Source organism: Hallella mizrahii (genome assembly GCF_009695775.1).
Lineage (GTDB): Bacteria > Bacteroidota > Bacteroidia > Bacteroidales > Bacteroidaceae > Prevotella > Prevotella mizrahii.
Genome location: NZ_VUNG01000004.1, coordinates 1 through 115,343 on the forward strand (window position 1 = coordinate 1; position 115,343 = coordinate 115,343).

The following is a 115,343-nucleotide window of genomic DNA, read 5'->3' on the forward strand; positions in this document are numbered from 1 at the left end:
CAGCAAACAAAAGGAATTATACGACATTGTGTTGCAAAATGACGCTAAAAAATAACGCGTCTTGAGAGAACTGTATCTAACTGACCATAAAATCGGTCTTGGGTGGCGCAAAATAGGAAAACAGGAAAGCCCCTGTTAAGCCAAAAGCGGCAAAACAAGGGCCAAGTTGTATAGTGTCTCAAATGGAGACTTCTTTAATAAATATATGATAAAGAAATCTTTATAACTCTCTTTCCTACGACACCTTTTCAAACGACAGCTCGTTTTTCTCTTCTTTCTTATCGATGTTGATGGTGTCACCTTTCTTAACATCTCCAGAGAGAATCAACTCGCACAAGCCATCTTCAACGTATGTCTGAATGGCCCGTTTCAAGGGGCGTGCGCCGAACTGGATATCATAGCCTTTAGAAGCTACGAATTCCTTTGCGGCATTTGTAAGCTGAATCATCAAGCCCTTCTCTTCAATGCGCTTATAAAGCCCAGTGAGCTCAATGTCGATGATTTTCTTGATGGAATCCAAATCGAGTTGGTCAAAGGTGATAATATCATCAAGACGATTGAGAAACTCCGGTGAGAATTGCTTGCTCAGACTCTTTTGGATTACAGAGCGGGCATATTCCTTATCTTTGTCGCTCAGATTGCCCATATTGGAGATTCCACCGGCATTGAAACCCACACCATGACTAAACTCTTTCAACTGACGTGTACCAGCATTAGAAGTCATGATGATCACCGTATTGCGGAAGTCTACCGTCCGCCCGTTGCCATCTGTGAGCCTTCCTTCGTCGAGCACTTGCAGCATCAGATTGAAGACATTGCCATGAGCTTTCTCTATCTCGTCAAGCAAAACGATGGAGTAGGGATGACGACGCACTTGCTCCGTCAGCTGTCCACCTTCCTCATAGCCTACATATCCTGGAGGCGCACCGATGAGTCGGGATACATTAAAGCTCTCGGTGTATTCGCTCATATCTATACGAATGATCGAATCCTTTGACCCGAACATGTTTTCAGCCAAGCACTTTGCCAAATAGGTTTTACCGACTCCCGTTGGACCCAAGAACATAAAGGCTCCAATAGGGTGGTTGGGATCTTTGAGTCCTACTCTGTTGCGCTGGATGGCCTTCACGAGCTTCTCTATTGCTCCGTCCTGTCCAATCACACGTTTTTTCAGCTCCTGACCCATATCTCTGAGTCTTACGGACTCGCCTTTCTCCATGCACTGCACAGGCACACCACTCATTCTTGACACCACGCCGGCTACATCTTTGTCCGTTACAATCTGACGAGACTCGGCATCACCATTTTGCCAAGACTGCTGCAACTCATGAAGTTCTTGTTCAAGATGGGTCTGACGATCGCGGTAGACAGTAGCCAACTCGTAATTCTGACTTTTGACAGCCTGCTCCTTCTTGTCTTTGACCTCGCTGATTTCTTTCTCCTTCTCTGTGATCTCAGGTGGAACTTGAGCATGCAGCAAACGTATGTGAGCACCTACTTCATCAAGTGCGTCGATCGCCTTATCTGGGAATTCACGGTCTGTAATATAGCGCCCGGTCAGACTCACACATGATTGCAGAGCCTCATCGGTGTAGGTTACATGATGATGCTCCTCATATCGGTCTTTGATGTTATGGAGTATCTGTAGCGTCTGGTCGGCAGTAGTTGGTTCTACCAGTACCTTTTGGAATCTCCGCTCCAAGGCGCCATCCTTTTCGATTGTCTTACGGAATTCGTCAAGCGTAGTAGCACCTATACACTGGATCGTGCCACGAGCCAAGGCTGGCTTCATGATATTGGCAGCATCCATAGTACCAGGAGAAGATCCAGCTCCGATAATCGTATGAATCTCGTCAATAAACACAATGATATTGGGATTCTGCTCCAACTCTTTGATCAGCGCGCGAATACGCTCTTCAAATTGTCCACGATATTTGGTTCCGGCAACGATTCCAGTCATGTCCAGACTAACCAACCGCCGGTTGAAAAGCACAGGTGATGTATGGTGCATCACGATTTGCTGTGCCAATCCCTCAACAATGGCACTTTTGCCCACTCCCGGCTCACCAATGAGTATAGGATTGTTTTTCTTGCGACGACATAGAATTTCTGTGACACGCTGTATTTCCTTCTCTCTGCCTACGACGGGATCAAGCTTACCTTCGGCGGCAGCACGAGTGAGATCTGTAGAGAAGTTGTCCAATACAGGAGTCTTGCCATTACCATGCTGTGCAACATCGGTTTGCGTTGACTTCATGTGACTACCTTTTATATTGTCACCCTCTTCAAAATCTTCCTCATCTTCATCAGGAAGTCCTATTCCATCGGTTGAAGGCTTTTTCTGTAGTAATTTGGCAACTTGGTCATAGTCTACGTGATGAGCTTCGAGAACTATCTTTGCCCCATTGTCGATTTGGTCATGAAGAATGGCCAAAAGCACATGTTGGGTATCCACGATGGACGTGTGCTGAATACGAGCCTCCAAAACTGCCAGCCGTAAAATATTGCTGGCCTGTTCGTTGAGTACTATATCATTGACAACATTAGGGTTGGTAGCGCTTGATACCGCATTTGTTCTTACTCTTTGCTCCAATTCCTCTTTGACTCTGGATATGTCAACATTCAATCTGTTAAGCAAATCGATGACGATATCTTCTTTCTCCCGGAGAATTCCCAAGAGAATGTGTTCCGGACCCACCGAAGTGCTGGCCAGGCGCGTCGCCTCTTCCTGGCTAAAAGCCAGAACCTGTGAAACTTTGGGTGAAAACTGACTGGTCATATTTCCTTTTTACCTTTCTTTTTCTGTTAGATACGATGCAAATATACTTCTTTTTGCTCTAAACTGCAAGGACTATGCCAAAAAAAAACTTATTCATGGCAAATCAGACTATAAGGGCAATTATCGCATCGCTTTGTGTGGCTGGTTGGCGTGAAATCAATCAGCGGATTAAAGATCTCCGCCAGCAGTTGCTTCACAAGGTCAGAGAACTCTGGCCACATCACGCTAATGTCGTCAATGATCTCGCGCTGTCCACGTCCAATGGAAAACGTCAATATAGGATTGTAGTTTTCTGCTGATGCCTGACGGATGAAGAGTAACGCTGGAGCAACGGCTTGCTGTGTCATTTTCCCAACCTTTTTATAAGAGTTGACACCATATTTTACAACGCCTGCATATAGCATTGATTGCAAATAATAAGTGGAGTGTTTATTCTCTATATTGTCTGTATTGAAGATATCCTTGACACAGGCGGGCAGCGAGGTTAAAGGTTTACCAGTCTTGTAGTCCACAATTCTGACGACCCACTTTCCTCCCTGATTGATTCTGTCGATGCGATCTACCTTTCCCCCGATATGTAAGCTATATTGCTGCCCGTTGACATCAAAGGACACTTTGTCATAAAAGTTTTCTTCCAATGCCAAAATGTCAAACGGAGCACAAGCGGCATCCAAACGCAAAAGCCGTTGCAGATAAAGCTTAATCACATTTTTATTGAGCATCTGCAATCCATTGTATTGAGGAATGAACTGATTCTCTTTGGCGTGAAAGAGTATATCACGGAAGGCCTGGTCTATGATATGGTCTAAAAAGCCCGCATCCTTAAGTGCCGCTTGAATCTTCTCCTTAGTAATAGTGGGCTGTTGCTCACTGAACTGACGGTAGATCAGCTCCGCACTGTGATGAAACAAGTCGCCAAACATCGTATTGTCAATCTCGTCAATATTATCTTCTTCCTGTTCTTGCAGTTGGCAGATGACATGATAGTAAAACTTCAATGGGCATCTCATATATTTGTCTAAGGCGGATGGAGAAATGCTCTTCATGGCATGAAGTACGTTCATCACCTCCGGTGTCTTATGCTTTGCCATGCACTGTCGGGGACTCTGATTTTGTCCTGCGGTCAAAGTGTAGCGTCCAATATGCTGAGAACCATAACTGTCGACCATGAGTTTCAACATAAACCGGCTCATTTCTCCTTTCTGCCCGTCATCTGTTGCATTATTATATAACAAGGTGACATCCTGCGCTCTTTGTATCAGAGACTGGAAATAATAAGCAAAGATAGCCACTTTGTTTTCAACCGTGGTCAAGCCATAGCCAACACGGATGGAATGAGGAATGAAGGAAGCATCATTGATATTCTTTGGCAGTTTACCCTCATTACATGACAGCAAAATCACGTGGTCAAAGTCAAGGTTTCTCGTTTCCAGAACACCCATGACCTGAATGCCAATAGCAGGTTCTCCATGAAAAGGAATGGCTGTCGATTGGATCAGTTGCGACATCAGCCGCTGAAGAACGTAAACGCTTACCAGCTGCTTTCCATTTTTTTCATCAACATGTCTATGAGTCTGACTGTCAGACTTATGAATATAGACTGACATGATTTCATCTAGCCGGTTCAACAATGTATACATTGAAAATATGGACTGATGGAGTAGGGGATCATTAATACTGCGTGTGTTCTGTCCTATGATTTTAAGCAAGTCAGTCATCCAGGACATCAGGGGCAGTATTCCGTTTCTTTCCTCTAAGGGCTGAAAAAGCAAAGACAAATTTTCGTCATATCCATCTGTCAGTTCCTTTATAGTTGGATAATATCGGTGATTGCCATTCAACTGCGATGCTAAAGTTTTGCAGTCATCAGAAAGATATTGAGCATAAGGATGCAGCAACACCCTATTGATGTATTGCAGCTGGAAGTGTTTGCGATCGCTGGTCAATCCTTTCAGTTGTAAAGCTATAAGTGCATCGACCCAAACGCTGACCTCTGAGGCATTCAGTGGAAAGCCTGTTGTGACATTTACATTTTTAATATTGCAGGGCAAACTATGAATCACTGATGGCAAAAGATTCTCATCTGCCATGACGACAGCCGTGCGGTTGCCATCATCAATACGGCCGTTATTAGCAAGCCATTGGCCAACATATCGAGCTTGTATTTCTTCTGTTGGTGCAGATATCAGACTGACAACCTTGTGCGTTTTCATATTGTCGAAGACTTCAGTAGAATTGATACCGATGCTGGCTAAACTCTTATTGAGTTGATTGGGAAACATATCAAGATACTGTTTGATATACTTTCCAGCATCCTCGTTGATGTAATTGACATCGTAGTCCCAGTAGAATTCTGCCTTACCTTCCATTTTCAGTCTTCTGAAAAGGTCTTGCTCTACCTTTTGCAAGAGGTTGAAGCCCACAAAGATATAAGTCTCATATTGAAAATCTATGTATTTCTGTTCGATCACTTCCCGATAGAGCATACCCTCATAAGCCAGTCCCTGCTTCTTCAGCCTCTGATGAAGCTCGTGATAGATACTGCCGAGATGTTCCCAAATGTTTTTGAAGCGACGCTGCAAAAGAGAATCTTGCATCATCGTGTGAAAGAACACTTCCAAGCTCTGTCTTTGGGTCTCTGTCAGGAAACTGAAATCATTCATCTCTTCCCAAGCTTGCAAGTCAATGAAGAGTTTGTCGGGATCTACTTCGTTTTTGTCGATATCATCAAAATCTGATAACATCAGCTGCCCCCAAGAATAAAAATGGTCGAGTGTTTCGTCAGAACCTGTAATATCGCAGAAAACGTTGTAAACCTGGAAAACGAGCGTAATGGGGTCTGGAACCAACAACTCACTATGTTCGCGAAATAATTCGCTGATTGTAATATATTTAGGACTCCACAATGCATGACCAACTTCTTGAAATAATTCTCGATTGAAAAAAATCGAGGCGCGCTTATTTGGAAAGACGATGGCTACCTTGTCAAGGCTTTGTCCATGTTTTGCCAAGACGTCTTTTGCTACAAAATGCAAAAAGGAAGTGTCAGATTTATGGATATCGCTCAGATGAGACATAATTGCTAAAGAATGTTTGGTGGCGAGTAAAAAAATATAAGGTAGCCTTCGGTGAAAGACTACCTTATGCAAATACTAATTATTTTTAGTGTAGAGGAAACGTTTTATTGAACGCTTTGGTGTCTTCTCAAACTCGCTGTCGTGGAGTCTGATCTCAGACAGATGACAGTAAGCGGGCAGCTCTGCATTGAGTTGCTTTCGATTTTGCTCCATGATCGTGTTGAGATCTGAATTGCTGAACCCTATCTGCTTTGCAGCATCCAAGTCAGGGTAGACCAGTCCCACGAGTTGGTTGCCCTCCTGGATGACTACGCTCTCCAATACCATGGACATCGAGTTGAGCTTATCTTCAATCTCCTCAGGGTAGATGTTTTGACCGTTGGATCCCAACAACATGTTTTTTGAACGTCCTTTAATAAAGACATTTCCATCTGCATCCATCAAACCTAAATCACCGGTATGGAACCATCCGTCTGTATCGATGCTGGCTTTTGTAGCCTCTTCATTTTTATAATAGCCCAACATCACATTTGGTCCTTTTGCCAAAATCTCGCCTGGGATATTGGCCGGATCCTTACTCACTACTTTCACTTGCATGTTCTTGGCCGCACGTCCGCAAGAGCCTGGGACGTAAGTCTTGTAGTCAGCATAGCAAATGATGGGGGCACATTCTGTAGCACCATAGCCCACAGTATAATGGAATCCTATGCGATGCAGAAACTTCTCCACTTCTTGGCTAAAAGCGGCTCCACCAATAATCACTTCATAAAACTCTCCGCCAAAAGCTTTTGTCACCTGGTCACAGATCTTTTCATAGACACGTTTGTTAATACCCGGCATTTTCATCAACAGACGGAGCTTAGGATCCTGAATCTTTGGGAACACTTTCTTCTTGATAATTTTCTCTATGATCAGTGGCACAGAGATGATTATCTTAGGCTTAATCTCAGAAAAAGCTTGTGCGATAATTGCAGGAGAAGGAATACGGGTCAGATAGAAAACATGACAGCCCGCAATGAATTCGAAAAGAAATTCAAAGGACATCCCATACATGTGAGCCATCGGCAGAATGCTAATCACGCTATTGCCTTTCTTTACAATATCTCCTAACACGGAATAGGCAAAGTCGATATTGCTCCACAGAGCCCGATAGGGAATCATGACACCTTTTGAGAACCCGGTAGTACCACTTGTGTAGTTGATTACGGCCAATTCATCGGGAGACTGTTCCATATAATAGTGGACATGCTCCTTGCGGAAATACTTAGGATATTTCTGTCCGAAGATCTCGTTGAGATGCTCACGTGCATAAGTCAGTTTGTCTGTACGTGAGAGTACAAGCGAATAGTCTGGGATGTAGATGATTCCTTCCAGTGAAGGCATCTTCGTAGCATCGATCTGGGTAGCTACCACATCTCCCACAAATAAAATTTTTGCATCGGAGTGGTTGACGATGTTATGGATCTGTTCTGCTGTAAACTCATGCAAAATGGGGACAGCAATAGCACCATAGGTAAGCACGGCAAGAAAAGCTGCTGCCCAAGCAGCACTGTTTCGGCCGCAAAGTGCAATCTTGTCACCCTGCTTGACACCGGAACTTTCAAACATGATATGAAGCTTTTCTATCTTGCGGGCAACATCGTGATACTGCAATGTTGCGCCTTTAAAGTCAGTCAGCGAGTCGAGATCCCAATGGTCTACGATGCTTTTCTGAATCATCTGATTGAAGCTGGGAATAGAGCCTGTCATATCTTTAGATAAATAATGTATTCTTTAATTTTTTTGTATGTTAATGATCAATAAACGTCTTTATAGAGATAACGCTTGATGGATTTCTTGGGAGTCTTCTCAAATTCATCGGGATACAGTTTGATCTTGCTGATCTTGCAGAAAGAAGGCAACTGTGCGTTGAGTTCCTTGCGGTTTTGCTCCATGATGTTGTTTAAGTCCGATTCTGAAAATCCCATAGATTGTACTTCGTCCATATCGGGATGCACCAGTCCCACGAGTTCTTCCCCGTGCTGAATGATCAGACTTTCATTGACCATGGCCATAGCATTCAGCTTATCTTCAATCTCTTCAGGATAGACGTTCTGTCCGTTTGATCCAAGAAGCATGTTTTTGATGCGCCCTTTGATAAATAAATGTCCATCTTCTGACATCGTGCCCAAATCGCCAGTATGAAACCAGCCTTCATCATCAATAACTGCCTTCGTGGCTTTTGGATTCTTATAATATCCGGTCATCACGTTCATGCCCCGGGTAAGAATTTCGCCTGGCACGTTCAGAGGATCTTCACTGAGTATCTTGATTTCCATATGATCAACACAAGTGCCGCAAGATCCCGGTGTAAAGTCATGCCAATCTGAGTAAGTGATCATGGGACCGGTCTCTGTGGTGCCATAACCGAGCGTAATAGGGAAATGAATTGAAGTAAGGAAGTTTTCCACTTCCTTGCTCAAACTGGCACCACCGATAATAATCTCGTAGGTCTTTCCGCCCATGATGTTCATCACCATTTGTTCTACACGCTCCTTGACCAATTTGTTTACGCCTGGAAGCTTCATCAATATGGCAACCCGAGTACTGTCAAGTGCAGGCATCACTTTCTTGCGAATGATCTTTTCCAAGATCAACGGCACTGAAACGATCAAGTCGGGATGAATATCCATGAATGCCTGCTGAATGACAGTGGGGCTGGGTAATCGAGTCAAGAAATAGAGATGATTGCCTAGACAGAACTGCAAAAGGAATTCGCACGACAGCCCATACATGTGCGCCATCGGCAAAATAGACAACACTTCGCTGTCTGGCTTCATTTTGCTGCCAATAGCCCGTGTCAGGAAATTGAGATTACTCCATAGCGAACGATATGGTAACATCACTCCTTTAGAGAAGCCCGTTGTGCCGCTGGTGTAATTGATCATAGCGGTTTCTTCGGGCATATCGTCATGATAATGAACATGTTCCTTACGGAAAAATTTAGGATATTTGCGACCATACAACTCATTGAGATGCTCCATGGCATGGCTCAAATGCTCAGAACGGCATGTCAGCAAGGAGTTGTCGGGCATATACACAACACCTTCAAGATTAGGCATCATTGAATAATCCAACTCTGTCGCCACTACATCGCCTACAAAGAGCAGACGCGAATCAGAATGATTGACAATGTTATAGACTTGTTCAGACTTGAACTCATGCTGTATAGGAACAGCTATCACACCATAGGTCAATGCTGCGAGGAATACGCAAGCCCACGCCGAACTGTTTCTGCCACAAAGCGCGATCTTGTCACCAGCTTTGATGCCACATTCGTCAAATACAATGTGCAGCTTCTCAATTTTGCGGGCTACATCATGGTATTGGAGTGTGGCTCCTTTATAATCGGTGAGCGCATCTTTATCCCAATTGCTTTTGATAGTCTGCTCTATCAGAGAGTTGAAACTATATTTATTTTCCATTGCACAATCTTCAAAATTTTGTGCAAAGGTACAACCTATAATGCACAATTCCAAAAAATATGTGCATTAATTTCTCCTAATCTATCATTTTTCTAAACTTTACTCATATTTCATAGTCTTTGCAGGGTGTATATGCGAAACTAAATAACTTGGAGCTATCAGCACGAATACACTGATGAAGAGCGTAGCGATGTTTAGCAAGACGATCAGAGGCACATTCAACTCTATTGGTACCGTATTAACATAATAAGTTGCCGGATCCAACCTGACTATACCAAAGTATTTTTGAATCAGGCAAAGTCCTATACCCACCAAGTTGCCAATGAGCAAGCCCTTACCAATGATAAACACGGCAAACCATAGGAAGATATGGCGTATCGTCTTGTTCCGCGCACCCAAACTCTTGAGTGTACCGATCATCGTAGTACGCTCCAATATGATAATGAGCAGACCGGAAATCATCGTCACAGTAGCCACGGCCATCATCAGCAGCAGAATGATATAGACGTTTACATCCAAAAGATCCAACCAAGAGAATATTTGAGGGTTAAGCTCTCTGATGGTTTGAGCAACATAAGTCTGCCCGTAGTGATCAGTATGCTTATTGATCTTGCTGACAAAGTACTGATCCACTTGATCTACCTTGTTGAAATCATTCACTGTTACGGCAATTCCTGTCGCTTGATCTTCTTTCCAACCATTAAGCTTTATGGTTGTGTATAGATCTGTTAAGCACATCAGATTGTCGTACTGACTCAAATTGGTCTGATAGATGCCGGTGATTTTGAATCTTCGCATTCTAACTCCATTGTTATCAATGAAGTAAGCAAATACCCGGTCACCAGTTCTCAATCTGAGCTTGTCAGCCATGGCCTGCGAAATGGCCAATTCATTCGATGCCTGACTATCAGAGAAGTGGGGCAGGGAACCGGCTACTAAATGCTGATGAAAGAACGTTGAGTCAAACTCTTGTCCTAATCCTTCAAACATGACGCCAAGGAAATCGTTGTCCGTTTTCAGCACACCTTGTTTATATGCGAATCGCTCTGCATGTTTAACACCAGAAATATGCTTTATGACATTCATCATGGAGTCGCCCACAGCAACAGGACTCTGATCACCATCCATCTGATTCATGAAATTGGTAACTTGGATATGTGAGCCAAAACCAATCACTTTATCTCGGATAGAATGCTTGAAGCCGATGACAATGCACACCGATGCTATCATCACTGCCAAACCGATAGCGATGCCGGCTGTGGCTATCGTTATTGCTGGTCGTGACACTCTTTTCTTATCTCTCGGTGTACGATAGATACGCCGGGCTATGAACAAAGGAAAACTCATCGCAGTTCGGTTCTTCCAGGGTATGCTTCCAATGCCTTGCTTAGAACAACAAGAGCACGTTCCAAATCTTCTTTTTTCAGCACATAGGCAATGCGCACCTGATTGATGCCCGCGCCAGGAGTCGTATAGAATCCGGCAGCAGGTGCCAGCATCACAGTTTCACCTTCGTAATTGAAGGTCTCCAGACACCAGCGACAGAATTTTTCTGAGTCATCAACTGGCAGTTGAGCTACAGTATAGAAAGCACCCATAGGAATAGGGGAGTATACACCCGGAATGCGGTTAAGACCATCTATCAGGCATTTACGTCGCTCTACATATTCGTCGTAAACATCACGATAATATGATTCTGGCGCATCAAGCGAAGCTTCTGCCACAATCTGACCAATCAAAGGAGGAGACAAACGTGCCTGACAAAACTTCATAACAGCCTTCCTAACTTCCGCATTTTTGGTAATGAGTGCTCCGATACGAATACCGCATTCGCTGTAACGCTTTGATACAGAATCTATTAATATAACGTTCTGTTCGATACCTTTCAGATGCATGGCACTGATATACGGACTCCCCGTGTAGATATATTCCCGATATACCTCGTCAGAGAAGAGATAAAGATCGTATTTCTTCACCAAATCACGTATCTGATTCATCTCACGCCGTGTATAAAGATAACCGGTAGGATTGTTGGGGTTGCAGATCATGATGGCGCGTGTCCGGTCATTGATCAATTCTTCAAATTTTTCAACCTTAGGGAGAGAGAATCCTTCCTCGATAGTCGTTGCGATCGTGCGAATCTTGGCTCCTGCAGAGATAGCAAAAGCCATATAGTTTGCGTAAGCTGGCTCAGGTACAATGATCTCGTCGCCAGGATTCAAACAACTCATAAAAGCGAAAAGCACAGCTTCTGATCCGCCAGAAGTGATGATAATATCGTCGGGCGTAACCTGAATATTATATTTCGCGTAGTAATCTACCAATTTAGTCCGATACGACAAATACCCTTGCGAAGGTGAATACTCCAAGATTTTGCGATCGATATGTTTTAAAGCATCCAGTCCAACTTGTGGCGTTGGCAAGTCAGGCTGTCCGATATTTAAATGGTAAACCTTGATACCTCTTTGTTTGGCTGCAGCTGCCAATGGTGCCAATTTCCTAATTGGAGACTCTGGCATCTCAAGTCCACGGACTGATATTTCAGGCATTTCTCTAAAACTTTATATTGCGTGAATAAATATTGCTTACTAATAATTTAAATCAGTGCTTCTCAAAAAATTATAGCCTTTATTGATCAGCAAATGCAAAGTTAATGATTTTTCTTGATAGAGCCAACTTTGAGTGTTATTTTTTAAATCTCAATCTGCTTTTATAGATATTTTTTCGTCTATTTATCATAATGACCATTATATAAAAACTAGTTTCTAAGCTTCAAAAAGAAAATTCATCAATCTTTCAATGACATGTAATAGTAACTATTCAGCTGCCATATCGCCCTTTAGCGATAACAAGTTGTTGATATAACAGGGTTAGTTATATAGAAGCGATAGATACAACCGTGCTATCCGTAGTCCAAACCTGCATAATTCATACCGTCTTAAGACAGAACCTCGTTTCTATAAAAACGAAGCTGTTGGATAAGAATCTGTAGTTTTGTCGAACCTATGCCGTCATTTTGATGTCCCAAGCATTGGCTCATGGGTGTTTTCTGTTTCTAAATTACACCCGACTCACACCAAGCTTTATGGCCTCAAAGTTACGAAGATATGTGTAGACACGATTTGTCGGATGAACCTTTTTCTTTTCCTCCCCTACACCGGCTACATCGCTACACCGCTACACCGCTACATTTATAGCTATCGCATGTCGGGAAAATCAATATTATAAAATAAAAAGAAAGATCATACAAACAATATAAAATATTAATTATTAATATATTAATTAATATTATAATATATAATAATATAATATATTTTCATTCTATAGTCTCATTTTCGGCGTTTTGACGACCGAATATCAGAATGCACCTTATGTAGCGGTGTAGCGGTGTAGCAGTGTAGCGCAAACTTCATCCGTACCAACATTCAAATTCAAACCACCATTATAAGGCTCTCAGAATAGCTGTCCGAACTATGCAGAGCATAAAGACGGATCTGCCAAGCCACAAAAAGGAAATCGAATGTTACCGACGTTAAAATATCATAAATACAGCATAACCCACTGACCCGGTGAATGATATATGGGAAAAAAGCAGTATCTTTGCAGCCGATTTGAATGGGTGTGGGTATACTGCGCCCTATAGATTCACATAAAGTCTAACTTTATTAATTCATTAACAACAAAATTTTTTATGTCAGATTTTAACAACGTCAAGAACGTGCAGCCATTGGCCGACTTCAACTGGGACGAGTTTGAGAACGGCAGCAGCTCCAACGTGAGCAAGCAAGATCTTGAGAAGGCCTACGATGAGACCCTCAACAAGATTCAGGAGCACGAGGTAGTAGAAGGTACCGTCATCTCCATCGACAAGAAGGAAGTAGTCGTCAACATCGGCTACAAGAGCGATGGTATCATCCCCGCTTCCGAGTTCCGTTACAACCCCGACCTGAAGGTTGGCGACAAGGTGGAAGTCTATGTGGAAGACCAGGAGGATAAGAAAGGTCAGCTGGTACTTTCTCACAAGAAGGCTCGCCTGAGCAAGAGCTGGGAGCTCATCAACAAGGCTATGGACAACAACGAGGTCATCCAGGGCTATATCAAGTGCCGTACTAAGGGCGGTATGATCGTTGATGTCTTCGGTATCGAGGCCTTCCTCCCCGGCAGCCAGATTGACGTTCATCCTATACGCGACTACGACATGTTCGTGGGCAAGACCATGGAGTTCAAGGTGGTGAAGATCAACCAGGAGTTCCGCAACGTTGTCGTTTCGCACAAAGCACTCATCGAGGCCGAGCTCGAGGCTCAGAAGAAAGAGATCATCTCTCACTTGGAGAAGGGTCAGGTGCTCGAGGGTACTGTCAAAAACATCACCTCTTACGGTGTATTCGTCGACCTCGGCGGTGTGGACGGACTGGTGCATATCACTGACCTCTCTTGGGGCCGCGTCAGCGATCCGCATGAGGTTGTACAGCTTGACCAGAAGATCAATGTCGTTATCCTCGACTTCGATGAGGAGAAGAAGCGCATTGCTCTCGGCCTGAAGCAGCTTACTCCGCATCCTTGGGATTCTCTCGATCCTAACCTCAAGGTGGGTGACCATGTCAAGGGTAAGGTTGTCGTCATCGCCGACTACGGTGCATTCGTTGAGATCCAGCCCGGTGTTGAGGGCCTGATCCACGTCAGCGAGATGTCTTGGAGCCAGCACCTCCGCTCTGCTCAGGAGTTCCTGCACGTAGGTGACGAGGTAGAGGCCGTGATCCTCTCTCTCGACCGCCAGGAGCGCAAGATGAGCCTGGGTATCAAGCAGCTCAAGGAGGATCCTTGGGAGACCATCGAGCAGAAGTATCCTGTTGGCAGCCGCCACACAGCAAAGGTTCGCAACTTCACTAACTTCGGTATCTTCGTAGAGCTCGAGGAAGGTGTTGACGGTCTGATCCACATCTCTGACCTGAGCTGGACCAAGAAGGTGAAGCATCCTTCTGAGTTCACTTCTGTTGGTGCAGACATCGACGTTGTCGTTCTCGACATTGACAAGGAGAACCGTCGTCTGAGCCTCGGTCACAAGCAGCTCGAGGAGAATCCTTGGGACAAGTATGAGGAGATCTACACTCCGGGTTCTGTCCACGAGGGCAAGATCACCGAGATGATGGATAAGGGCGCTGTCATCACCCTGACAGAGGGTGGCGAAGGCTTTGCTACTCCTAAGCACCTGACCAAGGAAGACGGCTCTCAGGCTAAGCTCGGTGAGGTTCTTCCGTTCAAGGTGATCGAGTTCAACAAGGATTCTCGCCGCATCATCCTCTCCCACTCTCGTACATTCGAGGAGGGCAAGGACGAGCCTAAGGCAACTCGCCGCCACAACTCCGGTGCTGCTCGCAAGTCTCAGGATACTCCGGTGATCAACAATGTTGCTGCCGGTACCAGTCTGGGTGACCTTGACGTGCTGGCTAAGCTGAAGGCTGATCTCGAGAACGGCAAGTAATCAATAGATTGCAAAATTACAGCTCTCTCTAATCAACTTAGTATTGAGAGGGTTTCTACTCATAAAGACTGCAAGACTTCGGTTTTGCAGTCTTTTTTATACTCTTTCATGCTCAATCAATAAAGCATAAGTGCCATGGTAAATGGCTATCCACTGTGTATTAATTAATAAGTGTTAATATACGGATATTTCATTTCTGTTTATTCTAATAATTGTCGATTTTTCATTACCTTTGCAATGATTTAAAACACACCGACGTTGCTATTCTTGCAACATCTTGTAAAAATCAACAAGCATATTTTTTATATTCTATGTATAGCAAAGAAGAATTATTAGCTAAGAATGCTTCTGAACTGGAAGATATTGCTCGGCAATTGGGTATGGAGCCGGATCAAAACGCCTCTAAGGAGGATGTCGTCTATACCATTCTTGACAAGCAGGCTGACGAAAGCAGCCATTCAACAGTTGCAGGAAAGAGAAAACGCATAAGGATAACAGCTCCTGAAACAGATTACGTGTATTCTGTAAATGGGAAAAATGGAGAAAACCTCGATACAAAGAGAAATAAGAAAGTAGTCGAGAACAACTTGTTTTCCGACAATGTCAATACGCTGTCTTCGGATAAATCAGAGAAAGAAGATAAGCCCAATAACCAACAAACACAGAATGACAACCAAGGTTCTCTATTCCAGCAAGTAGAAAACCTCAAGCAAGAGCTCAACGCCCTGCCAAAGCACCGTGGACCCAAGACCAAGCAAGAAAAGGAGATTATTGAAAAAATCAACCAACTGCAAAAGCAGATAGATATTGCTGCCCAAAATATGACAGAAGGCACTGATGAGGCAAAGATTGATGTCAACGCCTCTGAAATTCCACAGACCGACAACACGGCAATGGTGCCAGAGGAGGCATTTGCCACAGGCAACAATCTATCAGAAAACGATGGCCAAGACCACAATATCCTCACAAAACTACAGGAAAAAGTCAACGAGCACAACAAACAGCAGGAGGCTTCAGAAGGAGACGAAGATGGCGTTTGGGAAGGTGATCCCGGCGACGGCACCGATTTCATACCTGTCGTAGATCTTCCGATAGAAGACCAAGGGATAACACCCAATTATGACATGTTTGACAATCCCACGACTACTCCTTATAATAATGAGTATCCTGCTTCTGACTATCAAGAAGAACAACAGGAACCGGGCGGAAATTACGACTTTGACGACATCATCTCAGCCAACGGCGTCTTGGAAATTATGCCCGACGGTTATGGATTCTTGCGGTCAAGCGACTATAATTACCTCTCTTCTCCCGATGACATCTACGTTGCCGTCAATCAAGTCAAGCACTACGGACTCAAGACTGGCGACGTCGTCCAGTGTCACGTGAGACCGCCCAAAGAGGGAGAGAAATACTTCCCTCTGACTTCCATTGACTCTATCAACGGACGTAATCCTTTAGAAGTAAGAGACCGAATCCCATTTGAACATCTTACCCCTCTCTTCCCCGATGAGAAGTTCACGCTTTGCGGTGATCCTAAGACCACCAATCTCTCTACCCGTATTGTCGATCTCTTCTCCCCCATCGGTAAAGGACAGCGTGCGCTAATTGTTGCCCAGCCCAAGACTGGTAAGACAATTCTGATGAAGAATATCGCCAACGCCATCGCAGCTAATCACCCCGAAGCATATCTGATGATGCTGCTCATCGACGAGCGCCCTGAGGAGGTCACCGATATGGCCCGCACTGTCAACGCAGAGGTTATCGCATCTACGTTCGATGAGCCTGCAGAGCGCCACGTCAAAATTGCCGGTATCGTGCTCGAAAAAGCCAAGCGCATGGTAGAGTGCGGTCATGATGTAGTCATCTTCCTCGACTCCATCACCCGACTGGCCCGTGCCTACAACACAGTATCTCCTGCCAGCGGCAAGGTGCTCACCGGTGGCGTCGATGCTAATGCACTGCAAAAACCAAAGCGCTTCTTTGGTGCTGCTCGTAATATCGAAGGCGGTGGCTCGCTGACCATCATCGCCACTGCACTTATCGATACTGGCAGCAAAATGGATGAGGTGATCTTTGAGGAGTTCAAGGGCACTGGAAACATGGAGCTGCAACTCGACCGCTCACTGTCCAACAAGCGTATCTTCCCAGCTGTCAATCTCGTAGCGTCCAGCACCCGTCGCGATGATCTGCTGCAAGACAAGACTACGCTGCAGCGTATGTGGATCTTGCGCAAGTTCATCTCCGACATGAATCCGATGGAAGCCATGAACACAATTCATGACAAAATGGAGCGCACAAAAGACAACGCCGAGTTTCTTGCATCCATGAACGATTGAAGAAATTTAGAAAAAAAATAACGAAAAGTTTGGTGGGTACCTAAAAAAAGTGTACCTTTGCACTCGCAATTCCAAAACAGACGGTTGAGGATTGCAATACACTTAAAGAATGCGCCCTTAGCTCAGCTGGTAGAGCAACTGACTCTTAATCAGTGGGTCTAGGGTTCGAGTCCCTAAGGGCGCACTTCTTTTACTTGAGAATGCGCCCTTAGCTCAGCTGGTAGAGCAACTGACTCTTAATCAGTGGGTCTAGGGTTCGAGTCCCTAAGGGCGCACTTCTTTTATTTTCAGAGCGCCCTTAGCTCAGCTGGTAGAGCAACTGACTCTTAATCAGTGGGTCTAGGGTTCGAGTCCCTAAGGGCGCACAAAAGAGCCAAATCTTACGAGATTTGGCTCTTTTTGTTTATGCTGTTTCTTTCCTCCCCTATTTTGAATGTGCCATATTTTGTAGTTTGCAAATAAAACACTATCTTTGCAATAGAAATAAGCAATAGAAACGATGGGAATATTCGGACTTTTTAATAAAAAGAAAAAAGAGACGCTTGATGCCGGACTGGAAAAGACCAAGCAGAGTGTCTTTAGTAAGATCACGCGTGCCATCGCGGGTAAGTCCAAGGTTGACGACGATGTGCTCGACAATCTTGAGGAGGCTTTGATCACCTCGGATGTGGGCGTAGATACCACACTGAAGATCATCCACCGCATTGAGGAAAGAGTAGCAAGAGACAAATATGTGTCCACTTCAGAGCTCAACACCATCCTGAAAGAAGAAATAGCCTCACTGCTCACCGAAAACAACACGAAAGACAGCAGTAACTGGGACCTGCCCAGCGATCACAAACCCTACGTGATACTGGTGGTCGGTGTCAACGGTGTCGGCAAGACCACGACCATAGGTAAACTGGCTTATCAGTTCAAGCAAGCAGGGAAAAAAGTATATCTTGGTGCCGCAGACACCTTCCGCGCTGCAGCCGTAGAGCAGATACAGATCTGGGGCGACCGCGTGGGGGTGCCCGTCATCAAGCAGCAGATGGGAGCAGATCCCGCCAGCGTTGCTTTCGATACGCTGCAAAGCGCAAAAGCCAACGGCGCCGATGTCGTACTCATTGATACTGCCGGTCGCCTGCACAACAAGGTTGGACTGATGAACGAGTTGAAGAAGATCAAGGATGTCATGAAGAAAGTGGTACCCTCTGCGCCCGACGAGGTGCTGTTGGTGCTTGACGGCAGTACCGGACAGAATGCTTTTGAGCAAGCAAAGCAGTTCTCAGCGGTTACTTCTATCACTTCTTTGGCCATCACCAAACTTGATGGTACCGCCAAGGGTGGCGTGGTCATCGGCATCTCTGACCAGTTGAAAGTACCCGTAAAATACATCGGCCTCGGAGAGAAGATGGAAGACCTCCAACTCTTCAACAAAAAGGAATTTGTAGACTCCCTCTTTTAAATCGATCAATCAGCTGTGACCACTCACAAAATGGCAACAGCACATATAAAATGAAAAATAGAATAGACTTTATAACTATGGGGTGCTCAAAAAACCTCGTAGACTCTGAACAACTTATGCGACGTTTCGAACAGGAGGGCTATCATTGTGTGCACGACCCCAAGCGCCCTACCGGAGACATCGCTGTCATCAATACGTGCGGATTTATAGAAGCAGCCAAAGAGGAAAGCATCAACACGATCTTGGAGTTTGTAGATGCCAAGCAGCATGGCAAGCTCAAGAAACTCTTTGTCATGGGTTGTCTCTCACAGCGTTATCGCAAAGAGTTGGAGGAATCGATTCCAGAAGTCGATAAATTCTATGGTAAGTTTGATTACCGTCAACTGTTGCAGGATCTCGGGCCCGCAGAAAAAGAAGAAATCGCACAGACCGACCAGCAGCAACCAGCACAATCCAATAAGACATTCAACCAATCGCGTGTCAACGCCAACAGCCGCCGTAAATTGACGACGCCTCATCACTATGCTTATATCAAGATTGCAGAAGGATGCGACCGCCACTGTGCTTACTGTGCTATACCGCTGATCACCGGCAAGCATGTTTCCCGACCGATAGACGACATCCTCAACGAAGTGCAGGAACTGGTCAAAGAAGGCGTAAAAGAGTTCCAAATTATTGAGCAAGAACTGACCTATTATGGCATCGATCTCTACCACAAGCCGATGATTGCGGAACTTATCAGCCGTATGGCAGACATCCCCGGTGTGAAATGGATAAGGCTACATTATGCCTACCCCAACCAATTTCCCTTGGAGCTGCTGGATGTGATGCGGGAGAAGCCAAACGTCTGCCGCTACCTCGACATTGCCCTTCAGCATATTTCTGATCATATGCTCGAAAGAATGCACCGACACGTAACCAAAGAAGACACCATCAGTCTCCTACGTACAATCCGCGAGCGGGTTCCCGGAATTCATATCAGAACCACGCTGATGGTGGGATTCCCCGGTGAAACAGAAGAAGACTTTGATGAGCTGCTCGATTTCGTGCGTGAGCAGCGATTTGAGCGTATGGGAGCCTTTGCTTACTCTGAAGAAGAGGGCACTTATTCCGCACTCCACTATGACGATGACGTGCCGGAAGAAGTGAAGCAACAGCGTCTCGACAAGCTCATGGCCCTGCAACAGCAGATCAGCGAAGAGATAGAAGCTGAGAAAGTGGGTAAGACTTTCCCCGTGATCATAGATCGGAAAGAGGGTGACTATTACATCGGACGCACCGAATTCTGTTCTCCGGAAGTAGATCCAGAGGTACTCATCCCCGTAAAAGACAAGCACTTGCGTGTCGGCAACTTCTATCAAGTGAAAATGACAGGCAGCGACGAGTTTGATTTATATGGACAAGTATGAACAACAAAGAATTCATCAGCACCTTAGCTGCTGACACCGGCTACACACAGTCCGACACACAGAAAATGGTCAACAATGTCATCGAGGCAATGAAAAAAGCCTTCGGAGACGGCGACAGTGTGCAGATCACTAATTTCGGTTCTTTTGAAGTGAAGAAAAGGCTCGAACGCATTGTCGTCAATCCAGGTAATGGACAGCGAATGTTAGTTCCGCCAAAATTGGTGCTCAGCTTTAAGCCTACCTCCGCAATCAAAGAAACGTTGAAAGGAAAATCATGAACAAACAGCTCATCAAAGACTTATCACAAGACCTCGTAGATAAATTTGAACTTGACAAGAAACAGGCCAACAACTTTGTCGAGAAAATGTTCAGTATACTGCAGACGGGACTGCAAAACGAGAAAATCGTGAAAATTAAAGGACTTGGCACCTTTAAGGTCATCAGCGTGCAGTCAAGAAAGAGCATCGATGTCAACACGGGTGAACCGATTCTTATCGATGGCAGAGATAAGATCAGCTTCACACCAGACAGCGATATGCGTGATTATGTCAACCGACCTTTCGCTCAATTCGAGACGGTAGCCGTCAACGATGGCACAGACTTTAGCCTCATCGACAAGAAATTTGAGGAAGAGGAACAAGAGGAAACACAGGAAAAAAAGGAAAAACAAGAAGAGAAAGAAGAAAAGGAGGAAGTGCAAAAAGAAGAAGCACAGGAAGATTACCCTGAAGAAAAACAAGATAATGAACAAGAAGTCGTCGTCCAGGGGATCGATAAAAAGGAACCACAAGAAATATCTGAAGTTTCTTTCCAGGATGATCATCTCACAGAAGTAACATCAGTAGAAGAGAATACTCCTGCCCACAAGACTCCTTCAGAAGTTGACAATGCCTATGGACAAGAAGAAGCTCTCAAAGAAGAGGAAACTAAGACGGAATCTCTGACGCAGGAATCCAAAGAAATCAATCAGAAAACAAAAGAAATAGATCAGGAACAAAAGGAAATAGAACCGAAGAGCAAAGGGGCTGAACAAGAACCTAAAGATATCGAACAGGAAGCACAAGCTAATGATTGTGAGCAAGAAACGCATACGGCTGAGACAGAGCAAGAAGCGCATACAACGGAGATAGAACAAGAAGTGCATACGGCAACTGTCAATATCAGGCAGCAATTCGAGGATGAGAATCATCAATTGCAGGCGGCGAATGAAGAGTTGCGAAATAATTTCCGTCATCAATATCGTCTGATGAAAGGGGTGATTTCCTTTTTTGTCATTGTCGTATTGCTATGTTTTGGCGGAGGCTATTTTCTACTCAATCAGTTGAAGAAGCGCGATCATCGCATTGAAATGCTGGAAATATTAGCCTATCGCAATAATAATGGTCTAAGAAGCTCGGCTGGTAACAACTCTTCTCTCAATGCTGCACCATCAACTGTCAGTCAACAAAGTAAAGGCAAGCAGACTACAGGCGAAGCCAAGGCTATGGACTATGTTCAGAAAGAAACTAAGACGGAGACCAAGTGTGCAAACAACAATAGTGTTTCACAGCCCTCAGACTCTAAGGCTTCCGGCAACACCCAGTCAGCTAATGGCAGACGCAATGCTTTGACATCTACGTCAAATGCAAATAATTTGAAGCAAAAATCATCAGAATCTGCTTCTTCAAAAACTGTGTCAGACAAAGAGCAGACATCCTATAGCAAAGATGTAAGAATCCGAACTGGTGCCTATCGCATCGTAGGTATCAGCCATACGGTGAAAGTGCGGAGCGGACAGACTCTCTATTCTATCAGCCGTGCCAATCTTGGACCGGGGATGGAGTGCTATATAGAGGCTGTCAACAACGGTAAGACGGAATTTAAAGTTGGAGAAACCGTCAACATCCCTAAACTACAAATCAAAAAGAGAAAATAATTGGAAAAAGAAGTAAGAATAAGTGAGAATAATCTTACTTCACAGAAGACAGAGCCACGAGAAAAGCAAAAACAATGTTGCAGGGTACCTCTCGATAGTTAAAGAAGAATTCCTTCATCGAGGTACCCTGCAAAAGTATTATTTAGAAGGGAAGATCATCAGCGGCATCGCCATTGTCTTGCGCTGGTGCTGCTGGAGCTGCAGTACTTGTCGCCCCCGCTGTTGGAGCAACAGAAGCCTGGCCACCCAACTGACTCATTGGAGCAGCCATGGAAGCACCGCCGACAGCGTTAGGATCTACATGGTCAACACGGAAAGCATTGATATCGTTGAAATAGCGGTCCTGCCATGGACGGGCATTGATATCTAGCCACACGTGCACAGTATCACCCTGATGAATATTGAATTGCTCGAGCTTGTCAGCGCCGAAGACGCGGAACAAGCAAGCGCGAGGATATTGGTCTTTCGTCTGAATCACAAATTCCTGGGATTTCCAAGCGTTACCAGTGCGTTGGGATACGCCCTCTTTAGCAGGGTACTCTTTGATGATCACCCCTTCTACTTCTATTCCTTGTAATGCCATTTATGAGAGTTTTTTAGTTGAACTTTCAGAGTTATAGTGCAAAGATAGTGATAAAGACGGAAATATCAAGCAATTCAATCGAAAAAAAACAAAAAATAAAAAATAATACGCCATAGCTTTCTCGTTCTGTTATTTTCTTATTATCTTTGTATAAACGAAAACAAATAAAACCATTATTATATGAGATTTAGTCTTTCAAGCTCCGCATTGAGCACTCGACTGCAAACATTGGCCAAGGTCATCAATACCAAAAATTCCATGCCCATCTTGGAATGCTTTGTATTTGATGTCAGCCAAGGACAACTTCGTATTACAGCCAGCGATGGCGAGAACCGTATGACATCATTGGTCAGCCTGAGCGAATGCGACAGCGAAGGCTCCTTTGCCATTTCCAGCCATTTGATTCTCGATGCTGTAAAACTGCTTCCCGAGCAGCCACTCGCCTTCGATGTCAATTTGGACTCCTATCAGGTGACCGTCGAATATCAAAACGGTCAGTATCAGCTCGTGGCACAAAATGCTGAGGAATATCCACAAGTGCAGCCCATTGAGGGTGACATCCATACCCTGACCATTGATGCCAGCGTTTTGGTAAGCAATCTCTCGCGCACACTCTTCGCTACAGACAACAACGAGATCCGTCCCGTGATGAACGGCGTATACTTCGACTTGACTCCTGAGCATTTGGCTATCGTTGCCAGTGACGGCCATAAGCTTGTGCGCTGCCGCAACTACGACATCAAATCTGAGGTACCCGCCTCTTTCATCCTTCCTAAGAAGCCGGCCAACCTTCTGAAAAACGGACTCGATCCAAACAGCGGCGACGTGGTCATCAAGTTCAACAGCAATGCAGCAGAGCTGACATTTGCAGACGGCACACTGCGTTGCCAGCTGATAGAGGGCACTTTCCCCAACTACAATGCTGCTATTCCTTCCGACAATCCCAATGAACTCCTCATCGACCGCAAGGCTCTGATGGACAGTATTCGCCGTGTGTTGCCCTTTGCCAGCATCAGCAGCCAACTCATCCGTTTCAAACTGTCGATGGGTTCCCTGCAGCTCTCTGCCGAAGACATCGACTTCGCGACAAGTGCCAAAGAGACCTTAGTCTGTGAATACAATGGCCAACCCCTGCAAATCGGCTTCCGAGGTGACTATTTCTGCGAAGTTCTTTCTTCGCTTGACAGCGATGACGTGAAGGTGATGCTGGGAGATCCAAGTCGGCCGGGCATTGTCCTGCCCAGTGTTCAGGATGAGCATGAGGATGTACTGATGCTGATTATGCCGTTAATTCTGAATGAATAATCGTTAACTGATCAATTAGATGATATTTTGCTGCTACGAGTCTTGAAAACCGAATCGTTCATCCTTCTTTCAAGACTCGTAGTAGTATATTTGGTGGTATATATTTTCATGAAACTGAATCTTAAAAAACCTTTGGTCATCTTTGACTTGGAAGCTACAGGCTTAGACCTCGTCAATGACCGAATTATACAAATCTCTTACGTAAAAGTCTCACCAAACGGTGAAGAGGAGCGTAAAAACATTTTTGTCAACCCCGGCAAGCCCATTCCTCACGACGTGCAAGAACTCACCGGTATCACCGATGAGGATGTCAAGGATGCTCCAACCTTTAAGCAACTGGCCAAACAACTGGCCGAGAGCTTCTCCGGTTGTGACTTTGCCGGCTACAACTCCAATCGCTTCGACATTCCCCTGTTGGCAGAAGAGTTCCTTCGCGCCGGCATAGACTTTGACTTTTCGCGTTGCCATCTCATCGATGTGCAAAACATATTTTTCAAGATGGAGCCCCGCAACCTTGCCGCTGCCTATAAATTCTATACGGGCCACAGCATGGAAGAGGACTTGAAAGCTCACCGTGCCGACCAAGACGCAGAAGCCACCTATAGAGTGCTTCAAGGTGAGTTGGATATGTATGCACCCGAAAAAGCAGAAGATCCGAAGCGTACACTGCCAAATGACATGAGCGCATTGGCCGAGTTCTCTGCCATGAACGACAATGTCGACTTTGCAGGGCGCATTGTGTGGAAAGAAATGAAAGACGCTCAAGGCAATCTTCTCCTTGACAAAGACGGTAAGCCACGACGACAAGAAGTCTTCAACTTTGGTAAATACCGTGGATGGGCAGTCACAGATGTGCTCCACCGCGACCCCGGCTTCTTCAACTGGATGCTCGGAGCTGACTTCACGCTCAACACCAAGCAAGTACTCACACGCATACGCTTACGCGAGGCCAAACTCAACATGCAGTCCGCTGCCCATACCAAATGATCATAATGAAACGCGCACTTATCCTTTGTCTCGTACTGCTTACGATGCTGCTTCTCCCCCCTACAAAAGGAGCAGCGCAGGAGTTGAACATGAAAGTGACGGTCAACCACAATCAGATTCAGGGCACAGATGCCTCTGTCTTCGACAATCTGCAACAGGCCATCACCACTTTCGTCAACGACCGGCAATGGACTAACATGCAGTTTCGCAAAAATGAGAAAATCAGCTGTAGTCTGGCCATCACCGTGAGCAAATATGACCCTACTACCAACATGTTTACCTGCAAAGCGCTGATTCAAGCCAACCGACCAGTATTCAACGCTTCTTATACCACAACGCTCTACAATAACACTGACAAGGACTTTAACTTCAAATACGCTCAATTCGACCAATTGGAGTTTAAAGACGAAATGGTAGACAACGCGCTTACGGCGGTATTGGCTTACTACGCTTATCTCATCATTGGCCTCAATTTGGACAGCTTTTCCCCTATGGGCGGCGAAGATGTACTGCAGCTTTGCATGAACCTCGCCAACAATGCCCAAAATCTGGACGTGACGGGGTGGAAAGCTTTTGACAATGACCGGAATCGCTTCGCTATCATCAACGACTACCTCGATGGCAGTATGAAACCTTTCCGCCAACTGCAATACGACTATTACCGTCTCGGACTCGACCAGATGGCAGAAAACAGTGAGCGAGGTAGAGCCCAGATCACTAACGCTTTAGAAAACGATCTGAAAACTGCTCACGAGAACAGACCCACGAGTATGCTCCCGCAGATTTGGACAGACTACAAACGTGACGAACTGGCAAATATCTATCAGGGCAAAGGCACTCCGAAAGAGAAAGAAGCCATTTACGACATACTCTTCTCTATCAATGCTTCGCAAAACAACGCTTGGGATAAAATAAAACAATGACATTATGCTCAAACAGTTATACATTAAGAACTTCACGCTCATCGATGAACTCAACATTGATTTTCATCCAGGATTCTCTGTCATAACCGGTGAGACGGGAGCTGGTAAAAGCATCATCCTTGGAGCCATTCACCTGCTCTTGGGGCAGCGTGCTGACACCCGACAAATCAAAGAAGGAAGAAGCAAATGTATTGTTGAGGCGCATTTTGATTTGAGCACTTGCCACCTCGAAGATTTCTTTCAAAACAGCAACATCGACTACGATGCCTCTGACTGTATCCTTCGACGAGAGGTGAGCAGCAATGGCAAGAGCCGAGCGTTTATCAACGACACACCTGTGTCCTTGACTCTGATGCGTGAGTGCGGTGAGCTGTTGGTGGACATTCACAGCCAGCATCAAAACCTGCTCTTGCAGAAAGAAGACTTCCAAATGAATGTCGTGGATATCATCGCTGACGACAAACCTCTCCTTGATGATTACAAACACCACTACGCCGACTATCTCCAAGCTGTGCACAAATACGAGGAGCAGAAAAAAATCATCGCACAAAACCGCGATCAAGAAGAGTTTCTCCGCTTTCAATACAATGAACTCGACAAAGCCAATCTACAAGCTGACGAACAAGAGAGTCTGGAGAGCCAGGTGCAGACGCTGAGCCATATCGAGGACATCAAGAGTGCCTTGTTTCAGACGACGTCCCTGCTCAACAACGATGACAATGGTGCCGTCAACCTCGTAAAGAATGCGGCTGATTCGTTGCAAAACCTTGTCGATGTCTATCCTGAAATTCAGGATGCTGCGCAGCGACTTGAATCCGCCGGCATCGAGTTGAAGGACATCGCTGACGAAGTTGACCACAAATTGGAAAACATAGATTTCGATCCTCAACAGCTCCAACAGATGAACGACCGGCTGGACGAACTCTACTCATTGGAGAAAAAATTCCATGCCAGTGGAGTCAACGAGCTCATCGACCAGCGCGACCAACTCAAGCAGGAAATCGCCAACATCGATTGCAGTGACGACTTCTTGGCCGACTTAGAGGAAGCGATGAGCGTCGCCCACGACAATTGCGCCAAAATTGGCCAGCGGCTGAGTGAAGCCCGTCTGCATGCTGCCAAGAAAATCGAAGCAGAGATGCATCAACGGCTGGTGCCATTAGGCATCCCTAAAGTCCGATTCTCTATCGATATTCAGCACACCGATTGCCAGCCGATGGGGCTCGATAAGATCTCTTTCCTCTTCAGTGCCAACAGCAGCACACCACTCCAGCCCGTGGCTCAGGTGGCTTCCGGTGGAGAGATTGCCCGTGTGATGCTCTCTTTGAAAGCCATGATCAGTGGTGCCGTGAAGCTCCCCACCATCATCTTCGACGAGATTGATACGGGGGTCAGCGGACGCGTGGCAGAGAAAATGGCTGAGACAATGCGTGAGATGGCACAGCAGCACCGCCAAGTCATCGCCATCACCCACCTCCCACAGATTGCGGCCGGAGGCACATCGCACTACAAAGTGAGCAAAGAAGAGACTTCAGAAGGCACCGTCAGTACCATGCGTGAACTCTCCGAGAAGGAGCGAGTACGCGAAATCGCCCAAATGCTCAGCGGAAGCGACATATCGCAGGCTGCCATCGACAACGCTCAGGCTCTGTTGGATGCCCAGAAATAGTTCTGTCCAAAAAGAAATGACTTTAATTTCAAAGAAATCATCTAAATATCTGAAACTATAAAATATGATGAGAAAAACAATATCAAGCATACTCCTCGTCTTTATCCTGTTGCTGCCTCTTAAGACTTTGGCTCAGGGAGCCAACATGTCAAAGGTGGCTGCAAATATCTTCACGTTGACAACTTTCAACTCCGACGGCTCCATCCACGGATCTACTCATGGAGTCTTTGCAGGTACGCAAGGCGAAGCCATAGCACCCTGGCATGTCTTTGTAGGAGCTGCCCGTGCAACTGTCATTGACAGCAAAGGCCAGCAAAACGATGTCGATGCAATTGTCGGTGCATCAGAAATGTATGATCTTTGCCGCTTTCGGGTGAAAGGCAACCGCTTGCCGGCAGGCTTGAGCATCAACACGCTGGATGCTCCAGTCTCTCCTGTCACCCTTGTGAGCTTTTCTACCAAGAAAGTAGACAGCCACAAAGTAAAACCGCTTCGCATCGAGAAATTTATGAGCACCTATAACTATTATGTGTTCAATGATGTCGACGTTTCCTCTACAGATCTAGGCTGCCCCATTGTCAACGCTACCGGTCAACTGCTTGGACTCATGCAGCGTCCACAGGATGGTGGCCAGGCTTTCTCCGCTGATGCCCGACTGACCACAACCTTCACGACCAACGGTCTTTCACTCTCTGACCCTACGCTCAAGGCTACCGCCATCCGTCCGGCTCTCCCGACCGAGGAGCAGCAGGCTACACTGATGCTGGTTCTTGCCGCTGAGCAAACCGACAGCACCAACTACGAGACCTATATCCACGAATATATCTCTCGTTTTCCCACGGCAACTACCGGTTATCTGACACTGGCTAACTGGTATGAGCGCTACAACAAATTCGGCCTTGCCGATGCCACATTGAAGACTGAGACTCAGAAGGCCGCTAAGAAGGATGAGGCTTACTACGATTATGCCAAAACTGTATATCAAGCTGCCGTAGCCCGTGTCGATACCCTCTACCCCACTTGGACTTTTCAGCGCGCTACGGAACTGGCTCAGCAAGCCGAAAAGATCAATCCTCTGCCGATCTATAAGCATTTGCAAGCACAAATCCTCTACGCTACAGGCCATTACGACAAAGCTTTTGAGACCTTCACTGCATTGCAAAGCACTGACTTAGGCAAGAACGGAGAGGTATTCTTCGAGGCTGCACAATGCAAGACACAGCTCAAGGCACCTACATCCGAGGTACTTGCATTGCTCGACAAAGCCGTCAGCGTACAGTCCGGCACGCCCTCTGCTCCCTATGTCCTGGCCCGTGCAAGAGTCTACGATGTCACTGGCGACTATCGCAAAGCCTTCAACGACTATCTTACTTATGACTCACTCGTCAACTATCAGGGCTCCGACGACTTCTACTATGCCAAATTCAAATGTGAGATGAAGCTCCGCCAATATCAGTTGGCTCTCAACGATATAGCCCACGCCATTGTTTTGAACCGCACGGCTCCCACCTATTATGCCGAGATGGCCAGTCTACAGCTGAAAGTCGGAAAATACGATGATGCCGTAAAGACCTGTAACTTGGCTCTGCAATTGACACAGCAGTATAGCGACATTTATATCATTAAGGGCATCGCTCTTTGTGAGTTGAAAAAGAAAGAAGAAGGTATTGCGGCTTTACAGAGTGCACAGCAACTGGGCGACAGCAGAGCTGAAGGCCTCATCAAGAAATATCAGAAATAATCATCTGACGAAAGAAAACGCCAACGGCGGCTTCCAAGAAAATGCTTGGAAGCCGCCGTTTTTGTTTGTTATCAGCAGGTTGATGCAGGCTAAATAAACATTAAATGAACATTAATAATCTATCAGAAGAATAGATATAAGCTAATTTGATGTCGCAATATTCGTCAGAGCATCATGAGATACCTGTATTCAACGAGATCACTTTATTTCTCTTCTTCCTGACTGCTGTTTTCAGCATGCTTAGCGTTGACATACTCCAAGAAGAGGCGTAGTACCTTATTGGTTGCAATCTCCAAGTTGATGTCACGTCCAAAATCTTCAGTGAGCTTAAATGTCCGCACATCATCCTTAGCACCATAGCCGAGCCAAATCGTACCCACAGGGATCTCGGCCGTACCACCACCGGGACCGGCAACTCCCGTAGCCGATATGGCATAGTCACAGTTCAGCGCATCGCAGGCACCGATGACCATCTCACGGGCCACCTCCTCACAGACTGCAGTCTGCTCAGCTAGTACCTGTGCAGAGACATGGAGCAGATTCTCTTTTACCTCATTGGTGTAGGACACTACCCCACCCTTGAAATACTGCGAAGCGCCAGGTACCGAGATAATCGCCTCGGCAATGCGTCCGCCTGTACAGCTCTCTGCTGTTCCCAAGGTCTCATTATGATTGTAGAGAGCCTCCTGTATCTGACGGCTCAACACTTTGGTTTCAAATTCCATAATTGTCGTTCAATTATTTGATATCTATTGGGTTATACAACTATTACTACATGCTTACTTGAATGTGACCTTTGAGAAGGCGGGGGCATCGATAGAGCAGAAATCCTTGTCGAGATACTTGTAATATCCCACGATACCGATCATCGCCGCATTATCTGTGGTGTAGCTGAACTTAGGAATGTAGATGGTCCAGCCAAAGCGTTGAGCGTGGTCGCGGAAGGCTGCTCTCAATCCGTTGTTGGCCGAGACGCCGCCGGCAACAGCCACATGCTTAATCCCCGTCGACTTCACAGCCATTCTCAGTTTCTTCATCAGTATGTCCACGATGGTATGCTCGAGACTTGCTGCCAAATCCTGCTTATGATGCTCCACGAAGTCTGGGTCTTCTTCCACCCATTTTCTCAGATTATAGAGGAAGGAAGTTTTCAGGCCCGAGAAGGAGTAGTCCATCCCAGGGATGTGAGGCTCAGCAAATTTGTAAGCAAGCGGGTTGCCCTGACGTGCCAGCCGGTCGATGATCGGACCACCGGGATAGCCGAGCCCCATCACTTTCGAGCATTTGTCGATAGCTTCTCCGGCTGCATCGTCGATGGTTTGGCCCAACACCTCCATGTCGTTGTAGGCGTTGACCTTCACGATCTGAGAGTTACCACCCGATACCAACAGACAGATAAAAGGATAAGGAGGCATATGATTGTCGTCGTCGCTCTCCTTGATAAAGTGAGCCATGACATGCCCCTGCAGATGGTTGACATCGATGAGAGGAATCTCGAGGCTGCGTGCCAGTCCTTTTGCAAAGCTCACGCCCACGAGCAGCGAGCCCATGAGTCCCGGGCCACGCGTGAAGGCGATGGCCGACAACTGTTCTTTGGTGATGCCTGCACGCTTGATGGCCTGATCCACCACAGGTACCACATTTTGTTGATGTGCGCGGCTTGCCAACTCTGGGACCACACCTCCATAGGCGCGGTGAACCTCCTGCGAAGCCGTCACATTGCTCAGCAGCACGCCATTGCGAAGCACTGCTGCCGAGGTGTCGTCACACGATGATTCTATGCCTAAGATATAGACATCTTTATTTGCTGTTTCCATATTATTCATTTTTTCTCGTAAAAGCAGAATACCACTTTGTGTGGGGCTCTGCTACTCGGAAAGTACCTCCACTCCGTGCTCAGTCATGAGGAAAGTATGCTCCCATTGCGCCGAAGGCAGTTCGTCGCCAGAGATCACCTCCCATCCATAGGGGTCGTCCTCGTCGATAAACACTTTCCATGTGCCCATATTGATCATCGGCTCGATAGTAAACGTCATGCCGGGCACAAGCAGCATACCGGTGCCTCTGTGACCGTAATGCAGAATATCGGGCTCCTCATGCATCTGAAGCCCTACTCCATGACCACAGAGATCGCGTACCACACCATAGTGATATTTTTCAGCATGTTTTTGTATGGCGTGTCCGATGTCACCCACGAAGCAATAAGGCTTGGCAGCCTCTGCACCGATTTCAAGACATTCTTTGGTCACTCTGACAAGCTGTTCCTTCTCAGGCGTGGTCTTTCCACCGATGATAAACATGCGTGAGGCGTCGCCGTAGTAGCCGTTGTAGTCGAGCGTCATGTCAACATTCACGATATCGCCCTCCTGCAGCACATCTTCCTCCTTGGGGATGCCGTGGCAGACTACCTCATTGATGCTCGTACACACACTCTTGGGATAGCCTTCATAGTTGAGGCAGGAGGGATGACAGCCATGATCCTCGCAGAATTTCATGCAGATGTCGTCGATTTCCTGCGTATTCATCCCCGGATGGATAGCCTCAGCCACAGCGTCAAGGCACTGTGAGTTGAGTTTGCCAGCGATGCGTATGCCCTCAATCTGCTCGGGGGTGCGCACCATATCACGTGTAGGCACTTCCTTACCCTTGTTTTCCCAGTACATTACCTTCTTGTCCAACTCTGTGGGCTCTTGACCGGGAAGGCAATGCCAACGTCTTTTCTTTTTAAACATATCTTTATATTATAATTTTATAAGATTCTAATACTCTATTCCTTAGTCATCAAACAAGTTGAGCTTATTGCCGCGTGCCTGATCTAGCGACATGAGCTTAGCCTGCTTCTCCTGATATTGCTGTCGGAGCTGCTCATAGCGTGAGGCAAGCATTTCTTCGTAGTCTTTTCTCTGTTTGGCATCCATGAGGCGGGCGGCGATGATCGGTGGCTGACTGGCATCTTTGGTCCATATCACTGGAGCGTCATAGACTGGCGCAATCTTCAGGGCAACATGCAGTTCGCTCGTCGTGGCACCGCCAATGAGCAACGGGATATGCAGCCCCGCCTTTTGCAGTTCTTCAGCCACATTGACCATCTCTCCAAGCGAGGGAGTGATGAGGCCGCTCAACCCTATTAAGTCGACATGGAGCTGACGGGCTTTTGCCACAATCTGCTCGGCGGGCACCATCACTCCGAGATCGATGACCTCATAGTTGTTGCAGGAGAAGACCACGCCGACGATATTCTTGCCGATATCGTGGACATCGCCCTTGACAGTTGCCAACAGCACGCGGCCGGCAGTAGCCGCACCCTCTTTCTTTTCCGCTTCGATATAAGGCTGTAGGATAGCCACGGCTTGCTTCATCGTACGCGCGGTCTTCACCACTTGTGGGAGAAACATCTTACCGGCTCCGAACAGCGTTCCCACCTCGTTCATGCCGTCCATCAGCGGTCCCTCGATGATGTCCACAGCATGGGGATATGTCTCAAGAGCCTCGTGCAGATCGGCATCCAAATATTTGCCTATGCCTTTCCTCAAGGCATAGCCCAGCCGGCTTTCCACACTTTCCTTGCGCCATGCTTCGTCAGAGACAGCCACCGTCTTTCCTCCTTGTGATGCGGCCAGCTTGGCAGCCTCCTGCTCTGCGCGCTTCTTCTCTGCCAGCTCCACCAAGTCCTCCGAGGCACCCTGACGACGATTGAGGATAACATCCTCGATGACCGACAGCTCATCGGCGGGAATATCGGCGTAGGTCACCTTGGTAGCCGGATTGACGATACCGAAGTCCATGCCCTGCTCGATAGCGTGATAGAGAAACACAGCGTGCATCGCTTCGCGGATGTAGTTGATACCGCGGAAGGAGAAACTGAGGTTGCTTACGCCACCGCTGACGTGCACACCTTTAAGATTCTTGCGGATCCATCCCGTAGCCCGTATGAAGTCCAGAGCATAGCTGTCGTGTTCGGCAATACCCGTGGCCACAGAAAGAATGTTAGGGTCGAAGATAATGTCCAAAGGATCCATCCCCACCTTCTCCACCAAAATACGGTAAGCACGCGCGGCAATCTCTATCTTCCGCTCGTAGGAGGTGGCCTGTCCCTGCTCATCAAAGCACATCACCACCACGGCGGCACCGAAACGCTTCACATCCTTTGCATGGCTGATGAAGGTGCTTTCACCCTCCTTCAGCGAGATGGAGTTGACGATGCATTTGCCCTGCATACACTTCAGTCCAGCCATGATCACCTCCCAATCAGAGGAGTCGATCATCACGGGCACACGGGCAATGTCGGGGTCGCTGGCGATAAGATTGAGAAATTTCACCATCTCGGCCTTGGCGTCGAGCAGACCGTCGTCCATATTGATGTCGATCACCAGAGCACCGTCTTCAACCTGCTTGCGGGCGATTTCCAATGCCTCGGTATATTGTTTTTGCTCGATAAGCCTCAAAAATTTGCGGCTGCCGGCAACGTTGCACCGTTCACCTACATTTACAAAGCGCACCTCAGGAGTGACGTTGAGCAGTTCCAGTCCCGACAGCCAAAGAGTCTCGGAGCGTGGCACGACACGATGGGGCTGATAGTTTTTCGCTTTCTCGGCAAAGGCATGAATAAACTCCGGAGTAGTTCCGCAACACCCGCCAACAATATTGACAAGTCCTTCTTTCATAAAGATCTCCATCTCACCGGCCATCTGCTCTGCCGTCTCGTCGTATTGTCCCATGGCGTTGGGCAAGCCGGCGTTGGGATAGACGCTGATATAGAAAGGAGCACGCGCGGCCAGTGTCCTGAGATAGGGCAGCATCTGTGGTGCGCCAAACGAGCAGTTGAGTCCCACAGAGAAGATAGGGTAATCGGCTATGCTGGCCAAGAAAGCCTCAAGCGTCTGTCCACTCAGCGTGCGTCCGGCAAGATCACTGATGGTCACACTGACCATGATGGGAAGTTTACGCCCGACTTTCTCCATAATCTGCACCGAAGCGTCGATAGCCGCCTTGCAGTTGAGCGTGTCAAAGACTGTCTCGATGATGATGGCATCGACACCTCCACGAATCAGTGCATCCACCTCTTCACAATAGGCCTCGAAGAGCCCGTCATAACTTAGGTCACGCGCCGAAGGATCGCTGACATCCGGACTCATTGAGCAAGTTTTGTTGGTCGGTCCCACAGAGCCACATACATAGCGGGGATGACTGGGCGTAGAATATTCCTCAGCACTCTGCTTGGCGATGCGCGCGCCCTCATAGGCCATCTCGGCGCTGTCGGCCTCAAGATGATAGTCGGCTTGGGAAATACGCTGCGAAGAGAAAGTGTTGGTGGTAATAATGTCGGCACCCGCTGCCAAATATTGTCGGTGGATATCCATGATCACCTCAGGTTTGGTGATGTTCAGCATATCGTTGTTGCCTTTCATCTGCACGTTGCTGCCGGCATAGCGGCTGCCGCGGAAATCACTTTCGCTGAGTCCATACCTCTGAATCATGGTTCCCATGGCACCGTCCAGCACCACAAGCCTCTCTTTTACGATCTCTTCTAACATATAAGTATATTTCGGTTGTCTGTTGTGCTCCATCCTGTCATCATTATCTTCTCCATAGTCTGTGTCATGGTTGTCGACTAGTCCAGCATGCTGTCGTGTATCAGAAATGCTTGATAGCCCGATCCATCTCCCGACGGTCTTCCTTCTCCTTGAGCGTTTGTCGCTTGTCAAACTCTTTCTTACCTCTTGCCAGTGCAATATCGACCTTAGCCCTTCCGTGACCGTCTATGAACATCAGCGTGGGCACGATGGTATATCCCGGTGTCTTGCTGTCCTCTGCCAGTCGGCGTATCTCGCGCTTGGTGAGCAGCAGTTTACGGTCGCGCTTGGCATCATGGTTGGAATAAGATCCATAGAAATAGGGAGATATGTTCATTCCCTTAACCCATACTTCACCATTGTTGATGTAGCAGAAGGCATCCACCAACGAGGCTTTGCCCAATCTGACGGACTTGATCTCCGTACCGGTAAGCACAATACCTGCGGTATAGGTGTCTATGAAAATGTATTCAAACGACGCCTTCTTGTTCTTTATTTGTACAGGACTTTTCTTGCGAAGTTCTTGTTGTTCCTTGTTCATTTTTCCTTTTCCTTTTCCTTCCGCTACTCGTCGATGATCGCAAAATCGCTGATATGGTCGTCGACATACTGCGCCACGGCTTCAGTGAACTCCTCTTCATGCTCTACGAAATAGTCATCGAAATCGTCAAACTCAGGATAACGCTCATAGAGGGCATCGAACTCCTCCTGGGTGCAGTCGCGCTCTATCTCGAGACGGTATTTTTTGAAATAGCGGCTACATTTATCCAATAACTTATACAAGTCGCGCAGTCCCCACTCTCTGACCGCCTTGCCAAAGGGATTAAAAAAAATAAACTCTCCCAATCCGTTGTGAATCAGCTCGACGAAGCCACCGTCCATCACGCTGTCGCGAAGCATCAGATAGCCCAATAGGGTGATTTGATCGGAATTGAGTTCGCCCATGTTGTCGGCATTCAGCTCTCCACCGATTGTCTTACGGATTGCTCCGGCAAAGGCCTCAAGGAAGTTGTCCATGCCCGCTGTTGCAGCTTGGCGCAACGCGGCATCGTCTATGTGCACCTGTACCATTGTTTTAAATCTTGCTTTGAGATGCAAAGATACGAAAAAATAAGTGGAGTAAGAGAGAAATCACTAAAAAAATACACATCTATAATAAAAATATCGGTTTATCTGAAATAAAACCACTATCTTTGCATGAAATAAGGTTTTGTCAAGGCTCCTAGTTTTATATGAAGATGATTTGTAAACAACTGTTTTACCCTCTCCTCGGCTGTTGTGCTGCGCTGGTGATATTGTTGGGCAATTCTGCCTGCAACGTCGATAACAAGGATCAACAGGAGAGCGACGTAGATTCTTTCTCTATGGCTTATTTTAATTGGCGCTTTCCTAAGGCTCTGAACTATTGTACGCCACAGTCGCGGCAATGGTTAGTTTTTGCGGCAAGTCAGGTCAATGAAAATGATGTCGAAGTGTTACGCAATAAGCAAGAAGGTGCTAGTTGTAAGATCGAAGATATCAACTTCACCGATGACTCCACGGCTACGGTCAAGGTGATGGTGCGCAATTTCCTCGTCCTGGACACTATTGGAGGCGTTCCCCAGACAATCGCAGAGAAGGTTTTTTGTCTTCATGTCATTGAGCGACAGGGTGTTTGGAAAATTCACCTCAATGGACTTCCTGACTGACGATGACGGTATGTCTGTCATGCGTTTCTTGATTGTCGGCGGAAGAGTTACTTAATTTTTTTTTATTCAAGAAAACAATAAAGTTCAATTTTATTTGGTGGTTCAAGAAAAAAGCTATATCTTTGCACCCGCAAATTAAGCAATGGAAACACTTCCTGCTGCTTTTTGCCGATATGGCTCAGTTGGTAGAGCAACGCATTCGTAATGCGTGGGTCGGGGGTTCGAGTCCCCCTATCGGCTCTTTAATCATGTTTTTTTGTGGCGGAATTAGCATATCGGTAGTGCGCGGGCTTCCCAAGCCTGAAAGGCGGGTTCGATTCCCGTATTCCGCTCAGACTATGAGACATGTTAATCCTGGAGTTTTACGGTACACTTGATTTTTCCCTGGCTAACGTATAGTTCTTGCCCGAGTAGGTGAACACACGGAACATGAAGGAAGCAATCTTTATTCCATTCTCTTACTATAGGATATTATGGGTGATGAGTAAAACCCGAAAAAATATTAATAAAACGATTACTGAAAATGGCACGACAGAAAACAGACCCGTTGCATGTAGTTGTTTACCCATCCAACTTCAATGGTGATAATGGGCAGAAGATGCTCTATGTGTCCTCTAAAGCCCGCGAGGAAATAGAACTCGACAAGCTTGATGCCTACTGTCATGAGTATGAGCACCTGCCCAAAGGCTACGTTACACGATGCTTCGTCGCACTGATGTATGCCATACCTTATCTCATCGGAGAGCACAAGCGGGTAAAAACTCCGATAGGCAGCTTCTATATCAAACCGCAATTCTTGCGGACAATGACAGAAGATGATATCGTAACGGCTAGCGACATTTGGCTTGGCGGTATAGATTTTCGGCCTACTAAGGAGTTTCGTGAGGCAGTGCAGAGACAGTTTAAAAGCATCCAGATAGACCGTCGCAACCATCCGATAGACACCAATTATTACAGCCAACGCAATCCCGAACTGGAGAGCTGTCTGTCGTCGGACACCAACGGCAACCGTTATGTAACGGTGGAAGAATATCGCTGTGCTACAGGCCTAAGTGCACACTCGGCAAGAAAATGCCTTGATAACATGACAAAGGGCGACAATCCTATTCTGCTAAAGACGAAGATAGGTACAACCAACGTCTATACTGAGATATAGCATGAATTTCAGCAACAGATTTTGCTGCTTGGCAAATGACCGTTTGCTACGTAGAAAAATATAGTTTCCTACGTAGCAAACGGTCTTTTTCTATAGCATTACAACATAGGAAACATAGCTTCGGCTCTATAAGAACATAGCTTCGACCCCGTGAGAATACTGCTTCGAGCCCATGACAACATTGATTCTTATAGCAACAAAGGTATCAGCGCTAAAAGCAGTTGTAGTGGGAAGCGGATCATTAATCACTCAAGTTTCGGAAGTATAAAAATTGCATATTATACTGCATGTACCAATAGCTTTAAGATTGCAAACTTTCTGTTGTTTGTAATGGACCATGTTTGGCAGAACTTCCTCATTAGACGCTGTTGTCTCAGCGACAATGTAGATCACCTCGATGGATAGCTTGACAAATTTTGCGTATGGCTTTGAATGAATGATTTTTTGTTTTTGCCATCATAAAGGTATTCGTCTCCTGTAAGATACGGAAATATTCAAAGTCTTTCTACGTCTTATTTTGTCTTTATTCTTTACTTCCGAAACTTGAGGCATTGATATTAAAAGTCTACCACCGTAATTCCTGCCCCGCCAAATTGCACATTCTCATCTGCAAAATGGCTGACATTGGGTTCTGCACTCAGATATTGACGGATCAGCTGGCGTAAGATACCGTTTCCCTTGCCATGGAGAATGCGCACACGAGGCATCCCCATGAGAATAGCATCATCTATGAAATAGCGGACCGCTTGCAATGCTTCATCTCCTCTCATGCCTCGGACGTCAAGATCTTGGTGGAAATTCTTTCTGTGGTCGTCGATGGTCTCTTGGGTCATGCGAGAAATACCATATTGCTTCAGTCCCTCTTTCAACTCATCCATCTTTGTCTTTGGACGATCACTGTTTTCGGTTGAGGCTGAGTTATCGGTTAATATCAGCCGGTTTAGAGGCACCTTGGTACGCATGTCACCGAAGATCACGGTGGCAGTATTACCGTCGAGTGCCTCTACCCTACCCTGTGACTGAATACCACGCATCCTTACGGCGTCTCCAACCACAATCTCGCGCTTGGCGTCTTGATGTCTTTTGCCCAAAGTATCTCTCAAGACCTTGGCGGCCTGCTGCTCCTCCGCCTGCTTGTCTTTCTTGCGCTGTTCGTGACGTTGCTTGCGGGCTTGTATCTGTGCCACCTTCTTCTGAAAGTCCTCATCTGAGAGTATCCCAGAAGAACGCTTGCCCGGCTTCTTCCACGTGCCTTCATCGACATCCTGCTTGAACTGCTCGAGTTCCGCCCGGATCTTTTTCGTGGCTTCCTTCTCAGCCTGTTCTTCCCGGATCTCCCTGATAGCATTTTCTATCTGCTTGTTGCTCTGTGCGAGCAATTCTTTGGCTTCTAGACGCGCATTGGCAAGAATCTCCTTGCGTTGCTTCTCGACTTCTGTGACTCCCTTCTCGTATTCGTCAATTTGGCGTTGCAAACGCTTTTCTTGCTCATGTACGGCTTGTCGTTTCTGTTCCCAGTAGCGCTTGTCGCGTACGATATCTTGAAGATATTTGTCACTTTGAATATAGTCGGAGCCAACGATGTCTGATGCCTCACGAATCACCTCCTCCGGTAATCCTATTTTACGAGCTATCTCAATGGCAAAAGAGCTTCCAGGACGGCCAATCGACAACTGAAACAGTGGACGCATCTCGTGGCGGTCGTAGAGCATAGCACCATTCACCACACCCTCATGGCTGTCGGCAAAATGCTTCAGATTCTGATAGTGGGTCGTGATCACTGCCCATGTACCCTTTTTGCAGAACTGGTCTAACACGCTCTCGGCAATCGCGCCTCCAATTTGTGGCTCTGTGCCCGTTCCAAATTCATCGATCAAAATTAAAGTCTGAGCACTGGCTTGACGCATCATCACCTTCATGTTTAAAAGATGCGACGAATAGGTGCTCAAGTCATTCTCAAGGCTCTGCTCGTCACCTATGTCAATCATAACATCTTTAAACACACCACATTTGCTTCGCTCACTTACAGGGATGCTTAACCCGGTTTGAAGCATATATTGCAATAGCCCCGTCGTCTTTAAACACACCGATTTACCTCCGGCGTTGGGACCTGAGATGATAAGGATATGCTTTTCGGGCGTAAGTTGTATGTCCAGGGGTACTACTGCGGTTGGCTTCTGGCTCTCCACAACTTCACTATCTTCTTTTGCTTGCTTAGCATGGATTAGATGGCGCTCCAACAGTGGATGACGGGCTGCTATGAAGTCAAGGTAGGGATAAGCCTTCAGCTCTGGCTCTACGGCACGCATCGTCTTCGCAAGTTGGCATTTCGCCTGTATCAAGTCGATTTCGGCAAGGAAATGATAAGAGTCGAGCATCTCGCGGACATGCGGGCGGATGCGAGACGACATCTTCGTCAGTATACGGATGATTTCCTGGCGCTCTTCTGCCTCTAACTCCCTGATTTTATTGTTGGCCTCTACCACTTCGGTCGGTTCTACGAATACAGTACGTCCCGTAGCACTCTCGTCATGTACAATACCCGGAATACGACGTTTGAGCGAAGGAACTATAGGTATCACCAATCGACCATCACGCAATGTTGGAGTCACGTCTTTTTCCACCAAGCCCTCACTCTGAGCAGAGTGAAGAATGCCGTTAAGAATCTTTGAGATAGAACCTTCTGTCCTGGCCAATTCCTGACGGATGCCATGCAACTCAGGTGATGCACTATCGCGCATATGACCGTATTTGTCTATGATTTGATTGATCTGTTGGATGATAACCGGAAACGTGGCAATGCCGTCCGCAAGATCGTGAAGTGCCGGGTAACTCCATTTCTTTAATTCAAAGTCATCCTCTGTATCTGTCTTCCCTTCAATAGGCTCGCCTCGATAGAGAAACCGAACTAAGGAATCAATAGTGGACAAAGAGCGTCTGAGGTCAAACAACTCGTTCTCCTCCATCCATGTACCTTCAAGTCGTACTCGCTTCAGACTATCACGCACATCGTAGAACCCAGACAATTCAAAGTCGTCGTCCTCCTCCATGATTCGTCGCATCTCACGGTTTTCTTCCATCCAAGTCGCTATCTGCTTAGAGTCGGCCGAGAAACTCATCTCTTCCACCAAACTCTTTCCAAGCGTACTCAGACAGTAGCCTTTTAGCCATGTCCGCACCTCGTCGTATCCTATCTTCTTTTCGAAGTTTTTTGGGTATATCATTTCTATCTTTTACTCTAAAGGGTCATCAATCAAATTGCTCTATATCTGTTAGATCTTTTATCATTGTAGCATCGTATGCATGTGTTCTTTTATACAGCAATGCCATAATGAAGAATCGCAGTGCCGTTTCACATTTACTGCAAAAGTACCTCTTTTCATTCAGCTATTGCTTTTCTTAGTGTTAATAATGATTAATTACATGTGATTTTTCTCCATAATCTGTCATTATTTCAAATGAATTCTGTACCTTTGCACTCGCTTTCGAAAAGGAAGTTGGTACACACAACCATTGGAGAGATGGTAGAGTGGTCGATTACAACGGTCTTGAAAACCGTCGTACCGAGAGGTACCGGGGGTTCGAATCCCTCTCTCTCCGCTGAAAAGACTTTACAAAATAAGTAAGTCAACTCACAAAATTAGCTAAGTGCCGTAAAATCAACGATTTGCGGCACTTTTTTCGTGTCTTGCTTTTCGTAGTGACCACTTAAAAAACCTCTGAATGGTCTCGAAATGGTCATATTTCGGCTACACATACGGTACACGAAAACGCAAAAATCAAAAAGTGTAGCCAAAGACCCGATACAGACCCTCTACAGACCCGACACAGACCCCATAGAAACCATTGTCTATCAGTCGATTATGTTTAACTTTGCAGCCGATGAATTTCTCGGTGAGCGAAATTATAACTTCGGTTTTGTGTAGCCAGACGGCTTCAAACCGGGTTGTATTCGACCGGGAGCATTGTTGCACTAAATTTATGTAAAGCGTATGAGACGTATCTTTAAGGTTAGTTTCTACATTCGTGGAAATCATGTGAACAAGGATGGCACATGTGCCGTCATGATCCGGCTCTCTCTGGACGGTGAGCGCATCTCAGCAGGAACGACAGGGATCAGTATCAAACCAGAGCTGTGGGATGGTCAGCGTCAACAACTCAAAGGTCGTAACACAGAGGTGGTACAGACCAATAAGAAGCTTGGCGGAATCCGTGATGAGCTTTTGGCTATCGCCGAGAAACTGGAATTCGAGGGAACACTTGCACTTGACCGTGTAAAGGCAGTCTTCCTGGGAGTGGACGAAGAGTACGACACCATCGGAAAGCTCTTGGATAAATACATCAAGAATGTAAAGGAGCAGGTGGGCGTGTGTCTGAGCAAAACTTCCCTAAGCAAATACGAGCTGTGCAAGAAGCGCTTCACGCAGATGCTTGAGAAGAAGTATCACTGCAAGGACATGTCCCTCAAGGAACTTAACCCCGTCGTGGTCCAGGACTACAAGAACTTTCTGATGACGGATGTCAACATGTGTAACAACACAGCCGTGAAGACCATGAAGACCTTCCGTACCGTAATCTTGTATGGCATCAAATTAGGTGTTATCCACAAGGACCCCTTCGTGGGCGTTCACTTCCACATGGAAAAGGTGGACCGTGGCTTCCTCACGGACGAAGAGATTTCCGCCATTATGACCAAGCACATCGACCTTCCGCGTCTTGAGCTTGTACGCGACCTGTTCATCTTCTCCTGCTTCACAGGTCTCGCCTACATCGACGTCAAGGCTCTCACATACGATAAAATCATGAGACTTGCTGATGTGGACTGGATCATATCCAAGCGTGTCAAGACCGTGACCCCCATCAACGTCGTGCTTTCTGATGGTGCAAAGCGCATCATTGAGAAGTACAAGGACTACCCCAAGAAGAAAAAGGGACATGTGTTCCCTGTATTCTCTAATCAGAAGACCAATCAGTATCTGAAGGAGATTGCTACAGCCTGTGGCATCGACAAGGAGCTGACCTTCCACATGGCCCGCCATACCTTTGCTACACTGACGCTGAGCAAGGGAGTGCCCATTGAGAGCGTTTCCCGTATGCTCGGTCACACGAACATTCGGACCACTCAAATCTACGCGAAAATTACCAATAAAAAGATAGAGCATGATATGGCTCTGTTCTTTAAGGACAATACTATACGCGACTTTGACAAGGAGTCAATAAATATGACATCAAAGGATGTCGAGGAGCCCAAGGCCAATGGTAAGAATAAAGATGCTGAGCGGTCTGCGGCCAGAGCTTGACATCTTTTCGTCTGACGTTCGTCCTTTAGGATAAATAAAAGACTCTTGAAGTGGTTGCTGCTTCAAGGGTCTTTTTTTTTATAGATGTAGTAATCAACGACTTGAAATGCGTAACAAAAAAGAGTTGACATTTCATGTAGCCAAAGTGTAGCCAGCGTGTGGCCGTAGTGTAGCCAAGACAGCAACATATAACATATAGATTATGGTAGGCCGTTTAGCCATTTGTCAATTTCATTTTCTAATCAGGTTGCCAGAATAAGCACAAAGATTAGTGTAGCCAAAATGTAGCCGAGGTATTTTTAGTATGTAGCCGACGTATTTCTTTTTCTATTCCTAACCAGGTTGCTGGTATAAGCAAAGGATTAGTGTAGCTAAAATGTAGCCGAGGCATTTTTAATGTGTAGCCGAAGTAAAGTTTGCAAACGTTGCTTATCTAATATAAGTCTGATTTTATCAATCACTTACACACTTTTAAAGATTAATGAACCTTGGTACACGGACGTTTTATTCTCATATGAGATGGTTCCTGTCAGCCGGTTGTCTAACGATAATGTTCTATGGATTGTGTGCCGTCAATGCAGACGAAGCACGGCAAACCGGGCGCAGCCGCTTGCCGCCAGCGAAGGTGAAATTGACAGGCACTTAATCCTAAGAACAGATAATCCAACCTCCCTCCCCTGCCGCCGTATGTCCCATCCCGGCGGTTAAAGCGGTGCCTTAGAAGGCATGGCTTTAAGGGTTCGTTGTTTGTCCCGCATGAAATGATTTTTCCACCAAAAGCTACCAACAAAAAGCCCTTTTACTTTAATTATTTCCTTTCTGAAACGAAAATATAGAATAAAATGGCTAAATTTGTGGCCATAACTTACAATCACGCCATTATGAGTTATGACGAAATAGAGAAAAAGCCATACCACTTCACGTTGGAGCGTATAGACCCCGACAACGAGAACGTACCCGAAGCCGTTATCCCCGAGGACAAATGTCTCTACTTTCAGCCGGAGGAGATGCTTGAGCTTCGCAATTTCTACAAGCGGGAAGGCCGCGACGCACCTTTCGAGTCTTTGCAGGACTATGCCCCTGACTCCTATGATGAAGACTGGTGGGCTCTCCTTGATTATCTCTACAGCTGTACAGCCATTGACATGATAGTGGCGGAAACGGCAGCCGCCCCCGACCCTGTAATAAATAGAGACGCATTGGTTGCCCGTCTGCTGCATGAACTTCCCTACAGTCTTGATGACTATGACATCATTGCCCCGCAAGAACTCATCGACGATGTCCTTGACGACAATTTTACGGACTGGGTTGGTATAAGGAATCGGATAGACTTAGATAACGCCCTCGCCGATGCTGACTTTTATGATTTTGAAAACAAATAGTCGTGCAGCACTGGTGTGAGGCTATTAAGATTGGCTGCCCTCTTTGTAAAGTATATCCGCGAACTGCTGATGCCTCTGATACCATGCACCGGCAAAGGAGCAGACGGGCAGTATGCGGAGTCCTTTGTTGATGGCATAGTCGTTGGCAGCACTGACAAGTGTACCGCCAATGCCCATCCCCTTCTTGTAGGCATACGTGTGGTCTATCCTCATGACATTTCCCTTGTAGGAGAACTCCAGACGGCCGACAAGCTCGTCGCCGTTATAGGCCAGCACCTTGCCGCCCGTGTTCGTAGTTTCTATTTTCGTTTCCATAATTGTTGCAAAGTTACAATATTTATCTGATAAAACGACTCTTGTATGTTGTTCTGTTTGATGGGTTATCATAGTGATACTCCTATCGGTTGCGAAGTCCCTCTACAGCTCTGCTTCGTGTCTGACGACCAAAGAAGGAAGACGCGAAGTGGAGCAAGTAGGGATAGTGTGCAAGGTGGGTGGCGGAAGAAGTGTCGAAGTGCAACAGAGAAGCTTCTTCCGCTACTTGCCTTGCGCACTGATTACCTTCTCACTGGGCTATGCCTCACCAAGCTCAGCTCCTAATTGCACCGCAAATGGCTTCGCATAGCCATTCAGATTCCAGTTCTTTCCATCGGCCAACGTGACCTTCTTTCCATTGTCAAATTTGGCAACGACAAAATCCTTGTTGAACTCGATATAAGCCTGCGTCAGTTCGTTGTAGCCTGGATGCGGATAGATGACAGGCCGTATCTTCTTCAGAAACCTTACTTGCTCACCAGCAAGCTGGTCCATCATCCTCAGGTAGTCTATGAACTGCTGCATCGACGCAACACTGTCCTCCTCAAAGGCCATCGAGAGAATGTCAAACTCTCCGAAGTCTCTGACTTGTATGCTGTATCCACTCTGCCGCAGCACCTCCAGTCCGTATGCGTTGATGAACATCCAGCTCACCGGGCCGGTGGTAGCATCGACATGTCCCGTCTGCCAGCCGAAGACCTCAAAGAGCCGGTCCGCGTCCTGCCCGATGGCCGCCCAGCGCTTCACTCTCCCCTTCCCACACGGGAAGACAACGATATGCACGTCCTCCTCACGCTTCGTAGCCTTGAGCAGTATATCCACGAGCTCACTGTTCCATTTCTCCACCTCCGTCCATTTTGCGGGATTGAAGCTCAGCTTCCATCTGATGAAGACATCGAGGACCTTGTCGTTGGCACCCTCCGCATAGTCGTCGAGGACAGCCAGCATGTTGTCATCGTGTGAGTAGCGTGCCATGTCCGTGAACGACAGACCGTAGTCCTTCAGCAGCTTCCGCCACTGCTTGAACTCCTCCACGCTCTTCACCGAGAGCAAGGCATCGTAAGCCTTCTTCAGCTCCTTGTAGTCGAACCGCTGCGGATTCTCGTCGTAGTAGTCCAAAATCTCGATGAACTGCTTTCTGAGCAGGTTCACCCACGTCATGTTAAGTGTTTCCATAGTAGTGCTTGATGTTTTGATGGTTTGTATCACAGTTGAATGGTTCCTTGTTCATGGTATCGGCAGCTCAAATGATTTGTACACCTGCTTGCCCTCCTTGTCGATGAAGCACCACCGCTCCGAGCGGTACGGCAGTCCGGCGGCATCCACGCACTGGTAGTCTATTCTGACCTTCCATCCGCTGAACTCCCCCTTCCTGTCGCCATGCATGATGAGCGACCGGATATCCGCCATGCTGCGCATCTGACGCTCCGCAAGACTGACGACATAGTGGTCTTCCGGATTGAAACGGCTCATGTTGCCCGTCCGCTTCATGATCGTGTCCGTCACCACCTTCATCGTCCTCAGCATCCCCTTCACCTCGTCCTTGGTGAAGTAGCCCGTTCCGAAGGCAGAGTCCGGCTCCGATACCGCCAGCACCTTCAGCTGCTTGGGATAGTCCACACTCAGCTCCAGGTTTTCCCTTGCCAGCTGCTTCATCTTCTCCTTCGAGTTGCCGCACGACATCATCAGTGCGGCACCCATCATCAAAAACAGAATTTTCTTCATTACAATACAGTTTTATCGTCCGTACTTAAAGTTGTAGTTGGTCACATTGCCGAAGGCCTTGAACTTCACCTTCTTCGATGGCGGAGCGACAAACGTCTCCCCCGTCTGCGGATTGCGGCAGACACGCTCCCCGCGATGCTGAATGTAGAACTTCCCGAAATCCGGGATAAGAACCACCCCGTCCTCACGGAGAATGTCCGACACAGCGCAGAGGAAGGCATCCACCGCCTTCTCCACTTCCTTGATGGAAAGACCCGACTCAAAAGCCGCCTTTCTCAGCAGTTTCTTCTTGTTCATAGTACTCATGGTTAATGGTTTGAATTGTTGATAATCAGTTGTTGAATAGACAGTTGACATAGCTTAGTTAAACTTATTGTAATCCGCCACGATACGCTTGCGGTCATCCGACAGACGCAGGTAAGCCTTCGACAGCGAGCCCCGCTCATCCGTCAGCGTCACCTCATTTTTGGTAACGCCATACTCCAGTAGCTCCCTCAGCTCATCGAGCGTCACCTCATGCCCACGGATATGCCGCCACAGCGTGAAATGGTACGGCTCCCCGAGCTTCTCATGGCTTGAGCAGTTGAACGCCACGGGACTCACCAGCACGTCCTCACCGCAGACCGGGCACTTGCCGACAACAGAGCTCAGCGACATGCCATAGACATCACTCTCCACCAGCACCGCCGAGAAGATACGTCCCTGCGAGTTGAAGCATCCGTCGAGCACCGTCGGATGCCCGTCGAGAAACGCCTCAATCTCATGCGGCATGATGAAGCGGTGGCTGAGAATGCCGTTGCAGTGCCACTTGCACGTGCCGCCCTTGTCAAGACAGTGTTCGCAGAAGTACCCCTTGGAGGTAATTCTGATGCGACCGCCACAGTGCGGACAACGGTGCTCCAGGTACTTCCCCTCCGGCACGACCACCATCTTGCCGTCCTGTAGCTCGATGTGTGCCATGTATTGTTTTCCCTTTCGGTCCTTGAATGTCAGCACACGGCTTCTTCCCGTGTCCTCCAACTCCTTTCTTACAGCGTCTGTAATCTGAACGCCACGGATTGATTTCTTGTTTTCCATAGTTGATTGTAAATAGTTGATAGTTAATGGTAAAATGTTGATAATAATACGTTGATAATTAATAGTTTACTGATGATAGCTTAAAGATATTTCCAGTCCATGATAAGCCCGTCCACGACCGCCTTTCCCGACATCACCGTCGCCCATCCGTCCGGGTCGAGCCCGAACCAGAGGTCATTCCACGAGAGTGTCCGTATCTGCCATGCCAACAGCCACAAGTCCGTGTTGATGCTCTCCAGTCGCGTGACAATCTCGTTGGCTACATAGTACCGCTCAGCCGAGTTCAGCAGGTTGACCTTGTGCTTCTCCGTCTTTCCGTCGCTGTTCGTGACGTTGTATGACCCACTCGTCACCAGCTGCTTCATGAACGGATATAGCGAGAGCATCTGCGTCGAGGCGTCAACCAGCTCCTCCGAGACCATCACCGCAATGGCAGTACCCTTCAGATTGCCCGGCACCGACTTTCGCAGCAATGCCATGTTTTTCGGTATCTCCATGCCCACGAGCTCCGCCGCACGCTTGATCTGATAGATATTCTGCATCGCCCCCTGCGCATTTTGCAGATAGCCCAGCATCTTGTCCTCCAAGTGGTGCATGCGCTCCATGGCAAGGGTAACGGTCGCCTCCGATGCGATGATAGCCTGCTGTGTCTTCTCACGTTTCTTGAAGAGCTTCTTCAGTATTTCCGTCTGTGTGGCCACCGCCCCAGTCAGGGCCGGGTCTGTCTGCTGTGCGAAGCCGCAGACGGAGCAGGACATGGCCAAAAGCAGACAAAAGATTTTTCTTTTCATTGTTCTTCGGTTGTTATGGCCACGGACATCCCTAACGGTACGGACTTGAAAAGTTGGTGCCGTAAGGATGCACCGTGCCCTCGTTTATAATTCCCAGTATGGAACTTTTAGAGAAAAAACTTCTCCCGTCCCATAGGATTTCACATCTTAAAACCGCTCTTGCACTCGTTCCGCTCCCTGAGCTCCGTCCTTATCCTCGCGAGATTCTCATCCCGTTGGAACTTCGTCTTGAGCTGCAGAGCCTCCAATGGCATTCCCCGGACAACATCATTCCAGTCCTTGTAGTTCACCGGCGGTTTCATCACCTCAATGCGGTCAGAGAGCTTGACGTGCTTGCCGAGCTCCTCCACCGAAGCCTTACCCACCAGCATGTCGAAGGACTTCCCCTCCATCCCCAGCCTGAGGTTGTCACCCATCTGAATGACGCTGAGCCGCTTGCCGTCGAGCAATGCCGCCATCCTCATGCCGTAGATGCGTCCCGGCAGGTCGTTGTCGAAGCAGTCCACGGCCTTTGCCATGTTGTAGTGTTGCATCAACCCTGACACCTGCCCGTTGGACAGCGCACCGCCGACAGATACGAATGCCGAGTGCGTGAGGTCAATCTTTCCTTGGTTCGCTTGATAGAACGCCATAGCGTCGTAAGCTGACTCGGCAAAGAACACATGACGCACCATCTGAGGATTGTTCAGCGCCGAGTGGATGCCTGCCGTCCATACCGCCGTCGTCGAGTTCGTTCCGGCCGCCTTGCCCTTGAAACCACGATCGCCCCGCAGTTCATAGCCAGCCAAGTCAGAACTGAAGCCCGGCTCACGGTATGGAAAGCCTATCATCGGTAGACCGTTCTTGTTCTTTTGGTCCGTCACGATAGCAACGTGCCGCTCGAACAACTGAACCGTCTCACGACTGATACCGCGTTCCTCAAAGATTCCCATGGCATAGTCCATGTTCCTTGACAGCGGCTGCGCCGTGTAGCGTTTGGGATTGAACACTGTGTTTAGACTGCCGAGTCCACCGCTGTAACCACGGTCATGATTATCAACGAGCGGCATGTTGGCGAAGTCAGCCATCACCTTGCCGATGACCTCCCACTGGTTCCTGCCATAAATGTTGAAGCGACCGAGGTTCTCGCCGATGAAGTCCACCACATCGCCACGTTTTCCTGTGTTGCGGTGGAAGTACTTCTGCCGCTCCTTCTCCTTCGGATGCGAGATGACGATGGTATCGAGCTTTTCTCCCCTGCCGTCGGGCAGAATCAGTTCGATGTACCGTCCCACACCCGCCTGTCTGTTGAGTTTGTAGCCGAGCGAGAAGGCAACGTCGTCGATGCCCACCCTCGGCTTCATCTCCTGAAAAGATACGTAAGACATAGGCTTGTAGTTTGATGGTTTTGTTATTGGCTTGATTATTAAAGTAGCTCGCAAAGGTAGTTTAATACAAGAAACTAACTGTCATATCTTCAAGCCATTATTCTCCTTGTTTTGCTGCTTCTGCTCACGTATCTCCCTTACCTCCCCTGCAAACTTCCTTGCCACGGTATCGTGGAGCATCTGGTCTTTCAGCTCACCCGTGGGCATCATCTCATATCTGATACCCGTAATCTTGCTGATGGGTTTCATGCCGAGGTCCTGCCCCTCAAAAGTTGCACACACCGCATAGCCACCATCCATGCGTTTGTAGATGGATGCGCTGTCGAACTTTGCCGAGAGCGCAATGTCGTGCGGCTGTTGCCACTCTCGTTTAGCAGCATCTGCACTCTTGTCAAGTCCAACTTTCTTTTGGTTCTCCGTGAGAATGGGAGTTTCACCGAGGGCAATCTTCTGCTCGTCAATCTTCTCCAAAATCATCTTCGATGCCTTGTTCACATCTGCCATGACCGAAACGATGAACTTCGGCTCCTCTCTCAGGGCGTTAATCCATCCGTCCATATAAGCAGCGTTGTTGTTAAGGATACGCTTGTCGAAGCCTAAGGTATTGCCTACCATAGCAGCCGTGAGCTCGGCAACCAGTTCCTCCTTGGCATACTTCGCGTCACCGAACTTCGCGCCCTTGTCACGGTTCAGACGGTTGGCAGTGCCCGTGGAGTGCGTCATCTCATGGAGAGCGGAAGAGTAATACTCCATGCCGTCCTTGAAGATTTCCTCGGCATTCTTGCCGATGTTGAATTGTTCCTTCATTGGGATGATGACCATATCACGTGCCGGAGAATAGTAAGCCCCGTCCACGATACGGTCGTTCTGTACACGGCATATCCACTCCTGCCGCTCGAACATCCGGTCGAGGGCACGGTTCTCGTACATGCCCTGCGTGTCACGCAGTTGCGGGCCCTTGAAGCGGTCAACGATGGCATCGTACTTCTCCTTGTTCACCTCTTCCAGATTGGTCTGATCAACGTTGAAAACGGAGAAGGCCCGGAGGAACGGACGCACCTCGCACTTGTTTTGCTCGCTCCGGCTCATCTGCTTGTAGTCCGACTCGGCAACACGCTTGCCATGCTCGTTCTTGATATTGAGGTCCCAGTAGATGACAGGCATCGACTGTGCGCCTTTCTTGATACGGATGTTCTCCTTCTGCGCCTGCATGAAAGTCATATACACTGGCGTACGATATGCATTCATCGCCGTGTCCATCTGCAGGAAGAACGAGTTCGTTCCCGAGTAGTTGCGTCCGCTCAGGTTCTGCGGCATACCGAGCATCGTACCCTTGCCGTTCGTCCATCCCTGCCGCCAGTCGGAAGCCTTCATCGACTGCATACGCTCGATCATCAGCGAACAAAACTTGTCTATCGCCTTGTCTCCGCTGTTCTTATACTCAGTTCCTTTCTTTGACTTGGAATCCTTGTTTTCCATAGTTTCAGTGTAGTTGGTTAGATGAGGTTAGTAGCCCCTCAGTCCGATGGCATAGCCTTCGGACTGAGGGCTGGTAATGTTATGTGTCTTTCACGGTATCATAGAGGAAAGCCTACACAAGCGCTCCTGCAAACTCCTCGGCGAAATCGTTGCCTCCGTCATAGATACGGCTCTCGGTCTCTTCGAGGTAGAGCTCAGCGTTGTTGTCGTCGGGCTCTATACCGTGGTCGTCGCACCACTGGAGATAGGCCGTACCGTGCTTACTGCGGAGTGCGAGCTCGCACCACCCTATCTTTCCTTCCTGCTTGAGTTGAATGAGTTCTTCGATTGTATTGTTCTGCATAGTTGTAAGTGTTAATGGTTAATGGTTGAAATAGTTAATGGTTTGATATAACCATAATTGTTGAATTGAAGTAAGTAGTTAACTTCCTAAACTTAATTGCTGATAATCAAGGTGTAACGTCATGACATTAAAGTAACTTTAACGGCTGAACGACCGCTTTGCACTGACCTTTTCCCGCTGCATTTCCTTGATTTCGGTATTGAGATAGCGTGCTGCCAGCTGCTCCTTGGTAGCCGTCTTTTGCGTGAAGAGCGCCTGCTTGTCGTGCCATGAGAGCACGGCTTTGCTTGTCGTCCGGTCATCAGCGAGCTTTGCCGATACAGTCCAGTTGCCGTCGAAGTTCTTGGCGATACGCACGTCCTTGACACCCTCCTCCAACTTGAACTGGTTGTAGAAGGAAGCTAGATGCAGCTGCTCCCCGAAGTTCTTCTCCACGAGCTTGGAAGGCGTTGTCACACGGTCAAAGTAAGCGTTCAAGTCCTCCTTCGACATCGTGCGCGACATCTTCTGCTCGCCCACCTGCGTGTAGAGCTTGTACTTGCCCACGTCCTGTCGCTGCTCGTCATGCTCCTTATAGACCACCATCTTCTCGATGACGCGCCCGTCGGACAGCCTGTTGTCTGCCTTGTACTCCTCCGGCGTGACCTTCTTGGCCAGCTTGGTGGGATAATAGGTCTGCATGAGACTCTCCACATTAGTGGTTCTCTCTTGGTATGCCTTGACATCTTCCGGCTTCATGAGCTGCGGACGAAGCTGCTGACCGTCGAGACGTGCGGTGAAGTACCACTTGTTTGGGTCCTGGTTGCTTTGGAAGGCGTGGCCGTGGGAGACTTTCTCGCCGTTGACGGTCACCATCTGAGGCTCACGTGGCTTGTGAACTTTCTGGCCAGCGGACTGCTCCGTGGTTTTCTCTACAGCCTTATCTTCTTTCTTGGTCTCAGCCTTCACCTCGACCTTGTCAACCTTGGCTTCCTTCGCCTTGGTCTTCTTCTTTTCAGTTTTCTTTTCCATAGTATCGGTTTGAGTTTGGTTCTTGGTTTGTTGTGTGGTTTGATTTGTTGTCTGTTTCTTGCCCAGCTCCTGCATGTCAGCAATCGCCACGCGATTGCCAGCCCGGATGAGTTTTGGCAGGTAAACGTCCAGTGCATGATGAGGAAACTCAGCCATGAGCTCACCTTCTCCTTTGGCTTTCGGCTTCTGTGTCGGGATGTGCAGTGTGTCGGACACCTTTTGCGCGTCTTCATTCAGTGAGCGGTAGAAGTCACCGTTGCGCATAAGGATCAATGCATCGGGATGCTTGCTCTTGAGTCTCTGATACACGGCCAACGGTGTGTCGGTCTTATTTTTCACTTGCTTCTTGTCAGAAGGCTGCTCTTGCATTTTCTTTTCCATATTGGTAGCGAGTTTGTTAAACTGGTAGTTCTTGTTGGTCAGATGGTTCTTGGTATGTCCGAGGACGGCGAGCATGGTATTCGGATGACCCACAGCCTTGATGGCGGCACCTGCGGTATATCCGGTGTCCAGTACGTTGTCTATTACTATTGGTATGAACTGCTCCGGCACTTGTCTGTACAGATTGAGTTTCAGGTATATGCCTTCCGGCTTGAGGTCGTTCTTCTTTGCATAGTGCAGCGGCATGTGCGGCCGGCAGGAAAGGATGTCCCATGTCGGGATGCCCGTCCTTCGGGAAATCTCATTGGCGAGCGTCTTTGTGTAGATTGCCCTTCCGTGGTGATTTGGTATGGGCACCAGCACGCAGTTGCGTCCTGCCGCCATCTCCCTTATCCCGTCCGCCATCATCTCCGCTGCCTTGCAGATACTTGCATAGTCACCGTCCTTGAGTCCGTGCGCCAGCTGACGCACTTTCGGATATGGTGCTACGGAGGTAAACGTACATTCTTGTTTGTTTGACATGGTGGATGAAGTCTCATTGGTTTGTAGATGAATGGAATTAAGGAATGAGTATCAAAGTGAAAGACCTCTCTTCTTATCCTCTTTCTTGTCTGTCTTTTCCCTCTCGGTCAGCTGGACGCTCTCCTCGTGGCGCAGCCTGTCAACCACCTGCTTGTATTCCCAGCGGTTCTCGTCCGTCTGTACGTACCCCATGTATCCCTCATTGGCATCGTCATAGCGGATGGCTTGTTGTCGCTTCCACTCCTCCATATCTCCTTGCATCACCTTGAAGCCAACCGGTTCACGCAGGTCAATACCTACCGTCACTTTCTGGTCACCTACCTCAAGCTCCACCGGCTTGCCCGAAGCGAGAGCCTCCTTTTGGCCAATTCCGAGTCCGATGTCCTTGATTTTGTCAACTTCCTGAAGTTTTTCCTCAAAATTAACAGTTGCCACATCACGGTACATCAGAGCATTGGTATCCTTGTCCAACTGCACATACCGCATCTTGCGCTTGCCGTCCTCCTGAAACTCCTTCTGGATGACATCACCCTTGCGCACGCGCTCCAGTTCGGTGTCGTTCAGCTTCAAGTTGTTGTCAAGCTCACGATGTATCTGATACGTAAGCAGTTGCAATCGTCCGTCCTTGTCGTGTGCAAGCTGAATTTTCATCGGAATGGATACTGCCGAGTTGTCTCCCACGGGCACGTTGACACGCATCAGCGGCGAGAGCTCACCGCTCAGAATAGCGTCGCGCAAGTCCTTGGGCATACGCATGAGATCCTTGGGATAGATGCCAATTTTGGCAAATTTGTCGAATGGTACTGGTTCTGTTTTCATAGTTGATGGTTTGGTTATTCTACTGGTTTATACTAACTTTGTGGTGAAAATCCATGTCAAACTAAACATACTACTACCATGAAACACACCTTGAAGTGCGCTGTGGTTTTGATGCTATCGATGAATGTATTGGAATCACCGGCACAGTTTTACACTGCTGAGAAAGTCGGTCCGGCTGCCGACACGTTATCCATTTCCACGGACCCTTACGTCCGTGACGTACTTCACGAAACAAAGCCAAAGCCCGAGGCTGAGACAGAGACCAAGAAAAAGTCCGTCTTCAGACTGCCTTTGCCTTCGTTTCTGACCGCAAAGTTAGGAAACAAACTGCCAACTTCCAACAACGCCCAAAGAAAAGTGCAGGAAAAGAGCGAAAAAAGTTTTGGAAAATCATCCAGAAAAGTTGTAAAACAGCCTGTTTTGCCCTTCCTCAGCACCTCTGACAGCCTACTTCTAAACATCCTTGAAAAGCGGCTAACAATCTGTATGCCACTTGATTACTTAACCGTTACCTCGCCTTACGGCTACCGTCAGGATCCCTTTATCAAGTGCCGTACATTCCATGATGGCATAGATGCCATTGGTATAAACGGATTTACCTATAGCATGCTCCCGGGCAGGGTGACCGCCGTCCGTCATGGCAACACCGGCTACGGCAACTATGTCATCATCGATCATGGCAATCTCCGCTGCCTCTATGGTCACCTTGGTGAGATCTACGCCAAGGAGGGAACGATGGTACAGGCAGGGACAGTCGTAGGACTTGTCGGTTCTACAGGCCGTTCCACCGGTCCGCATCTCCATTTGCAACTTCAGCGGCTTGCGGTCAACAACAGCTGGACAAGTGTTGATCCACTGCCATTCATCCAAGCGCTGAATCAGCAAGTGGAGTCCTTCAACGAGCGACTTGCAGAAATCGCCGGCAAGGACTCTCATATATATAATAATGTAGAGACAGACGCGAAGGAGCTGACCATCGAGAACCTCTATGCCGCACTGAAGAAACACGGCATCAAATATCCGAAGATTGTCCTTGCCCAGGCCATACTTGAAACTGGACACTTCCGTTCCCGTGTCTGCAACGAATATAATAACCTCTTCGGGCTAAGGCACTCTAAGGGCTACTATAGCTTCAACCACTGGGAGGAGAGTGTCATCGCATATCGGGATAAGGTACAGTACAAGCATCGTAATGGAGAAGACTATTACGCATTTCTTAAACGAATAGGCTATTCTACCTCTAGAGACTACGTTCGAAAAGTCCGTGAGTTAGTATACCAGCTGTAATATATTATCTGCATGGTTCAACAATAACCTATGCTTTTACAGATATACATAAAAATATTATGCTAAATATTTGTGATTTAAAGGGAAATTTCGTAATTTTGAAAGAAAATTTAGACTTGGTTATTCAAGAAGCAAATTAGATATAAATTTAATAGATCAAAATTGATAGGGTATATTTGTTTAGAAGTATTTGGCTTACAAACGATAATAATAAGTTATCCACCCTAAAAATGTACTTAATATTAGAGTTCAATACATTTTAAATAATTAATATAAGTTATGGAGAAAAGACTTTTACTCATATTTGTAGCGTTGCTGACCGTAATCGGCAGTTTCGCGCAAGGCAAGTATGTCACTGTTGACGGCTTGAAGTACTTCTTGCGTTCAGATTCAAAGGAAGCCATTCTCTTTGCTAACTCTTACAGCGGAGACATCACGGTGCCTGAGAAAATTACGGATGAAGGCGTGGAATACACAGTCACTGCGTTTGCTGACGATTGCTTCAAAGAATGCGAATCATTGACAAGTGTTACCATCCCCTCGTCCGTGACATCGCTGGGTGACTATTGCTTTTTCTACTGTTCCAGTCTGACAAACATTACTATTCCCTCGTCCGTGACATCGCTGGGATCTAGTTGCTTTTCCGCGTGCAAAAGTCTGACAAGTATTACCATTCCATCGTCCGTGACATCGTTGAGCGAAAATTGCTTTCGCGACTGCAGAAGTCTGACAAGCATCACCATCCCCTCGTCCGTGACATCGCTTGGCGAAGCTTGCTTTTACGACTGCTACGGTCTGACAAGAATTACCATCCCCTCGTCTGTGACATCGCTGGGTGGAGGTTGCTTTTACAACTGCACCCGTCTGACAAGCATTACCATCCCCTCGTCCGTGACATCGCTGCCAAACCAATGCTTTAAAGGCTGCTGGGGTCTGATAAGCATTACCATCCCTGAGTCCGTGACATCACTGGGGTTAGATTGCTTTCGCGACTGCAGAAGTCTGACAAGCATTACCATCCCCTCGTCCGTGACATCGCTGGGGTTGGATTGCTTTTCCGGCTGCACAAATCTGACAAACATTACCTGTAAGAATCCGACCCCACCTTCTTTGGCATCAGATGCTTTTGATAATAATACGTGTTTAGTTAGTACGCTTTACGTTCCCGATGTGAATGCTTACAAGTCTGCGAAAGGTTGGAAGAATTTCAAATATATCAAAGAGATTACTTCCGGTGGTGACGACAAAACTGGAGAGCCATGCGCCATGCCGACCATCGGCTATGCTGACGGACATTTGAAGTTCACCGACACCACCGAGGGCGCGAAATACCACTGCACACTGACCTGCTCGGATGTTCAGAGCGACAAGCTCTATGAGGACGGTGATGTTAGCCTAGCCGCTTGTTACGACATTAGCGTCTATGCCACGGCCGACGGCTTTAAGCCCTCCGATAAGGCCACTGCCAAGCTCTATTGGGTGAAGGCTGACGGAAACCTTACGACCGACAACATCAACACTTCCAAGATGCGCGGCGTAGTAGTGACCTCTGATGGCGGCATTGTCGCCGTCAGCGGGCTCAGCGACGGCGAGAAGGTGGAGTTCTACACCACCGATGGGAAACTGATAGGCAGTCAAAAGACTGTCAGCGGTTCGGCCAGCATCGCTACGTCTGAACAAATTGTCATTTGCAAAGTAGGAAACTCTAGTATCAAAATAATAGTGAAGTAAATCTCAGACAGATTACTACCATTATTATAATCTGTTAAACATACATTAGCTATTATCCTAATTATAAGTGGTGATGGGCAGAATTTTCTGTTCTATCACCCCTTGTTTTCCCTTTCATCAGAACCAATCTATTCTTCAGTACCCCTTTTAATCTTAGCTATCATTATAATTAGATTCTAAGACATTTATTTCAAAAGTTACAAGAAAAGTGAAGAAATAGGACAATATACCCCATCGTTACCTCTCTGACAACCTATGGGAACTTCTTAAAGGTAACATCGTTTGTACGAATGTGCCTCTTTTTGAAGAAAATCGACTTTTTTCATCAAATTTGGCGACGAATCAGCAGTTTATACATGGCTACTGTTGCGGTTATGCGGAATAGTTCCTATCTTTGCAACAGAAAATCATACCGCAAGCACCCGACAGCTTGCAGGGCCAAGCTCCCTTGGAATACCGGCCTACCAAAAAGGAGCGCGTCTTATACTGTCACACGGAATTATCTTATGCCGCTACGAGGCGGACATAACAGAGGTGACCAAAACTCCATGACACGAGTTACCAACAACCAACCTTATGAACATACCATTCTTTAACATTGGAAAGTCTCCGGATAAGAGACGCAACAAGATTTTCGTCGTCGCCAACCAGAAAGGCGGTTGCGGCAAGACCACACTCGGCGTGCTTCTTGCCAACCAACTCGTCCTTAAACATCACTGCCGTCTCGTCGTGCTTGATGCCGACCCGCAGCGCAGTATCGTCAAGAAACATGAGCAGGACAGAGAGCGCTGGCCACAGCTCCAGCCCCTGTATCAGGTAGTCCCCTGCACCCAGCTCAGCAGCGAGAAGGATACCCTGAACCTTATCCGGGCCATGCGCAACGAGGACTTCGACTTCATCATCGACACTCCGGGCAGTCTTACCCTTCAGGGCCTGCTTCCACTGGTGTTCGAGGCCGATGCCATCATCACCCCCATCCAGTTGGAGAAGACCAGCATCAACGGCACGACCGGCTTCATTGACATGACAGCTATGGTTGCCAAGGAGAACGGCCTTGAAAAACTGCCACCGTTCTTCTTCGTACCCAACCAGTTCAACAAAAACTGGGGCCGCAAGGACGAGCTTGCCGAACAGCAGAAGTTCCTCGATCACTTCGCCAAGCTGGGCACCGTCCTTCCGAAGATACCCAACAGCGCCGAGATCCAGCGTTACAGCACGCTCTTCCTCACCGACAAGCAACACGAGATTATCGCCCCGTGCTACGACATGCTCTACGACAGCGTTTATAACGAAAAATCCAAATCCGCATGACTGAAGGCACATCTCAACCAATGGTTTTCGGGGATATTCACGAACTTCTCCGGAAAGTCAACGGTGAGAGCGAGCCAACATATATGTGGCAGAGTGACAAGCCCAAGGAAGAGGTAACACCGGAGGAGCTGCCGAAAGACCAAAAAGTGCAATCCTGCGAGCCAAGCCAAAAGCCGGAAGAGGAGCCTTCTCCCAGTGCAAGAGAAACCGATGATGACAAGCCATCCGAGAGTACGGGAAAAGCCCTTCCCCAAAAGGAACAGCGCAAGTCACGTCCGTCCAGGCATGTCAAGAAGAAAGAATCCAAGGAGGCTGAACGAACCGAGACAAAAGAGTCTCTGCCCAATGGGAACCGGACATCATTCTCAAAAGATGACATCCTCTCGCAGATACAAGCCTTCTCCTGTGATTCCGACACCGGACGACGGCACTGGGTGTTCCTGCCCGACGATGTGGTGACCACCCTTGAGGCAGTCTATGGCAGCCATCGCATCTCCGCCATCATCACAGCCCTTGCCAGGTCTTTCATAGATGCCAACAAGGATGATCTTCGTCGGCTCGTCACCCACCGCAGCGGCCTGTTTTGAGCAGGGCAGGCAAAAGAGATAATAAAACCGATTAAGAACCAAAAGAATGAACTGAACACTATGAATACAACCTTCCAACCTAAGACAAAACGAATATTCTGGACACCGGAGCATGACGACATACTTAAGGAACGCTTTCAATCAGAGTATCTCCACAAGATAGCCGCCCATTTGGGCTTCTCGCTTAGTTCTGTTGCCAAGCATGCCCGTGAGCTCGGTCTCCGCAAGGACAATCCGACTGGCCGCAACCGTGACGCACGCGCCTTCGTGGAGATGGAATACACCAATCTCAGCTATCAGGAGATGGCAGAGCGCACCGGACTGCACAGGTTCACCATCGTAAAGATAGCCCGTGAGCTCGGACTGTCGCGAACCCCGGAGCAGCTCCGCACCATCCGAAGCCGCCGCCGTAAGGAACTCATCCAGAAGGAGCGCCGCCGCATCATCTTCGGTCTCGACCAGCGAACAAACATAAAGGTAGTGAGCAACAACCAGAAGATCCGTCTTCGGGGTTCCCTCAAACGTCTCGGCTACATTCCTGCAACCGACGGCCATACCTTCTTCTACTATCCCGGTCTTCGCCGCCATCCCGTCAAAGAGGCCAACGGCAAGACACTTGGGTTCACTTTTCTGCCATTGCCGACAACGTGCGCGGAGGAAACGGAGAAATATTCAGCATCTCCGGCCGTGTCGGCCAATGAGCAGACTTTCAACTAAACCAATCAGATAACCAGTAATCAGACTACCGACTATGAAAACAACAGGAACGATCACGAAAGTCCTGCCCGTAAGGACAGGCACGTCAAAGAAGGGCAGCACATGGGCAGCCCAGCAGTATGTACTCACAACTGACGGTGACGGCGAGCTGCTCTTGGAAGTCTTCGGACAGAAAGAGATTGACGAGTACGCCATCGCCGAGGGCGAGAAACTGACGGTGACCTATGTCCCCAAAGTCCACGAGGCAGGCGACAAGGTGTTCGGCAAGAACAGCGTCAACGGCATCGAGCGCGAGGAGTCTCAACCTTTTGCAGAGTAGCTTATGGCTTTCACCAGTATAGTAATAGTTATTGTTGTGATTTATGTCTTTGGCTATTCGGGCATGATCGTCTATGACCTCTTCCTCAAGAAGGAGCCCGTGGAGTTCATGCCCAAGCCCAAGGACGTAGACATCGACATCTCCGACGAGGCAGGGCAGTTCAAGCCCATCGCCGTGGGCAAGGACGAGCCAAAGCATCAGCCTGCTACATCCCAGCGCCCAGCTGACCAAAAGCCGGATGAAGGCATAGCTGCCGCACAGTCCAATACGGACGGGCAGGTAGAAGAAAGCAGTGAGGAACAGAAGTCTGCTACCACATCAGCAGAGTCCTATTCGCCCTCAGCCATACCCTTCCAGTCTGACAATGACAATACAGAAGGTAAGCCATCCGATGACATTGAGCCCCTCCCCACTGACGCAGAGACCAAGAAACGCATCAATGAGTTAGTCAAGCTCAAACGCCGCGAGATACTGGCAGAGGAGATGACAGCCTTGACTGAAGCTTGGGATGATAATGAACCGAATAAAGAAGGTGCTGGGACAGAAAAGTCCACTCAAAACGTAGAAACTGATGAGCCAACAGAAGACAAAACAGCAGAAGTGAAGAAAGAACCATCCGATGCCGTTGAGCCATACGACCTTGAAGTCCGCTTCATTGGTCCTGAGCCTACTGTTTCCCCAGAAGTGTCGAATGCCAAAGGCGAAGAACTTTCCAAAGGAAAAAATCCTTCAAAGTCAGATTTCCAAGAGAAGACTTCTGCAAAGCCTGCACCTGCAAAGAAGCCAAGACCTCCCAAGCCACTTAAGCAGCCGGAGTTCCGCAGCGATGCTTACTTCGACATCCTAAAGGTTCAGATTGACGACTCCAAACAGCAGACAAAGCTGCAGGGAGCCCAGACAGCCGAGCAAGTCAGCAAGGAGGCTAAGCAAGTTTCTCTCGACGAAGCACAGATTACACTCAGACAAATCAACAATTTATGGGAAAAGAAAGAATCAGAGCGCGTTCTCGATGAGGACGAGCTCCAAGCGATAGAAAAATCTGAACGGTCGAACCGTGAGGCTCCGCCAGAATTCAATATTTAGGGTTAGTTTCTCAAAAGATGAATACGTTTTAGAATGTTATTTAGAGTGTTACTTTCCATTTAGTAAAGATTGATTGATAAGACAGCTTCGGGAAGAGGGCAGCGCCGTGAGGCAAGGGGATCAGACGGCCACGTGAGTGGCACTCACCCATCTTCCACCTTTCATGTGGTCTTTAAATTGTAACGTAATGAAATATCTTAACAAACTTATGTTACAAACCATTTCAACCAAAACCATCATGAACTCCTGCATGAGCGCATGCAAGAGAATCCCCGTGAAGCGTGTAGCCGCCTTCCTCGGAATGTTCCTTTTCTGTGCCGTCATGACCTTCGCCCAGAGCAAGGGAGCCGGCGGATTCCAGAAAGCCATCACCGAGGTGTCGAGCTACCAGACCCCCGTCAGTAACTTGATGAAGGCCATTGCGGCAGTCATCGCACTCGTCGGCGCATTCAGTATTTATTTCAAAATGCAGAATGGTGACCAGGACGTGAAAAAAGCCATCATGCTGACTATTGGCGGTTGTGTAGCTTTCCTTGCAATGAGCGAGGCTTTGCCATTGTTCTTCAAGTAGTTGCAAGCTACAGTAAAACAAGGAGTCCGACTTTCCGAATCATCGGAGTCGGACACCTTTTAACTCTGAAATCTCTATCAAAAACAATATATAATGTAAAATAATATCGCAATAAAACTACGAGATAATGGACATCAATTTCAACGGCATCCCGGTTTTCAAGGGACTCCAAAAGCCACTGGAGTTCATGGGCATCCGCGGCAGGTTCCTGACCTATGCCGCCGGAGCCATCGGCCTGAGCTTCCTCGGTTTCCTGCTGTCCTCCATCCTCTTCGGCAAGCTCGTCGGCTTCATCGTTATGGTCTGCCTCGCCGCAGTGGGAATCATCTCCATCTACGTCAAGCAACGCAGCGGACTGCACAGCAAGAAGCGGCACCACGGCATCTACTTCTTTTACAAAATGTATGATCGGTAGCCGCTAACATAAAGAAAATCGAAAACCAAAATCAGTTACTACAAACATAACCTACCATGTCAAACAAGAAAAAGCCGCTTGACGGCCTCTTCGCCCAGCTCCAGGATATCAAGGATGGCTCCGGCAAGCTGCTGAACACGGTCCTCTTCTCGAAGAACGGCAATCCGTCCGTCATCATCGAGATAGAGAACCCCGTGCAGCAGTATGCCACAGACGCTGTGCAATATGTCGCCTTCACTGACGTGCTGAACAACATCGTCCAGACCCTCGGTGAGGGCTATGCCCTGCAGAAGCAGGACGTGCTGTGCCGACAGAGCTACCACCACGATATCACCGACGATATGGAGTTCCTCACGCGCAGCTACTTCAGCTACTTCAATGATCGACCCTATACCGAGATACGCACCTACCTTATCATCACGCAGGAGACCGTCAAGTCCGCCTTCGTGAAGTACGACCCCAAGACATGGCTCGACTTCCATACCAAGGTCAGCAAGGTCACGGACATCCTCAAGGAGCGCGGCATTTGGCACAGAAAGCTCACCAAGGACGAGGTCAACGAGTACCTCCACCGCTTCATGGCCTTCCACTTCAAGGACGGCCCCTTCTCGATGCAGAGCTTCAAGGCCGGTGACGACTGCCTGAAGATGGGTGACAAGGTAGTCAAGTCCTTCGACATCGTCGACGTGGACGAGATTGACCTGCCCTCGCTGATAAAACCCTACCAGCCCGTGGCCGTCAACGGCTACGTCATCGCCACCGACCTGCTGGCCTTCCTCAGTGAGATTCCCGACACCGAATGTGTCATATACAACCAAGTCATCCAAATCCCCCAGCAGCGCAAGCTCCTCCGCAAGCTCCAGTCCAAGGCCAAGCGCCACGGCTCCATGCCCGACCCCAGCAACAAGATTGCCAAGGCCGACATCGAGACCGTCCTCGACGTGCTCGCACAGGACAGCAAGCTGCTCGTCTATACCAACTTCAACCTGCTGGTGAGCTGCAAGGCTGATAAGCTGACACCCGTGACCAGCTACATCGAGACCAAGCTCTACGAGTGCGGTATCTTTGCGTCAAAGTCGGCTTATAACCAGTTGGAGCTCTTCATGGACTCCTTCCCCGGCAACGCCTACTCGTTCAACCCCGATTACGACCTCTTCCTGACGCTCAACGACGCAGCCCTCTGCCTTTTCTTCAAGGAACATCTGAAGCACAGCGAGGACACACCGCTGAAGACCTACTACACCGACCGCCAGGGCCTGCCCGTCTGCATCGACATCACCGGCAAGGAAGGCAGGGTGAAGATGACCGACAACGCCAATTTCTTTTGCATCGGCCCAAGCGGAAGCGGTAAGTCGTTCCACATGAACAGCGTCGTCCGCCAGCTCCTGGAGCAGAACACCGATGTGGTGATGGTTGACACGGGTGACAGCTACGAGGGTATATGCCGATATTTCAAAGGCACTTACATCACCTACTCCAAGGAGAAACCCATCTCTATGAACCCGTTCAAGATTACAGATACAGAGTATGCCCAGAACTTCGGTGAGAAGAAGAACTTCCTCAAGTCGCTCATCTTCCTCATCTTCAAGGGCAGCGAGGCACCCACGAAGATAGAGGACAAGATCATCAACCAGACCATCGTCGAGTACTACGAGTCGTACTTCACCCCCTTCAAGGAGTTCACCGATGCCGAGCGCGACCAGCTCCGCAAGCGTCTGCTCTTAGAAGATAAGAAGAATGGCACATATGAAAAGCACAGCAAGGAACTCGAAGAAAAATACAAACATACAGAATATGAAACAGACCTTCCAACCTCCGAAGATCCATCTGCCTTTAGCGGACAGGATAATGAACACGGTTCTCTCCATACTGCTGATGGCAGTCGTGTGGCCAGTGATGGTCCTTTACATACTGCTGAGGAGAAGGAAGCCTACGCACGAATCCAGCGGAAGGTGAACAAGCTCCACGACCTCATCAACGACAAGGCCGCCACCGACGGTGAGAAAGTAGCCGCCAACCGCCAGCTCATGCGCCTCATGCCCCAGCTCATCGAGGGCAACTACCTCGTCACCATTGAGCAGCGCATCGACCGCATGGAGAAGCAGCGGCAGAAGATGCACGTGGTCAACCTCAGCTTCAACAGCTACTACGAGTTCGCCATCGAGCGCATCCCGCAGATTATGAGAGAAAAGAGTATCACCTTCGACATTGACAACTTCGCCGCCATATTGGAGCAGTTCTATAAGGGCGGAGAACTCGAACACACGCTGAACAACGATGTTGATGCCAGCCTCTTCGACGAGAAGTTCATTGTCTTCGAGATTGACAAGATCAAGGACGACCCCGTTCTGTTCCCCATCGTCGTGCTCATCATCATGGACGTGTTCCTGCAGAAGATGCGCATCAAGAAAGGGCGCAAGGCACTCATCATCGAAGAGGCATGGAAAGCCATCAGCTCACCGACTATGGCGGAATACATCAAGTACCTTTATAAGACAGTGAGAAAGTTCCACGGCATAGCAGGAGTAGTAACCCAGGAGTTGAATGACGTGATAGACTCGCCTATCGTGAAGGAAGCCATCATCAACAACTCTGACGTGAAAATCCTCCTCGACCAGTCTAAGTTCAAGGACAGATACGATGCTATCAGTGCCATCCTCGGACTGACACAGGTGCAGAAGCAGCAGATCTTCACCGTCAATGCCCTGAACAACCACGAGGGAAGAAATTACTTCAAGGAGGTGTGGATATGCCGTGGCCAGTACTCCGATGTCTATGGCGTTGAGGAACCACCCGAATGCTACTGGGCCTACACCACGGAACGTGCCGAGAAAGAGGCTTTGAAAGTCTATGAGCGTCACTACGGAGACATCCAGACCGCCATCACGAAAATTGAGGAAGACCGCAAGAAGTTGGGCATAAAGAAGTATCTTGACTTCGCGGTCAAAGTGAACAAACAACAGAAAATCATGCCACTATGGGAAAAAACAGACTGATAATGCAGACAAAGCCAAAAGGCAGTCTCAATCATAGCAACCACCGCTATGTCATCACAGCTGCCATGCTTCTCCTTGCCACAAGTCAGGCCTTTGCCGGATGGCGTGTGGTCTATGACCCTTGGACGACCGGGCAGGTCAGTGCCAACACCACCGCCCAGAAGCTTATCGAGAACAAGCACAACGAGCGGCTCGACACCATCTCTGAAAAGCAGAAGAAGATATTGCAGTACACTGCCACGATGGAGGGCATCAAGGAACTCTACCATCTGACGATGACCAATGTCCGCGGCTTCGGAGAGGAGTCGGCCTACTACAAGGAAATTTTTCTCCTAAGTGCCGACATCCTCTCCGGCATCCCCACGGTAACAAAGTACATCGCCTCGAACCCCGTGAAGAACTACGTCCTCTGTCTGAACGAGCTCGCCGACATTGTAATTGAGACCGAAGGACTCATCCATGACTTCATCGACGTAGTGAACAACGGCAAGATAAAATTGCCCGACAATCCCATCATCCGCCAGAAGATACCCAACGGCGGCGGACGCTACAATATGGGCCAGGGTGACGGTTACAACTTCATGGACCGCTACACCCGTCTGACGCTGGCCAATAAAATCTACTCCCGTCTGTTGGAGATGAAGTACAAGATGGACGTGATGGTGATGATGTGCCAGTTCGGAACGTGGGGCGAGGTGTTCTTTGCCATCGACCCTGAGAGCTGGGCTTCCGTCTATCAGGCCAGCAACATGGTGGATGGCATCATCAACGACTGGAATAACTTTGGAACATAATAGCTATGAAGTACCATACCATTATAATCTGCATCCTGGCCGTCGCCATCCTCTACCCCTCGAAAGCCCATGCCTTCGACTACCCCAACGACCAGCCGACCATCGAGGCACTCATCTCGTTGCACAAGCTCATCAAGAAGGAAGAGGAGAAGGCACTGGAGAAGGTGGCGGCAAGCTATGGCGAGCAGAGCCTTGTCACCAAGGGCGCAACGAAGTTCAACGACGTGCGCATGACCTTGAACTCCAAGCTCAACAACGCCTACAGCTACGTCATCCTTGGTACGGCACTGGCATCGACGGGCACCGACCTCTACAGGCTCATTGATACGTATGCCAAGTTCACGAAGAACACAGCGAAGTACGCTTTCAAGAAGCCTGCCGTGGCATGGTACTATACCGAGGCCAACTTCGCCTGTGCAAGAGAAGTCAAGAATATCAAGCGGATGTATGCGACCCTCACCGCCAGCGGTCTGAACGTGATGCGTGCCAGCATGGACGAGAAACTGGAGCTCGTCAATACCCTCCACAGCTACATCTCCAACATGCTCGGCATTATTGACTCTGCCAACCTCTGGTGCAGCATCGTTGTCATGGGCGGCTTCCACTACGACTATATCTGGGACATCCTCAACAGCGATGTGAAAGATGAGATAGCCACAAAGGTCATTGACAAGTGGTACGGAGCATAATCGCTTCGAAACAACAAACCAACTACCAGTTTAATATCAATGTAAAACGAGTAAACCATCAAAACGACAATACCATGAGACACATACTTTCTTCCCTAATTGTTTGTATAGCTCTCGCTTTCCCCAACGGGGAATGCGGGAGCGCTTATGCCCAGAAGGTCGTCCACGACAAGCAGAAGGAAAAGCAGTGGCGGAGCATGGAGACCGGTCCCTGGGACTTCGCTCCTGACTGGTACTACTACTTCCTCCACAAGAAATACTCCGGTGCCGAGACCTACTGGAAGTGGTCGGGCTTCAAGTCCGGCTACCGTGTCCGCTTCAAGGAGCACAAGTCCAATGTCAAGACCATCATGCCCCGTCGTGTGGCACAGGAAGAGACACAGAAGGAGAAAATCAAGAAAGTCGAGGAAGAACGTGAAAAAGTCAAGGAGATGCACGACGAGGAAGTGATCCGTGCCGCCGACCGCAATGTTGACCTCGTCTATCACTCCTTCAAGGACGACTTTACACGTATGCAGAAGTCCATCACCGAGGGTCTCACCTACTGCCTTACGAAGAGCAAGGGCAAGATGGCCCCACAGGTCAGCGAGCTCCAGCGTCAGAACGACATGATCTGCCAGTCCATCGCCTACACCCACAAGCAGGGCATTGGCAATGAGCTTGAAAACTCCAAACGGCAGGAAGCCTACATAGAGTACAAGAAGCAGATGGAACAGATTGTCTCCCGTGTGGCACACCTTGTCGGGATGGCACAGCAATACTACTAAAAGGTAAAAAGGTAAAGAGGTAAAAATCAAAACATTATGCAGAATTAATCAAGTAGAATACCATGATAGACTTACAATTATCTTCACTATTCATCAACCAGCTGCTGACAATGGGACTCCCTGCCATCGACGACAGTCTGATGCGCCTACTGACGGCCATGGAGACCTTCCCCAAGTCCGCTGTCCTCGGCAGTGCCATCAGCTTTGCCAAGATGCTCGGCCTGCTGCTCGCCCTTTGCATGGGTTCCTACGAGTGCTGGATGATGATGCTCGGCCGTCGTGGTATGGACGTGATGAAGCTCGCCCGTATCATCGGCCTGTCCCTGTGTATCACCTACAGCAGCTACATCTGCGAGTCGCTCAAGATGCCCGGCAAGGGACTGGAGGAGGTAACACGGCAGATGGCACAGAGCAAGAACAAGGAAGTGGCGGCACTGGAGCTCAAGGTCGCCCAAAAGCAGGACGACTACCTCAAACGCCTCCGGCAGGTGCAGGACAGCATCGAGACCGCCAAGCAGGTGCAGGCCATCGGTGAGGACGCACACTGGTGGGACAAATTAATCTACAACATGGAGAACCTCGGCTCCACCATCAACAACTACGCCCAGCGTGCCGCCGTAGCCGCAGAGACCAAGGTCAGCGAGTGGATCAATGACGTGATACGGTTCGTCGGCGAGCTCATCTTCCAGATGTCCTACTACGGCATGCTCGTCGCCCAGCGCATCTTCATGACCATCCTCGCCACCTTTGCGCCCATCATGTTTGCTCTCAGTATCGTACCGCCCTGGAGCAACGCCTGGGCCCAGTGGATGGGCAAGTACCTGTCGCTTTCCCTATGGGGATTTGTCGTGTACTTTTGCCTATACTACATCGACTTCATCCTGATGTACAACCTCATGGAAGACATCAAGGCCTACGACACCCTATTGAGAGGAACTGTTAACTCATGGCAGCAGATAGGCGCGTTGGGCTTGCAGGGCATCGGCTCCAACTGTATGTATGCCATGGGCATGCTCGTGGGTGCCTACGTCCTCCGCTTCGTGCCCGAAGTAGCCTCGTGGCTCATCCCCGGCGGTATCAGCTCCAGCGCAGGAACGGCTTCCGGCAGCATGGCACAGACCCTCGTCTTCGGCGGTGCAAGCTATGCGATGGGTGCGGCAACCACGACGGCAGCGGCAGGGGCGGCAGTAGCCACCGGCACGGCCTCCATCATCGGCGCGGCACAGCAGTCGCACAGCGATGGTGGCAGCGGCTTCAACCAGACTGCCCGTACCATCATGGCACAGACCGGACTTGGAGCCTCCTACAGCCGTGGCGCTGACTCGGCCCGTAGTATAAATAATGTGGGCAAGTCCGACTCCAACTACAAGCCCGGAGGAGCAGAGGGAAGTTAGGAGTGAGAAGTAAGGAGTTAGGAGTTGTCGAGCCAACGCGAGGCAGCTTCTCAACTCCACAAATTTCTAATTCCTATCTCCTAACTCAAAGAAACTCCTAACTTCTAATTCCTAACTTCTAACTCACATAGCGTTATGTTGATACAATCCTTAGAACAAAAAACCAAACTGGCACTTGCAACCGTCATCCTCACGTTGGCGGCTTGCACTGCCATCTGCATCTTCACTGTCTATCAGAGCTCGAAGCTTGTCAGTGAGGAGCGCAGCCAAATATACATTCTCGACGGTGACATCCCCTTCCTCGCCGAGCGAAGCTTACAGGAAGCCAACTTCGTGATGGAAGCCAAGGCGCATATCCAACTTTTCCATCAGTACTTCTTCAACCTGCCTCCCGACAACGATTACATCAAGTGGACGCTCGGCAAGGCCCTCTACATGGCTGACGGAACGGCGATGAAGCAGAAACAGGCCATGGAAGAGAACGGCTTCTACTCGGATATTATATCAAGCAGTGCCGTCTGCACCATCAAGTGCGACTCCATCCAGTTCAACGATCATGAGAAAAAATTCAAGTACTTCGGCACGCAGCTCATCAAGCGCCGAAGCCGTGACCTGAAACGCTCCATCATCACCGTGGGCGAGATAGAGAACGTGCCGAGGACACAAAACAATCCACACGGACTGCTCATCATAAACTGGAGAACACTCGAAAACAAAGATTTAGACTACTAAAGACCCTCCCCGGCCCTTCCTAAAAGAGAGGGGGAAAGAATACAGAAATAAATTATCAAAAGAAAAAGCTATGAAGATATTTAAACGCACCAAGGCCAAGAAGGATGCCAAGATAGCGGAAGGCATCAAGTCGCTGACAGACAAGTTCAAGCTCAAGGACAAGATAGCGAAAGCCAACCAATGGGCAGACAAGCACAAGAAGAGAGTGTCCGTCATCACCATCAGCATGCTCATGCTCTCACTCATCGTTGGCAGCTGGCTCACGCTGACCAGCACCTACAACGAGGCTGACATGATGTCTGGTCTGTCAGACGTGAAGCCTGCCTTCGACGGCATCCGCCGCATCCAGCGTCTGAAGTCCATGCAGGTGGACCAGACCGTGGAGCTCACCAACAAGGGCCAGCAGCTCAAGCACGACCTCGATTCCCTCATCCGTCTGCCCATCAAAAGCCACAAGGACTCCGTGGACATCATGGTGAAGTACCGCCAGTTGGAACTCGTGGTAAAGTATCTCGACAACAAGCAATAAACGCAAAACAATAAAAAACACATGATATGGACTTACAGAAACTCAAGCGTCTGAACCTCAGACAACCCAAGTACATTTTCCCTTTGGTCATCTTCCTGCCCCTGCTGGGACTCATATACTTTGGCATGGAGACTTTCAAGGGCAACGGCAAGACTGCCAAAAACGTAGTCACCGACTCCATCAACATGAGCCTTCCCGAAGCACGCAGTGAGGGCGTGGACGACAAGATGACGGCCATGAACAAACGCTTTGCCGAGGGCGGAGCCTTCACCGCCGTCGACGGCATCGGCGACGAGTACGAACAGAAGGACACTACCGGCAGCGGCTACAATGACAGGGAGCGGCAGGACATTGATGCGGTCAACGCCGAGCGTCTCCGTCAAATGAAAGCCGAACAGGACCTCCGCGAGCGCCAGCAGGCCAACATGAACCGCATCAACGGCTATGGCAACAGCTATGGAGGCAATGGCTATGGCAATCGCAGCTATGGCAGCGGACGCACCCAGCAGGACGACCTCAACGACTATGCCCGTGAACTGGAACGCATCCAGAACCGCAGCATGGACCGCCAGCGCCGCTACTATGCCGAGCAGGAACAGCGCGACAAGGAAGAGGAAGCCGAAGAGAGACGGCAGCAACAAGAAATGATCGACGCACTCACAGGAAACACGAAAAAGAAAAACAAGAAAGAAGAGAAGACCGAGGTCGTCGAGAAAGTCAAGGAGGACAACAGCGAGAAGTTCAACACCGTGGCCAGTACCGAGAATGTCGATGAGCCGCTTATCAAGGCTATGATTGACAAGACCACCAAGGCTCGTGAGGGCACAAGACTTCGCTTCAAACTGCTCGATGACGTAACCGTCAAGGGCATCCGCCTCAAGAAGGGTTCATACCTCTACGGCATCGTCACGGGCTTCGGACAGCAGCGTGTCATGGCCAACATCACGAGCATCCTTGTCGGCAACAAGTTCATAAAGGTTAATCTAAGCGTCTTCGACAATGACGGCATGGAGGGCTTCTATGTCCCCGAGTCCACGTTCCGAGAGATGATGAAGGATGCAGGCTCCAATGTCGCCGCTCAGAACATCCAGTTCGATGTGAACAGTACTGGCGGCGTGTCGCCGGAGATTATCGCATTGCAAGCCCTGCAGAACATGTACCAGTCTGCCAGCTCCGCCGTGTCGAAGAACATCCGCAAGAATAAAGCCAAAATCAAGTACAACACCATTGTCTATCTTATAAACACACAGCAAGAATAAGGCCTCACCCCCCTTCCCCCTCCCTCGTAGGGAGGGGAGTAAAATGCCTCAAGCGTTCAGAAACCATTTCAATAACAACAATACCAAATCCATTATGAATATGAAAACGATACTTCTTACACTCGCACTTATTTTTTCAATGACCATCCATGCTGCACAGCCCGATACGGTAAAGGTCCGCTACATCCACCGTCTCACGGAGGACGATGCACGTATCTTCGAGAACAACCTCCAGAAGACCGTCATCTACGTCAACGATCAGGTGACCACCCATCTCATCATGCCGGAGAACATCAAGCTCGTGGACATCTCCACAGACAAGCTCGTCGGCAACCAGTGCGCCGACAACATCGTCCGACTGAAACCCAAGTCTACGTTGATGGACAACGAACTGGCGGGAACGGTAACTGTCATCGGCGAGCGACACATCGCTCAGTTCACCGTCTATTACACTAAAGCCCCCAAGCGTGCCCACTCCGTCTATACCGTCGGCCAGGAGGACATCCGCGACTACACCAACCCGGAGGTGAGCATGACGCAGGGCGACATGTCCCGTCTCTGCTGGTCCATTTTCATGAGCCGCCGCAAGTGCTTCCGTGTGCACGGCAAGCAGTACGGCATCCGTGCGCAAGTGAACAACATCTACACTGTCGGCGACTACTTCTTCATCGACTTCTCGTTGCAGAACAAGAGCAACATCAAGTACGACATCGCCGAGATCCGACTGAAGCTGATGGACAAGAAAGAGCTCAAAGCCACGAACTCACAGACCATTGAGCTCACGCCGGTGTATATGGTCAACCATGCCGACCACTTCACCAAGTCCTACCGCAATGTCATCGTCCTCAAGAAGCTCACCTTCCCTGAAGAGAAGAAGCTCCGCCTTGAAATCACCGAGGACCAGATAAGCGGCCGCGTCAGCTATCTCGACATTAACTACCGTGACATCCTCAATGCTGACAGCTTTGCGCCGGAATTGCTGATAAACTTGCAATAGAGTATTTCAAAGGCTAAGCAAATATGCTGTCTTGATGCGTGGCAGATGCCAATGAAATCTGCGACAAATGCCAACGACATGCATGGCAAATGCCAGTGATGTCGTTGGCAAATGCTTTGCATCAACAATCCGGCCGCGTGAAACTCCTAACTTCTATTTCCTAACTCCTAACTCCTTAAAACCGTGGAAGAAACCCGTGAACAGCAACAGATGTACAACATGTTCCGCTCGTGCATCTACCTGATACTGATTGTAGAGATTGTGATGAACCTACCCGTCACGACCTCCAACTCCATGATTGTCTTTGTGCTCGATGTGTTCCACCGCTTCAAGGTCTTTGACTCTGTGGCTACCTGTAAGGTGATGGAGCTCATCTGCATCACCGTTACCTGCATTGGAACGAAAGCACGGAAGAGCCTGAAATGGAATCTCAAGACCATGGTGCTCTATCCTGTCCTCGCCGGAGCTACCATGATAGTCCTGTGCTTCGTCTTCTACGGCATGTCCCTCAACGGCGCTTTTGCCGGTTATCCCCTCAACCGCTGTCTCTATGTCCTCTGTTCCGTAGTCGGTACGATGCTCATCCACCAGGGCTTTGATGCCATCGCGCAGTACTTGGGCATGAAGATTGGTGATGATAAATGGAATTTCGACAATGAGAGCTTCGAGCAGAGCCGTAACAAGGAAGAGAATGAGTACAGCGTCAATATCCCCATGGTCTATTACTACAAAAAGAAACTGAACCACGGCTGGATCAACATCATCAACCCTTTCCGTGCCACCATCGTCTTGGGTACGCCCGGCTCTGGTAAGTCATTCGGCATCATCGACCCGTTCATCCGCCAGCACAGTGCCAAGGGCTTTGCCATGATGGTCTACGACTATAAGTTCCCGGCATTGGCCCGCAACCTCTTCTACCAGTACTGCAAAAACCGCAAGCAGGGCACGCTTCCCAAGAACTGCGGCTTCCGCATCGTCAACTTCACCGATGTGGAGTACAGCAACCGTGTGAACCCCATCCAGCGGAAGTATATCCCAGACCTTGCAGCCGCCTCTGAGACAGCAGCAACGCTTCTATCATCCCTCAACAAAGGCGGTGGCGAGAAGAAAGGCGGCTCCGAGGCCTTCTTCCAGAACTCCGCCGAGAACTTCCTTGCCGCCATCATTTACTTCTTTGTCAACTTCCATCCGACTGGCTACAAGAACGGCAGGAAGCTTACCCGCTATGTCGAGTATGACGGCAGAAAACTGAAACTCGTCACAAGGAAGTGGCGCGACTATAAGGCTTTGGACGAACGGGGCAACGTAGTCCTTGACTTCACCGACCGAGAGAGCAACAATGTCTCCACCGATGCCGACGGCATGTTCGTCGACCTCAACGGCTTCAGCTACCTTGACCGCAACCAAAAGGAAATCACCATCACTCGCAGTTGGTACGAGGACGAGCGCGGTAACGAGGTGGAGCCCGACACCATCACCGGCGAATACTCTGATATGCCTCATGTGCTCAGCTTCTTGGGTCGTAGCTATAGCGAAGTATTCGACATACTGATGGACGACCCCAAAATCATGTCACTGATGGCACCGTTCCAAAGTGCCTATAAGAACAAAGCCAACGACCAATTGGAAGGTATGGTGGGTACGCTACGTGTCAATGCCGCCCGTCTTGTTTCCCCAGAGGCATACTGGGTGTTCACCGGCGACGACTTTGACTTGAAGATATCCGACAGGAACAGTCCCAGCTATCTTGTCATCGCCAACGACCCCGAAAAGGAACAGGTCATCGGCTCGCTCAATGCCCTTATCCTCAACCGACTTGTCACACGCATCAACAGCAAGGGTAACCTGCCCGTGAGCATCATCGTCGATGAGCTGCCCACGCTCTACTTCCACAAGATAGACCGCCTTATCGGTACGGCACGAAGCAATAAGGTGGCTGTCACCCTCGGTTTTCAGGAACTCCCCCAGTTGGAGGCCGACTACGGCAAGAACGGTATGCAGAAGATCATCACCACCTGCGGCAACATCTTCATGGGTGCGGCACGCAACAAAGAGACTTTGGAGTGGGCACAGAACGATGTCTTCGGCAAGGCCAAACAGACAAGTAAGTCCATCACCATCAACGACTCAAAGGTCAGCACCTCCATCAGCGAGAAGATGGACAACCTCGTTCCAGCCGCCAAGATTGCCGACATGGCCACCGGTTGGCTCGCAGGACAGGCTGCCCGCGACTTCACACCCACGGAGCGCAGCTCCTTTAGCGGCATCAACCTTGAGGAAAGCCCTGAGTTCAAGACCACGAAGTATTTTTGCAAGACCAACTTCAATATGGCAGAGATCAAGAAAGAAGAAGCTCAATACGTTGACCTCCCCAAGATCTACGCCTTCAAGGATGCCCGTCAGAAGGAAGTCATGCTCAACCGCAACTTTGCTCGAGTGAACCGTGAGATAGACGAAATGATAAAGAGCCTGCTCAACTCTCAGTAAGTTATCACAAGTGATTAAGCATCAATAGGGATATTCTCTCAATCTGTAGGGAATATCCCATTGTTTTTTGCCAAATTATCATTACCTTTGTACCATACATCAACAACGTATCTTATGAACAAAATCATTACGCTTATCATGTGTGTGGCTTTCTCCGCCACGATGTCAGGACAGACAGTAAAAGTAGAAGACCGTGTCAAGACACTTGAAGGAGATGTAAAGACCCTGAAGGGTCAAGTTGAAACGCAGAACGGTCAGATAGCCTCAATGCAGTCTCGTCTTAATGAGCTTGCAGACATAAATGCTGAGTATAAGAAAGCATTGGACATCAAGCAGACCTTGAACACTACCGATGTGGACGGCTATCAGTATGGTTTCGTATCGGCTGTTGGAGATAAGACTACAGGGAAGTTAGTCGTAACATTAAACTTATTCAATCCAGGCGAAAGTAGAGAAAAGCAGATGCAACAAGCCCAAATCTCTGATTATGTCGGCAATGCTTACGCAACTTATGAATACAAATTTGGAAATCTGGAAAATGCAAGACCCACCATTGACAGCAATACCACTATAAGGCTGAAATTTCACTTTGCTGATGTATCGACTGAAACAAAGCGGATAGCATCGCTCACGGTAAAAGCCTATTCATCAACATGGGGAAATAAGGACATGTCGTTCAACTTCCGCGACCTTCCAGTGGAATGGAAGTGACACAGCTATACAAGTTGCCCGCAAGAGAGAAGCAGAAGATAATCATTGGCTTCCTGCCTATGAAAAAGCCTTACCGCTCTCATCGGGCAACTTTCTTCTAAATTCAAGTTTTGTATGCAACTAATGTACAACAACGAATAACAATATATACGTGGATTCTCCTAAAAACTCTGATAAATCCACATAATTGATTCTTACATTCGACTATCTGTAGTCTTCTTGATTATCATTCCTAAGTATTTTCGGAATATGGGATGCATAGCATTACCTGGGCTGTCGGGAAACATCAGAGATTCTGCTTCATTTGCGGGAATCCACTTGGCATTGTTCACCTCACTTGAGAGTCTAAGTGGTTGCTTCTTGCATAGTCCTATGAAGCCAATCATTAGTTGGTCACGCTTTGGGAAATAGTAAGTTCCTGCAAAATCTAAGGAATCAAGGTCTATACCTAACTCTTCCTTTACTTCTCTCATTGCTGTAGATTCGGCATTCTCACCCGGCTGTATAAAACCTGATACATAGCTGTAGTACTGAGTGGAAAGATAGTTTTGCCGAAGCATGGCTATCTCTTGCAACTCATTAGCCACAAGGATGATAACACACGTAGAAAAGCCATCGAACCAATATTTGGCACAATGCTCGCAGTAAGGGACACCACCATCGTCACCTGCTTCTTTCAGTGTAAGCTTGCTTCCGCAAGTTGGACAATATTTATAATGCATATTATATCTTATTCTTTATTTTCTAAAAACGCCTCGATAGCCTTCCAGTCAAGCAGATTGTCATCGAGCCCATTGTTTTCTATATCTTTAGCCAAATCATATCGTAATCGTCAAATGATAGTTCAATATCCTTCATATCTTCCTATGATAATGATGTGGTCTGTCCACAAAGTTACGAATAAACTTTGATATACCTATCTTATTTGTCGGTATTTATTTCAATATGTGCACTTTCAAAAGTCATTGGTATTCAGTCAGAGAGTTGCGGATACTTCTCCAAGAGCTTGTTCATCAGCACATCAAGATTGTCGCCCAAGTCACGGGAGTAGTCAATAGGCACAAATACCTCATGTGCCGGCATCTTCACTCCCAACATGTTCAACGCCTCATGATAGACGACAGGGAGATGGATGTCGCCAAAGGCGAAGGCAAATTTGCCACCGCGAGCTGTAAAATCGCTTATTTCTTGTTTGAACGTAGTCTTGTCCATTATCTGTTTTCCATTTGTGGACTACAAAAGTACAATTGTTTTCTTGAATGCCCAATAATTTCCGTACTTTTGTATAATAGTTATGAAGCTGCGCGCGGTCATAGAGCGGATTACGTATCAGAATGGTGAGAACGCCTATTCGATACTGAAGGCACGGGTGAAGGGGTATGACGACCTCGTCACCCTGGTCGGCAACATGCTTGACGTGACCGTGGGCACCGTACTTGTCGCCGACGGCCAGTGGAAAGTCAACCGGCAATACGGCAGCCAGTTTGTCGTCGAGAGCTACGAGGAAGCCATGCCCGCCACGCTCTTCGGACTGGAGAAGTACCTTGGCAGCGGACTTGTCAAAGGCATCGGGCCAAAGTTCTCCAAACTCATCGTAGCCAAATTCGGAATGGACACCTTCGACATCATCGAGAAGGACTGTCAGCGGCTTGGCGAGGTGGACGGTATCGGTCCTAAGCGCATCAAGAAGATCCACGACTCGTGGATGAAGCAACTCGACATCAAGGATGTGATGGTCTTCCTCCAGGGCAACGGTGTCAGCACCGCCTATGCTGCAAAGATCTACAAGGCCTACGGCAAGGAGAGCATTGACAAGGTGAAGCAGAATCCCTACTGCCTTGCCGACGACATCTGGGGCATCGGCTTCAAGACCGCTGACTCCATCGCTGCGAAGATGGGCTATGGCAAGAATGACGAGCGACGGTGTCGCAGTGGCATCCTCTATACCCTCAACCAACTCGCTAACGAAGGCCATGTCTATGCCAACCGTGACCAACTCTTGGAAGCTGGAGTGAAATTGTTGGAAGCCGACAAAGCATCCATCGAGTCCGCCCTCGACAAGATGATAACTGATGAGGACCTGAAGACCGAAGACAAGGCCATCTATCTTCCGCCATTCTATTTCAGTGAGGTGGGCACAGCCAACAAGCTCAAGGCCCTCTTGACTACCCGACAGCAGAAGATGTTCGAGAAAGAGCCCGACATTGCGGCTATCAGCAAGAAGACTGGCATCAATTATGATGACCTTCAGGCCGAAGCCATTCGTACCGCTGTCCATAACAAGGTGATGGTGCTCACGGGCGGACCCGGTACTGGAAAGACCACTACCGAGGACGGTATCATCGCAGCCTTCAAGGAGATGGGACTTCACATTCTCCTTGCCGCACCTACCGGCCGTGCCGCCAAGCGCATGACTGAGGCCACAGGCATGGAGGCCAAGACCATCCACCGGCTGTTGGAGTTCAACCCTGCTGAGGGCTACAAGCGCAATGACGAAAACCCGTTGGAGGGTGACGCGCTCATCATCGACGAGTGTTCAATGATCGATATTATTCTGATGAACTCCCTCTTGAAAGCTGTTCCTGCCGACATGCGTCTGCTGCTCATCGGTGATGTGGACCAGTTGCCGAGCGTCGGTGCTGGCAACGTGCTTAGAGATATTATCGACTCGGGTGTCGTCCCCGTGGTACGCCTCACCCGCATCTTCCGCCAGGCACAGACCAGCCGCATCATCATGAATGCTCACGCCATAAACGACGGACGGATGCCCGACATCCGCAACGGCAAACAGTCCGACTTCTTCTTCATGGAGTGTGAGGAGCCGGAGCAGATAGCCTCAACCATCGTCGATTTGGTCAGCCAACGACTGCCCAAGGCCTACAACATACCGCGAAGCAGCATCCAAGTACTCACGCCCATGCAGCGCAGTGCCATCGGAGCCAACAGTCTGAACATGTCCATTCAGCAGCGAGTCAATCCCACCGGCAGCGGCCTCTCACGTGCCGGATTCGTGTTCCGCAAAGGCGACCGTGTGCTGCAACTAAAGAACGACTACACCAAGGAAGTATTCAACGGTGACATAGGACTTATCACCGCCGTCAACATGGAGGACCGCACACTGACGGTCAGCTTCGACGGCAAGGAAGTGGAATACGAGTCCACCGAGCTTGACGAGCTCAGTCTTGCATACGCCACGACCATCCACAAGAGCCAGGGCAGTGAATATCCCATCGTTGTCATTCCCGTCCACTTCACAAACTATGTCATGCTCCAGCGTAACCTCATCTACACCGCTGTCACCCGTGCCAAGAAAGTCTGCGTCGTCATCGGTCAGCGTCGTGCCCTATGGTATGCCGTCAGCCACGTCACCGTTACCGAGCGCAACACACGGCTCAAGGAACGGTTGCAGGGCAAGACCATTCCGTTGAGCTATACACGGCAAGACGAAGAGAGTCAGACGGATATAGCGGCCGAGAATGGGCCTACAACAAAATAGCGAACCATGCAATACGAGGATATTTGGCAGATACAGGACGAGATAACGTCAGCGGTTAACTCCCTTGGCTATTCCCTATGGGACTTGCACTACGAGCGCCCGTCCTTCTCCTTCCACTTAGAGTTGAATGAACATCTACCCGACGATGCTCTCTCGTTTTTCTGCTCTCAGATGCCACTGCCAACTGACTATGACGGAGAAGGTAGTATTGGCTCACTATTCGTATTGTACCCATAAAAAATAAGAAGATTAAGGATACTTCATATTCATGGATACAGCTCAAAAAGATGGACAAACATGGATAAAAGAAAAAGTTGCAGGAATCAGAGAACACCAGTACCTTTGTAATCGTAACACTAAATATAATGGATATGAAGGAAACTGTTTCTACGATACTTCATTTAGCTCGTCGATGTAGGCAAGGCGTTCCGCTTGCGTGTTTGTAGTTGCGTCTAAGCATGGAAAAGCAAAATTATATTTTGCTCATAAAAACAGGACTGTTACAAATATTTTTATTAAATTTGCAACAAATGCCTATCTTATAAACAGAGCTTAAACCTACTTAGTAGTGCAACTATCTAATAATAAGCGAGTATCAGCTCTGTAGATAAAGGAAGGCTGTAAAACACATAAAGGAACATTCAACCATAAAAAGGTCATCCAAGATATAGATGGAGCCTCAATTTTAAAATATGGAAGCAAAACATGAACCAAATGTAGGTGCACAGCAACTGGTACTTGACGAAGACCAGCTGGTATGTATGCTCACCAACAAAGTTTACAAGGCAACTGAAAAGGAGCAGACTTTGCAGTCAATGATTGCAATGATGATTGACGAATATGGTTTTGACCCTGGTGATATGGAGCGCGATTTCAAAATGCAATATGAAGATCCAGACACTGAAAAAATGAAGTCTCAAAAGGTTGACCTTGTCGTCTTTGAAGCAGGTCGGACACACGACTCTGCCAATGTTATTCGCATCGTCATCGTCGCCAAAAATGCGAAAGTGAAGGCTGATGATAATAAGAACGGTCTCCATCCCTCTCTAGATAGCTTGCTCAACTATTCTGACTGCGAATTCGGCTGTTGGACCAATGGTGAGGACTTGCGTTATCTCCATTCTTTTGAGAATGATTCTTTGCAGCCTGATACCGAAGAACTCACTGATTTTCCTGCAGTCGACCAAACTCTTGAAGACCTTGAGCAGGCTGGCGACCGTGCTATGCCCCGTACTCCGGCTAATGAATCACTCGTAAAAACTTTCAAACGCTGTCACGATTATATTTACGGCAATGAAGGACATAAAAAAGATGCCTTTTGGGAGCTACTCAATTTGATCTTTTGCAAACTTTATGACGAAAAGTGCATACAAGAGCAATCACGAAAAGGTGAGAGTTACCATCGTCGTTTTTGGGTGGGAGTGAAGGAACTCAACACCCCAGAGGGACAGCACCAAGTAGCGGAACGTATCAAAGGTATTTTTGAAGATCTTAAGACCAGTAAACTCTTTCAGGATGTTTTTGATGGGGATGAAGCTATTCATCTTTCTGACCGTGGAGTGGCAGCTGTAGCAGGTGAATTGTCAAAATACTCTTTCACTGATGCAACAGTAGATGTAAAAGGTACTGCTTACGAGACGATTGTAGGAACTACGCTCAAACGTGAAGCTGGACAATTCTTCACTCCGCGTAATGAGGTTCATTGCATGGTGGAGATGCTTGACCCCACTGAGGATGACCGTGTCGTGGACATTGCCTGCGGTACTGCTGGATTCATAGTTGGTGTTCTTGACCATGTACGTCATAAGATTGCCAAGAGACTCTACCCTAATCTCGACGAATTACATTTGAAGCTGAAACTTAATAGTCCAGATGTCAACGAAGAAACTCGCAAGTATGCCGAGAACATGCTCTTTGGTTTTGATTTCGACCCAGACCTAAAGAAGGCAGCACGTATGAATATGATTATGGCTGGCGATGGTCATTCTAATATTTTCAATATAAATTCACTGGAATATCCCCAAGGCTCGCTGCCCGATGTTCCAAAGGTGGCGGAATCTGTTAATCATAGCATCGCCAACAGCAAAGATAAAGATTTTCCTTTTGAGACTTCTTCCGATAATGCCCAGGGCAAATTCGATATGATTTTCATGAATCCTCCTTTCGGATCAAAAGTAAAGGTTGCTTCTGCAATTGCTGCCAAATATGAATTAAATAGTAATGCACCAGAAGTTTTGTTTATTGAATGTGCTTATAACTTTCTAAAGCCAGGAGGCAAATTAGCTATAATTCTCCCTGATGGTATTCTTAGCAATCCGAATACGGAAGATGTTAGAATTTGGATTCTTCAACATTTTAAGCTCCTAGCTTCTGTAGACATGCCTGTTGAAACTTTTCTCCCACAGGTTGGAGTGCAATCTTCTATTTTGTTCTTGCAAAAGAAAACTGCGAAAGAACAATTGGTTTCTATCAACGAGGAAGATTACGATGTCTTTATGGCAATTGTTGAGAAAGTAGGTAAGGACAGAAGAGGTATTCCTATCTACAAAAGAGATGATGATGGTGCAGAAATTTTGTTCGATGATGTTAAGCGTTCTATCGTCATTGCACCAAATGGTCGTGAGATAACTCGTGTTCGATTTGAACGTCAGCGTCATCTTGACGATGATTTACCTGATGTAGCAGCTGCATACAAAAAATTCAAGGAAGGAAAAGTATGATTATAGGAAATAAACATTGTAGTTCATTAGTAAAGAACAACAAATTCAGCCCTTCTTTTTTCTTAAATGAAGGAAGAGCTACATTTGATTATCTGGAAAATGCCCACAAAATTGTAGGACATATTTCAGACATTACAAATAATGTGTTTCGTCCTGGAATTTTCAAAAGGGTTTTTGTTGCGAGTTTAGAACATGGTTCACCATACATTACTGCCCAAGCAATGATGAGCCAGGATCCTTTAGCATCATCTAAAATCTTGTCAAACAAATTAACTGAAAATATTGATTTTATGCGGCTACCTTTGCATTCAATATTAGTCAGTTGCGCTGGAACAGTGGGGAATGTTAGATTAATTGACAATACAATTGCAGGGGTTGTAGGCTCTCAAGATATTATAAGGGTAATTCCCAAAGAGAATAATTTTGGATTTGTTTATGCTTATTTATCAACATCCTTGGTTTACCAATATCTTCAGTCGTGTATTTATGGTTCTGTGGTTCCAAGAATAGAACCCGATGTGGTAGCAAATATTCCATTGGTAGCTGTATCTGAGGATATAAAAAACTCTTCAAATGAACTGATATCAGACTCCATTAGATTAAGGGAAGAATCAACTGAGGAATTAACCAAGGCTAGAAAACTTCTAAAATTTAAAGCAAATCTCAGGGATTTGCAAGCTGAGGATTACGACTATTATGGGCCAAGTGCTCCAAATAGGAAAGTTTCTTGCTTCAAGATCAATAAGAAAAAGATAAACTCTACCACTATTAATGCATTTAATCTCTCAGAGAGAATTCGTAAGACTAAGTCCTTAATATCTTGCCCAACCAAGCCTTTGAAAGATATTCTCTCGAACGGAGAAACATTTTCTACGGGGGCTTTTCCACGAGTTGACGTTGGAAAAGATCATGGAGTTATGCTTATTAACCAGAAGGATATATTTGATTCTATTATTAAAGGTAAATATATTTCAAAGCGGGGAGTAAAACTTGATAATCTTGTAGAATACGGAGAAGTTATAATTGCGGGTGTCGGTACTTTAGGAGAAAGTGAAACATTCTGTCGTGCATTATTCGCTAATGAGGATTTGGTGGGGCAACTTGTCTCAGGCGAGTTTATTCGAATGAAGACGAATAACGAAGTCCCATCTGGTTACTTATTCGCTTGGCTATCCACAGATTATGGCTTTCGATTCCTAAGAAATATACAAGCAGGAACAAAGCTCTGTCGTCCTATACCGCGGCTTGTGAGAGAAATTCCCGTTCCCATTCTTGATAAGGACATAATGTCAGAAATTGATTCTAAGGTCAGAGATGCATACACTAAGCGCCATAAGGCGAATGTCTATGAACTTAAGGCTATTTCCATGGTCGAAAACGAGATTGAGAAGTGGAACAAAGCCAATTAAACGTCAAGCAACGTCGTTGTCATTTTGGAAAATGGCTGGTTTGATGAGGCGAAACCATAGCTTTCAAGAGGCCAAAAGGCTGCTTTGACGGTGCAGGAAGGGTGTGATCAATTTTGTAAGCTTATAGCAAAAGATCAGGTACTACGTAGCGAAGCATCATACGCTACTTAGCAAACGACAAAGAATTAGGCAGAAAAACAAAAAAGAAGAAAATGTCGAAGGTGCATAAAGAACAGATAGAATGTCCACACTGCCATAGTATTGGCACGATGGAGATGATAGACGAGGTTGATGCAGACATCGATCCCGTACTTCGGGAGCGTGTGCTCAACGCACAGGCTTTCATCTATACCTGTCCAGAGTGCGGCTCTCGCATCCTTGTCGGCAACAGTCTGCTCTACCATGATGCACAGCATAGGTTCATCATCTTCTTCGACATGGAGCGTCCGGCGGATTATCATTACCAACCCCTAAAACTCTCCAAGAGCATCATAGAGGATTATCCGGACTACACGTTCCGCTACGTCACAGGCATGACTGAACTTCATGAAAAGATCATTATTCTTGAAAGCGGATTGAGCGATGTGGTCATCGAAAGGATGAAATATATGTTAGCGCATTACTCTCATCCAGACATAGCCCGAAAAAGTTACAAAATCCGTTTTGCCAACTATGACCCAGACGATAAGGATGATTCCGAATTCGGCACACTTAGTCTCTTCTATCGTGATAGCAATGACGAGGCTTATGGCATCAAACTGAACATGCGCCTTTACTATGATTTTAAACTTGCTGTCAAGCTCGACCCCAGAATGCATCCCCAAGGCTGCGTCATAGTGGATGAAGGATGGATTAGTCGCCAAATGAAAGGAGGTGCCTTATGAGTACCATTCAGTATGAAAATATCATTCAGTTGGAAGGTACAGCCAACAGTATCGTCTTCCGTAATGGAAAATGGGCCTTGGCTGATGCAGAAGGCAAGCCTTTGACGGACTTCTTGTACGACAAGATAGCACCTCTTGGAGAAGACTTCTTCAAGGCTGGCATCTATGTCAAGTCCAATGACGGCAGTCTGATAGTAGAATCTCTCGACACCCGAATGGTTTATGCCATTATAGACAAGACAGGGAAAACACATGTCGGTTTGGAGAAAGACTACAATTACATCAGTGATTTCCATGAAGGAGAGTGTACAGTGGCCAAGAATGGTCGCTGTGGAATCATCGACTTCGACGGAAATCTCATCATAGCCTGTAAGTACAAGTACGTACAGCCGCTTGGCGAGGGACACTACCTGCTGTCATCGGACGACCCAGACAACAGATATGCCATCATCATCGACAAGAACGACAACGTGCTTATCCCTTCAGATATGCAATTTAGGAGCATCGGCGAGTTTCATAAGGGCGTAGCCATCGCTTCCTATTCTACTACTGAAGGCTTGAGATGGGGATTGATTGATGATCGTGGCAGATGCATGGCCAACCTCAACTATCAGTACATACAGTATTGGAGTGACGGATATTACCTCGTTGAGCGTGGCTCAAAGAAAAATCTAATCAATCAAAAAGGAGAGCTTGTCTTGAACGAATGGTTCAATGACATTTACGAGATACATCATGGTTTCTTCATCTTTGGCAATACCATCCGTAAGACGAAAACCACTCCAACAAGGTATGTGCGTGGTGTTGCCTCGGTCCAAGGTGATATCGTCTTTCCCATGATATTCGAAAGGGTCAGGTGGTCAGACGACTATAGCTATATATACGCCGAATTAGGAACCACTCCTTACATACTGACTCTTGATGGAAGTATCTATGATCCGGCTGGCAGCAATCTGCCACAGAAGTTAGAAATCAACGACAAAACATTCCTCGAAAACACGCTCAACTGGGTGTTACCAGGCCTACAGTTCTTCTATCGTGACACAGATGCCATCAGCAACGCAAAGCAGATCTACCATAAGGGACAGACTCTGCGTGCCGGTTTCTATGTGGATGCCACCACAAAACTACTGAAGCCCCTGCATAGGACTCGCTTCATCATCGCCTCCGCCCATGCTGCCCGACTCTTTGAGATTGACAAGTATATAGAGGCAAATTCTAATGTAGGGAAATGGAATTTGGCCATATTCCACTACAACAGCTACTTCAAGGTCATGGATGTCTATGAGACTCCCACTTGCACCCAAGTATTTCTTCTCCATCTGCCTATGTCAGCAGCATTGCTGTTGGGCGATACTGATTTAAATTTCATCGATAAAGCATCCGGAACAGAAAAAACTTTGACACAACTGGCAAGACAGAGCCTTGATGATAAACTGACAATGGACTATCATCCTCGTTCTTTTGATGAAGATCTCTGCCAACGGATGAAAGCCCCGGTGGGATTGGACAACAGTCTTACACCTTACCCCCTGAGTGCAGAACCAGAGCCGTCGGATCAGAACGAGGCCGCTTTCAGTAACATGATTCATGAGATCGCCCAAGATGAGGACATCAACTATAAGGTAGAAGTTAAGGATAATTTCGATTGGACAGGGCCGAAGGGTACTGTGTGTGAAGGCTGCATCTATACGAGAGGCATTCCCGAAGACGCGAGCGGCTGCGGCAGACTGTTCAAAAAGTCTTTCCGCGAGCACGTTGTTAAGGGTTATTGCGAGTTTCGCAAGATCGACCTGTTCATTCCGTCAGAATTTGAGGAACGCCGGAAGCGAGAAACCATCGAAGCCTGTGAAAAGGCAGAGAAGCAAAGCGACGTGTTTGCCATAAGCCTATTGAGAGAGTTTGTAAAAGAGAAACTCGACGGCAATATCGACAAGTTGAGAACCTACGATTTATACTCGCTACGGAACGACGAGAAATATGGAAATTCAGATTTTGCACGTGCAAATATTGTCAAGGCCATTGTAGCCCTCGCCTTCGCAGATGTCTGGCCGGGCCTCAGTGTCCAGTCCATTGAGGAGTACAAGTATTGGGTGGATGCCATAAGCGATAATACCCGACTTCTTGGAGCAAGGATCCTCGACATGTATTACAAGGGACTTGAAAGCTGGGATGCACCGAAAGAACTGCAGCAACGTGCATTGGATTGCGGCAAACTGTTCTACAGCGTTGGAGACCTTATTGTCTGGCCGAACAAGATGAATGACTACAAGGAGGCATTCGACAGCTACTACGACGGTACAAAATACAAGGGCTATATGGATCAGTACCTGAATGCGATTTATTGCGCTATGACAGGACAGGCGCGGCCCGATTTTCACATGCAAGGTCTGCTGTACAAGAACCGAAAGGTAATGACAGCATACAAAGGGTATGATGGATTCAAGAGACTTGTTGACAATCTGTTTCTGACAGATTTCGTCGATGAAGAATATCAGCCGAAGCATATCTTTGCTGGAGTCTGGAGCTACATGAAGGGGCTGGACCAGCAGACATACTTCAAGGCTGTAGATGAATATATAGATTTCTGCAACGCTTTCATCCCTAAGCGTGCAGACAAAATAATAATGAAGTTAAAGCGTTTGTTAGACAACTAAAGACTATAAATATGGCACAACTATCAAGGCCCTTGCACGATGAGGGACCAGTAAATAGCGGTGAGAAGAGGTTGCAAAACTACCTCGTCAACAACCTGCCTGACAACTACTATGTGGTGCCAAACCTCAATTTGGCAAGCACCAGCCGTCATGTTACCAAATACTGGGAATATGACGTAATTGTGGTAGCTCCCCATGCAGTGTACCACATAGAGAACAAAGACTGGGGTGGAAATCTTGAAGGAGATGACTATGCCTGGTTCCGTAGTGGGCAGGAAGTGGCCAATCCCCACAAGACCGCAAACCTGAAGAGCCGGGTACTCGCATCGAAGATAAAGAGCGCCCATCCCGATTGGAACTTTGGGCAGATTATTACGCTCGTTACGTTGAGCAATCCAACTCAGACGAAGTTCGGACTTGACCCCAATAGCGAGACCTACAAGCAAACATTCACGTTGAATGAGAAGCTGATAGAGTTTATCACCGACTTCGATGGAATTGGCCGCAAGGAAGACTATATCACCAATGTCCAGAAGCCACTCGTGGGTTTCCTGACAGGACAGTCAACATCTCGCAACTATGCCAAGACGGAAATCTTCAACTACAAGATTGTCGAGACACTGCAGCAGACTGACGAGTTCACGGAATATCTCTGCGTGCCCAAGCTTATCAATACAGCCCAATACAAGATACGCGAATATCCTCTTGATGTAGAAGGCAAAAGCAAAGAAGAACTGGAGAAATTCAGCCTGCAGCTCAATAATGCGTATATAGCACAGGAGAAGATTGGCTCATCGCCGTTCGTCGTCAAGACGGAATATCGCACCAATGAAGAGAATACATATTATTACGAGATAAGCCGTTATCAGGACGAAAGCTCGTTAAAGGCTAAACTCCGTATCAAGACCTTCAAGCAACTGGACAAGGTAAACATTATCCTTGATGTAGCACATGGTCTTGCCACAGCCCATAAGGATAATGTATTCCATCGGAACGTATGTCCGGAGAATATCTATGTCTACGATGGCGGTCACGCTGCCATCGCCAACTTCGGTATGGCATGGTTCGTAGAGCATATAGACAAGAGCTTTACTGTAGCCAATTTCAGTGGTGACTCGCCCTATACGGCTCCAGAGCTGATTGGTAAAGATAGCGATGCCTTTGCCTCTACAGACTTATACAGTCTTGGAGTTGTCTTCTATGAGCTGATGACGGGTAAAGTGCCGTTTAAGGATGCCATAGCTTTTATCGCCCAAGGAGGTGTTCTGACAGAAGACCAGTTGCCAAGCCATGTCTGTAAAGACCTTCCCCAGTGGATGGATGAAGTGGCCAAGCATACCATCGTAGAAGATCCTGACGAAAGATGGACTGACGAGAAGTTCATCGATTTCATAACGAAGTCCATCGAAAGTGGGCAGAAGACACCTTCGCCGACCATAACTTCCACGAAAGACAAGGTGTACTTTCTAAAGGACATGAAGCCCGGCTTGAAGATCTCGCCCTCACTCACCTTACATGAGATGCTTGGCAAGGGCGGTTTCGGAAGAGTGTTCAAAGCTCACCATGACTTGCAGAACAAAGACTTTGCGGTAAAGATATTCGAGCGCGACTCATCCGTTGACAATGCAATCAATGAGTTCGAGGCGTTGAAGAAGCTTGACCATCCAAACATCGTCAAGTTCGTATGGAACGACCGCACCAGCCAAGGGTTGTTCTATACCTGTATGGAACTGCTTGAGGGTGAGAACCTGCAGAACTATGTAGAAGGAGACCTGCGCCTGCCGGTGGACGAAATCTATAATATGGCAGTTCAGATACTCTCTGCATTGGTGTATATGCAGGATAAAGTACCACCAGTGTTCCATCGGGATATAAAACCGAGCAACATCATGTGGGACAGGAAAAACACATTCAAGCTGATAGACTTCAATATCTCCACGACCACCGACGATAAATCGTTCGGCGGAACCTTGCCGTATATGGCCCCTGACCTTATCAAGTCAAGCCATGAGATAGACTGGGATTGCAGTGCAGACACCTTTGCGCTCGGCATCACCATCTACCAGCTGTTTGCCCATGCCTATCCATGGAGCGGTGGTGACCTGCGCCCTAAATTGATGCAAGAGTCAACAAACATACGCAAGTATAACGATAAATTGTCGGACAGAATGGCCGACTTCATTATGAAGAGCATCATTACCGATAAGACCAAGCGTTTTACATCGGCAAAGGAGATGCTTGCTGCTTTGGAGGAAATTGGCAAGGACGGCATCCTTAAGAACACCAATAAGGTAATGACCTTCAATAATAAGGAAGTTGAAACCGACTATGTTGACTATCTTAATTCCCTCTACAGTCAGAGTCATCATGGCAACAGCGGTACACGTGCAGGCAGCCGCCAAAATACTTATGACGACCTTACCTATAGCGAAACCAAACTTGACAAGGAACTCATTGCAGACATCAAGGCTTTGAAATACCGGCTCATCATCATAACAGGTAATGCAGGAGATGGTAAGACAGCCTTCATTCACCGCATAGAGGACATCGGCGTAAACAAGGAGACTATTGGCACCAATAATGGCTCTACGTTTGAAATTGATGGATTGAAATTTACCTCCAACTACGATGGTTCCCAAGACGAGGAAGAAAAGGCCAACGATATGGTGCTATCAGACTTCTTCCGCCCATTCAATGACAAGGTTGACTTCAGGGATGTTCCTGTAGGACGAGTCATTGCCATTAACGAAGGACGTTTGGTTGACTTCCTTTCCACCCATGAGAAACTGCGTGCCCTACAAGACAACATAGAGGATTACTTCTACAAGGAGGGACACACCGATCTGATTCCGGGTCTGATGGTCATCAACCTTAACCTCCGTTCTGTCACTGCTCGTGATGATGTCAATAAGACTCCAAGTCTGCTTGCCCAGCAAGTGAAGAAGCTGACGCGTCCCGACTTGTGGACGAAGTGTGCAGGCTGCCCCGTTGCCGACCGTTGCTACATTAAATATAATGTAGATACATTCCAAGACAGCAGTGTTGGAGATGAGGTCATCTTGAGACTTGAATGGATAGTAAGGCTTATAGTCTATAAACGTGAGCTGCACATCACGATGCGCGACTTGCGATCGATGATAGCGTGGATGCTTACTCGCGACTACTCGTGCGATGAGGTGAAACAACTGATAGAGTATGTCAAGACAGAAGACCTGCCGGAGTATTATTGGCAGTATTATTACTTCAATGTAACAGCTCCAGCGATTGGCATTGAACACAAAGCCTTCCCACTGCCGCCATTGTCTTCTTCAGACAGACTTGTAAAGCTGCTTCGCGAAACGGATATAGCAGAAGTCGCACTGCCAGCTTTTGACAGGGACTTGTACTATAAGGACAAGGAGACAGAGAAGTATCTTACATTTAGCGACCGCAAACGTTCGCTATTGGCAGAGTTTAACAATGCCAAAGCCATTCTTCCCTCATATGAGGAGAAAGACCCTGTGGTAAGACAGGTTCAGTCCCTGAGAGAGAAGACGTTCATACGCCATCAATATTTCGAGGGCGCATACGTTGACGGCTTTGATTTCCATCGCCGCCTACCTTATCGTCATGCAACTGACTTCTATAAGCAGCTGAATAACGAGAGTGCCAAGGATTTAGCTGAGACAAAGCAAACCATTGCAAAAGCCATATCAGCCAGCGAGGGTTGTGAAAATGCGAACATGACCAGCGATTATCTGCTGCTTGCCAGCAGCAATGCCAAAGACCCAATATCCAAGAGCTACAGACGTTTCCCCCTGGATGAGTTTGAGTTGTTTGTGAACAAGACAGAGCATTTAACCCGATATATCGAGTATGAAAGCGACAGTCTGACTTTCCGTCACAAGAAAGACCAGTTCATTCAACTGACGGTCGGTCTTGACCTTTTTGAGATGTTGCAATACATCGATGAAGGATTCAGTCCGTCGGTCAATGACCTTCGTGGAAAGTTCATAGAACTGCAGATATTCAAAAATCTATTGGAAGCAAAGACATACTCGGAGATTCTCGTCACCAAGGACAACCGGCGCTTCGCCGTTGTCAAGCTCGACGATCAGAAACGTATTGTCATAGAACCATTAACGATAGGAAAGGAGGCAGAAGCATGAGCCAAGTACTGAAATTAAAGAAGGGATCGGTCGCTGGTGGATTCATGAACAAGGATATACTCTTTGTCGATGTGAAGAGTGTACGCCTTGACCGTGTCCTGACTAACCTATTCCTGAAGATGTATGCCAACGGAGCACCACTAAGTCCTCTTGTAAGGAGAGGCGGATATGATATTGAGAATATCGAAGAGATTTTATGCAAGCTCGAAGAGAAAGGAAAGTTCAAGGGCGTTGTAGCCAATTCGGGTGCCGTGGAAGACTGGTTAAGAAGTTCCTTGCTTGAACTGGTCAACCGAGGCAATGTCGTGAAAGAGCATGTCGCGACGCTGAAGCCTCTTCATCTGTTGAGTTGGAGGTTGCAGAACACCAAGTATTGCCGTGACTACCGTGCCTCTGACCAACTTTATCTAATGCTGCATAGCAACCCTTCTGTTATGGCTGGCCTTGTCAGCTATCTTAGCAAAGGATGGGACAAGCATTCAGGCAACATAGTAAGCTCTGAGAATCTTGATGTAGATACTACTGGCATTCTCTATCTTACCCAGCCGATGAAGGAGAAGAATAACACAAGAAAGGAAATTGAATCAACTCCAGAGCCTTTCCTTAAAGAACAGGCAGCTTTATTCTGTGATGACATTCGTCGTTTACTTCTTTATAAAGATGTTCTTCCTCGGACCGTCTTCATAGACTATCTCCGTATACTGTGTGGTTTTCATCTGTGCCTTTACACATTGAAGCTTGTTTACCTCCTTCCCAAAATGGTGGTTGCAGGGACACGAGACATTCCCGACGACTGGTCGATGGTTGTTGATGTTACTGACAACCTGGACAGTCCGGTAGCTCCATACGCGTGTAGCGATATGGAAAGAACGGAGAATGGATATGGACGATACATACGGGCCACCTATATGATTGACTATGTTCAAAAGCGCAGGGGATGCAGTGTTGACGAAGCATTGCGTATATTAGCAAATGACAATAATCATTCTGATGGCTATTATGAGTCAGACTTGAACAATATTCGTGACGGGCTTCCAAAATCCAGTGAAACAGAATTCGATCAGGAAGATTTGAAAGAAATGCTGGAGTTGTTCCCTGAAGATGATTACTTCGACAAGTTGATACACATATTGGAGAAATCCAACTTGGGTGCAAGCCAACTACGCTTTACAAGGGACTTCGTAGATTCTGTTTCTATGAAGAACACCTCTTCCAAGCTGCTTGCCGACAGCCGTTCACGTCGTCATCCACGCCGTGGAGCATTGGGTTCTAAGTTGTTGGAGACCTTGGTACAATTACTTGTCATTCAAGACAAGCCCAATGGTGGTTTTGAGACGAGATCATTGTCAATTGATGAACTTGTAGAAGAGATTCGCAACCGATACGGTCTCATCATCAACGGGCTTGCAGAAGACCGCTTTGCTGAGACTGGAGTTGAAGCCAATGAAGCCTTCCGAATAAACATGGAGGCTTTCAAGGACAAGCTCCGCCAGATAGGTTTCTATACGGATATGAGCGATGCCTATATCCTACAGAAGATTCGTCCACGTTATAAATTAGAAAGCTAATGAATACGCAAATAAACACAATATATTACGATCGCTTCTTACAGCACATTGTAGAAAGCTACACCCCTTTGCTTAAATCTGCAAAGGACGGTCACTGCATGAAGATAACTGGGCTGGCCATGAAAGAGTTGACAAGACTCCTTCCGATGCTTCGCCCCATCAACCCAAATGTCTCTGTATATATTCTTTCAGAGACAGAGAATGGCGATGAGTACATCCATGCGTCAAAGCTCATAGAGCTACGCAATGACCCTGAAAAGTCAGTACTCATTCTCGTTCCGTCGAATAGCCGCACATCGGCAGAAGATTCATACGGAGACGCAACATTCCAGAACCTTTCTGTAGCTGAGCTGCAAGACTCTTTCTTAGGCTCCTTGATCAACGACATTCCACAGGATAAGTTGCATTGGTGGACCCAAATATGGGAGTTGCTGAAAGAAATAACAGTTACAAAGGCTGCATTAACGAATTATATCCTTTACCTTGAACTTCACGACTACAGTGATGAAGCATGGGGTAACGGGCTTTATCTGTTTGGACTTGTGCCTGACAGAGAACTTATTAAGGAAGCTTCCTCCATTAGGCGCCGGTTCATGATCAACTTGGAGAAAGTCTCATCAGCCTTGGGCGATTTTTCTGTGACGGCTTCAGACAGAATAATGGAGCTGCCACTAAAGAAAAATACTAAGCAACGGGAGCTGATGGTTTATCTTACTGGTGAAGGTGACTTTGATGACTGTCTTTCTCTTTTTGAGGACATTGAAGAGAACCATCCGGAGTTCAACTATGCTGCATTACCATTAAATATAGACGACAAAGGAGACATATTTATCAGAGTTGACATACAACCGGGCAAAGACCAGAAGAAAGAACTCGTAAAGTCTGATGATGGCTCCTACGTTATTAACATTTTGCAAGACAAGAAAGGAAAGATATCCTTTAAAGTCATAACAGACCCTTCTCCCAAGGATGATCCTGATATCGTAGCCTTTGAGATAGCCATCATTCGCGTGGAGGATTTCTCTGAGTGGGGTGTCTTGAAGAAGACCAAAGTCGGCAAGAACAAGAACGGCAGTAGACGTATGTCTGTAAGTCTGCCGTTCGGAATGCTTGAAGACGGCGAATACATGCTTCGCGTCAGGGCTGTAGACGAGAATGGTATCGTGCTTCCAACAAAGAAAGTATTTAGAGAGGAAAGAGTCCAGGCTTCATGGGAAGACGCGTTGGAAGAAAATCCTAATCTCAACATCGACCAATATCGCACGGATAACCATGTGGCCTATAGCAATGAGTCTGAGGTGTTCTCTGTTATCACTTCAGAAGATCCGGTAGATGCCAGTAGCACTGTTGACAAACGTGCCAAAGTTGACAGCATTACCCAAGCGCTAATCAACTATCGCATTTCCCATCTCATAAAGAAAGAAGCACTTGAGATACCCGACGACAACATAGACAGGAATGCATGGAAAAAAGGCAATCTGAACAATACTTATCAGTTTGACTTCGGTACATCGTATGCCTATCAGATTCAGTTACCGAAGAAGCTCATACAACTTGAGCGTTGCTTCCTTGACCACGAAGATCAATTCGGATTTGTCGAAGCTCAGCTCAGTGCCAATCCAACTGATATCAAGCTTCTTGACCCGACAGACACCGCTATCCAAACGCCCAAGTTCGCCAGTACCACGAAAGTGGACATCCCTGATGATTTGGTCGCTCTTAGACAGGAATTATTCGTACTCATCAAAGAGTCAGCAACTGACGGTGATGAGAATGCTGGCCTTACCTGCACCTTCGATTTTGCTAAGAATATTGCAATTGTCAAGAACTATTTGCTATCTTACACAAGTTGGCTAAACGCATTGGCAGACCAAGACCTTGATGAAGAATCCTTAGCAGAAGTTCAGAACTTGGACACCGTTCTGCTCAAAGTGGAAATGCCAGATGCTACAGGCAAGTTTACGAACGTCAAGCTAATCACCCCACTACATCCGCTCCGACTTGCTTGGATTGTCAATCTTTATGAGCTATACCAGGATTGGGAAGAACGTACCCAAGAGGACTTCAAACGATACAAGTCAGCATGGTATAGAAAACTCGACAAGCTATTCCAAGGAGAATTACCTCTTGACGTAGCTCCACTTGTGCTTACAGACAAGTCGCTGGAGCAGGCATATCAATACATAGGTGAACTTACCTACGGTTGGGGCGCGTACTCACAGCCTCTCTTTGCAGAAGAGAATACATTTGCCGGCAGCTACCGTCAGCTAAAGTCGTATGTGTCAACATTACTGAACATCACACAGGACAAGCGAATAGATAGCGATGTTAGCGCAGCACTGGTGACAAGACATATTGCGAATTATGTCCTGTCCCATCCTTATACCAACAAACTCGTCATCAACCTGTTCAATGCAGGTGATGCATCTGTGTTTGCCAAAGCACTGGTGACTCTTGAAAAAATAGGATTGGGGGGTGAGTTGTCCTACGAGGTCAGACTATTCTCTGACGAGAATGTCCTTATGTCTGGGGAAGCTTTCCGTGATTTGCTTGATCCAGAATCTCAGCTTGCAGAAGAAGCAGAAGTGTTCTCACAGGCATCAGCAAACAGACTATTCCCCAAGCTCCGTTTCTCTCTGAATAAGATAGAAGAGTTCATTAATAATCACGACAAATATCAAGCGCATTTGTCGTTCTTAGTCAATCCGTTTGCAGTACATACGGAACTGGTACGTCCCGATGAGCTTAGTCGCTCTTTCTATTTGAACGGAACCATCTGCCGCGATGTCATAGACTCGCACAGAGAAGGCAAGGCATGGATATGGAATCGTTATGTGTCAAACAAAGTCATTCCAAACCCGGTAAACGAATTCTCCAATACCGAGGTTAATATTTTCGGTAAGTTGCAAGATGCAACAAGCAAGTTGCTCTCCACGACGCAAAAGGAGTCTATACCAACCACGACGCTACGTCTTCAAGAAAAAGACACAATGATGATTGGCTTTGTCCACGACTGTAGCGACTGGGTGATAACGTTCGACAAGAACATGGGACCGGAGTTCTATGACCTGCCTTGTACAGAGAAGAACGATGTGCCTTATCTTTTGGACTATGTTCCCGGTGAGGAGACAACAGGTATTTCTTCTTATCTGACCGCGAGACCCACCAGCGAGATAGCTGCCTTCGTAGTGCCATTGTTCAAAGACTATGGCATAGATTTGACACAATATGACAACTTCAAGGAAATTCTTGAGGACATACGTTCTGTGAGCAGTTCTATCATCATGCAGGTGAATGCCACGAAATCCAAGGCTTTTGAGGTGATAGGGACAACACTTTGCAAACGGTTCCTTGACAAGAAACATATCACTAAAGAGTCTTTCCTTATTCCTATCGACTTGCACAAGGAGTTGTTTGAGGATTTGGATTCGCAGTCCAAGGAACGCGCCGACAATCTCGTGGTGAAGATGAATCCTGATAAAAATGAGATAGTCTTTACTGTAGTAGAGATCAAATGCCGCAATGCGGTCTATCAAAAAGACGAATTACATGCCAAGATAGTAGAACAGATTCAAAATACGATACTGGCGTTAAAGAGTCATTTTGAAATTGCTACAGATGGTCATGACCGTCTTGACAGAGAACTGAAAACTCTTGAACTGCGTACGCTGTTAGAGTTCTACATACGTCGTTCGTTGCGCTATGGTCAACTCGACCCTAACGTAGCACAAAGCTATCTCGAATTCTTGAGTAAGCTGGATGATGGTTATACATTACGGTTTAAGCAACTTGGCGTTATCTTCGACTTCCAACAGAACGAGAGGCAAAAGAAAGACTTTTACGGCGAAGCCGTGGTATACACTATGGGCAACCCCGTAATAACTGAAATCCTTGACAAAAAGAGTTCGCTTGACACTGCCGATCTTGAAGATAAAGACAAGGAGTTTGTAGACTTTTTCGAGCCAACAGATGTAGTGACAAACGTGGATAGTATTGAGCTGAAAAAGCCTCAGGATGAAGTGCAGACACACGTAGACACAGTGGCAGACGGTTTATCTTCCCAACCAATACAGACGATAGAGAGTCAGCCTTCCGTCAAGTTCGATGAGCATGAGGATGACGAGAAGCCTGTTGAGTCAGAGACATCCTCCAAGCCTGTCGCACCTGTGCCTACGCCAGAACAGGAAAAGTCAACGACTCAACCAGAGCTGCAGACAACAGTAGAGCCGCCATTCCAAGTAGAGCCCAAACAACCTGTAGCTGCAGACCCGAACTATGTCAAGCCATCATACGACCTGATGATAGGCGCAGGGCAAGAAACACCACAATATGGCATCTTAGGTAAAATGGTGAGCAATGGACGCAAGGTCGCTCTGGACTTAGATGGTTGTAATACCATAAGTCTATTTGGTGTTCAAGGTGCTGGCAAGAGTTATACCATCGGTTCTGTTGTGGAAATGACGCTCAAGCAGTTCTCTAATATCAATGTACTGCCATCACCATTGGCTGGTGTTATCTTCCACTATAGTGACAGCATGGATTATGCGCCAGAATTCACATCCATGGTATATCCAAATGACGAAGCCGGACAGCTGGCAAAGCTCAAGGCAGAATACGGAGCAGAACCAGGAAGCATAAAGGATGTGGTGCTTTTAGCTCCAGAAAGTCAGGTAGAGACCCGTAAGGCTGAATACCCAGACTTGGAGATTCATCGCATCGGTTTCGATTCTTCAGAGCTCGGCGTAAAGGAATGGATGTTCCTGCTAGGTGCAATGGGTAATGACTCCACGTATATCAAGGAGTTGAAACAGATTATGAAGGGCTGTAGAAATAATATGTCACTGGAAAACATCCGAAAAGGTGTTGAGGACAGCCCATACATGTCAACATCTCAAAGGACATTGGCAACGCAAAAACTCGATTTTGCCTCTGACTACATCACAGATGGCGTAAAACTCCAGCAGTTTATGAAGCCTGGACGGTTGATTATCGTGGACTTACGTGATGAATTCATAGAGAAGGACGAAGCATTGGGCTTGTTCGTAGTTATGCTGAACATATTCTCTAATGCAAAAGCTGTAAATGGACAGAAGTTCAACAAGTTTATTGTCTTTGACGAGGCACACAAGTACATGAACAATAAGGACCTTGTGGACTCCATTACGACTGCGATTAGAGAAATGCGACATAAGGGCGTGTCAATCATGATTGCCAGCCAAGATCCGATGAGCCTGCCTACGGAAATCATAGAATTGAGTTCTATCGTCGTCTTGCATAGGTTCAGCTCACCAGCCTGGGTCAAGCATGTGCAGAAAGCCATTACGCCGCTGCAAACATTGACTGCTACTGAGATGGCCCAACTCGGCTCTGGCGAGGCACTTGTCTGGGCAAGCAAAGCTACGGACAAAACCGTAACGATGCGTCCGATAAAGATAAGTATTCGTCCACGTGCAACCAAACATGGTGGTGATACGATTTCAGCCGTTAACAAATAACTGAATGGAGATATACCAATATACAAACAAAGGCCAAAGAAAGGAGAACCAAGACTATACAGTCTATAAGGTTCTCCCCTCTGGTGACAGCATATTTATAGTTGCCGATGGCATGGGAGGTTATTCTTACGGAGATGTAGCCTCTCATGTCGTTGGTGATTCGATTGCTTCTTTTGTTGAAGCAAATATTGATAAGTATGAACCTCAAACCTTGTTGGAAAACGCTATCAAAGGGGCTAATGAAGCATTAATGCAGAAGCGCCTGTTGTTGAATGTCCGTAAGATGGGGACAGTAGTATCTGTAGCAATGATAAAAGGTGGTGAACTATATGTCACATGGCTTGGAGACAGCCGTGTTTATTTATTCAATGGGGATGATATGGTTTTCAAGACCGAAGACCATTCTTTGCTTAATGAGATTAAGACGAAAAGGCCATTAAGTGCATCTACGATTGAAAGATATGCAGGTGTTGTAACCAAATGTATAATGGGTGATGACGACTTGGGGGAGATTCCTGTGAAAGTAATACCCATTACTAAGGGCGAAACGATCGTACTTTGCACGGATGGTTTCCATAAGGAAATGGATATACAATGGGCTCTGAATTATAATACAGCTTTAAAAGAAACGCTGGATGCCAAATCCAACTACGCTTCTGATAACTATTCATTTATAAAAGTCGCAATTTAATATGATATTGAGTCAAGACATCATCAAGGACATCAAGGGAAAGTCAAATTTAATGTTTGATAAAGCTTCTGATTTTAATGTTCTTACAGATAAAATCAGCAAAGAGACCGGGCGTACTATCGGACTAACCACTATAAAGAGGCTTTTCGGCTATATAGATGATGACCGCAAGACCAGCCAATATACCTTGAATACCCTTGCGCTATATCTTGGCTTCAGTGACTGGAATGAATATTCTAGGTCAAAGAATCTTGATAGCGACTGGAATTTTGACACAGACAAAGTTCTAATAGCAGAGCAGACTATTGGGACTATGATTCATGTTAAGTATCTTGACAGAATCGTTACATTCGTAGTTACCGAATATGACAATCAGAAGGTACTACGAGTGGAGAAAGCTGAAAATAGCAGTTTGAAAGTTAACGATATCTTGTTCGTGAACAGTCTTCAAGTAGGTAATATTATAGAAGCCGACAAAGTCATCCGTGGTAAAAATATTGGAAATTACCGCACTCATGGAGAAATATCGGAAATGCATGTAGAGTAATATTCAAATTGAATGGACAAAAATGGATGGCTTTAATTGTTTGAAGTAAAAGAATTTTTGTCTAAATTTGCAGTGTTACTTAAACTGTCATGCCTATGATAAGCATCGAAGATGTTATAAGAATAACGATAGAAGCTCATGAAGGACAGAAGGATTTAGATGGTAAGCCCGAAATCCTCCACCCTTTAGCTGTGGGCCTCGCAGGTACAAACCGCGAGGAAGTCATTACTGGCTTTTTGCACGGTGTCGTAGAGGATTCTAAATTGACATTGTCAGATCTTCGTAAAAAGGGTGTTGATGAAGATGTCATTATCGCTTTAAAGCTTCTTACTCATGATAAGAGCAAGATAACATATGAAGAATACATTAAGGGAATAGCCCTATCTGGAAATAGCACTGCTATACATGTCAAGTATAATGATTTGCGGAATAACCTACAACGTGGATTGGCTGGTAATCACATGAAACAAGTAAGGAAGCATGAGGCAGCTCTGCGAATTATTGAGCCATTGATTAAGGACTAAAAATTATGACTGCAATGATTAAAAGACTATTTTCTGCAATTATACTGGCAACTTTTTCAATGGCCTTAAACGCTCAAGGCTATTGGAAATTGGAGAGTAAGACAGATGACTATACAATGGAAAAGGAATATCTTATCAGTCATTACTCAAGAGGTCTAATAGATGCTATCTATTTCGTAAACGATGAGAATTTAAAAGTTATAAGGGACTATAAAGGACTGACCTACTTTGATACCTGCTGGAATGCTGCCGTCTATAATGATGGCAAGATAGATGATTATACAGGTACGATCTACTGTAGACTCATTAATTCTGGCGACGATTATGAGGAGTTCAAATTAGATGATATGACTATTTCATACGATGGTTATGCTGGTGATGGGAAAATTGACACTAATGGCTTCTTCAGCTATTTCTACATTGCCTGTGAACCGGAACAACTCAAAAAGGCAAACTATATAACGTTCCAGTATTATGATAAGATTTCTAAGCAAACAATTAGTAGAAAAATCAGCCTCGCTGGATTTACTAAAGCGTATAATTCTATAAGGTATTAACTTAAAGCTAACAAGAATATGAAGAAGATTTTACTTTTCATGCTGCTGAGCATGTTCTGCTTAACATCATTTGGGCAGACAAATAATGAAGCAGCGAAGAAGTTGACCAAGTTTGAAGAGTTTACCTCTAAGACTGGTCGAATTACCAAATTCGTGGATGTTAATATGCCAAGAATTTCTGAAAGTTTTCTTGGCTCATTGGTTACAGGTATCAGAACCATTATGGGATCAGACAGGAATGCCTATTTCTATCGCATAGAAGAACCAGAGACAGACCGGCGCGTGGCACATATTGCAATGATTGAATATTCCGACTTGGTTGAGGTCAACAAAGCTTTAGCCAAATTAGTTGGCGAAGTGGATGCTGATTGTAACGCAAATCCTGACTATCTGGAGAATAAGTTTGTAACCGATGATGGTTTTGAAGTAGGCTATTACGTCTCTAAGGGAAAAGCTAATTGGTATCTGAAATTGGAAAGGTATGAAAGTAGTACTGTATTTGTGAAGAACGCAGAAGAACTCACCAGCAACTTCACTGCCGCACAAAAGAAGATAGAAGAGCTTCGAGTACAGTACGGAAAATAGTGTTATCATATAAAACATATAAAGGAAAGAATTATGAGTCTAGTTGACCATGAAGGGGAAGTAGTATATCCCTATTCAAAGAAAACAGTGTTTAATGCTGTCATGGAAGCTGCTAACAATATAAGTGGCCTTTCATTAGATAGCGCAGACGAACTGAGCGGCAGAGTAACTTTCAAAGCAGGTGTAAGTCTTGCAAGTTGGGGTGAAAACATTCCAGTACAACTTGAAGAGATTGGTGCAAATCAGACTAAGATGAAAGTGCTCTCAACACCTAAAACAGGCATTATGTTTGGAGGTGCTATGGACTTTGGAAAGAATCGACAGAATATTGAGAAAATCATTAATGCTGTATCCAATGCCTTGGCCAATAAGCCAAAAGAACAGATTAATGTTGAAAATACAGGGTCTACGGCTGATGAACTTCTTAAACTCAAGAGTCTTTTAGACCAAAAGATCCTGACCCAAGAAGAATTCGATGCTCAAAAAGCGAAACTGTTGTCTCAATCAATAGAAGCACCTGTTGCTCCACAAGAATCATCGAATGTTGACTCAAAAGAAAGCAAACCAATACATATCGAATCTTCTGGAAAAGACAATACTATCACATACGTAGCTATCGCAGTCGGAATAATTGTTTTCCTGTGGATGTTAATGGCAATGATGTAATAGTTTCGAATAATCCATCACAAGCACTGGTATGTCACAGCTATAAAGCTTAAACATACCAGTGTTAATGATGATCTCATTGTATTTCTTTATCTGAAGAAGGAAATTGAATAAAGAAACCTCCATTTGAGACACTATACGCCAAGCATAGCCACTAGCTCTTCTATATATTTAAGCATGGTTGCCGTGCTCCATTTCCCACCATCTTTGGTTCTCACCTTCTTGTATTTTGAGAGGTATCGGAATATAGCCTTGTAAGAATATTTCTTGTTTAGTTCCAACTTGACAAACTCATTCTTAACCCTTGTCGTTATGACAACAGAGAGAAAATTAATCAGTTCGGTGGCATATACGCTGTAGTCTGAATGCACGTTTACCGTGTCACGGTCGATGATATTCTTGTAGAGCCAGAACAGAGTCTCCACAGACCACCGCTGAGAGTAAGCCAAATAGACGGTCAATGGGTCAAGGTCAGCTTTTGACTTGAAGACAATCAGGCCGAACAACCCTTTCCTCTCGGCATAGTTTTCTGCCTTGAAGTTGTCTTTCTTGTTGGCATTCTGCACATATCCAATCTCCTGTTCGGAGGCAGCTTTCGGGTCGCGGAAAGAGTAGAGGTACTTGCCGTTTGACATTCTTTGCTTCTTGTAGAGAATCGTGCCGTCCTTATAGTCCTTCAATGGCATTGTCGGCTCATCCATCTTGTAATTCTTTATGAACGCCGAGTTCTGCTTTAACGGTATCAGGTATGCAAGTCCTTCCATCTTATCGACTTTCTCAAAAAGCTTGTCGTTGTAGAAGCCCTTGTCGAAGACCATCAGACCGTTCTTAATCTCATACTCCGCTACAAAGTTGTCTATCGCCGTCTGATCCAGCATGTTGCCTGCGTAAGGCTTTGCCGCAATGGGCTCACGCGTCAATGGGTTGAAAGCATACAGCAGGCTGATGTCCTTGGAGCCCTTCTTCGCTCCCTTTCGCGAGAACTCCGACAGACTCCCCGTCTTGGCATTATAGTCCTTGAGCATGCCATCGATGACCATGTTACCGCCGGTAAAGGAGTTCACCCTATTGCGCATGAACTCACAGATAAGGGAGTATGCTTTACCTATCTCCACAAGAAATCCGGACACTGCCGTCTCAGACAAATGGACTCCCGGATACATCTCTGATGCAAATGAGCAGAGGTACTGTATCTGCAAGTCACGGTTCATGATGTCTCCATATGAAGCACGGAGCAAAGCTATGACATAGAGGCGCTTCGCATCGTCAAGACTCCAAACCTTGGCGAGTTCTTGAAGAAGTCCACTGCCGTACTTGTCACAGAGAGCAACCTCTCCATAATCCTTTATATCCACTTGATTCTTCTTGCGCCTGTACGAGCCCTCGACAAACTTGCCGTTTACAATTTCTCCTACTGTACCTAGGTCCACGGGGACAGGCTTGCCGTTAATTCTTTTGCTTGTCCTTTTTATGACGACAAATCGACTGCCTCTCTGTCGTACTATCGTACTCTTGGGGCGGACGACCGACAATATCTCTTCTGGAATAGCCATAAACGCGTATAGTATCTATATTATTATAAGAACTATACAAAGGTACAAATAAACAGCCATATCTGCAAGAAATTAGCAACAATATTGCTAAAAGTATTTATGCGGAGACTAAAATAAGGGGAGTTTAAGCGGGCTTACTACAAAAGCAAGCCCTTGCTAAGCCAGAAACGGCAAAGCAAGGGCAAAATTGTATAGTGTCTAGAATGGAGGTTTCTTTAATTGAACTTTTGTTATCTTCCCCATCTCCTTTGCTGGCTCTGATCGTCGTCCACATCGTTCACATTCATGCCATGTCCGACTTCGTTTTCACGATTGACATCCTTTGATCCGGCCTGACTATCCATCGCATTGCTGATTGCAGGACTGGAGCCAGTGGAAGATGACTGCCGTGGATGTTCTATCTTGGGGTGATGAGTGCTAACGTGTTTGACAATGCCTCTTGACTCCAGGTAGTTGTCATGGAGTTGACGAACAACAGACTCGCGCAAGGTGATGGTTTCACCGTTCCATGATATCGTTCCTCTGTGAATGCGCGTACCAAACTGCCGATAGAGGACGCGGTTGATGTCCGCTGTGGTGAGCTTCGGATTGTCAGTCAACAGATTGTCGATTGTTTGCTCAATCTTTGCAAAGCGAGTGACAGCATCCTCGAACTGGAGAAGTTCCTTGATACTGAGAAACTCGCCACCTTTGAAGATGGTCTTGTTCTTGTGGTCAACAACGATATAACCATAAGGCGTGTCTGCCTTACCGACAAAGACAAGACTGATACCGAACTTACGCTTCATATGTGCGGCAAGTTCTTCCTTATTGGCAGACAGGTTGCGGTACTTTTGCAGGATGGCACGTAGTTGCCGGCGGCGTTTGTCGTCAGGCTTGTTCTCTTTCTGTGCCTGCTGCATGATGAGTTGCACCTGTATTGTTCCCAACTCTTCACCGTTTCGGTAGAGGTGAACCATTGGCTTCTCTTCGTCATCCTTGCACTCATAACCCAGACTCTCCATGATGGCACAGAATTGAGCTTTGGAAGTATAGCGATAAGTAAGCGCATCCTTGGCAATATCGTTAACTTCCGGCTCCTGCCTTTGGCCAGTGTATTCCTCCATGATTTTCAGCGTCGCTGCACGTGAACGCCGTTTCTCATGGTTGTGGTCTATCTTATGACCATCGGGTGCCACACGGGAAGTAATGATATGGATGTGGTTATTGTCGGTGTCGTGGTGAGCATAGACCAGCAGCGGCTGCCCTTCTTCGGCATAACCCATCTCCTTGAGATAACGATGGGCAATATCAAGAAGCTGCTGGTGGGTGTACTCTGTTCCCTTGCAGCTGACAGCCACATGGAACTGGGCGTTTTGGATGTGTGTGTTCCTTGATGAGTAGTCTATAAAGAACTGCCGGAGCTTTTCGGAAGTGAAAGATTCCTGTCTAAGTCCGAAAATGTTCTGAGCCTCTAAGAGTGTAGCCACCCCTTTCTCAACCTTCATTTCATTGTAGGCGACGGCATGGAAGTTGGTTGAGGATGGAAGAATGGTGATAATCATATCAAAAGAGTCAAAAGGTTCATGTTTCTTCTTGTTTGTCGTGGATGGCATCCAACTCAGCCTTGATACTCCTTATTGCTTGGATAGCATTTCGAGTCTCAGGGATTAGGATGCTGCGGAAGTAACTCTCAGTGAGCTCACCGGCTATGGCCAGCTCGTTAGCGCGGTGCATACACTGATTGAAATTACCACCCAACCAAGAGAGCTGTTGTTGATATTTTTTATAGAACTGCAGGAGCGACTCCATCGTCTTTATCTTCCCTCTTGTCCTTTTGTCATCGAAGCGTCGGACGGCATCACGCACCATGACACTCACATTTCCTCCATAGTTTTTTGCTTTGTTCTGGAACATCTGAGCCTCTTCATCTGTGAGACGGATTTCCAAACGGATACATTTCTTCTTCATACGTGGTTGAATGGTTTATAGTTCATCTAATAAGGATAAGGGAGTTGCGACCGTTAATCCGCCCCAGCTCCGCTGGCAAGTGACTTTTGAAGTATACCGAGGTGCTAACCGAGGTGTACGTACAAAAGTACAACTTGCTACTCCCAAATGACTGCCGTAGCGGTGGCAAAGCCTGTTATTAGGGTAAAAGTTCCGATTTACAAGTAGATATGCTTCGTTCTTCATGTTGGAGTGCTCAATATTCCAATAGCGTAAGTGAATTCGTCCTAAAAGTATGCACCATCGTGTCATCACCAAACTCAGTATTTTACTGGCTCGAACCATGCAAAAGATAAAATCTATCTTTAGATTGTTCTGATAAATTCTATCCGTGGATTGCTCTGATTGCTCAGATAGATTTTATCCTTAGACTGAGCTGATAGTTCGGATAGAAACTATCTGAAGATTGCTTAGATAGATTGGATAGATTCTATCTGCAGATAACTTAGATAGATCAGATAGATTCTATCTGTAAATTGCTCTGATAGCTTGGATTGCTCTGATAGTTTCTATCTTTTGTGCCTGCCTCTCGACTGAAATCCGCCAATAACACTTTTGTTGGTGTCAAATGCAGATTACGGAATACACACACGGTGTTTTGTCAAGAAATCCACATTGATGAATACCCCATTCTGGCTGTAGCCATGCGTGAATATATTCTTGCATTTGACATTGCTTGAGACAAAAGGAAGAAGCTCTTTAGGTGTCATACTCGCAACATAAGCGTCGTCCACCTGCCATCCATTAGCCATCCCACCCTCAAAGCGGAGGAAAAGAGTATAATCGCCAGTAGAGATTTTGATGTCCCTGCAGAGTATCGGATTGCGTTTTGTCGCTATCTTAACCTTCCTTCCCGATACCTTTAAGAAGCACTCTTGCAGATAATCGTTGCGGTTCTCGGTCTTGTCAAAAGGCATGTTGGCAATGTTGATGCTGCCCGGATGCTCTTTGCGGAGCGGAGACAGAATCATGGTTGTATTCTCAAATTCAGTCTGCAACTCATCTTCGAGCTGCTTGCAGAACAATGCTACCAACAAGCAGTGGAAAGGTGTCTCGATGGACTTGTCCACGATGGTCAGGTTGCAGTCCTTTCGTCCTGCAAAAGTACTTCGGAAGAGAGTCCAGTTCTCTGTATCCTTTGATACGATACTCGGCAGAAACGACTGTGTTGTGGTGTCCTCTCTGAAGAACACATTGAAAGTCAAGATCGCTTTTTGGTAATTTGGAATGGTATTTGTACTCATAGTGACAGTGATTTTGTCGTTGGAAACGATTGATTTTATTGCATGTTTATAGAAAATAATCACAGAAAAACTTGTGTATTTCGAAAAATATTCGTATCTTTATAGGGAATTAAGGAGTTAACAAACATAATTATTCACCCTCAAAAAGATGTCATCATGTTCGCACTCTTCTTCCTTTACGCTCTCATCTTCGCCGTTGTCATTGGAGCGGTCGTCCTGGTCCTTAAGGTCCTCTTCTGGGCTTTGATGTTTCCCATACTTTGGATCAGCTTCTCTATCGCCAATCTCATTGACCGAAAGAAGAAAATGGCCCGACAGCGCAGATAGCCTGCACTGCCGGTGCCACAGCATCGCCTCAGAATATCTTGAGCTGATAGGATTGGTCGGATAGCTGCTCTATAATTGCTTTATCCCTCATGGTACGGATATAGTCCTTTGCCGTCCGGGGCTGTATCTCCATCGCATCGACGATGGCCTTCACCATTTCTCCATATGTCAGCTTGTCAACCTTCTCGAAGATACCCTGGGCTATGCTCTTGAGGTCATTGATTTTCTGTCTTTCCTTATCCTCTTTAGCCTTCACGCCCATATACACGAACATATCCTCCTTCTTGTCCCATCCGAAAGACATCATCGGAATATCCAGCGGACTTCCGTCTCGCACCTTGATGCACTTGACCACAGAGTAGGCAGGATTGGTGTCTTTCTCAATGGACAGAATGCCGGCTGCCTTGCGCTGAAGCTCAGAGCCTATATGTCCTCTGAGCTTTACCCCGTTAGGCACAAAGTGCAACACACAGACAATACAGCAGTGGTAAAATCCTGCAAGACGGTACAACTCATCAATGACATCCACACTCTCCAGCTCGTCGTTGGCAGAACGCACCAAGTCTGCCACACCGTCGATGATGACCAACTGGATGCCTTTGTGCTGATGGAAGTTCATGTCGAGTGCCGTTCGGATGATGTCAAGACGCTCCTTGCGCGACTGCTCCGACAGATGATAGGCATGAAAGAAGTCCGGCTTGTCATCGAGATAAGCCCTTTTGACAGCCTTACGCACATTCTTGTAAAGCTGATGCTCAGACTGCTCCGTGTCAAAGAGAATAACGGCCCTACCCGACGGATTCGGGATGATGGTAAGGCCCAGCGTGCGCTCGGCGTCCAGCGCACTCTCAGCTATTGTACCGGAGATGATGGCAGCAACGAAGTTGCTCTTTCCCACACCCTCACCCCCGGTGAGACAAAAAAGGTTGTCACAGGTGCCTACCGGTACATCATTTACCTCTACCACTGAAGAAGACCTTGCGGGTGGATTTGCATAGTCCAGTTCGCACGACTTGAAAATAACCGAGCTTTTGCGGTATATCTTCTGAATGAGTTCTGTAATTATCCTGCTGAGTTCGTCGGCGGTATGTCCAAGAGCAAAGAAGTCAGAGATGTCCTTCTCGCTTTTGGTTCCAGCAAGCGGCAGTTCCAACCGTTTCACGCCATAAGCTCTCAAAGCCTGCTCTATTCTTGCAGCACTTTTCTTGCCCGTGTCGTCCATGTCATAGAGCAGGACGATATGCTTGAACCGCCGGTGAAGATTCTCAATAATGTTGATTGGCGGGACCGCTGTCTCACTGTTGAAGCAGACAGCATTGAAGCTATGTGCCGCGAGCGACATGACATCCTTCTCTCCTCCGGTGATGAACACCATGTGTCCGCGCGCCGGCAGATGCTCCAGTCCGTAGACATACTCACTACTCGGTCGGTGCGCATACATGAACCGCAGCTTGTTTTTCGGCATGTACACCTTAACGGCTTCGTCAATGGTGTGATACACGAACATCGGCTCGTTGGGCTGAGAGTATATCTTGTATTTCTTTCCCTCCTTTGACACACCGGTGAGCGATTTTGCGCTCTTTACCTTGAAGCGTTTAAGGGTACTTGCTGTAATGCCATACCGACCCCAGTATTGCAGTTCCACTTCCGAGAACTCCTTGTAGGCGAGTTTGACGTTCGGCTGCGGTGAGAGTTGTTCGTCAACTTTTGGTTCAGCATAACTCTCTGATGCAGTATTGGCAAAAGATCTGGGCTTAGGCTCAGCAAAGTTTGTCTGCCAGTTCCCATTTCTGTTGTCAGTCGTTACATCCATGGGTATGCAGAGGTGCATATCCTCGTTGATACGTCGCAGAATCTGCTTGAAGTCGCTCTTCATGTCAAGCCCCAACATCTTGCCGACCAACCAAAAGCAATCGCCTGAGTACTCCGGGTCACCGAAATCCTTCATCATATAGATTCCAGACTTCTTGTTCAGATAGATGGAACACGATGCCTTCGTATCATTGTACAAAGGGTTCTTGAAACTTCTGTTCGGAATGAACTTCACACCCAGGTAGTGATGGAAAACGTCAAGCCCTTGACGTGTCCTGTTCAGAATCTGAATTTTAATATCCATAGCATATGCAGTAGTTAATCATTGTTTTCTCTGAGTTGGCTCACATCCTTTGAGTAAGTCAAGATACGCTCCAAGGCTTTGATTTTGCCGAGTCCCTTACACTTCACTATTCCAGTGTTGACAGCTTCGTACAATTTCGAAAGCTTGTAAGTGACATGATTAATGGATATGTACGTGAATTCCAGCTTCCCGTTTCTTCGCCAACGCTTCAGCGTGGTCTCGGAAATTTGTAAAATCTCCATAACATCACGGCTTCCAACCTCTATGTTCTTGGCGCGGAGAATTTCCTCCGCGTCATGATCAAAAGAATTTGTTCTGTTCTCTTCAGGAGGTGGGTTTTCCCCGGTCAAGACCAAGTGAAGGGTGCTTACTTGATTTTTTAGGACTTTGACATCCTCGCGAGTCTTTGTAAGCATTCTGCACATGGTCTCAAGTTGTTGAGTCAGTGCTTTCTCCATTATTCTCTTACAATTTTTAATTAGTTGATTATGTTAAGGGTTCTCTCGTTTCGTCTCGGAGTATTAATGGGTTAATCGCCAGATAAGATCCAGTAGCTTCTCAGTGTCTGATGAGAGCATCTCAATGATCTCTTCCCTACTGCCTTCGATTGATGCGGCTCGCGCAAGAACAGCATTGAACATAAAGGCAGCCTTCCAGATTTCCTCATAGTTGGCCTTGTTGCCAGCGGCATTGAGGAGAAAATCCAAGAGTGCGTTGCTGCCGTCTCCCAACGGCACTCTCCAATAATACTCCTGCTCTTCACCGTAACCGGCTATCAAGCGTTTCAACTGTGGAGACTCTGGTACAGGCACGATTATGTATCTCATGTCATATGCAGAACCTATGTCCTGCAGCACATCCATGGTGAAGTTCCGCTTACCTTTGAGGACTTGTCGAAGGTAGCTCTGATCTCTTTTTGCCGCACTAGCCAGCTTTGAGAAGAAATCTTCATTTTTCTTCTTAACTTGATTAATAACTGAAACTATTACGGGCTTAATTTTGTTCTTTTTGTTGCTCATGGTGCAAAGTTTTGAATATTTTTTTATTAGTACCTTAGTATATAGTCCAAGTATGAGACTATAGTCTTACAACTTACAAAAGTATTCTTATAATGCACTGTAACATAAGCAATTACAAATGATTGATATGAAACTTAATTTGTTGAAAAGTTTTATGTCTGTAAAATACTATTACTAATCTTCATTTATCATGTCGCCTTCTTATATTAAGTGTATATATATAAACTTTTGACGGTACGATCATGAATTAGAGATGATGAATTTGCAATTATAATTCCGCGATACATATCATATAGCTAAGAACATCGCTGAGTGATCGAGGTCAAAGTAAGCAACTACTATGTCCATATGACCGACCTTGAGCGAAGTATGTGTGATGCTGTCAAGTACAGGAATAAGATAGGCCACGCCCTGTGCTCGGAGATTATCCAGAACTATACGAAACGCACAGACCGTAACCTAAGCCGTCTGTCAGAATATGCCAAGATATTGTGATCAGAAAAATCAATGAAAGAATACATGACAATTACATTGGGAGAATGATTAAGCATAAGAACTACGGGAAGTCAGTAAGGACAAGGCTTCTAACGCTGACAAATAAGACTGAAAAAGGTACATAAAGCTTTTTGACGCGAAATTTCAACGAGCGAATGTTGTATAGGTTATCTGTTCATCAATGCATCAAGAATTCAATAAGAAGCAAGAAAAAACCTTGTAAATCAATTTAAAGTATATTATAAAGCATTATTTTCAACCATAATCTTGCAAGATAAGAAAAGATTGATTATCTTTGCAGTTGAATATACAGAAAGGAAATATACTATGAGTGTATCTGCCGGAACAAAAATAAACCAGTTGCTTGCCAATACATCTCCATCCGGACTTATGTTCTCAGAATGGATGAAACGAAAAGGCTATTCGTCGCAACTGCAAAAACGATACCGGGACACAGGGTGGCTGACAACCTTGTGTAAGGGTGTCATGTTCAGAAGTGGCACCCGTCTCAACGCTTTCGATGCGCTTGCCTCCTATAATCTCCAGATGGGAAGACAATTGAGGATAGGAGCCGTCTCAGCCTTGGAATATTCCGGCTTTAACCATTATGTTCCCATGGGCAAGCCTTTGCTGATGGTGGCTTTGCCTGCGGGAGAGAAGATGCCCATGTGGATGAAAAGCGATGTGTATGACATGACTTTCCGGACTTTCTCTTCAACGGCTATTGCAGAGGTGGAAGTAACCAGGCATGATACCGAGAACGGAACGCTGTATGTGTCCTCTCCAGAACTGGCATTTCTTGAATGCCTTGCGCTGGCACCGAAGCAGTATTCATACTTGGATCTCTACTATATCATGGAGCAGCTGACGACATTGCGGTCTGAGGTTGTACAGAGGCTGCTGGAGAATACATCCAATCATAGGGTGAAGCGAATGTTCCTCTATATGGCAGAAAAGGCCGGTCATTACTGGTTCGAGGAATTAGATACAAGCAAGATAGACATGGGTACCGGAAAGCTGCAACTGGTAAAAGACGGTATCCTCAACAAGAAATACTCAATAACAGTTCCAAAAGAATTAAACGATTATGAGGGATAAATACAGGAAGCAGGTCGAGCTGTTGATACGTATCATGCCATCCGTGTTTAAGATAAAAGAATTCGCCGTACATGGAGGCACGGCGATCAACTTGTTTCACAAGGACCTGCCAAGGTACTCTGTGGATATTGACATCACCTACATCCCGATACAAGACAGGGAAACAAGTCTGAGAACAATAAATGCGAAACTGCTGGATATCAAGGCAGATTTGGAAAGAACCATCCCTGGCATCAAAGTCATACCTAAACCCAATGTTTGGAAACTGATGTGCAGCCTTGGCGAGGCTACTGTGAAGATAGAGGTCAATGGCACGAAGAGGGGCATTATCGGTGATACTGTCATTATGCCTCTTTGTGAAAGGGCAAGAAAAGAGTTCAATATGGGTTGCAAGGCTCGTACAGTCTCTTTCAGCCAGCTCTATGGCGGTAAGATAACGGCAGCACTTAGTCGTCAACATCCGCGTGATCTGTTTGACTGCCATCACATGGACTTATCGTCATTTGATGAGGTTAAGGATGGCTTCATGCTCTGTCTGTTGGGAAGTGACAAGCCCATAATCGAGTCTTTGCAGCCACATGAGATTGACCAGTCAGAAGCTTTGGAAAAGCAGTTCGAAGGAATGTCAGCTCTCAAGTTTGACTATGCAGACTATGAGCAAGCAAGGAAAGACTTGATTAGAATGATTCATGGCGGCTTGAACGAAGAGGACAAATCATTCTTGCTCTCCTTTGAGCGTGGCGAACCAGACTGGACTCTTTGTTCAGCAGGTAATCTGTCTGCATATCCCTCGGTGCAATGGAAATTAATCAATATACTCAAACTAAAAGAAACCAACATAAAGAAGTTTGAACAGGGTATCAAGAAACTTGAGGACTACCTTACATGTAAATGAAAGTGCGAATTTCGGACTTGTCATCTGAATACGGAATACATGTCCGCAGTTGGCAAACACGATAGTGCGGTGTGCAAGGTCTCCTATATATACGACCTCGCACACCGCACTATCGTGTAGCCAAAAAGTTTTTTAAAAGATTGTAGCCCAAATATTTGGTAGATAGTTCATTTTTTGCTAACTTTGAACCCGAGAATTTGAGAATTCATCTCATGACTGGTACATGGTCTCTGTGTGGTCATCTTGTCTCCCTTAGGGGTTCACGAAAGGGTCAAAAAATGGCTACACATACGGTACACGGCTTTTGAGTGATTAGATAACTACTTATTATAAAGGAATTTAGCGGATGAGGTCGCAGAGCCTCTCTCTCCGCGAAACCCTTTTTTGATAATCACCAAGTTATCACGAAGGAATTTTAAGGAATTCAGTTAATTGCCGTAAACTCAATGAGTTACGGCAATTTTCGTTTCTGAAGGTTGGAAAAATCGGGTTACTTGAAGATACCGACCGACGTCACGAGATACTCATTTTTTGGCTACATTTCGGCTACACCTCTCAAGACTCGAGAAAACTGTGTAGCCAAGAGTACGCAATGATTACGCAATGATTATCTGAAAACTCTGTTTTACAACAATTTAAGTTTAACTTTGCAGCCCAATAACAGCATCAAAGAAACGTGGCTACACGGATGTATGCTTTATCTTAAAGTTTTTAACTTAGAGCATGGTTTTTGGACCTGCAGTAAAAAAGTAGTTTTTATGAAATCAAATTTCAAGGCAGCCTTCTATCTTAGAAGCAACCACGTCAACAAGGACGGGAAGTCAATGGTGATGCTCCGCTGTTCTCTCAACGGCGAGCGTGCAAATTTCGGCAGCACCGGCATCGGTGTAGATCCGAAGGCTTGGAACAGCTCCAAGTCTCGTGTCAAGGGCAGGACCACGGAAGCCCTGTCAACAAATCTCCAGCTTTCCAATCTGGAGGACCTCGTACTCTCTATATATAATAAGTACGAGAATACCGATGAGTTGAGCCTCGACCGTATCAAGCAGGATTTTCTGGGCAAGACCGTCTCCACGGATACGATAATGGAGCTCTTCGAGACCCACAATGAGGATGTCAAGAAGCAGGTGGGCTACGGACTGAGCACCACCTCTTACCAGAAGTATGAGCTTGTCCGCAAGCGCTTCGCTGAGATGATTATGAAGAAATACCGCCGTAAGGACCTCCGCCTCACAGAGGTCACGCCTTTTGTCATCCACGACTTCGAGCTTTATCTGCGTACGGAGATCGGTCAGAGTGCCAACACTGCCACCAAGACTCTTAAGACCTTCAAGTCTGTCATCCTCTTCGGCCTTCGCAACGGCCTGACGACCAACAACCCGTTCGCCAACATCCGCTTCCACCTCAAGGCTGTTGACCGTGGCTATCTTGAGGATGACGAGCTCAACCGGCTCATGAACAAGGAGATTGAGAACAAGCGTCTTTCCCTCATCCGTGACCTTTTCGTGTTCTCCTGCTTCACCGGCCTTGCCTATATCGACCTGGCCAATCTGAAGGGTGAGAACATCGTGACGCTCAACGGCGTCGAGTGGATCAAGGGCCGTCGTATTAAGACAGGCACACTTATAAATGTAGTTCTGCTGGACATCCCCAAGCGACTAATCCTCAAGTATACTGATGACAAGCGCAGAAAGGAGTTTCTGTTTCCCATCATCTCCAATCAGAAGATGAACGCGTACCTGAAGGAAATCGCCGCTATCTGCAACATAGACAAGAACCTGACCTGCCATATCGCCCGCCACACCTTCGCTACGATGGCATTGAGCAAGGGAGTGCCTATCGAGTCAGTCTCCAAGATGTTGGGCCACACGAACATCCGGACCACACAAATTTATGCAAAGGTGACCGACAAGAAGATAGAGCACGACATGGAAGGACTGGCCGGGCAGATGGGCAAGTTCAACAAGTCAGCCGAAAACGGGCTGTTCGAGGATAACCTGGAATCAGACAAGGCTGCGAAGGCATAAAGCCTTCAGACTTCCCTATTTATCCCTATTTATCCCGATTTTCCCTGAAGTTTGCAGAATTGAGGATAGATCATTAACTTTGCGGAAAAATAAGATGTGCCGGCAAATACCATTGAGGCATCTCACTCTTTAGGAGTCGTTGAAACGTTCAACAGGTATGAAGCCTACAGGGCACAGGACAGTAAGTTAGCTCAGATTCGATCAATAGAAGAGACTGGAGGAACCCAAAAGCCTTCAGTCTTTTCGCCTTTTATGGTTCGTCCAATATTTTTTGTTCTGTTTCTCGCATAAGCGTTATCATATTCGTGGTTCTAAAGATTGCCAACCCTTCTCTCAAAATAACAGTATCGGCGCTAACGAACCAATGGCGGAAGGGTCATTTTCCCATTACATTATCATATAAGAAGCATCGTCGATTTCCCGATTTATCCCTATTTATCCCGTTTTTCCCTAATGTTTGGATAGACAGAATTTTATTATTAACTTCGCAGAAAAATGAGAAAGCCATATGAACATGAAAGTTAGCGACAAAATTCTTACCATCAAGGATGTAGCAGAACTCTTCCACCGTGAGCAGAGTACAATCCGTAAGCGAATGTGTAACGGCCAGTTGCCCGGACGTAAAGTCGGAAGGAGCTGGTATGTTCTGGAGTCAGAGCTGTTTGAGACGATAAAAAGTGTATAAGCAATAATAACAGACAATATGCAGACAAAAATGAAAGGAATCAATGAATTTTTCCTGTCAAGAATGGATGGGATGAACGAAGTGAAATTCAACGCTGAGTGCAGCCCCGACCTACTGATGACCGCACTTGGCTACCCCTGTATCAGGCAGGAGGGTGAAACGAAATATTACAGAGTCATCAACAGTGCCGGCAAGGTCTACGCCTTTACGGTCAACACAGTTAACAATACGTGGCTTTCCAAGGACAACAAGCGCGGCCGCACAACGGACCTGTTGCGCTATATGGACTATCTCCACCTTTCCCCTACCGACAACTGCACAGCTGAGACCTGCCTGCTCAATTCCCTATACAAGGATCTGATGTGTTTTGACTACAGAATAACTTGTAGTGACAATCCCATCGATATAAGCCGGTTTGACCGAATCAACCTGACAATCGGTGACAAGGACAGCATCGCCGTTCTCGCCCGTCATGGAATATCCATGAAGGCTGCGGAGCTGGCAAAGCTGAGAGAACTTGTTT

General features: G+C 47.0%; 90 protein-coding genes and 6 tRNA genes (1 of these 96 running past the window's edge). 62 read left to right on the forward strand and 34 right to left on the reverse strand.

All coding sequences use genetic code 11. The features are described from left to right. Nucleotides 1-235 precede the first annotated feature (235 nt). The 6 genes from FYJ73_RS02630 to FYJ73_RS02655 all read right to left on the reverse strand — a co-directional run bounded on the left by FYJ73_RS02630 (nucleotide 236) and on the right by FYJ73_RS02655 (nucleotide 11,869). Nucleotides 236-2,779 (reverse strand): ATP-dependent Clp protease ATP-binding subunit, encoded by a 2,544-nt coding sequence (locus tag FYJ73_RS02630; protein WP_154533171.1) that lies wholly within the window; start codon nucleotides 2,777-2,779, stop codon nucleotides 236-238. Between the two features lie 89 nt (nucleotides 2,780-2,868). After that, a complete protein-coding gene (locus FYJ73_RS02635) occupies nucleotides 2,869-5,928 on the reverse strand; it encodes a PD-(D/E)XK nuclease family protein (RefSeq protein WP_235899193.1) in 3,060 nt (1,019 codons plus the stop codon). 3 nt (nucleotides 5,929-5,931) lie between these two features. After that, nucleotides 5,932-7,605 (reverse strand): AMP-binding protein, encoded by a 1,674-nt coding sequence (locus tag FYJ73_RS02640; RefSeq protein ID WP_154533173.1) that lies wholly within the window; start codon nucleotides 7,603-7,605, stop codon nucleotides 5,932-5,934. Nucleotides 7,606-7,652: 47 nt separating this feature from the next. Beyond that, a complete protein-coding gene (locus FYJ73_RS02645; RefSeq protein WP_154533174.1) occupies nucleotides 7,653-9,320 on the reverse strand; it encodes an AMP-binding protein in 1,668 nt (555 codons plus the stop codon). 99 nt (nucleotides 9,321-9,419) lie between these two features. Continuing rightward, nucleotides 9,420-10,667 (reverse strand): ABC transporter permease, encoded by a 1,248-nt coding sequence (locus FYJ73_RS02650; protein WP_154533175.1) that lies wholly within the window; start codon nucleotides 10,665-10,667, stop codon nucleotides 9,420-9,422. Continuing rightward, nucleotides 10,664-11,869: a pyridoxal phosphate-dependent aminotransferase gene (locus FYJ73_RS02655; protein ID WP_154533176.1), complete on the reverse strand. Its 1,206-nt coding sequence runs from the start codon at nucleotides 11,867-11,869 to the stop codon at nucleotides 10,664-10,666. The genes FYJ73_RS02650 and FYJ73_RS02655 overlap by 4 nt, the downstream gene beginning before the upstream one ends. Before the next feature lie 1,142 nt (nucleotides 11,870-13,011). Between FYJ73_RS02655 and rpsA the strand changes: the two genes are divergently transcribed. The 9 genes from rpsA (at nucleotide 13,012) to FYJ73_RS15840 (ending at nucleotide 21,912) form a co-directional block, all read left to right on the forward strand. Next, nucleotides 13,012-14,802, forward strand: a complete 1,791-nt coding sequence (gene rpsA, locus FYJ73_RS02660; RefSeq protein ID WP_154533177.1) for a 30S ribosomal protein S1 — start codon at nucleotides 13,012-13,014, stop codon at nucleotides 14,800-14,802. Nucleotides 14,803-15,113: 311 nt separating this feature from the next. Then, nucleotides 15,114-17,141: a transcription termination factor Rho gene (rho, locus tag FYJ73_RS02665; RefSeq protein ID WP_154533178.1), complete on the forward strand. Its 2,028-nt coding sequence runs from the start codon at nucleotides 15,114-15,116 to the stop codon at nucleotides 17,139-17,141. A 111-nt stretch (nucleotides 17,142-17,252) separates the two neighbouring features. After that, nucleotides 17,253-17,325: transfer RNA gene (locus tag FYJ73_RS02670), tRNA-Lys, on the forward strand. 18 nt (nucleotides 17,326-17,343) lie between these two features. Continuing rightward, nucleotides 17,344-17,416 (forward strand) — tRNA-Lys (locus FYJ73_RS02675). A 17-nt stretch (nucleotides 17,417-17,433) separates the two neighbouring features. Then, nucleotides 17,434-17,506, forward strand: a tRNA-Lys gene (locus tag FYJ73_RS02680). A gap of 134 nt (nucleotides 17,507-17,640) precedes the next feature. Further along, nucleotides 17,641-18,588 carry a signal recognition particle-docking protein FtsY gene (ftsY, locus tag FYJ73_RS02685; RefSeq protein ID WP_154533179.1) on the forward strand — a complete coding sequence of 316 codons (948 nt, stop codon included), beginning with the start codon at nucleotides 17,641-17,643 and terminating at the stop codon, nucleotides 18,586-18,588. Between the two features lie 50 nt (nucleotides 18,589-18,638). Beyond that, a complete protein-coding gene (gene rimO / locus FYJ73_RS02690; protein WP_154533180.1) occupies nucleotides 18,639-19,997 on the forward strand; it encodes a 30S ribosomal protein S12 methylthiotransferase RimO in 1,359 nt (452 codons plus the stop codon). Beyond that, nucleotides 19,994-20,275 carry an HU family DNA-binding protein gene (locus FYJ73_RS02695; RefSeq protein ID WP_154533181.1) on the forward strand — a complete coding sequence of 94 codons (282 nt, stop codon included), beginning with the start codon at nucleotides 19,994-19,996 and terminating at the stop codon, nucleotides 20,273-20,275. Before rimO ends, FYJ73_RS02695 begins: the two co-directional genes overlap by 4 nt. Then, nucleotides 20,272-21,912 carry an HU family DNA-binding protein gene (locus FYJ73_RS15840; protein WP_235899194.1) on the forward strand — a complete coding sequence of 547 codons (1,641 nt, stop codon included), beginning with the start codon at nucleotides 20,272-20,274 and terminating at the stop codon, nucleotides 21,910-21,912. The genes FYJ73_RS02695 and FYJ73_RS15840 overlap by 4 nt, the downstream gene beginning before the upstream one ends. 142 nt (nucleotides 21,913-22,054) lie before the next feature. Here the strand turns inward: FYJ73_RS15840 and FYJ73_RS02705 are convergent, their stop codons facing one another. Further along, complete coding sequence (locus FYJ73_RS02705; RefSeq protein ID WP_419471125.1) at nucleotides 22,055-22,480, reverse strand: DUF3127 domain-containing protein; 426 nt, start codon at nucleotides 22,478-22,480, stop codon at nucleotides 22,055-22,057. A gap of 195 nt (nucleotides 22,481-22,675) precedes the next feature. Between FYJ73_RS02705 and dnaN the strand changes: the two genes are divergently transcribed. From dnaN to FYJ73_RS02730, 5 genes are all read left to right on the forward strand, one after another. Next, on the forward strand, nucleotides 22,676-23,800 hold the full coding sequence (dnaN, locus tag FYJ73_RS02710) for a DNA polymerase III subunit beta (protein ID WP_154533183.1): 1,125 nt from the start codon (nucleotides 22,676-22,678) through the stop codon (nucleotides 23,798-23,800). A gap of 108 nt (nucleotides 23,801-23,908) precedes the next feature. Next, nucleotides 23,909-24,787 (forward strand): 3'-5' exonuclease, encoded by an 879-nt coding sequence (locus tag FYJ73_RS02715; RefSeq protein ID WP_154533184.1) that lies wholly within the window; start codon nucleotides 23,909-23,911, stop codon nucleotides 24,785-24,787. A gap of 5 nt (nucleotides 24,788-24,792) precedes the next feature. Next, nucleotides 24,793-25,710, forward strand: a complete 918-nt coding sequence (gene porD / locus FYJ73_RS02720; RefSeq protein ID WP_154533185.1) for a type IX secretion system protein PorD — start codon at nucleotides 24,793-24,795, stop codon at nucleotides 25,708-25,710. A 4-nt stretch (nucleotides 25,711-25,714) separates the two neighbouring features. Beyond that, nucleotides 25,715-27,379, forward strand: a complete 1,665-nt coding sequence (gene recN, locus FYJ73_RS02725; RefSeq protein WP_154533186.1) for a DNA repair protein RecN — start codon at nucleotides 25,715-25,717, stop codon at nucleotides 27,377-27,379. Between the two features lie 64 nt (nucleotides 27,380-27,443). Then, nucleotides 27,444-29,120 carry a tetratricopeptide repeat protein gene (locus tag FYJ73_RS02730; protein WP_154533187.1) on the forward strand — a complete coding sequence of 559 codons (1,677 nt, stop codon included), beginning with the start codon at nucleotides 27,444-27,446 and terminating at the stop codon, nucleotides 29,118-29,120. A gap of 203 nt (nucleotides 29,121-29,323) precedes the next feature. Here the strand turns inward: FYJ73_RS02730 and FYJ73_RS02735 are convergent, their stop codons facing one another. The 6 genes from FYJ73_RS02735 to FYJ73_RS02760 all read right to left on the reverse strand — a co-directional run bounded on the left by FYJ73_RS02735 (nucleotide 29,324) and on the right by FYJ73_RS02760 (nucleotide 35,764). Next, the gene (locus FYJ73_RS02735) at nucleotides 29,324-29,845 is read right to left on the reverse strand and encodes a CinA family protein (protein WP_154533188.1); all 522 of its coding nucleotides are present in this window, start codon (nucleotides 29,843-29,845) and stop codon (nucleotides 29,324-29,326) included. 54 nt (nucleotides 29,846-29,899) lie between these two features. Next, nucleotides 29,900-30,937, reverse strand: a complete 1,038-nt coding sequence (tsaD, locus tag FYJ73_RS02740; protein WP_154533189.1) for a tRNA (adenosine(37)-N6)-threonylcarbamoyltransferase complex transferase subunit TsaD — start codon at nucleotides 30,935-30,937, stop codon at nucleotides 29,900-29,902. 51 nt (nucleotides 30,938-30,988) lie between these two features. Beyond that, nucleotides 30,989-31,852 (reverse strand): type I methionyl aminopeptidase, encoded by an 864-nt coding sequence (gene map, locus FYJ73_RS02745; RefSeq protein WP_154533190.1) that lies wholly within the window; start codon nucleotides 31,850-31,852, stop codon nucleotides 30,989-30,991. Nucleotides 31,853-31,894: 42 nt separating this feature from the next. Further along, the gene (metH, locus tag FYJ73_RS02750; RefSeq protein ID WP_154533191.1) at nucleotides 31,895-34,654 is read right to left on the reverse strand and encodes a methionine synthase; all 2,760 of its coding nucleotides are present in this window, start codon (nucleotides 34,652-34,654) and stop codon (nucleotides 31,895-31,897) included. Nucleotides 34,655-34,754: 100 nt separating this feature from the next. Beyond that, entirely contained in the window at nucleotides 34,755-35,234 is a 480-nt protein-coding gene (gene smpB, locus FYJ73_RS02755) for an SsrA-binding protein SmpB (RefSeq protein WP_154533192.1), read from the reverse strand. Nucleotides 35,235-35,257: 23 nt separating this feature from the next. Next, nucleotides 35,258-35,764, reverse strand: coding sequence for a DMP19 family protein (locus FYJ73_RS02760; protein ID WP_154533193.1), 507 nt, complete (start codon nucleotides 35,762-35,764; stop codon nucleotides 35,258-35,260). A gap of 167 nt (nucleotides 35,765-35,931) precedes the next feature. Here FYJ73_RS02760 and FYJ73_RS02765 point away from each other — a divergent pair, with 167 nt between their 5' ends. From FYJ73_RS02765 to FYJ73_RS02780, 4 genes are all read left to right on the forward strand, one after another. Next, nucleotides 35,932-36,381 (forward strand): hypothetical protein, encoded by a 450-nt coding sequence (locus FYJ73_RS02765; RefSeq protein ID WP_154533194.1) that lies wholly within the window; start codon nucleotides 35,932-35,934, stop codon nucleotides 36,379-36,381. Nucleotides 36,382-36,548: 167 nt separating this feature from the next. Further along, nucleotides 36,549-36,621: transfer RNA gene (locus tag FYJ73_RS02770), tRNA-Thr, on the forward strand. 21 nt (nucleotides 36,622-36,642) lie between these two features. Continuing rightward, nucleotides 36,643-36,713, forward strand: a tRNA-Gly gene (locus FYJ73_RS02775). 191 nt (nucleotides 36,714-36,904) lie between these two features. Beyond that, nucleotides 36,905-37,537, forward strand: a complete 633-nt coding sequence (locus tag FYJ73_RS02780) for an HU family DNA-binding protein (RefSeq protein ID WP_154533195.1) — start codon at nucleotides 36,905-36,907, stop codon at nucleotides 37,535-37,537. A gap of 557 nt (nucleotides 37,538-38,094) precedes the next feature. Here the strand turns inward: FYJ73_RS02780 and FYJ73_RS02785 are convergent. Continuing rightward, nucleotides 38,095-40,761: an endonuclease MutS2 gene (locus FYJ73_RS02785; protein WP_154533196.1), complete on the reverse strand. Its 2,667-nt coding sequence runs from the start codon at nucleotides 40,759-40,761 to the stop codon at nucleotides 38,095-38,097. 291 nt (nucleotides 40,762-41,052) lie between these two features. Between FYJ73_RS02785 and FYJ73_RS02790 the strand changes: the two genes are divergently transcribed. The 3 genes from FYJ73_RS02790 to FYJ73_RS02800 all read left to right on the forward strand — a co-directional run bounded on the left by FYJ73_RS02790 (nucleotide 41,053) and on the right by FYJ73_RS02800 (nucleotide 44,219). Then, nucleotides 41,053-41,137: transfer RNA gene (locus tag FYJ73_RS02790), tRNA-Ser, on the forward strand. Between the two features lie 392 nt (nucleotides 41,138-41,529). Next, the gene (locus FYJ73_RS02795) at nucleotides 41,530-42,837 is read left to right on the forward strand and encodes a site-specific integrase (protein ID WP_154533197.1); all 1,308 of its coding nucleotides are present in this window, start codon (nucleotides 41,530-41,532) and stop codon (nucleotides 42,835-42,837) included. Between the two features lie 881 nt (nucleotides 42,838-43,718). Then, entirely contained in the window at nucleotides 43,719-44,219 is a 501-nt protein-coding gene (locus FYJ73_RS02800) for a hypothetical protein (protein WP_154533198.1), read from the forward strand. A gap of 24 nt (nucleotides 44,220-44,243) precedes the next feature. On the opposite strand, the gene FYJ73_RS02805 is transcribed toward FYJ73_RS02800, so the two are convergent. The 11 genes from FYJ73_RS02805 to FYJ73_RS02855 form a co-directional block, all read right to left on the reverse strand. Continuing rightward, nucleotides 44,244-44,534, reverse strand: a complete 291-nt coding sequence (locus FYJ73_RS02805; RefSeq protein WP_036905007.1) for a GNAT family N-acetyltransferase — start codon at nucleotides 44,532-44,534, stop codon at nucleotides 44,244-44,246. Nucleotides 44,535-44,792: 258 nt separating this feature from the next. Next, nucleotides 44,793-45,710: a hypothetical protein gene (locus FYJ73_RS02810; protein ID WP_154533199.1), complete on the reverse strand. Its 918-nt coding sequence runs from the start codon at nucleotides 45,708-45,710 to the stop codon at nucleotides 44,793-44,795. A 51-nt stretch (nucleotides 45,711-45,761) separates the two neighbouring features. Next, nucleotides 45,762-46,259, reverse strand: coding sequence for a hypothetical protein (locus tag FYJ73_RS02815; RefSeq protein ID WP_154533200.1), 498 nt, complete (start codon nucleotides 46,257-46,259; stop codon nucleotides 45,762-45,764). Nucleotides 46,260-46,271: 12 nt separating this feature from the next. Continuing rightward, on the reverse strand, nucleotides 46,272-46,556 hold the full coding sequence (locus FYJ73_RS02820) for an HU family DNA-binding protein (protein ID WP_235899195.1): 285 nt from the start codon (nucleotides 46,554-46,556) through the stop codon (nucleotides 46,272-46,274). Nucleotides 46,557-46,619: 63 nt separating this feature from the next. After that, entirely contained in the window at nucleotides 46,620-47,336 is a 717-nt protein-coding gene (locus tag FYJ73_RS02825) for a hypothetical protein (RefSeq protein WP_154533202.1), read from the reverse strand. A gap of 80 nt (nucleotides 47,337-47,416) precedes the next feature. Next, complete coding sequence (locus FYJ73_RS02830; RefSeq protein WP_154533203.1) at nucleotides 47,417-48,127, reverse strand: hypothetical protein; 711 nt, start codon at nucleotides 48,125-48,127, stop codon at nucleotides 47,417-47,419. Between the two features lie 140 nt (nucleotides 48,128-48,267). Next, the gene (locus FYJ73_RS02835) at nucleotides 48,268-49,494 is read right to left on the reverse strand and encodes a toprim domain-containing protein (protein WP_154533204.1); all 1,227 of its coding nucleotides are present in this window, start codon (nucleotides 49,492-49,494) and stop codon (nucleotides 48,268-48,270) included. Nucleotides 49,495-49,575: 81 nt separating this feature from the next. Then, a complete protein-coding gene (locus FYJ73_RS02840) occupies nucleotides 49,576-50,973 on the reverse strand; it encodes an ArdC family protein (RefSeq protein ID WP_154533205.1) in 1,398 nt (465 codons plus the stop codon). Nucleotides 50,974-51,085: 112 nt separating this feature from the next. Further along, nucleotides 51,086-51,316 carry a hypothetical protein gene (locus FYJ73_RS02845; protein WP_154533206.1) on the reverse strand — a complete coding sequence of 77 codons (231 nt, stop codon included), beginning with the start codon at nucleotides 51,314-51,316 and terminating at the stop codon, nucleotides 51,086-51,088. A 138-nt stretch (nucleotides 51,317-51,454) separates the two neighbouring features. After that, nucleotides 51,455-53,230 (reverse strand): phosphoribosyltransferase, encoded by a 1,776-nt coding sequence (locus FYJ73_RS02850; RefSeq protein ID WP_154533207.1) that lies wholly within the window; start codon nucleotides 53,228-53,230, stop codon nucleotides 51,455-51,457. A 51-nt stretch (nucleotides 53,231-53,281) separates the two neighbouring features. After that, complete coding sequence (locus FYJ73_RS02855; protein WP_154533208.1) at nucleotides 53,282-54,049, reverse strand: DUF4099 domain-containing protein; 768 nt, start codon at nucleotides 54,047-54,049, stop codon at nucleotides 53,282-53,284. 78 nt (nucleotides 54,050-54,127) lie between these two features. On the opposite strand from FYJ73_RS02855, the gene FYJ73_RS02860 reads away from it, so the two are divergent. The 20 genes from FYJ73_RS02860 (at nucleotide 54,128) to FYJ73_RS02955 (ending at nucleotide 75,425) form a co-directional block, all read left to right on the forward strand. Further along, nucleotides 54,128-55,336, forward strand: a complete 1,209-nt coding sequence (locus FYJ73_RS02860) for a peptidoglycan DD-metalloendopeptidase family protein (protein WP_154533209.1) — start codon at nucleotides 54,128-54,130, stop codon at nucleotides 55,334-55,336. 279 nt (nucleotides 55,337-55,615) lie between these two features. Further along, nucleotides 55,616-57,067, forward strand: coding sequence for a leucine-rich repeat domain-containing protein (locus FYJ73_RS02865; protein ID WP_154533210.1), 1,452 nt, complete (start codon nucleotides 55,616-55,618; stop codon nucleotides 57,065-57,067). Nucleotides 57,068-57,643: 576 nt separating this feature from the next. Then, nucleotides 57,644-58,378: a ParA family protein gene (locus tag FYJ73_RS02870; protein WP_154533211.1), complete on the forward strand. Its 735-nt coding sequence runs from the start codon at nucleotides 57,644-57,646 to the stop codon at nucleotides 58,376-58,378. Continuing rightward, nucleotides 58,375-58,965 carry a hypothetical protein gene (locus tag FYJ73_RS02875; protein WP_154533212.1) on the forward strand — a complete coding sequence of 197 codons (591 nt, stop codon included), beginning with the start codon at nucleotides 58,375-58,377 and terminating at the stop codon, nucleotides 58,963-58,965. The genes FYJ73_RS02870 and FYJ73_RS02875 overlap by 4 nt, the downstream gene beginning before the upstream one ends. Nucleotides 58,966-59,025: 60 nt before the next feature. Further along, nucleotides 59,026-59,682: a hypothetical protein gene (locus tag FYJ73_RS02880; RefSeq protein ID WP_154533213.1), complete on the forward strand. Its 657-nt coding sequence runs from the start codon at nucleotides 59,026-59,028 to the stop codon at nucleotides 59,680-59,682. A 34-nt stretch (nucleotides 59,683-59,716) separates the two neighbouring features. Then, complete coding sequence (locus FYJ73_RS02885) at nucleotides 59,717-60,001, forward strand: DUF3127 domain-containing protein (protein ID WP_154533214.1); 285 nt, start codon at nucleotides 59,717-59,719, stop codon at nucleotides 59,999-60,001. 36 nt (nucleotides 60,002-60,037) lie between these two features. Then, nucleotides 60,038-61,084, forward strand: coding sequence for a hypothetical protein (locus tag FYJ73_RS02890; protein WP_154533215.1), 1,047 nt, complete (start codon nucleotides 60,038-60,040; stop codon nucleotides 61,082-61,084). 208 nt (nucleotides 61,085-61,292) lie between these two features. Next, entirely contained in the window at nucleotides 61,293-61,655 is a 363-nt protein-coding gene (locus tag FYJ73_RS02895; protein ID WP_154533216.1) for a DUF4134 domain-containing protein, read from the forward strand. Nucleotides 61,656-61,782: 127 nt separating this feature from the next. Continuing rightward, entirely contained in the window at nucleotides 61,783-62,070 is a 288-nt protein-coding gene (locus tag FYJ73_RS02900; RefSeq protein ID WP_154533217.1) for a DUF4133 domain-containing protein, read from the forward strand. A gap of 56 nt (nucleotides 62,071-62,126) precedes the next feature. Beyond that, a complete protein-coding gene (locus FYJ73_RS02905; protein WP_154533218.1) occupies nucleotides 62,127-65,066 on the forward strand; it encodes a TraG family conjugative transposon ATPase in 2,940 nt (979 codons plus the stop codon). Between the two features lie 2 nt (nucleotides 65,067-65,068). After that, on the forward strand, nucleotides 65,069-65,860 hold the full coding sequence (locus tag FYJ73_RS02910) for a hypothetical protein (protein ID WP_235899196.1): 792 nt from the start codon (nucleotides 65,069-65,071) through the stop codon (nucleotides 65,858-65,860). 5 nt (nucleotides 65,861-65,865) lie between these two features. Then, the gene (locus FYJ73_RS02915; RefSeq protein ID WP_154533219.1) at nucleotides 65,866-66,549 is read left to right on the forward strand and encodes a hypothetical protein; all 684 of its coding nucleotides are present in this window, start codon (nucleotides 65,866-65,868) and stop codon (nucleotides 66,547-66,549) included. A 74-nt stretch (nucleotides 66,550-66,623) separates the two neighbouring features. Beyond that, entirely contained in the window at nucleotides 66,624-67,316 is a 693-nt protein-coding gene (locus tag FYJ73_RS02920; RefSeq protein ID WP_154533220.1) for a DUF5045 domain-containing protein, read from the forward strand. Nucleotides 67,317-67,378: 62 nt separating this feature from the next. After that, nucleotides 67,379-68,710, forward strand: coding sequence for a TraJ family protein (locus FYJ73_RS02925; protein ID WP_154533221.1), 1,332 nt, complete (start codon nucleotides 67,379-67,381; stop codon nucleotides 68,708-68,710). A 135-nt stretch (nucleotides 68,711-68,845) separates the two neighbouring features. Further along, on the forward strand, nucleotides 68,846-69,442 hold the full coding sequence (gene traK / locus FYJ73_RS02930; protein ID WP_154533222.1) for a conjugative transposon protein TraK: 597 nt from the start codon (nucleotides 68,846-68,848) through the stop codon (nucleotides 69,440-69,442). Between the two features lie 70 nt (nucleotides 69,443-69,512). Further along, nucleotides 69,513-69,971: a hypothetical protein gene (locus tag FYJ73_RS02935; RefSeq protein WP_154533223.1), complete on the forward strand. Its 459-nt coding sequence runs from the start codon at nucleotides 69,513-69,515 to the stop codon at nucleotides 69,969-69,971. Nucleotides 69,972-69,997: 26 nt separating this feature from the next. Next, nucleotides 69,998-71,230: a conjugative transposon protein TraM gene (traM, locus tag FYJ73_RS02940; protein WP_154533224.1), complete on the forward strand. Its 1,233-nt coding sequence runs from the start codon at nucleotides 69,998-70,000 to the stop codon at nucleotides 71,228-71,230. A gap of 94 nt (nucleotides 71,231-71,324) precedes the next feature. Continuing rightward, entirely contained in the window at nucleotides 71,325-72,227 is a 903-nt protein-coding gene (gene traN, locus FYJ73_RS02945) for a conjugative transposon protein TraN (RefSeq protein ID WP_154533225.1), read from the forward strand. Nucleotides 72,228-72,437: 210 nt separating this feature from the next. Next, complete coding sequence (locus FYJ73_RS02950; protein ID WP_154533297.1) at nucleotides 72,438-74,714, forward strand: type IV secretory system conjugative DNA transfer family protein; 2,277 nt, start codon at nucleotides 72,438-72,440, stop codon at nucleotides 74,712-74,714. 114 nt (nucleotides 74,715-74,828) lie between these two features. After that, nucleotides 74,829-75,425, forward strand: a complete 597-nt coding sequence (locus FYJ73_RS02955) for a hypothetical protein (RefSeq protein ID WP_154533226.1) — start codon at nucleotides 74,829-74,831, stop codon at nucleotides 75,423-75,425. 194 nt (nucleotides 75,426-75,619) lie between these two features. On the opposite strand, the gene FYJ73_RS02960 is transcribed toward FYJ73_RS02955, so the two are convergent. Together FYJ73_RS02960 and FYJ73_RS02965 are read right to left on the reverse strand one after the other, a co-directional pair. Continuing rightward, nucleotides 75,620-76,147, reverse strand: coding sequence for an NAD(+) diphosphatase (locus FYJ73_RS02960; RefSeq protein ID WP_154533227.1), 528 nt, complete (start codon nucleotides 76,145-76,147; stop codon nucleotides 75,620-75,622). A 250-nt stretch (nucleotides 76,148-76,397) separates the two neighbouring features. After that, a complete protein-coding gene (locus tag FYJ73_RS02965) occupies nucleotides 76,398-76,637 on the reverse strand; it encodes a hypothetical protein (RefSeq protein WP_154533228.1) in 240 nt (79 codons plus the stop codon). Nucleotides 76,638-76,719: 82 nt separating this feature from the next. On the opposite strand from FYJ73_RS02965, the gene recD2 reads away from it, so the two are divergent. From recD2 to FYJ73_RS03040, 15 genes are all read left to right on the forward strand, one after another. Further along, entirely contained in the window at nucleotides 76,720-78,921 is a 2,202-nt protein-coding gene (gene recD2 / locus FYJ73_RS02970) for an SF1B family DNA helicase RecD2 (protein WP_154533229.1), read from the forward strand. Nucleotides 78,922-78,927: 6 nt separating this feature from the next. Further along, a complete protein-coding gene (locus FYJ73_RS02975) occupies nucleotides 78,928-79,158 on the forward strand; it encodes a hypothetical protein (RefSeq protein WP_154533230.1) in 231 nt (76 codons plus the stop codon). A 455-nt stretch (nucleotides 79,159-79,613) separates the two neighbouring features. Next, nucleotides 79,614-81,641 carry a methylation-associated defense system DNA methyltransferase MAD2 gene (gene mads2, locus FYJ73_RS02980; RefSeq protein WP_154533231.1) on the forward strand — a complete coding sequence of 676 codons (2,028 nt, stop codon included), beginning with the start codon at nucleotides 79,614-79,616 and terminating at the stop codon, nucleotides 81,639-81,641. Continuing rightward, nucleotides 81,638-83,050: a methylation-associated defense system restriction endonuclease subunit S MAD5 gene (mads5, locus tag FYJ73_RS02985; RefSeq protein ID WP_154533232.1), complete on the forward strand. Its 1,413-nt coding sequence runs from the start codon at nucleotides 81,638-81,640 to the stop codon at nucleotides 83,048-83,050. The genes mads2 and mads5 overlap by 4 nt, the downstream gene beginning before the upstream one ends. Before the next feature lie 212 nt (nucleotides 83,051-83,262). Next, nucleotides 83,263-83,934, forward strand: coding sequence for a CpXC domain-containing protein (locus tag FYJ73_RS02990; RefSeq protein WP_154533233.1), 672 nt, complete (start codon nucleotides 83,263-83,265; stop codon nucleotides 83,932-83,934). Then, on the forward strand, nucleotides 83,931-86,591 hold the full coding sequence (locus FYJ73_RS02995; protein ID WP_154533234.1) for a WG repeat-containing protein: 2,661 nt from the start codon (nucleotides 83,931-83,933) through the stop codon (nucleotides 86,589-86,591). Before FYJ73_RS02990 ends, FYJ73_RS02995 begins: the two co-directional genes overlap by 4 nt. 11 nt (nucleotides 86,592-86,602) lie before the next feature. Beyond that, complete coding sequence (gene mads6 / locus FYJ73_RS03000) at nucleotides 86,603-90,739, forward strand: methylation-associated defense system protein kinase MAD6 (RefSeq protein WP_154533235.1); 4,137 nt, start codon at nucleotides 86,603-86,605, stop codon at nucleotides 90,737-90,739. Continuing rightward, nucleotides 90,736-92,307 carry a methylation-associated defense system protein MAD7 gene (gene mads7, locus FYJ73_RS03005; RefSeq protein ID WP_154533236.1) on the forward strand — a complete coding sequence of 524 codons (1,572 nt, stop codon included), beginning with the start codon at nucleotides 90,736-90,738 and terminating at the stop codon, nucleotides 92,305-92,307. The genes mads6 and mads7 overlap by 4 nt, the downstream gene beginning before the upstream one ends. After that, nucleotides 92,307-97,802 carry a methylation-associated defense system ATP-binding protein MAD8 gene (gene mads8 / locus FYJ73_RS03010; protein WP_154533237.1) on the forward strand — a complete coding sequence of 1,832 codons (5,496 nt, stop codon included), beginning with the start codon at nucleotides 92,307-92,309 and terminating at the stop codon, nucleotides 97,800-97,802. The genes mads7 and mads8 overlap by 1 nt, the downstream gene beginning before the upstream one ends. A 4-nt stretch (nucleotides 97,803-97,806) precedes the next feature. Next, nucleotides 97,807-98,493, forward strand: a complete 687-nt coding sequence (locus tag FYJ73_RS03015; RefSeq protein WP_154533238.1) for a PP2C family protein-serine/threonine phosphatase — start codon at nucleotides 97,807-97,809, stop codon at nucleotides 98,491-98,493. Between the two features lies 1 nt (nucleotide 98,494). Beyond that, on the forward strand, nucleotides 98,495-99,040 hold the full coding sequence (locus FYJ73_RS03020) for a hypothetical protein (RefSeq protein ID WP_154533239.1): 546 nt from the start codon (nucleotides 98,495-98,497) through the stop codon (nucleotides 99,038-99,040). Nucleotides 99,041-99,135: 95 nt separating this feature from the next. Continuing rightward, nucleotides 99,136-99,564, forward strand: a complete 429-nt coding sequence (locus FYJ73_RS03025) for a hypothetical protein (RefSeq protein WP_154533240.1) — start codon at nucleotides 99,136-99,138, stop codon at nucleotides 99,562-99,564. Nucleotides 99,565-99,569: 5 nt separating this feature from the next. Then, the gene (locus FYJ73_RS03030; protein ID WP_154533241.1) at nucleotides 99,570-100,121 is read left to right on the forward strand and encodes a hypothetical protein; all 552 of its coding nucleotides are present in this window, start codon (nucleotides 99,570-99,572) and stop codon (nucleotides 100,119-100,121) included. An 18-nt stretch (nucleotides 100,122-100,139) separates the two neighbouring features. Then, entirely contained in the window at nucleotides 100,140-100,706 is a 567-nt protein-coding gene (locus tag FYJ73_RS03035) for a hypothetical protein (RefSeq protein WP_154533242.1), read from the forward strand. Between the two features lie 33 nt (nucleotides 100,707-100,739). Next, nucleotides 100,740-101,372, forward strand: a complete 633-nt coding sequence (locus FYJ73_RS03040; RefSeq protein WP_154533243.1) for an SHOCT domain-containing protein — start codon at nucleotides 100,740-100,742, stop codon at nucleotides 101,370-101,372. Between the two features lie 134 nt (nucleotides 101,373-101,506). Here the strand turns inward: FYJ73_RS03040 and FYJ73_RS03045 are convergent, their stop codons facing one another. The 4 genes from FYJ73_RS03045 to FYJ73_RS03060 all read right to left on the reverse strand — a co-directional run bounded on the left by FYJ73_RS03045 (nucleotide 101,507) and on the right by FYJ73_RS03060 (nucleotide 106,158). Then, nucleotides 101,507-102,925, reverse strand: coding sequence for a transposase (locus FYJ73_RS03045; protein WP_154533244.1), 1,419 nt, complete (start codon nucleotides 102,923-102,925; stop codon nucleotides 101,507-101,509). A gap of 230 nt (nucleotides 102,926-103,155) precedes the next feature. Next, nucleotides 103,156-104,469 carry a relaxase/mobilization nuclease domain-containing protein gene (locus FYJ73_RS03050; protein WP_154533245.1) on the reverse strand — a complete coding sequence of 438 codons (1,314 nt, stop codon included), beginning with the start codon at nucleotides 104,467-104,469 and terminating at the stop codon, nucleotides 103,156-103,158. Nucleotides 104,470-104,488: 19 nt separating this feature from the next. Continuing rightward, nucleotides 104,489-104,875, reverse strand: a complete 387-nt coding sequence (locus tag FYJ73_RS03055; RefSeq protein ID WP_154533246.1) for a plasmid mobilization protein — start codon at nucleotides 104,873-104,875, stop codon at nucleotides 104,489-104,491. A gap of 614 nt (nucleotides 104,876-105,489) precedes the next feature. Continuing rightward, nucleotides 105,490-106,158, reverse strand: a complete 669-nt coding sequence (locus FYJ73_RS03060) for a hypothetical protein (protein WP_154533247.1) — start codon at nucleotides 106,156-106,158, stop codon at nucleotides 105,490-105,492. Between the two features lie 156 nt (nucleotides 106,159-106,314). Here FYJ73_RS03060 and FYJ73_RS03065 point away from each other — a divergent pair, with 156 nt between their 5' ends. Next, the gene (locus tag FYJ73_RS03065) at nucleotides 106,315-106,485 is read left to right on the forward strand and encodes a hypothetical protein (protein WP_154533248.1); all 171 of its coding nucleotides are present in this window, start codon (nucleotides 106,315-106,317) and stop codon (nucleotides 106,483-106,485) included. Nucleotides 106,486-106,513: 28 nt separating this feature from the next. Here the strand turns inward: FYJ73_RS03065 and FYJ73_RS03070 are convergent, their stop codons facing one another. The 3 genes from FYJ73_RS03070 to FYJ73_RS03080 all read right to left on the reverse strand — a co-directional run bounded on the left by FYJ73_RS03070 (nucleotide 106,514) and on the right by FYJ73_RS03080 (nucleotide 109,620). After that, nucleotides 106,514-108,601, reverse strand: a complete 2,088-nt coding sequence (locus tag FYJ73_RS03070; protein WP_154533249.1) for an AAA family ATPase — start codon at nucleotides 108,599-108,601, stop codon at nucleotides 106,514-106,516. Nucleotides 108,602-108,615: 14 nt separating this feature from the next. Further along, a complete protein-coding gene (locus FYJ73_RS03075) occupies nucleotides 108,616-109,059 on the reverse strand; it encodes a hypothetical protein (RefSeq protein WP_154533250.1) in 444 nt (147 codons plus the stop codon). 63 nt (nucleotides 109,060-109,122) lie between these two features. Continuing rightward, nucleotides 109,123-109,620 carry a hypothetical protein gene (locus tag FYJ73_RS03080; protein ID WP_154533251.1) on the reverse strand — a complete coding sequence of 166 codons (498 nt, stop codon included), beginning with the start codon at nucleotides 109,618-109,620 and terminating at the stop codon, nucleotides 109,123-109,125. An 822-nt stretch (nucleotides 109,621-110,442) separates the two neighbouring features. On the opposite strand from FYJ73_RS03080, the gene FYJ73_RS03085 reads away from it, so the two are divergent. The 5 genes from FYJ73_RS03085 to FYJ73_RS03105 form a co-directional block, all read left to right on the forward strand. Continuing rightward, a complete protein-coding gene (locus tag FYJ73_RS03085) occupies nucleotides 110,443-111,213 on the forward strand; it encodes a type IV toxin-antitoxin system AbiEi family antitoxin domain-containing protein (RefSeq protein WP_154533252.1) in 771 nt (256 codons plus the stop codon). After that, complete coding sequence (locus FYJ73_RS03090) at nucleotides 111,203-112,108, forward strand: nucleotidyl transferase AbiEii/AbiGii toxin family protein (RefSeq protein ID WP_154533253.1); 906 nt, start codon at nucleotides 111,203-111,205, stop codon at nucleotides 112,106-112,108. Before FYJ73_RS03085 ends, FYJ73_RS03090 begins: the two co-directional genes overlap by 11 nt. A gap of 758 nt (nucleotides 112,109-112,866) precedes the next feature. Then, complete coding sequence (locus tag FYJ73_RS03095; RefSeq protein WP_154533254.1) at nucleotides 112,867-114,135, forward strand: site-specific integrase; 1,269 nt, start codon at nucleotides 112,867-112,869, stop codon at nucleotides 114,133-114,135. Between the two features lie 508 nt (nucleotides 114,136-114,643). Beyond that, nucleotides 114,644-114,820, forward strand: coding sequence for a helix-turn-helix domain-containing protein (locus tag FYJ73_RS03100; protein ID WP_154533255.1), 177 nt, complete (start codon nucleotides 114,644-114,646; stop codon nucleotides 114,818-114,820). 72 nt (nucleotides 114,821-114,892) lie between these two features. Further along, on the forward strand, nucleotides 114,893-115,343 hold the start of the coding sequence (locus tag FYJ73_RS03105; protein WP_154533256.1) for a hypothetical protein. It continues 500 nt past the right edge of the window; only the first 451 of its 951 coding nucleotides appear in the window; it begins with the start codon at nucleotides 114,893-114,895; the stop codon falls past the right edge of the window.

Excerpts from the sequence above, each read along its gene's own strand:
- FYJ73_RS02630 (WP_154533171.1), bottom strand. The coding sequence starts at position 2,779 with ATGACCAGTCAGTTTTCACCCAAAGTTTCACAGGTTCTGGCTTTTAGC.
- FYJ73_RS02640 (WP_154533173.1), bottom strand. The coding sequence starts at position 7,605 with ATGACAGGCTCTATTCCCAGCTTCAATCAGATGATTCAGAAAAGCATC.
- FYJ73_RS02645 (WP_154533174.1), bottom strand. The coding sequence starts at position 9,320 with ATGGAAAATAAATATAGTTTCAACTCTCTGATAGAGCAGACTATCAAA.
- FYJ73_RS02650 (WP_154533175.1), bottom strand. The coding sequence starts at position 10,667 with ATGAGTTTTCCTTTGTTCATAGCCCGGCGTATCTATCGTACACCGAGA.
- FYJ73_RS02655 (WP_154533176.1), bottom strand. The coding sequence starts at position 11,869 with ATGCCTGAAATATCAGTCCGTGGACTTGAGATGCCAGAGTCTCCAATT.
- rpsA (WP_154533177.1), top strand. The coding sequence starts at position 13,012 with ATGTCAGATTTTAACAACGTCAAGAACGTGCAGCCATTGGCCGACTTC.
- rho (WP_154533178.1), top strand. The coding sequence starts at position 15,114 with ATGTATAGCAAAGAAGAATTATTAGCTAAGAATGCTTCTGAACTGGAA.
- ftsY (WP_154533179.1), top strand. The coding sequence starts at position 17,641 with ATGGGAATATTCGGACTTTTTAATAAAAAGAAAAAAGAGACGCTTGAT.
- rimO (WP_154533180.1), top strand. The coding sequence starts at position 18,639 with ATGAAAAATAGAATAGACTTTATAACTATGGGGTGCTCAAAAAACCTC.
- FYJ73_RS02695 (WP_154533181.1), top strand. The coding sequence starts at position 19,994 with ATGAACAACAAAGAATTCATCAGCACCTTAGCTGCTGACACCGGCTAC.
- FYJ73_RS15840 (WP_235899194.1), top strand. The coding sequence starts at position 20,272 with ATGAACAAACAGCTCATCAAAGACTTATCACAAGACCTCGTAGATAAA.
- dnaN (WP_154533183.1), top strand. The coding sequence starts at position 22,676 with ATGAGATTTAGTCTTTCAAGCTCCGCATTGAGCACTCGACTGCAAACA.
- FYJ73_RS02715 (WP_154533184.1), top strand. The coding sequence starts at position 23,909 with ATGAAACTGAATCTTAAAAAACCTTTGGTCATCTTTGACTTGGAAGCT.
- porD (WP_154533185.1), top strand. The coding sequence starts at position 24,793 with ATGAAACGCGCACTTATCCTTTGTCTCGTACTGCTTACGATGCTGCTT.
- recN (WP_154533186.1), top strand. The coding sequence starts at position 25,715 with ATGCTCAAACAGTTATACATTAAGAACTTCACGCTCATCGATGAACTC.
- FYJ73_RS02730 (WP_154533187.1), top strand. The coding sequence starts at position 27,444 with ATGATGAGAAAAACAATATCAAGCATACTCCTCGTCTTTATCCTGTTG.
- FYJ73_RS02735 (WP_154533188.1), bottom strand. The coding sequence starts at position 29,845 with ATGGAATTTGAAACCAAAGTGTTGAGCCGTCAGATACAGGAGGCTCTC.
- tsaD (WP_154533189.1), bottom strand. The coding sequence starts at position 30,937 with ATGGAAACAGCAAATAAAGATGTCTATATCTTAGGCATAGAATCATCG.
- map (WP_154533190.1), bottom strand. The coding sequence starts at position 31,852 with ATGTTTAAAAAGAAAAGACGTTGGCATTGCCTTCCCGGTCAAGAGCCC.
- metH (WP_154533191.1), bottom strand. The coding sequence starts at position 34,654 with ATGTTAGAAGAGATCGTAAAAGAGAGGCTTGTGGTGCTGGACGGTGCC.
- smpB (WP_154533192.1), bottom strand. The coding sequence starts at position 35,234 with ATGAACAAGGAACAACAAGAACTTCGCAAGAAAAGTCCTGTACAAATA.
- FYJ73_RS02760 (WP_154533193.1), bottom strand. The coding sequence starts at position 35,764 with ATGGTACAGGTGCACATAGACGATGCCGCGTTGCGCCAAGCTGCAACA.
- FYJ73_RS02765 (WP_154533194.1), top strand. The coding sequence starts at position 35,932 with ATGATTTGTAAACAACTGTTTTACCCTCTCCTCGGCTGTTGTGCTGCG.
- FYJ73_RS02780 (WP_154533195.1), top strand. The coding sequence starts at position 36,905 with ATGGCACGACAGAAAACAGACCCGTTGCATGTAGTTGTTTACCCATCC.
- FYJ73_RS02785 (WP_154533196.1), bottom strand. The coding sequence starts at position 40,761 with ATGATATACCCAAAAAACTTCGAAAAGAAGATAGGATACGACGAGGTG.
- FYJ73_RS02795 (WP_154533197.1), top strand. The coding sequence starts at position 41,530 with ATGAGACGTATCTTTAAGGTTAGTTTCTACATTCGTGGAAATCATGTG.
- FYJ73_RS02800 (WP_154533198.1), top strand. The coding sequence starts at position 43,719 with ATGAGTTATGACGAAATAGAGAAAAAGCCATACCACTTCACGTTGGAG.
- FYJ73_RS02805 (WP_036905007.1), bottom strand. The coding sequence starts at position 44,534 with ATGGAAACGAAAATAGAAACTACGAACACGGGCGGCAAGGTGCTGGCC.
- FYJ73_RS02810 (WP_154533199.1), bottom strand. The coding sequence starts at position 45,710 with ATGGAAACACTTAACATGACGTGGGTGAACCTGCTCAGAAAGCAGTTC.
- FYJ73_RS02815 (WP_154533200.1), bottom strand. The coding sequence starts at position 46,259 with ATGAAGAAAATTCTGTTTTTGATGATGGGTGCCGCACTGATGATGTCG.
- FYJ73_RS02820 (WP_235899195.1), bottom strand. The coding sequence starts at position 46,556 with ATGAACAAGAAGAAACTGCTGAGAAAGGCGGCTTTTGAGTCGGGTCTT.
- FYJ73_RS02825 (WP_154533202.1), bottom strand. The coding sequence starts at position 47,336 with ATGGAAAACAAGAAATCAATCCGTGGCGTTCAGATTACAGACGCTGTA.
- FYJ73_RS02830 (WP_154533203.1), bottom strand. The coding sequence starts at position 48,127 with ATGAAAAGAAAAATCTTTTGTCTGCTTTTGGCCATGTCCTGCTCCGTC.
- FYJ73_RS02835 (WP_154533204.1), bottom strand. The coding sequence starts at position 49,494 with ATGTCTTACGTATCTTTTCAGGAGATGAAGCCGAGGGTGGGCATCGAC.
- FYJ73_RS02840 (WP_154533205.1), bottom strand. The coding sequence starts at position 50,973 with ATGGAAAACAAGGATTCCAAGTCAAAGAAAGGAACTGAGTATAAGAAC.
- FYJ73_RS02845 (WP_154533206.1), bottom strand. The coding sequence starts at position 51,316 with ATGCAGAACAATACAATCGAAGAACTCATTCAACTCAAGCAGGAAGGA.
- FYJ73_RS02850 (WP_154533207.1), bottom strand. The coding sequence starts at position 53,230 with ATGTCAAACAAACAAGAATGTACGTTTACCTCCGTAGCACCATATCCG.
- FYJ73_RS02855 (WP_154533208.1), bottom strand. The coding sequence starts at position 54,049 with ATGAAAACAGAACCAGTACCATTCGACAAATTTGCCAAAATTGGCATC.
- FYJ73_RS02860 (WP_154533209.1), top strand. The coding sequence starts at position 54,128 with ATGAAACACACCTTGAAGTGCGCTGTGGTTTTGATGCTATCGATGAAT.
- FYJ73_RS02865 (WP_154533210.1), top strand. The coding sequence starts at position 55,616 with ATGGAGAAAAGACTTTTACTCATATTTGTAGCGTTGCTGACCGTAATC.
- FYJ73_RS02870 (WP_154533211.1), top strand. The coding sequence starts at position 57,644 with ATGAACATACCATTCTTTAACATTGGAAAGTCTCCGGATAAGAGACGC.
- FYJ73_RS02875 (WP_154533212.1), top strand. The coding sequence starts at position 58,375 with ATGACTGAAGGCACATCTCAACCAATGGTTTTCGGGGATATTCACGAA.
- FYJ73_RS02880 (WP_154533213.1), top strand. The coding sequence starts at position 59,026 with ATGAATACAACCTTCCAACCTAAGACAAAACGAATATTCTGGACACCG.
- FYJ73_RS02885 (WP_154533214.1), top strand. The coding sequence starts at position 59,717 with ATGAAAACAACAGGAACGATCACGAAAGTCCTGCCCGTAAGGACAGGC.
- FYJ73_RS02895 (WP_154533216.1), top strand. The coding sequence starts at position 61,293 with ATGTTACAAACCATTTCAACCAAAACCATCATGAACTCCTGCATGAGC.
- FYJ73_RS02900 (WP_154533217.1), top strand. The coding sequence starts at position 61,783 with ATGGACATCAATTTCAACGGCATCCCGGTTTTCAAGGGACTCCAAAAG.
- FYJ73_RS02905 (WP_154533218.1), top strand. The coding sequence starts at position 62,127 with ATGTCAAACAAGAAAAAGCCGCTTGACGGCCTCTTCGCCCAGCTCCAG.
- FYJ73_RS02910 (WP_235899196.1), top strand. The coding sequence starts at position 65,069 with ATGCAGACAAAGCCAAAAGGCAGTCTCAATCATAGCAACCACCGCTAT.
- FYJ73_RS02915 (WP_154533219.1), top strand. The coding sequence starts at position 65,866 with ATGAAGTACCATACCATTATAATCTGCATCCTGGCCGTCGCCATCCTC.
- FYJ73_RS02920 (WP_154533220.1), top strand. The coding sequence starts at position 66,624 with ATGAGACACATACTTTCTTCCCTAATTGTTTGTATAGCTCTCGCTTTC.
- FYJ73_RS02925 (WP_154533221.1), top strand. The coding sequence starts at position 67,379 with ATGATAGACTTACAATTATCTTCACTATTCATCAACCAGCTGCTGACA.
- traK (WP_154533222.1), top strand. The coding sequence starts at position 68,846 with ATGTTGATACAATCCTTAGAACAAAAAACCAAACTGGCACTTGCAACC.
- FYJ73_RS02935 (WP_154533223.1), top strand. The coding sequence starts at position 69,513 with ATGAAGATATTTAAACGCACCAAGGCCAAGAAGGATGCCAAGATAGCG.
- traM (WP_154533224.1), top strand. The coding sequence starts at position 69,998 with ATGGACTTACAGAAACTCAAGCGTCTGAACCTCAGACAACCCAAGTAC.
- traN (WP_154533225.1), top strand. The coding sequence starts at position 71,325 with ATGAATATGAAAACGATACTTCTTACACTCGCACTTATTTTTTCAATG.
- FYJ73_RS02950 (WP_154533297.1), top strand. The coding sequence starts at position 72,438 with ATGTACAACATGTTCCGCTCGTGCATCTACCTGATACTGATTGTAGAG.
- FYJ73_RS02955 (WP_154533226.1), top strand. The coding sequence starts at position 74,829 with ATGAACAAAATCATTACGCTTATCATGTGTGTGGCTTTCTCCGCCACG.
- FYJ73_RS02960 (WP_154533227.1), bottom strand. The coding sequence starts at position 76,147 with ATGCATTATAAATATTGTCCAACTTGCGGAAGCAAGCTTACACTGAAA.
- FYJ73_RS02965 (WP_154533228.1), bottom strand. The coding sequence starts at position 76,637 with ATGGACAAGACTACGTTCAAACAAGAAATAAGCGATTTTACAGCTCGC.
- recD2 (WP_154533229.1), top strand. The coding sequence starts at position 76,720 with ATGAAGCTGCGCGCGGTCATAGAGCGGATTACGTATCAGAATGGTGAG.
- FYJ73_RS02975 (WP_154533230.1), top strand. The coding sequence starts at position 78,928 with ATGCAATACGAGGATATTTGGCAGATACAGGACGAGATAACGTCAGCG.
- mads2 (WP_154533231.1), top strand. The coding sequence starts at position 79,614 with ATGGAAGCAAAACATGAACCAAATGTAGGTGCACAGCAACTGGTACTT.
- mads5 (WP_154533232.1), top strand. The coding sequence starts at position 81,638 with ATGATTATAGGAAATAAACATTGTAGTTCATTAGTAAAGAACAACAAA.
- FYJ73_RS02990 (WP_154533233.1), top strand. The coding sequence starts at position 83,263 with ATGTCGAAGGTGCATAAAGAACAGATAGAATGTCCACACTGCCATAGT.
- FYJ73_RS02995 (WP_154533234.1), top strand. The coding sequence starts at position 83,931 with ATGAGTACCATTCAGTATGAAAATATCATTCAGTTGGAAGGTACAGCC.
- mads6 (WP_154533235.1), top strand. The coding sequence starts at position 86,603 with ATGGCACAACTATCAAGGCCCTTGCACGATGAGGGACCAGTAAATAGC.
- mads7 (WP_154533236.1), top strand. The coding sequence starts at position 90,736 with ATGAGCCAAGTACTGAAATTAAAGAAGGGATCGGTCGCTGGTGGATTC.
- mads8 (WP_154533237.1), top strand. The coding sequence starts at position 92,307 with ATGAATACGCAAATAAACACAATATATTACGATCGCTTCTTACAGCAC.
- FYJ73_RS03015 (WP_154533238.1), top strand. The coding sequence starts at position 97,807 with ATGGAGATATACCAATATACAAACAAAGGCCAAAGAAAGGAGAACCAA.
- FYJ73_RS03020 (WP_154533239.1), top strand. The coding sequence starts at position 98,495 with ATGATATTGAGTCAAGACATCATCAAGGACATCAAGGGAAAGTCAAAT.
- FYJ73_RS03025 (WP_154533240.1), top strand. The coding sequence starts at position 99,136 with ATGATAAGCATCGAAGATGTTATAAGAATAACGATAGAAGCTCATGAA.
- FYJ73_RS03030 (WP_154533241.1), top strand. The coding sequence starts at position 99,570 with ATGACTGCAATGATTAAAAGACTATTTTCTGCAATTATACTGGCAACT.
- FYJ73_RS03035 (WP_154533242.1), top strand. The coding sequence starts at position 100,140 with ATGAAGAAGATTTTACTTTTCATGCTGCTGAGCATGTTCTGCTTAACA.
- FYJ73_RS03040 (WP_154533243.1), top strand. The coding sequence starts at position 100,740 with ATGAGTCTAGTTGACCATGAAGGGGAAGTAGTATATCCCTATTCAAAG.
- FYJ73_RS03045 (WP_154533244.1), bottom strand. The coding sequence starts at position 102,925 with ATGGCTATTCCAGAAGAGATATTGTCGGTCGTCCGCCCCAAGAGTACG.
- FYJ73_RS03050 (WP_154533245.1), bottom strand. The coding sequence starts at position 104,469 with ATGATTATCACCATTCTTCCATCCTCAACCAACTTCCATGCCGTCGCC.
- FYJ73_RS03055 (WP_154533246.1), bottom strand. The coding sequence starts at position 104,875 with ATGAAGAAGAAATGTATCCGTTTGGAAATCCGTCTCACAGATGAAGAG.
- FYJ73_RS03060 (WP_154533247.1), bottom strand. The coding sequence starts at position 106,158 with ATGAGTACAAATACCATTCCAAATTACCAAAAAGCGATCTTGACTTTC.
- FYJ73_RS03065 (WP_154533248.1), top strand. The coding sequence starts at position 106,315 with ATGTTCGCACTCTTCTTCCTTTACGCTCTCATCTTCGCCGTTGTCATT.
- FYJ73_RS03070 (WP_154533249.1), bottom strand. The coding sequence starts at position 108,601 with ATGGATATTAAAATTCAGATTCTGAACAGGACACGTCAAGGGCTTGAC.
- FYJ73_RS03075 (WP_154533250.1), bottom strand. The coding sequence starts at position 109,059 with ATGGAGAAAGCACTGACTCAACAACTTGAGACCATGTGCAGAATGCTT.
- FYJ73_RS03080 (WP_154533251.1), bottom strand. The coding sequence starts at position 109,620 with ATGAGCAACAAAAAGAACAAAATTAAGCCCGTAATAGTTTCAGTTATT.
- FYJ73_RS03085 (WP_154533252.1), top strand. The coding sequence starts at position 110,443 with ATGAGTGTATCTGCCGGAACAAAAATAAACCAGTTGCTTGCCAATACA.
- FYJ73_RS03090 (WP_154533253.1), top strand. The coding sequence starts at position 111,203 with ATGAGGGATAAATACAGGAAGCAGGTCGAGCTGTTGATACGTATCATG.
- FYJ73_RS03095 (WP_154533254.1), top strand. The coding sequence starts at position 112,867 with ATGAAATCAAATTTCAAGGCAGCCTTCTATCTTAGAAGCAACCACGTC.
- FYJ73_RS03100 (WP_154533255.1), top strand. The coding sequence starts at position 114,644 with ATGAACATGAAAGTTAGCGACAAAATTCTTACCATCAAGGATGTAGCA.